The organism is Caulobacter sp. GW821-FHT12A07, from assembly GCF_058807655.1.
The window spans coordinates 447,602-553,750 of record NZ_JBXAQX010000003.1; the positions used below are offsets into that span (position 1 = coordinate 447,602).

Consider the following 106,149-nt stretch of genomic DNA (forward strand, 5'->3'; position numbering starts at 1 on the left):
CGTCCAGGTAGCCGCCCACCGAGGTGAGCACCGGGGCCTGGAAGTCGGCCCTGACCCACAGGTAGCCGCCCACCGAGGTGAGCACCGGGGCCTGGAAGTCGGCCCTGACCCACAGGTAGCCGCCCACCGAGGTGAGCACCGGGGCCTGGAAGTCGGCCCTGACCCACAGGTAGCCGCCCACCGAGGTGAGCACCGGGGCCTGGAAGTCGGCGCTGACCGACAGGTGGCCCGTCACTTCGTGGAGGTTGGCGTAGAGCGCGGCGTTGTCGGCCGTGATCGTCAGATTGCCTTCGTGCTTCTGGATGGTCATCGATCAGTCCTCGATGTTGGTGCGGTTGGCGGAGGAGGCGATATCGCGCTGCATGCCTCGGGCGACCCGTTCGGGGTTCACCTGGGCGGCGCGGAGAAATTGGGCGCGGGTCTGCTTGACGGTGAGGCCGTAGGGCTTGCCCAACTCGGCCATTCGCTCGTCGGAAACGGCGGCGATGGCGGCCTTGGCCAGTTCCAGGGCGTCGCGGTGGCGCTGGCGGGCCCCCTTCAGCCGGGCCTTCGTCGACCGGGCCTGTTCGGCCTTGTAGCGGTCAATCTCCGCGTCGATGTTCCCGCGCTTGGACAGCGGGACGTTCAGGATCCCGTGGTCGAGGGCCATTACGCAGCCCTCCCGAAAGCCTGAACCGAGGCACCGGCCAGGGCGGCGGCGCGCATGGCGACACTGATGCTGTTGGCGGTGGCCTGGGCGCGGTCGGCTTCGGCCTGATCGCAGGCGGCGAAGACCTCCAGACCCTTGGCGGCGTATTCCTCGGCGCTCCGGCGGAGGCGGGTGGCCTTCTGGACGTGGAGTGCGCGGATTTCGATGAGGGAGGGGGTGTAGGCCATGGGTCAGGCCGCCTTTTTCATGGCGGCCGCGGCCTTCTCGGCCGGGGTCATGGTGCGGATCACGCCGCCTTCTTCACGGACGATCACGACGCCCTGAGCTTCAAGACTGGCGGCCAGGGCCTCGGTCCGAGCCAGGGGCGAGTAGATCACGCCCATCATGGCGTTGAAGCCGGGGGCCTTGCTCTGGTCGAGCGTAGCGGCCGGCGGCGCGGCGCGGCGCGGGCGGTTCAGGCCGAACGCGCGGTCGATCTGCGCGAGGGCGTCCTGTTCGGTCCGGGTGTTGGTGGTGCGCACTGGGTGGCTCCATCGGTTTCGATGAAGTCACCATAAGTCGGAGATTTCCGACCGTCAATCGGAAATCGGAAATCTCCGACGCATAAATTCCGACTCGGTCGGGGCCTACTTTTCGTAGACCTCCAATTCCCCCATCAAAGCATCGTGCATAGCGGCGCCTCCAACGCTGTCTGGCGTGTAGCTTACGCGGCTCGTTTCGGTGCCGAATGGCGTAACGGTCTTAACCTTCAAGACCTCGCACGGGTCCGTGCAACTGACATAGACCGCATCATCCGGCGCGCGGACCATCGCTACAGTATGGACGCCGCCAATCTCCCCCAAGTATCGGATCATGTGAACTGGCGGCGCGGCCGTGCCAGAAGCCTGCGCTTCTTCGGATAGGGCACCTTGGTAGCCGTACTCGCGACCCTCCCGATAGCTCCAGAAATGGGCCGGTCCGCGGGCAGGGGGCTTCTCGGGCGCGGTGGCGGAGACAGTTGACGGAGCTGCAGGTGGCGTCTTCTCAGAACACTGTCCGGCTAGAAGTCCGGTAGCAATGAGGCCCACGATGGCCAGGCCGGCCGCAGCGCCCCATGCTCCCGCGTTGCCTACTTTCGCCGTCCTGGCGCCTTCCAAATCGCTGATGCGCCGCTTAAGCGCCTCGACCTCTTCACTATCTGCCATGTGGTGTCCCCCCTGTACTCTCAGGCCTACGGTGTTGCGCGAAAGGGCAACGCGGGGCGCTCGCGGCGCCCGTAGTCGGCGACCACTACGCCGATGATCTGGATGCCCTCTTGCTCGGCGTCATTGGAGGCCTTCAGATAGAAGGGCGACTGGAAGTCTGGATGTGATGACCGCGGCCAAAGGGCGATACGGCCGTCGCTCTCTTGGATGAATTCCTTGAGCGTGATCTCGCTCAGGCCGTTTCGGATCCGCTCCACGATGACGTGGTCTCCATGGCGGAGGCCAGCTTGAGACGGATGGGCGACGACCACATAGCGGCCAGGCGGGTAGACCTCATTCATCGAGGGGCCTCCGACCTTGTAGGCCTTCAGGTCAGCCTGTTCATACCCCTGGACGTCGATCGCAAGGTAGTCGTCAACTTCAAACGCTTCTCTAGCCACAGTTTCCAGCCACACGCCCGCAGCCACCTCTCCGGCGACCGGGATGCGGCGTCGAAGATCTCGCAGGATTGGTTCGACAGTTACGGTCGCACGTTTCGGCGGCGGCCCGCCAAGGTGTACAAGGTTGGCGTCGTGTAGGGCCTTGAGGTTGCTGGCCGCTTTAGCCTGCCCGGATTCCGCAGTTTTCTCGCCGCGCTTCAGGTGAGCTGCGCTCTGATATCCCAGGCGCTCGGCGAGCAAGCCAAGGAAATCGGCGTCCAGCTTCTTTTTTCGGCCAGTCAGAAAGTCGGTGAGGAAGTCACGACCCTTGCCTAATTCCACGGCAGTGGGGACAGCTTCCAGGCCTGCCTGATCAAGCGCTTCACGCACGCGCGCGCGAAGTTCTTCGTGAGGATCGAGAGTCTTCATGTCGGAATTATCCGACCATGAGAGCGGTCGAGCGAGACGGAAATTTCCGATTGACGGGGTCGGAGATTTCCGACTAACCTCCGATCCATGGAAGCTGATCTCAGGCAACACCTGACCGCATGCGCTGCGGCATATGCCGCCGCCAAGGGCGTCGAACTTGTGACGGTGGCCCGCATCGCCGCGGGCGATTGGCGGTTTTTCGAGCGCATCGAAAGCGGCGCGTCCTTCACCGCTCGCAAGTACGACGCGATCATGGCTTGGTTTGATGCGAACTGGCTTGAAAGCATCGACTGGCCGTCGAATGTGCCGCGGCCGAGCGCGACAGCAGCATGACCTACGCCGCGCACAGCCCACAAACGCGGCACTCGTGCAGCAGCGTCGCCGCTGCCTCCTGCGCGCAGATGTCGTTGAGGTCCAGAATTTCCAGCTCTCGGGCACGTCTGCGCGCGCAGCGTCGGACGGCCTTGCGGGAGGATTTCCGAGAGGAGACGCGGGCGGCTGCCCACATGCCGGCCGCCTGCAGCGTCACTGTCGGAGGTGTTTCGGGCAGCTTGAATGATCGCGCCGCCGTGGCGGCGGGCGGTCGCGCGAACAACGCGTTGATGCTGATGAGCCCGGTCGCCATGCACTACCCCCAAGGTGGAAAGTGGTGCACGGGCTACCGTCAAGGTCAAGCTGCGGCGGGCGTTTTCCGGATCTCTCGGACGAGCGCCTTCACCCAGGCGCGCGCCTGCGCGCCGTCCGCCTCGCCAAGAGGCTCGGCCTCTGCATGGTCCAGGACCCGCAGCAGCGCCATGCCGAAGGCGTCGCGCGCCTGCGGCGTCTGCATTGAAAGCCACGCCGCCAAGACCATTGAGAGGGCTTGGAATTCCGGCGTCGGCTCGGGGGAAACCGGGCTGTCTGTCATGCCCGTTTCTTATCGCAACGGCGAAGCTTTTCCCCGCGCAAAGCATGGTTACCGGCTGCGACACGGTGTCATCGAACGCTGGTTGTTTTCGAAGCCGATGCGACGTTTCGTCGCTCACGTGGCGCGCGAGGCGTAGCCATGACCTGCGCGCTTCAACCCATTCAGACGCTGAAGGCTGTGCGGTGCCGCCCCGCGCATCCCTTCGCGACGCTGGCGGTAGCTGGCGACCCTGGCGCGCGGGCTCCTGGCCCCCACCGGCCCGCGCGCCGACCCCTTTCGCGCACGACGAGAAACGCCCCGGGTTGCCGCCCGGAGCGTTCTCAAGATCTCGTTGTTCGTTCATTGGCCGGATGCGAAGTCCAGCCCCTTCATCATCTGCGCCATTGCCGTGGCGCGATGATGATCCGCCCAGGCCGTCAGGCCGCGGGCGCAGTCGGGTCGCTCGAGCGCGACCAAACGGTATTCCACCGTAGTCAGAAGAAGTTCCAGCGCTTTGCAGAAGGCCGGTTCGGCCGCCGTTTGCGCTCCCGTCACCATTCGTCGGCCCTCCAAGGCACGTCCGCCCCTGTCGTGGAGCACGTCTCCTAATGGCATTGGCGGACCTGACTTTCATGGGGCCAGAACCCTACGAACCTCGCGAGCGGCTCGCGCACTTCCTGCGCGGCGCCCTCAACGGCGAGCATCAGGCCAAGCGCCTGGCTCGCCAAATCGACTGCACGCCGAAGACGGCGGAGAACATTCTGAACGGCCACTGGCCGAACTCCCGGCACTGGGCCGCCATCGCTCGCAGCTTCGGCCGCGAAGTGATCGACGCGGTCTTTGCACCTGAGATCGACGAGACGGTCGCTCGCCTTGAAGAAGAGGTCAGAGCGCTTGAAAACCAGCTCCAAGAAGCGAGGGAGCGTCGTCGCAAGGTTGAGGGCGCTCGTCCTCATCTTCCGGCGGGCCTACCTGCAACTGAAGACCGGTCCGCCGCCCGACTGAGCGGCCGCTGGCCCACCGAAACGCGCGCCTTCCGCGGCGCCGACTGAAGCCCACCGCGCCGGGGGCTTTGGCCGGCGCATCACGAGGGGGCAGAAATGTCCGACATCAAAGACCGGCTCCAGAAGATCGTCGCCGATCAGCTGAGCATCACCCACGACAAGATCGTCGAAGGGGCCAGCTTCTCCAGCGACCTCGGCGCCGACAGCCTCGACAGCGTCGAGATCGTCCTCGCCGCCGAAGATGAGTTCGACATCGAAATCAGCGACGAGGCCTGGGACGGGGTGAACACGTTCGGCCAGGCCGTCACGCTCGTCTCGCAACTGGTGGAGGCGTGACCATGGCTGACGACGCCATCCCCCACGCCGACGTCCTCAATCAGCAGGCCCAGGGCCAGCTGAAGTCGATCATCGAGCGCGTCGAGCGCCTTGAGGTCGAAAAGGCCGAGATCAACCAGCAAATCGCGGAGGTCTATCTGGAGGGGAAGGGTAACGGGTTCGACCCGGCCGTCCTGAAGAAGGTGATCAGGCTCCGCAAGAAGGACCGCGCCAAGCGCCAGGAAGAGGATGCCATCCTCGACCTCTACCTGTCGGCCATCGGCGAGATCTAGGTCATGGACCGCGCCGTTCTCCCCATCCTCATCGGCGATGGCGCCACGACCGGCGCGGTTCGCTACCTTTTTTCATCCCAGGCGCAGCGCTGGGGCAAGACACCTGCCATCCGCAAACGCGCTCGGCTGAGGTCCGTTCACAGCGACGCCGTGACGAGAGTGGAGCGTCTGCGGCTGCGTTGGGCGGTGGCGATCTACTGCGCCGTCATGTGGGCTCTGCTGGCCTGGGTCTGGTCCGCCTTCTGGAGGGCTGGCCAATGATCTACGGCAAGCTCCCCGATGACCTCGGCCTGATCGACATCTCGCCAGTCGAGATGATGTTCTGGATGTACTGCCCGATCTCCACGCCAGCGGAGATCGAAGTCCTTCCGGCAAACCTCGGCCAGTTCGGCTCTATCCTCGACGCAGTCTACCGTGACGATCCGGCGCGCTACGAGGCCGGCTATGTCTACCTGACGGCCAAGACCCTGTGGGTGTCGGGCGACTACATCGGCAACAGGCCCGGCTGGCACTCGGACGGGTTCGGCACCGATGACGTCAACTATGTCTGGTGCGATCGAGCTCCTACCGAGTTCATCAAGGACAGTTTTTCGCTGCCGGACGACTGCGCCGACGCGATGGCCGTGATGGCCCAGCGCGCGGCTTCGCGACCGATCGTCACCTATCCTGACAAGCACCTCCTCAAGCTGACGCCCGAGGTCATCCACCGTTCGCCGGTGAACTTCGCGCCCGGCATGCGGACCTTCGTCAAGGTGTCGATCTCGTCGGAGCGCTACAACCTCGTCGGCAACTCGGTGAACCACGGCCTTCGTGAGCGCTGGGACCTGCTGGAGCGGAACGTCGAGCGCAACCATCCTGCCAAGCAGGTGGCTGCATGATCCTCGAAGCCGCCGCCTTCCTGGCCGCCATGATCGCCCTCTGGTTTCTGCTGGACCGGTTTGGCGACGCCATCGCCGGGCTGGTGATCCGCTGGCTGGAGCGCGCCCCGTGACCCGGCCGCGCCCGTCCCTCACCCGCGAGCAACTGATCGCCAGAGCGGTCGGTCGCAACGCCCCTCAATTCGGCCCGAAGCTGGCCCGGGCACGCGGAGAAATCCATGCGCGCCTCGCCGCCGAGGTCGCCGCCTCCAAACCTCAATCCAGCGAGGCCAAATGACCCGCGTCATCCAACCCTTCGCGGTCCGCCGCGACGCCGCCCACAACCAAGTCTCCTTCCGCCGCAATGACCGGGACCGCCGGCCGGCCCGCGTAGTGCGCCTGCCTAATGACGGTCCCGATCCGGACCGCCTGATACGCGCCGAGGCCATCCGTCGGTCCATGGTCAAGCCCCATGAACTCGCCAGCGCTTCGCGCTTTGGCGAGCGCCGGATGAAGCTGCTCCAGGCCCTGAGCCGCGGCGCCTGTTCGATGGACCGGCTCGTCGAGCGGACCGGGATCGGCCGGGACAGCCTCAACGACCTGATCTCCAAGGCCAGCATCGCCGGACTTCTGGAGAAGGACCGGGCCACCGGCATCGTCACCCTGACCGATGAAGGCCGCGCCGCCCTGCCGGAAGCGGTTCAATGAGCGGGCCCTACGTCTATCCGACTAGAGAGCCGGCGATCGGCAGGCAGTATGAGCGTGGCGCCGAGCCTGTCCACCAACTGCGCGCCGAGGCAGCCCATCGCCGCTATCTCCAAGCGTATGGCGAGGAGAGGGCGTCCGCGATCTTCCTGGGCCAGGACGCCGCGACCAGGGCCGATCTCGCCCGGTGGCGCGCTCTTGGGCGCGGTTGGGGCCTGGCAGCATGACCGCCTCCCACGAAGCCCGGGTGATCCGGAAGGTCGACAGCGAGCGTCAGCGCGCGGAGAAGCGGGCCGAGGACGGCCTGCTCGGCGCCATGGTCGCCACCTGCCTGACGGGCCTGCTGGGCGCCCTGACACCTGCGCGCCAGCAGCGCGCCCTGGAGCTGCTGCTTGGCCGCGCCGCCGACCGCTATGTCGAGCTTCGTGGCGACGTGGAGGCTACAGGGTTCCTGGCCGGCCTGTCTGCCCAGCGAGGCCCCGACCTACCCGCGTTCAGCCTCAAGGCCGCCAAGCGCGCCCAGGCTGAACGGCTCTTCGACAACGACAACGGAGGGGAGGGGGCGTGAAGTCCGTCACCATCCACCACGGCGACAGCCGCGAGGTGCTGAAGTCGATCGCTGACGCCAGCATCGACGCCGCCGTCATGGACCCCCCTTATGCCTTCGTGTCGATCCAGAAGCGGTTCGGCAAGGAAGGCTCTGCCGAGGCTAAGAGCGACGGCGCCACCGGCGTCTATCGCCGCGCCTCGGCCGGGTTCATGGGCGAGGCTTGGGACACCGGCGAAACGGCGTTCGACCCAGAGTTCTGGCGGGAGGTGCTGCGGGTCCTGAAGCCTGGCGCCCATCTGCTGGCGTTCGGCGCCGGCCGCGCCGTGCATCACCTCGCCATGGCGATCGAGACTGCGGGCTTCGAGGTGCGCGACCGCATCGTCGAACTGATCGCGGCGGACACGCACGTCGTCAACTTCGTCGCCTCGCTCGACGATGAGCAGCGGACGCAGTTCCTGCGCTGCGTCGAGGACTCGCAGTTCGGGGGCGAACTGGCGTGGATCTTCGGGTCCGGCTTCCCGAAGTCGCACAACGTGCCGCCGCTGTCGGCCCTGGCTTCGGGCCAAACCTTCGAAGGCTGGGGAACGGCCCTCAAGCCCGCGATCGAGCCCATCATCATGGCGCGCAAGCCGCTGTCCGGGTCGGTGCTCGACGGCGTGCTCTCGCACGGCTGCGGAGCGCTCAATATCGACGCCTGCCGGATCGGTCTCGGTAGTGGCGGGCAGCGCGAAGGTGAGGCATCGGCCGATCGCCGCTATAGCGAGAGGGGCTCGACCAACTTCGCCCCAACGCCTGGCCCGCGAGGCGGTGACGCGCGCGGCCGCTGGCCGGCCAACGTCGTCCATGACGGTAGCGATCTTGTCGTGACGGCCTTCCCGGAGGCGCTTGGCCAGCAGGGCGATCTCAATCCAACCGGCCGAGGACGCCCGACCAAAACCTGCCTCGGTGATATGGGGCCGCCAGTCGCTCACGCAGCGCGCGGCGACACCGGTTCGGCCGCCCGCTTCTTCTACAGCGCCAAGGCTGACGCTGACGACCGCATGGGCTCCAAACACCCGACGGTGAAGCCCATCGCCTTGATGCGCTGGCTGGTCCGAATGGTGACGCCGCCCGGCGGCGTGGTGCTGGACGCCTTCGCCGGCAGCGGCTCGACGGGTGTGGCCGCCATGGTCGAGGGCTTCGACTCCATCCTGATCGAACGCGAGGCCAAGTACGTCGCTGAGATCGAACGCAAGGTCGCTTACTTTCGTGGAGAGGGGCGGCTGCGTGACCAGGAGGTCCATCGCGCCACGTCGCAGGCGGCCAACTCCGACGACCTCCCCCTGTTCGGAGGGGACGCCGCATGATCCGCGCGGAAAAAGCCTTCCTAGACCGCCTGGCCAATCTCGGCATTCGGCGGCCGGACCTCGCCGACCTCATAGGGGCGTCGCCGGGCGTCTTCTCGACGAGGCTCACCCATGAAATGCCGGCCCGTGACCGTGTGATGGCCGAAGCGGTTAGAGAGGCCGAGTCCTACTTTGCGATGTTGGAGGAGGAAAGCCACGCCGACGAGGGGCTCTTGGCGCACCTCATCGTTGCCGTCCGACGGCTGGCCGCCCGGCGCCCGATCGAGCCTTTGTCCGGCCTCCAGCCGCTCTTAGCCGAAGCCGCACTTGAGCGTGCCCCGCTGGAACTGATTCCTCCGGAGGAGCCGGCCCCGCTACCGGAGCCGCCACGGCCTCGATCTGTTCCCGACGGCATGTTCGACATCATGAAGCGTGTCGGCCGAGCCTATGGCGTGTCGGTCCAACTTCTGTCTGGCCCAGAGCGCAGCCGCGATGTCTCGATCCCTCGCCAGCACGCCATGTGGCTGATGGTCCAGGCCGGATACAGCCTTCCGCGCATCGGAAAGGTCTTCTGCCGGGATCACACCACCGTTCTGCACGGGGCGAGAGCACACGAAATTCGAACGGCGAAAGCCCTGAAGGAGGCGGCGTGAGTAGGCCCCTGACCCCTGCGGATTGTGACCTGCAGGACTTCCCTTTCATGCCCTTGCACGTGGCCCGGCTGCGCGACAGCGACCTAGTCGGCGAGTCCGATCCCGAGGCCTGCTGGTACGCCGTCATGCTGTGGAGCGCGGCCTGGCATCAGGTGCCGGCCGGGTCGCTGCCGGATAGCGACGGCGCTCTGGCGCGGCTAGCTGGTCTGGGCCGGGACGTGAAGACGTTCCGCAAGCATAAGCCCGCCGCCATGCGCGGCTTCGTGCTCTGCGACGACGGCCGGCTCTACCACCCTATGGTCGCCGAGCAGGCGCTGGTGGCGTGGCTGGAGAAGATCTCGCAGCGCATTTCGAGCGGTGCTGGCAACGCCAAGCGATACAAACACGCGTTTGATGCTTCGCCGCTGTACGCGGAGATGGAAGTGGCCGTGGTCCTGCTTGAGGTGTTGAACCCCAAGTCCAAGACCATCGCCAAGGTGCGGCGCGCCTTTACGGCAAAAGCGGTTGCAGCGAATGACGACGCTCCCACCAGCACTCCCGAAGATCTCCCGCCGGGAGCCAATCGGGACCCCGGCGGGACCCTGGCAGGATCCCAAGAGACAGGGACAGAGACAGGGAATCTAACTGAAGAGGGTAAACCCTCTTCAGCGTTGGACGACCCGAACAAGACCGCCTGGGATCTAGCGACGACGCTCCTGGTGGAGCGCGGCCGCCTGACCAACGCCAAGGCTCGCGCCTTCTTCGGCGGTCTTCTGGCCCGCAACAAGCTCAATGCCTCGGAGATGCTGACCGCCGTCGTCGGCTGCCAGGTCAAGGGCACCCACGACCCTCAAGCCTACCTCACCCGCGCCGCACAGCTGGTCGTCCAGCGCCGCGCCGAAATCGCCCGTCATGCGGAGGAGCCCGCCTATGTCCAGCCTTCCAGCAACGCAAAACTCGACCAGCACCAAGCAAATCTTGAGCGGGCTGTCCGCGGATCTGAAATCGCTGCTCGGCTCCGAGCAGGTGGGGACGAAAGCGACTTCTGAAATCGTGGAGAAGATCGCCACTTCGCCCGCCCTGTTGGCCGAATGCAAGGCGGCGCTGCCCGCGATCCGCGCCCGCGCCGTCGAGCCGCCGACGGACAAGCAGCGCGAGGTCATCATCGCGTCGAAGTTCTCGACCTTCCGCCAGCCCCAGCGCTCGGAGACAGAATGGGCGTCGTTCTGGCTCGACTACCATCAGGTGCTTGCCGACGTCTCTGCCTCCGCACTGGAAGCGGCGATGGACGCGATCCTCCACGACCCGGATATCGAGTTTCTGCCGAAGCCCGCGAAGCTGCGGAAGATCGCGATCTCCACCGAAAACAAGGCCGTCAGGGCCTATGACCGCGCCCGCCAAGCCGTGGAGTTCGAGCGGCCGAAGCTGGCCCTGGAGACGCCGTTCAACTTCGGCGCCGTCATCCACCGTCCGCCGCCGCAGCCGAGCGCCGCTGAGCGCGAGCGGATCCGCCGTCAGGCCCGTGATTTCATGGCCAAGGACGAGGCTCGTCGGAAGCGCGAAGCCGCCCGTCGACCATCCATGCCCAGCACCGCCGGCGCCGCCGACGAGGCCGGCCTGACGCCCGCCATGCGCGCTCATCTGGCCGCCAAGGCCGCGCCCACCAATCCCTAGCCCACCCTTTCAGTCGGGGAAAATCATGATCCAGCTCAACACTCAGGAGGCCAAGACCCTCCTCAAGCTCTTCGACGGCGAACGCCTCGACCCAGACGATATGGAGCGCATGTCGGCCATCGGCCGAAAGCTCCAGAACCATCGCCACCTCATCAACTACTGCGAGGCTGTCGCCCATCCGGAACAGCCGAAGGAGCCTGCATGACCGCGACCAATCGCGAAATCCTGGCCATGAAGCTGGGGCGAACGAACCTCCATGGCTGTAGCGACCTAACCGACGCCGCGTGCTGGGATATCCTTACCCCGATGGGCCGACAACGGGCACTGGAACTGGCGGATGTGGCCCTGCGGGCGTTCACACCGGCGCAGCCGCAGGTCTTCCTAGACTGCGACGGCGTCCTGGCTGATTTCGACGCGTACGCCCTGGATTACTTCGGGATGCCGCCGAGGGCATATGAGGCAAGGATGGGCTCGGACGTGTTCTGGCGCATGCTGGAGGCCAAGGGCGACTTCTACCGCAACCTGCCCGTCATGGCTGACGCACGGGCGCTGTACGAGGGCGTCCGCCACCTCAACCCGACGATCCTGACCGGCTGTCCGCGCGGCAACTGGGCCGAAGCGCAGAAGGTCGCCTGGGCGGCCGAGCACTTCCCAGGCGTGCCGATCATTACCTGTCGTTCGGCCGACAAGCGCGACCACGCCCGCCCCGGAGACGTCCTGATCGACGACTGGGCTCAGCACCGCCACCGGTGGATCGAGATGGGCGGCGTCTTCATCACCCACCACTGCGCAGAGACGTCCCTGGCGGCGCTCTGGGCGCACTATCCGCAACTGCAGACTTCGAGGGCCGCATGACCCAGGACTATACCCTCAATGATCGCGACCTTGAGATGATCAAGGCGCACGTCCAGTGGCCAGTCGCCTTCAGTTCCGACCTGGCCGCCCTCATCAACGCCGTGCGGGAAGCCGAGCGCCGCGCCCCTGCAGCGCCGGCCTCCGACCGCGAGGCGCTGCTTTCCGACGCCCTGGCGCTGTTCCGGCGCTATCAGTCTGAGCACGAGGCGAAGGCGGAAAAGTTCTACCTCGCCTTCAACGACGAGGCTGGCGATCTGTCGCACGGTAAGGCCGAGACTAACCGCACCATCGCCGATCGGATCGAGGCGTTCTTCGTGGCTCGGGCTGTAGCGCTGGCCGAGCCGGTGGCGGTCGGAGATCTGCCTGAGACGATCGACGCGATCCTTCAACAGGCCGTTCAGGAGGACGATTACCCGAAGGGGGCGCATCGGTTCTTCCAGCAACGCGACCCCTACGGCGATCGAGCCGACGCCGTCGCCAAGATCATGTCCGCCGTCCTGGCCGAAGCGGCCCTCGCCCAGCCCTCTACGGTCACGGCCGAGGCGCTGGCGCGGATCAAGGCCCTGGCTGACGAGCGTTATGCGGGGTGCGAGAAGGCCGCAAAGCGCCTCGGGTGGTCGGCGCAGGAACGTGCCGACGAGATGGTCAGCCAGCTTGAGACAGCGACCCTCAACGTCCCACTGTCTGACCTGCAGGACGTTCTGTCGCTGACCGCCACGGCCACCCCTCCCGCCCCCTCTCCGGTTACGGGGGCTCTGGTGGAGGCGGCCAAGAAGGCCCTTCGCACGCTCCGCAATGGAGACCTTCACGAGATCACCCGCGTCGTCGATGCGCAGGACATTCTTGCCGCCGCTCTCGCCGCACAGAAAGCGGAGGGCTAGCCGAGAGTAAGAGGCCTCTCTGTGAAACTAGGCCGACGGGAAGCGAGTGGCCTCCTTCATCTTTTCCTCAAGGAAATTAAGTCCCAGAATGGCGGCTTCGATAGGGGTTTCTACATTAATAGCGGCGCCGTTATGTGTTTGCGGAACGTTATACGTGACGCCACAATTGATAACCGATTTGAGCACTATGCGTCGTGGCTTGCGATGAACTGTGACATTGTCGGGTTCGTTTACATCTGCAATAACGAGATTTCCCGATATAAACATATTCTTTATGTGAAGGGCGCCCGTCTTTTGGCGCATGGAAATGCTGCTCGTCGCTTCTTCAGTGATGATGTTGCATCCGTGCTCGTCGGCGTCGCGGGCATTTTTCAAGTAAGCTAGTAGAGGATCGGTGCGAAGGGCGTTGCGTATTAGCCCGCACCAATACTTTTCTGCCGGTGACCGCGAGCCGGCATTGAATCGGTTCAGCGTCCTCGTGAATGCCGTGAGGAATTCTGACCAATATGTCTCGATTACGTGGCAGCGCGTTTCCGCCGCCATCAACCTGCATCGGCTCTGCGCTGTAGCAAAATCGCTTTGCGCTCTTATCAATGCCGATTTGTCCATAAGGCGTCTTCAGGATCAGCTGTGCATTAGGCAACTTGCGACGGATTCGGTAGAATCGGAAGCCTGACGGGGTGCGACGGGCACCCCGGCCTTTGCCGAGGCCATCCATGACCACCCGCTGTCCCTCGCTTCCCGAAGAGCACCTTCGCGCCCGCCGCCAAGCCAAGCGCGCTGAGCTGGATCGCGCCAGCGCCCTGACGCCGAAGACTGGCTCGCCGCCTCAGGCTGTCTTCGACATGCACCGCAAGGTCCGCGCCGCCCGCCTGAAGGCCGACAGCCTGCGGATCGCCAACCCCAACCCCTCCCGCAAGATCCAGAAGGCGATCAAGGAACACGAGGACGAGGCCCGCCGCTGCGAGTTGCGAGCCAAGGAACTGATGGACGAGTCCGCGGCCTCGACCTGGGTCCAGGCCGCAAACGACGAGACGGTCGCCCTGGCCGAAGCGCGGGGCGAGGTGGTCGAGCGCGGCAAACGCGGAATTCGGATCCTCACCCGTGGCGGCCTGGAGCAAGCCTATGACGCGGGCTACCTCACGCCGGCGGACGGGGTGAAGCTGACGGCCGCCGATCTTCACGGCACGGCGCAGGTCTACCGGTCCTGCTACGTCAAGGTCTCGGGCCTGACGACGCCCGATCGAGAGCATGCCGGCAAGGGCGACGGCGACGGCTGGCAAACCGCCCTGGTTGATGCCGGAAAGGCTCTGGCCACGATGCGGCGCGGCCTGTCCAAGCTGGAGGTAGAGGTTCTCGACCGGGTCTGCGGCCAGGACATGCGCGCCCGCGAGGCCGCGACGGTTCTGCGCCGGGGATTCCCGAAGGTTCGCGACGCTCTGCGCGACGGCCTTCAGGCGGCGACGATCAGTGTGCGCGCCGCTCGCGGGGCTCGGCGCGCGGCATAAAACGGCTTGTTGACCCTGGCCGTTTTCATGATACGTTCTCGTTAACACGGCGCTCTGCGCCAAGGACGCTCCAGCCGCGAGGCTGGGGCGTTTTTCGTTTGGGGTTACTCCCCCGACTGCGCCGCTGGTCACGATCACTGAGCATCGCGACCCACATCCCCAGCGGACTCCAAGCCTCGTCGGCCTAGCGGTCGGCGGGGCGGCCCATTCGCCGCCGTAGCTCAGATGGTAGAGCGCCTGTCTCGTAAGCAGGGGGCCAGAGGTTCGAGTCCTCTCGACGGCACCACCCATTCGCCCGCCCGACGGTCCGTCCGCACCACGAACCTGCATAGCCAGGGACGCGTAACCGGTCGTGAGCGGGCGAACCCCTTCGAGGATATCCCGATGGCCGAGGCCGCCCCGATCTGCCCGCAGCAGCGCCACGCCGTCTTCCCGGTCCAGCGCGAGCACGTCGCGACTTGGGACGTTCACACCCGTGACGGCCACGGCAAGGAGACCTGCTCCTACTGCGGCAGCCTGCATCCCGACGCCTTCATGGCAGCCGCTGAGTCTGGCGCGCGGCTTGTCCCGACCGACAAGAGTTACAAGGTCTACATCGACCTGCCGCGCGCCGACGAGGGTGAGCCGGTCGTGGTAGGCATGGGCAACACCGAGCCGGGCGGGGCTTGGATCCGGGCGGCCGAGGAGCATCGCGACCTGATCGCCAAGACGTGGAGCGCCGGCGGCGCCGAGCGCGCCATCCAGCGTGGCGAGTGCATCATGATCGGCCAGCAGTCCGCGACCAATCAGCAGAAGTTCTACTTTGAGCACCTCAGCGAGGAGCAGAAGCGCCGCTTCGTCGACCTAATCAACGCGCGCGCTCTGACCTTCGCCGAGCCGGGCGGCTTCTACGTCGCCCCGTTCTTCGTCAGCTTCAGCAAGGCGGCCTGACGCCATGAGCGAAGACGTCCGTCAGGCCGAAGCTGACTTCGCCCAGATGATGGGCAACTTCACCAAGGCCCGCCCGCTGCGCCTGCCGCGCGACCAGTACGACGCCGTCCGCCGCGAGCCGCGCCTCGCCCAGTACCACGACCGCATCAAGCCCGAGCGCCACCTGTCGCGCGGCCGGGCCAGGATCTGACGATGAGCACCGGCGCCGCGCTCTGTATGGCGCTGCTGGCCGCCTATGCCGTCGTCATTCCGCTGATCGGGCTTCTGACCCACCACCCGCGCCGCCCGATCGGCGAGCGCCAACCCGTTTCCACCCCGACCCTGTGTGCGGCGCTGAGGCAATGGCCAGCGGAAGGGGAGAAAGCCTGAGGAGGCCCAGGTTATGCTGGCTTCCCTACGTCCCATGCCGTCGGCTGAAATGCTCGACGGCTTCCGAACGCGCTTCATGCCCAGCCCTGAGCTTGGCCTGTGGGCGCGAGAGACTTTCATCGACCCCGACGCCACGCTGGCGAACGAGGAGCACGCGCACCTGGTGCACGCCTCGATCGGGTTCCTGTGGACCTCCGTCGGCAACTCCCGCGCCGGCCAGCGCATCGTTGGTCAGTGCGAGATCATGCCGCCGATGGCTATGGGCAAATGGGCTAAGGCCCGTGCCGAGCAGCAGGTCGAGGAGTGGTTCGGCCACGTTCCCGACTTCCTGATCACGCTCGACGCGTCCTATGCCGCGCAGTGCGGCGATGCCGAATTCTGCAGCCTCGTCGAGCACGAGTTACTCCACGCGGGCCAGGAACGCGACGTGTATGGCGCCCCGAAGTTCCGCAAGAGCGGAAAGCCGGCGCTCGCCATCCGCGGCCACGACGTCGAGGAGTTCGTCAGCATCGCTCGACGCTATGGCGTTGGAGCCGCTGCCGGGGCTGCCAGAGCATTCGTCGAGGCGGCCAATCAGGCTCCTGAAATCGCTACCGCCAGGGTCGCTCAGGCCTGTGGAACCTGCCGCGCCTTGAGGGCCGGCTAATCATGAGGTTGTCCTGATGCCCCGGGGTCGCGATCCGAAGCTGAACGACGGAGCGCGGGCTTTTGCCGTCCAAGCTCTGGCGTGCTTCGACCCGCCGACCGTCGTGGCTGAGGCGATCAAGAAGGAATTCGGCTTCACGATCTCGATCCAAGCGGTTGAGGCTTACAACCCCACGCGGCGCGCCGGAGCCCGGCTGGCGCCGAAGTGGAAGGCGCTGTTCGAGGAAACCCGGAAGACCTTCCTGGAGAGCCAGGCGGAGATCGGTATCAGCCATCGTGTGGTCCGCCTCCGCTCGCTGGAGCGAATGGCGCAGAAGGCCGAGAACATGGGCAACCTCGCCCTGGCCAAGGATCTGCTGGAGCAGGCCGCCAAAGAGGTGGGCGACGCCTACACCAACCGGCGTGAGTTGACCGGCCGCAACGGAGAGGCGCTCCAGGGCGCCGGGATCAGCATCACCTACGTCACTCGCGGCAGCGCTTCGGCTGAGGCCGGCAACGACGAGGACTACGAGACCGGCGCATGATCTACGAGCCGATCGAGGCCTTTCGGTTTCTGACCGATAAGCCTCTAGGCTCCTATCGCTACCGAGCGGCCCACGGTGGGCGCGGCTCGGCCAAGTCGTGGGAGTTCGCCAACGCGGCGATCCTCCACGCAGTGATGAACCCCGGGCTTCGGGTGGTCTTCCTCCGGGAGATCATGGCGAACCTGAAGGAGTCGTCGCTGGAGCTGGTGCGGACCAGGCTCAAGCACTACGGGCTGCTCGGGACCTACTTCCGAGAAGTGGACGGGACCTTCGTTGGCCTTGGCGGCCAGAAGATCATGTTCATCGGCCTGTGGAAGGGCGGCAAGCCAGAAGGCATCAAGTCGCTCGAAGGCGCCGGCCTCACCATCTTGGAGGAGGCCCAGGAAGTCCGGCAGGCCTCGCTCGACGTGCTGCTGCCGACCGTCCTGCGGACGCCCATCTCCGAGTTGTGGGCCATCTGGAACCCGCGTCTGGCCACCGACCCGGTGGACGTCTTCTTCCGCGGCCCGGTGAAGCCCAAGCGGGCCATCTGCCGCAAGATCAACTGGAACCAGAACCCGCACTTCCCCGAGGCCCTGCGCGAGCAGATGGACCTCGACCGGCAGAAGGATCCGCTTCGCGCGGCGTGGATCTGGGACGGCAAATACATGCCGTCGGTCCAGGGGGCGATCTGGACCAGGGACATGCTCGACCGGGCCTGGCAGGCGGGGCGTTTCGTACTCGGCGGCTGGGGTCGTGTTGTGGTCGGTGTCGACCCGTCCGGCGGCGGCGACGATGTCGGCATCGTGGTCGTGGCCGAATATGGCGACGGCTGCATCGTGCTTGAGGACGCCACCGTTCCAGCGACCAGTCCCGCTGGCTGGGCCACTGCCGTGGCCAAGGCTGTGGACCGCTGGATGGCGGATCTCGTGGTGGCCGAGAAGAATTTCGGCGGCGACATGGTCGAGAGCACGCTCATCGCGGCCAATGTCGTGGCCCGGGTCAAGCTGGTCTCGGCTAGCCGCGGCAAGCACGTACGCGCCGAGCCCGTCGCCGCCTTCTACGACCAGAACCGGGTCCGTCACCGGGACCAATTCCCGAAAATGGAGGCCGAAATGGTCATGACGACGCCCGCCGGCTACCAGGGAGAGGAATCGCCCAACCGGATGGACGCCCTCGTTTGGGCCGTGACCGAGTTGAAGCTGCCCGACGGCTCGCACCAGTTCGCGTTCGGCTGACCGCATGGCCTTCAAGGACCTCCTGACCAAGACGCTGCGCCTGGGCCGCCGGCCGAAAGCGCCGCGCCGCGACACCCTGCCGTTCCCGCTCTGGCTCTGGCCCAACAGCCGCGGATCGAAGCGGCCGGTCTACAAGCCGACGCCGCGCAACCTGCGGGCCTTCTCCGAGACGCCGTACGCCCGCCGGGCCATCAACGCGATCAAGAACCCGATCGCGCGCCTGGAATGGGAAGTGGTGCCGATCCCGGGCGTGGAACTCAACAGCGAGCTTGAGCGCCAGATAGCCGTCGTGAAGGCCTCGCTGGCCAACCCGAACAATGACGACAGCTTCCGGTCCATGACCGAGCAGGTCGTCGAGGACATGCTCTGCGGCGCCGGCGCGATCGAGATGCAGCCGGGCGCGGACCGCATCTGGCTCTTTCCGACCGACGGCCTGGCCATCCAGGTTCACGTCGGCTGGACTGGCGAGCCGAACGAGGCCCGGTACTGCCAGACCTCGGGCTATGGCGCCTACAACGGCGTCGGCGTGAACGGGATCGACCTGCGCAACGACGAGTTGGTCTACATCCGCCCCAACCCGCGGACCTCGACGCCATTCGGCCTCGGCCCCCTGGAGGTGGCGTTCACCACCATCGCCCGCCAGCTGGGCCTGGACGAGTTTGCCGCCAACGTCGCGACCAACGCCAAGCCCTCGTCGATCCTGGACATGGGGGAGGGCGCGACACCGGAGCAGATCGCGGCGTTCCGATCCTACTGGATCAACGAAATTGAAGGGCAGGGCACCCAGCCGATCATCTCGGGCAAGGGCGCCAAGGTTCACCGGCTCTTCCCCGAGGGCGACGACGCCCTCCACCCGCTGTTCCAAGAGTACCTGATCCGCACTATCGCGGCCTCGTTCGACCTCTCGCCTCAGAACCTGAACATCGAACGCGACGTGAAGGTGGGCAACGGCGAGACGGCCGAGTCCCGCGACTGGGATCAGGCGATCGTCCCGTGGGCGACCCTCTACGCCTCGTCCATCAGCCGCGAGATCATCCAGGGGCGGCTGGGCTTCAGCCAGCTGTGCTTCCGCTTCCCGGCCATTGACGCCGAGGAGGAGGGCCCGCTCAGCGAGAACTACGCCCGCGACTACGAGAACAACGCCGTCACCCCGAACGAGTACCGCAAGCGCAAGGGCATGGCCCCGCTGCCCGGCCAGTTCGGCGACCTGACCAAGATCGAGGCCGACGCGCTCATCGCCCAGACAAGGGCAGAGCAGGCGGCCAAGGACCAACCCCAGAAAGGCGCGCCGGCCAAGCCCGTCGCCAAGACGAAGGACTGACCCGATGTCCCGCACCCTCCACACCGTCTCCATCCTGACCGGCACGGCGCTGGCCCAAGAGGACCGGCTGTTCACCGGCCACTTCACCGTGAGCCACGCCGCTGGCGGCAGCGCTGGCGCGGCGGTCACGGCCGCCTTCGTCGGCGCGCTCCCCGCCGCCTACAACGTCCAGGGCACCCCGAGCCAGGACGCGACGGTCTGGATCAGCGCCAGGACCCAGGCCGGCTTCACCGTGAACATCGCCCCGCGCCTGGCCGCCAGCACCCTGGCCGCCGGCACGGTCGATATCCGCATCACCGCCTAAGAGCCGCGCCCATGCGCTCCACCGAAACCTTCTGAGGCCCCGCCAATGGCCCGTCGAAAAGCCCAGGAAAAGCCCGTGACCGACACCACCGAGACGGTCGAGACCGTCGAAACCATCGTGGATCCCAACGTCGCCGCCCTGGTCGCCGCCGGCCTGTCCGCCGAAGAGGTCGAAAGCATGACCGCCGAGGAGCGAGCCGAACTGCTGGCCGCCTCCGAGGAGGGCGCGACCATCATCGGTCTGGACCCGGGCGCGCCCGGCGGAGACCAGACCGCCGTGGCCGAAGTCACGGTGGCGGGCGGTCAGGTCGTCGAGGCTCGCCCGCTGGAAGGCGAAGAGGCCGCCGCTGTCCTGGAGCAACTGGCCGAAGCGGAGGGTGTCGATGGACCGGTGTCGCACGCCTGTTTCGTCGACAGCCTGCGCGGCCTGGACGCGCTGGATGGCCACGTGATCTCCGCCCCCGGCCACCTCGAGCAACTGGACGTCCATACCGAGGAATACGTCGGCCAGATCCGGCGCCTGACCGGTGGCGACCAGGGGCTGATCCGCTACGTCCTGACGATGCTCGCCGAGCGCCTGGGCGTCTGATGGCTGGCCGCTACGTCGCCCGCTACCTCACCCCGGAGTGCGCGGCGGCAGTTGTCGAATGGGCGCGTGGCCAAGGCTTCGTGAACATCACGCCGGCCGACAAGCTGCACACCACCATCGCGCACAGCAAAGCCGACTTCGACCTGACGCCAGACGGCGGCGAGGTCCTCGTCTCCGGCGACGACCGCGACATCGTCCCCCTGGGCGACAAGGGCGCGATCGTCCTGCGCTTCCAGTCTGCGGCTTTCACCGCCCGCTGGAGCGAGGCCATCGCCGCCGGTGCCGTATGGGACTTCGAAAGCTACATGCCGCACCTGACCATCGCCTACTGCGGCGAGCCGTCCGGCGGCCTCGACAGCGTCTCGCCCTTCACCGGCGACCTCGTCTTCGGGCCTGAGGTGCACGAACCCCTGAACGACAACTGGGTCGAGGAGAACGCCATGCTCGCTTCGGCCATGCACCTGGACGGCATCAGCGCCATGGCGCTCAACATGCCGGCCGTGGCCAACCACCCTAACCGCATGCCCTTCTCGGGCGTGCTGACGCAACTCGATGTGCCCTCGGACCGCGCCCCGCACGGCTCCAAGGGCAAGAAGGTGATCCTCAAGACCGCCGCCGCCAAGGCCGCGCTGCCCTCCCTGCTGGGGATGGGGGTCAACTTCACCGAAGACTTCGACGGCCACGACGTCACCGCGAAAATCGGGGTGATCACGGCCGCGACCGTCGAGGACGGGGCCATCCATGTCGATGGCTTCATCTACGCACGCGACTATCCAGTCGCCGCCGCCAGCATCAAGGCCAAGAAGGACGTCCTCGGGTTCTCCTACGAACTCGCGGACATCTACGCCAACGACGAGGGCGGCTGCTGGGGGATCACCCAGTGCGTGTTCACCGGCGCCGCCATCCTCCGCAAGGACAAGGCCGCCTACGAAAGCACCTCGATCGCCGCGTCAGCGGATGGAGAATTCAACATGACCCCCGAACAACTGGCCGCGCTCGGCCAGACCATCGCCGCCGCCATGACGCCGGCGCTGCAACCCCTGACCGACGGCATCGCCCAGGTGCAGGCCTCGCTCCAAGCCGCCGCCGAAGCCGAGACCAAGCGCCTGGCTGACATCGCGGCCGCCGCCGATGCTGAAAGCAAGACCAAGGCCGACCAGGAGCAGGCCGACAAGATCAAGGCCCTGGAAACCCAGATCGCCGACCTGAAGGCCGCCGCCGACAAGGAAAAGCAGCCCGAGCGCAAGACGCTCTCGCCGCAGATCGCTGCCTTGATGGCCAAGGCCGACCTGACCATCCCCGAGGGCGGCAAGCTGACCGTCGGTGCGGTCGACACGGCCCTGGCCAAGACCAACCTGAACCCCGTCCAGCGCATGCAGCTCAAGAACGAGCTGGAGCGCAACGGCGCCCTGGCCGCCGCCTAACCGGCCGCCGCTCGCAACCCTGACCCAGAGAGGACATCCCCGATGACGGCCACGGCCCAATTCGACACGATGAAAGCTGCGGCCGACTATCTCGGCAACGGCGCCATCCACGTGAACCTGTACGAGTCGGAGATCGCCGACATCGTTCGCCGCAAGAGCGTGTTCATCGACCGCGCTGACCACGTGCCGGCCACCGGCTCGCCCCACCGCTACTTCGAGCAGACCGCCATCGTCACCGGCGGCTTCACCGATCCGCGCAACATCACTCCGTCGGCCGGCGGCCCGACCCGCGTCGAGCGCTCGGCCGCCTTGAAGGCGATCACCGCGCAGTCGAACTTCGGACTGTTCGACGTCCAGGTGACCCAGCAGCAGGGCCGCTTCGCCTACGTCGAGGCCAAGGACGTGGCGGACATCATCGACGCCTGCGTCGTCACCGCCGCCTCCGCCGTATGGTCGGGCACGGACACCTCGCTGACCACCCCGACCACGAACCAGTACGTGGGCCTGCTGCGGCAGATCACCAACCAAGCCCAGATCGCTCTGGGTGCCTCGATCATCGATGGCTTGAAGACGAAGGTGGCCGCCATGATGGCGAACACCACGTTCGCCCCCGCGCCGACGGCGTTCTACATCAACCCGCTGCTGGGCGACATGATCGACCGTGAAGCCAAGGCGATGAGCATCGACCTGGGCAAGGTGGTCGTCGCCGGCGTGACGGTCCGCGCCCTGGAAACCCAGGCCGGAACGCTGCCGCTGATCTCCGATCCCTTCCTGCCGGCCACGACCGACAACAGCTTCGGCTTCACCGCGCCGGGCTCGGGCAACTCGAACTACTTCGCGGTGATCGTCTCCGAGCCCTGGATCGAGATGAGCTACATCAACCCGAACGGCGACAAGAACCCGCAGCTCTTCCAACTGGGCCTGCTGGCCGGCCTGCAGAAGCAGTTCGTCGCCGTCTGGTTCAACAACGTGATCGCCAAGGGCGCCAGCTACGCGCACGCCGTGGTGGCCATCACGCGTCCGACGGTCGCCGCCGGCTAACCCAGCGCCGCTTCTCCCCAGCGCCGAACCCTCAGAAGGGCGGTCTTCGGGCCGCCCTTCTGCTTTTCCGGAAGGCCCCGATGAAGATCTACCAGCAAGGCCCGCGCCAGGGCGTCTTCGACATGATGGTCTGCCCCGGCGGCCACGAGCCGGCCGAGTGCCCGCGCGACTGGTTCCGTGAGGACGGTTCACCCATCATGTTCAATGTCCGTTTCGAGAACGGCAAGGCCGAGGTCCCTGGCAACTTGGGGCGCTACATGATCAAGCACGAGATGGCCTTCCGCTCGCCGCTGATCCTGCCGGCCAAGCCGCAGTTGATCGCCGCCTGATGAGCTACATCGCGCTCGCCAACGCGGCGGAGTGGGGCCTCGCGGGGGCCACCCAGCCGATGCTCGATGCGGCCACGGCGCTGGTGAACGCCTATCTTCGCCGATCCGAGGGGGTGGTGTGGGCGCCCGACGCGGCTGGCGCGCCCTGCTACATGGCAGGCCTGACGCCGACCCGCGCCCTGGCGTTGAGCCACGCGATCGTGGCCGGCCAGGCCGCCACCGTCACCGCTCCTCGCTGGGTGGCGAGCCAGGATCTGCTCGGCGAGGTCTTCGTGGTCGATCGCGAGAACACCGACAAGGTGGAGGCGATCGTCGTTTCGGGCGTCACCGAAACATCCATCACCTTCGAGCCGTCGGCCTTCGATCACGACGCCGGCGCGTCGTTGGAGGCTGGGCTTGTTTTGCTGGAGGAGCGTCATCTTCCGTCGAAGCGCCCGATCATGCGCATCACGCGCGGCCCGGCCGTTCGGTTGCTCTCTGGAAGAGGGCGCTATGGGTTCGGACGCCGCACGGACCAAGCGCTCGGCATCCCGGCGGACTACGGCCTGATTACCAGCCTGCAGTTCATGGGCGGCCCGCCGTCGTGGATCGGTTTCGACGTCCACCAGGCCAGCGTCAGTGACGCGACCGGTGAGGTGTGGATCCCGGCCGGCGTCTACGGCGCGTCCTTCACCGAGGTCCGGCTGCGCTACGTCGCCGGATGGTCCCAGGCGAACCTGCCGCCCGCCATCCTCAGCGCCACCGCTGCCGCCGCCGGTGCGATCCTTGATGCGCCTGAGATGACCGGCAACATCAAGATCTATCAGGCCGGCGGGACGAAGGTGGAGCGGTTCGCCGACGACCTCCTCGACGCCGCCAGCCGCGCCGCCCTTGAGCCCTATCGAGCCCACGCGTTCGGCTGATGTCGTTCCTCTATCCCCGAACCATCACCATCACGCGCCCCGCGCCCCAGGAGGGGGAGGGGGCGATCGGATACGGCGGCCAGACGCCGGCTATGGCGGCGCCCGTCTCCGGAGGCAACGAGTTGCCGGCGAGCATCCAACTTCGCCGTGAGGGCCAGAAGAGCCCGGTCGGACTGCCCGGCGATGGGACCGCGCCTTACTGGGACATCTTCATCCCGCGCCGCGCCACCGCGCGCGGCCTCGTCAAGGCCCGGGACATCGTCACCGACGACCTCGGCGAGGTCTATCAAGTCAGCGCCCCCTACTGGGACAGCATGGGTCACCGGCTGCGCTGCATGAAGCTGGAGGCCTGACGCATGGCCGACCTGTCCGACGTTGAGAACGCCCTGCGCGACCTCATCGCGAGCACCCTCTACCCGACAGGCGCGCCGCCATCGGTCGTCGGCTCCGCGGTCGTGGTCTATGCCGGCTGGCCCGACCCGCAGACACTCGACCGGGACAAACTGGCCGGGAAGAGCCACGTCTCGATCTATCCCCGCAAGGGCGACCGGAACACGACGCGCCAGGACACTGGGTGGCGCGAGGTTGGGCGCAACGCCGCGACCTACACCCTGACCGCCTCGGGCCAGACCGTCACGGTCGGCGGCGCCGCTCCCAATCCCTACGCGCCGCAGAACCTCGTCCTGATCATCAACGGCCAGGCCGTGGCGTACCAAGCCACCGCCGGTCGGACAGCCGCCCAGGTGGCCGCCAGCCTCGCCGCCCTCGTCACGGGCGCGACCGTCGCCGGCGCGGTGATCACCCTGCCGGCGACCGCCCGGCTGACGGCCGCCCGTGTTGGCGTTCAGGGCCAGGCCATGAAGGTGGTACGCAATCAGGAGAAGTCGTTCCAGCTCACGATCTGGGCGCCGACCAACGATCTGCGGATAGCCATCGCCAAGGCCATCGACCCGGTGCTGTCCGATACGCCGCGCCTCGCCCTCGCGGACGGCTCGATCGGCCGCCTGACCTACCAGTCCTCGGAAGACAACGACTTCGACCAGCGCCAGGGCCTGTTCCGGCGCGACCTGAACTACACCGTCGAGTTCGCCACCACGCGCGTCCAGACCTTCGAGGAGGTCGTGGTCGCACAGCTTGAGTTGTCGCGCTCGATCGACCTCGTGACGCCGGGCGAGACCCTGCACCTCACCGCCTGAAACCCCCGCCAAAAGCACCGCCTGCGAGCGGTTGCGCCTGCCTGGAGGCCTGAATGACCATCTCCACCCAGGGCACTGTGAACCTGTCGGCGCTCACGGTCCCCGATCTTTACATCAATGTGCAGCCGCCGCCGTCGGTGGCGCTGAACGGCGTGCCGGCCGACATCATCGGGATCGTCGGCACGGCCAACTGGGGTCCGAAGAACAGCCCGACCATCATCGGCAACTTGTCGGACGCCACCGTGGCCTTCGGCCCGGTCCAGAACCGGAAGTACGACCTCAACACCGCCGTCGCGATCGCCCAGCTGCAGGGCGCCAACAACTTCCGCCTGGTCCGCGTGACCGACGGGACGGACGTGGCCGCCACCGTCGCGGTGCAGTCCACCTGCCTGACGCTGAACGCCAAGTACACCGGCTCGCGGGGTAACAGCCTCCAGGCCTCGATCGGCCCTGGCACGGCGGCCGGCACCTACAAGGTATCGCTGGCCCTTCCGGGTGTCCTGCCTGAGACCTTCGATAACCTCGCGCTGGGCGCGACGGGCAACGCCATCTGGGTCGCCATCGCCAACGCCATCAACAACGGCGTCTCGGCCACCCGGCCGGCCTCCAATCTCGTCACCGCGACGGCAGGCGCCGGCACCGCGACTCCGGTGAGCGCCACCCTGACCCTGGCCGGCGGAACCGACGGCGCCACCACGATCACCTCGTCAGTGCTTCTGGGTGTCGACACCGCGCCGCGCACCGGCATGTACGCCCTGCGCGGCACTGGCTGCGCCCTGTTCATGCTCGCCGACTGCGACACGGCTGCCAGCTGGTCCACTCAACTGGCCTTCGGCCTGTCCGAGCAGATGCAGGCCGTCGGCGTCAGCCCGGCGAGCGACACCCTGGCCAACATCGCCACGACCCAGACCTCGGACAGTCCGTGGTTGAAGGTGATCTTCGGCGACTGGGTCTACTGGCTCGACACCGTCAACAACGTGGTGCGCCTTGTCTCGCCGCAGGCCTTCTACTGCGGGCTGAAAGCCTCGATCGGTCCGCACCAGTCGGCCCTCAACAAGCAACTGCTCGGCGTGGTGGGGACGCAGCGCTCTTACGCCAATCAGCTGTATTCCACGGCCGACCTGACCGCGCTGGCCGCGGCCCGCGTGGACGTCATCACCAACCCGTGCCCGGGTGGTTCGTTCTTCGGTTTCCGCTTCGGTCGCAACACCTGCTCGGACGCGCCGCGCCGCCAGGACAGCTACACGACCCTGACCGACTACATCGCCGTCACGCTCAACGCCGGCGCCGGCAAGTTCGTCGGCCAACTGCTGACGCCCGACGAAATGCGCGAGGCCCAGAACACGATCGGCGGCTTCCTCCAGACGATGTGGGAAGCGGGCCAGATCGGCAGCGCCGACGGCTCGGTCCCCTACAGCGTGACCATTTCGTCGGGCGCGCCCGGCACGGGCACGCAGAAGGCCGTGGTGATGGTCCGCTACTACGACGTCATCGAGTTCTTCGTCGTCGATCTCACCGGCGGCGCCTCGGTCGTCATCCAATCGGCCGTCGCGGCCTAACCCGGACATCAGGAGAACCCAATGCCCGTCAACGGCTACAGCGTCGGCAAGGACGTTTCACTCGACATCACCAGCCCGGCCGGCCCGGTTCGCTGGAAGGTCCGCACCGGCTGGTCGGCCAAGCCCAAGCACGGCGACATCGAGGTCAAGCGCCTGGATGGCGTGGTCGATCACCTCTATCTGCCGCAGGGCTGGCTGCTCAACTTCGACCTGGAGCGCCAGGGCCCTGAGTTGGACGCCTACTTCGCCACCGCCGAGGCGAACTACTACGCCGGCCTCAACAATGGGACCATCTCGGTCACCGAGACGATCACCGAGCCGAACGGCGCGGTCTCGCAGTTCCGCTACACCAACGTCGTCCTCAAGCCCGATGACCTCGGCGACTGGAAGGGCGACGGCACCGTCAAACAGAAGGTGTCTGGCATGGCCTCGCGCCGCATCAAGGTCGCCTGATCATGACCCCCAAGCTCACCGTGAACGAAACCCCGACCGAAGAGATCATCGCCCAGGCGGTGCAGCCGGTGCAGTTCAAGGACGGCCGCGGCCGCTGCATCACCCTGAAGAAGCCGGGCGTGCTGGCGCAGTTCCGGCTGGTCAAGTTGCTGGGCGACGCCGCCCAGAACCAGACCTACATGGCGATGCTGTTTCCGCTGCTCTATGTGGCGGAGATCGACGGAGACGCGCAGTTCTTCCCGCAGTCGGAAGCGGAAATCGAGGCGCTGATCCAGCGCCTGGACGAGGACGGCGTCGGCGCCGTCATGGTGAAGGTGCAGGAAGTGTTCGGCGCCCAGGATCCGGAGGCCGCCAAGAGCGAGGTCCGAAAATAGCAACCAGTCCAGCGCTGCAGGAGGCGCTGTGGCTGGTGCACAATGGGGTCGATGTCGACCTCGCGTTTCGCCTCGATGACGTCCAGCGCGCCGCCTGGGCCATCGTCTTCTCAGGCTTCGCCGGGCGGCGCTTCAACTGGTCGCGGTTCGAGTTCGAGGAGGATTGATGAAGTCGTTCTCCTCCCTCGGCGATTTCGCCGTGCACCTGGCCGGCCAGGAAGTGACGTTCGTGGCGGCCTTGCACGCCGGCTTGCTGCGTGCCGCCACGAAGGTTGAACAGACCGCGAAGGGCGAGTTCGGGAAGTACCAGCCGGCGGTCGGACCTCATCCTGGCTGGCCGGAACTAGCGGACGCCACCAAGGACGATCGGGTTCGCCAGGGCTTTACCGATAATGACCCGCTGCTGCGAAGCGGCGAGGCGCGCGACAGCATCGAAAAGCAGGTCGGGCTGCTCGAGGCGGTCATCGGGTCGAAGGATAAGCGGCTGCTCTACTTCGAGATGGGAACCGCGAAGATGCCGGCCAGGCCGGTGCTTGGGCCGGCAGGCTGGCGGAACAAGGACACCATCATGAAGTTGGTCGGGGGCGCCGCACTGGCGGGCCTCGTCGGACCGGACATGATCCATTCGGCTCTTGGCTACGACATTGACCTTGGGCGCGGCGACTGATCCGCCTCGCTCACGGGTTGAAGAGCATCTGGCCGATCAGGAAAACCAGTAGCCCGCCGCAGGCGAAGATGATCGCGGCCAGAACCGCCAGGGCGACCACAAACACGCCCATGCCGAGCAGGGCCATGAGAGCCTGCTCGATCGACAGCTTGGCCGGCGCACTGTGCGTTTGAGGCGGCCGCGCCTCTTCAGTGAAATTCGGCCGCCGAACGTGGTGGTAGCGCTTGGGGCGATAGGCCGATGGGCCAAGGTCGATGATCTCGACCTCGGCTCCATGCAGCTCATGGATCATGCGCTCAAAGCGCGATCGGCGTTTTCGCATCCCGACAGTCTACCGAATACGTCGCGAAATCAGGAGTTGAAATGTTCGAAGCCTATAGCGTCGGCATCCGAATCTCGCTGATCAACGGCGTGGCCGGCGGCCTTCTGGCGCTGAGCCGCCAGTTCGGCAAGGTCGACGGACAGGTCAAAGACCTTCAGGTCCGGCTTGACCGGCTGGGCCGCACCCTCGCGGCCGGCGGCGCTTTCGCCGCGGCAGGTGGCGGCATTCTAGCGATGGTGGGGAAGACCCTGCCAGCCGCGAAGGCCTACACCCATGAGCTGGCGCAGATGAATATCGCCGGCATGAAGCAGGTCGAGATCACGCGATCCATCAAGGCGGCCTGGGATGCCACCGCGAGCGTGCCAACCTCGAAGGTCGCCGAAAATCTGTCGGCCATCCGCGAGCTTCGCAGCGTGGTCGGCTCGACTGGAGAGGCGGTCAGCATCTTGCCGACCGTGCTTAAACTTCAGGCCGTCTTGTCGAACGTGAAGGGCGTGAAGGACGCGAAAGGCACCGCCTACGACGTTGCCAAGCTGCTCGATATCCGTGGCGCCAGCATGGATCCGGCGCGGTTCCGCAACGAGTCGGACATGATGTTGAAGGCCATCGTGATGTCGGGCGGCACGCTCGATGCGAAGGACTTCTTCTCGACCGGCAAGTATGGCCGCTTGGCCACCCAAGGCTGGTCGCCGGAGTTCCTCTACCAAATCCTGCCGACCCTCATGCAGGAAATGAAGAGCGGCGGCGGATCGGGCGGCGGCGGCGGCCCTGGCAACGCGCTGATGAGCGCGTACTCTGCCGTCGTTGGCGGAACGATCACCCAGAAGTCCCTGGCTATGTGGGATCGCCTTGGTCTGCTCGACCCGACTAAGGTGGTGTGGACCAAAAGCGGAGCTGCGAAGGGGGTTCTTCCCGGCGGCATCAAGGGGACGGCTCTATTCCAAGAGAACCCCTATGCCTGGTCGCAGCAAATCCTGATGCCCGCCCTACGGGCCGCGGGGGTCACCGCGCCGAAGGAGCAGCAGCAGTACCTGCAAATGCTCTTTGCCAACCGAACCGCCGGCTTCGCCATGTCGCAGCTTGCGCTACAGCCGGTGAAGTTTCAGCGCGATCAGCAGATGATCCGCGGCGCCCAGGGGATGGAGGCCTATCAGACGCTTCTAAAAACTGACCCCATCATGGCCGAGGCGGCGCTGGCGGCCCAGTGGAACAACATCAAAACCCGCCTGGGAATCCAAATACTCCCCGATTTGCTCGACGTGCTTCAAAAGCTGATCCCCTATCTGGTCAACTTCACGAAATGGCTGGGTGAGAACGAAAAGAGCGTTCGGTTCTTCATGCGGGGCGCATCGGCTCTGGGCTTGGTGCTCACTGCGATCGGCGCGCTGTTGACCGCTAAGGCCTTCGTTGGAGGATTCGGGCTGCTTCTGCAGGTGCTTGGCGGCGGAGTGGGCATCCTTCGCTCGGCGGCCGGTCTTTTCACCGGCCTGTTGACGCCGATAGCGCAGATGGCCGGGCTGTCCACGACTGGATTGCTGGCGACGCTCGGCGCCCTGACCTCGTTCCTGGGCTTGGCAGCCGGCCTGGCCAATCGAATGAAGGGTGACGCTGATCGAGTGAAGGCCCACGATCCGGGCTACAACTTCTGGACAGCGCCTTTCACCAATACGGGCCAGCCTGGCCGGGGGTCGCCGTTCGTGCCAGCTGGCGGCGGCAACGGCGCGCGCATGTCCGGCGATGTGAACCTTGATGGCCGGAAGGTGGGCGATGTTCTCTGGCGGCAGGGCGCGCGTCTGGACGGGCTGCCGGACGCCAATCGGTCGGACTACGATCCGGGCATGAGCGCGGGCTATGGTCGCGTGACGGGGTGGAACTAATATGAGCGACACCACCGTCACCCTCGGGGACTTCGAGTTCAAGCGCTTCGAAATCCCTGAGGTCATTCCGTTCGGCGGAGAGCAGGCTCTCGTCGTCCACCAGTTGGTGGGCGGCAAGCGCGTAGTCGACGCCATGGGCGAGGCGCCCGAGCCGCTGTCGTGGTCCGGCCGGTTCCAGGGCGAGGGGGCGCTTGAGCGCGCCCGATACCTCGACGGCCTGCGTAAGGCTGGAAAGCCCCTGCTGCTGACGTGGTCGGAGCTTTCCTTCCTCGTCGTCATCCGGCGGTTCGTCGCCAACTTCGAGCGGGCCTACCAGCTTCCCTACCAGATCACCTGCGAGGTGGTGGAGGACCGGGCCGCGCCCGTCACTGAGCTTGCGGCGACGTCCCTCGACGACCAGATGCTTGAGGACCAGGACACGGCCAATGGCCTGGGCGACGAGATCGGCGATAGCCAGCTGAGCAAGCTGCTCACGTCCCTCGATGCCGCGGTCAGGAAGGTGTCCGATTTCGCCACCGCGACCCAGGCGACAATCAACTCGGTGCTGGAGCCGATCGCCGCCGTGCAGGCGCGGGTCAACGTTCTGGTGTCGTCAGTCGGCAATACCCTGTCGTCGGTGACGACGCTGGGCGGCGTGCTGCCCAACAATCCGATCGCAGAGACGGTCAGCGGCTTCACCAGCCAACTGGTGGCCGCCCAGCAGGCGCCGCTGCTCTACAACCTGGGTTCTGTCCTTGACCGGATGAGCACGAACCTGGCCGCCGACGGCGTGGCGGGGTCGCTGGTCACACAGGCCGGTGGCTCGCTCTACCGGATCGCCAGCGAGACCTATGGCGACCCGTCGGGCTGGACCACGATCGCCAAGGCGAACGGCCTGCTGGATCCGGTGCTCGATGGACTGAACACGGTCCGCGTCCCGCCGACGATGAACGACACAGGAGGCGTGCTGACCGCTTGATGCGGCGGCCGTTTTCGGAGTAGGTTTCAGCTAACACGGCGCCGTGCGCCACGGACAAATGGGTCGCCTCAGGGCGGCCCTTTTGCGTTTCGGGGGCAACCTAATGCGGAACCAGCTGCCGGCGTTGTCGGCCGCGCGGCGGCCGCGCGGCTTGGTCAAGGTCAATGGGGCCGCCCTGGAAGGTTGGCTCGACTGGGACGTCGACACAAACACCTTCTACTCGGCGGACACTTTCTCGATCCGCTTCGCGCTCTCCCTGCTACCGCTAGAGCGCAATGCGGACTGGTGGTCCCGCCAGTCGCAGGTGGAGATCGAGATACTGGCGGGTTTCCCGGCTGATCCGGCCGCGCCCCAGTCCAGTGAGTTCGTCTCCTGGATCCTGGGGCGAGTAGACGACCTGTCGATCGATTGGGCCGGCGGCCTGCTTTCGGTCTCCGGACGAGATCTGACGTCGGAATTCATCGACGCCAAGACGTCCGAGAAGTTCGTCAACCTCACCAGTTCCGAAATCGCGACGAAGCTGGCGGTCAGGCGCGGTCTGACGCCGGTCGTCACGGCAACAAAGACCAAGGTCGGGCGGTTCTATGAGATCGACAAGGTCCGGCTGCAGAACGAGTCGACCGAGTGGGACCTCCTGACCTGGCTCGCCCAGGAAGAGCAGTACGTCGTGTGCGTGCGCGGGCGGGAGCTCCACTTCGTTCCCAAGCCGACCGAAAGTCAGGCCCCCTATGTGTTCCGCTGGACACCAGGCGAGGACGGCGGACCGCCGAGCTTCAACGGCGCGCGTCTGACCACTTCGCGCAACCTCACGCTGGCGCGTGACATCAAGGTCACCGTCCGTAGCTGGAACGCCAAGAACAAGAAGGCCTTCACCAAGACCGCCACGGCGACTAAGACTAAGAACGCCGTGACCAAGAGCGCGGGGCGGCCGGTCACGCCGGTACAGGAATTTTCCTACACCATCCCCGGATTGACGCCTGAACAGGCCACCCAGCGCGCCCAGCAGCTTCTGGCTGACCTGTCGCGCCAGGAGATGAAGCTCTCGGTGGACGGGCCAGCCGACAATCTCCTGACGGGCCGCGACGTGATCTCGGTCGAGGGCACCGGGACTGCGGTCGATCAGGTCTACTACCCCGATAGCATCGTCCGCTCCATGTCGCGCCAAGGCGGCTATTCATGGCGGATCGAGGCCAAGAACCACAGCCCCGAGAGCGAGGTCAGCCTATGAGCTTCGTCCGGGTTCAGAACGTAATGAAGCGCCAGGCGCTTCTCGCCGTTGCCTCGATGGCCAAGCCGCGCATGGGCATCGTCTCCAGCTACGATCCGGCGACCTACGCCGCAAAGGTCCGGCTGATGCCGGAGGACGTGGAGACGGGCTGGTGTCCGATCGCCACGATCCGGGCCGGCAACGGCTTCGGAATCTACGCGCCACCGAACATCGACGATCAGGTGCTGGTGCTCTTCCAGGAGAGCGCCACAGAAGCGGGCATCATCGTTGGCGCGCTCTACAGCGACGAGGACCGCCCCCAGGCTGTGCCGGCCGGCCAAGTGCTCATCGCACATGAAGAGGGCGCTTCCCTGCACTTCAAGGCCGGCGGTGTGGTCGAGTTGGTTGCGCCGGGCGGGCTTAACGCCATCGCCGACACCACGATCACAGGGGCCCTGACGGTTTCCGGCGATATCACCGACCAGACCGGCTCTGGCAACGCCGTCACGGTCAAGGCGCACCGCGACGCCTACAACCAGCACAAGCATCAGGTGCTCGCTGTCGGCGCGCCAACCGCGCTCTCGGATCACCTCGTCACCTAGGGGGCGTAATGCCGAACCTTACGGACCTGACCGAGCCGGCGCACAGCTGGGGCGGCGACATCGCTGCATCAGGAACCGGTGACGTCGCTGTCGCTTCCCTGGTCGAGCGTTCCAAGCAGCGCGTGCTGCGCCGGCTGCTCACTGCGCCGGGAGAGTATCTGGCGCGCCCCGACTATGGGGCGGGTCTGCCGGCTTATGTGGGGCAGCTGGCCGAGCCGGCGAAGATCAAGGCCCTGGTGCGCGGCCAGATGCGGCTGGAGGCCACGGTTGCGGCGTCTCCGGAGCCGCAGGTCGCGGTGATCGCGATCACCAACGGGATCTCCCTCCAGATCTCCTACACCGTCGCGCCCGAGCGCATCCCGGCCGTCCTGTCGTTCAATCTGGAGGCCTAAGATGGCGGTGACCACCAAGACCTTCACCGATCTGGTCCGCGGGCAAGTGGCGGCGATCCAGGGCGCTGCGGCTGGTCTCGTCGATTTCACCATCGGATCGCTGACCAGGGCGTTCGTCGAGGCCTTCGCTCAGGTCGTGCTCTGGCTCCAGGGCAATATCCTGGCGCTGCTGGCGGCGACCCGCGCGGCAACGTCGTCCGGCGCGGATCTGGACAGCTGGATGGCCGACTACGGTCTGACCAGGCTGCCAGCGACCTATGCCGAGGGTGTCGTCACATTCAACCGCTTCACGGCCACGGCGACGGGGTTCATTCCCGTGGGCGCCCAGGTGGAGACCGCCGACGGTTCGGTGCGCTTCGTTGTCGTCGCGGATGAAAGCGACCCGGCCTACAACGCCACCCAGGGCGGCTACATCGTGCCGGTGGGGCAGGCCACCTTTGACGCGCCAGTCGAGGCGACCACGGCGGGGGCGGGGGCCAATGCCGCAGCCGGCGCGGTCTCGGTCATCGTGGATGCGATCCCGGGGATCGACACGGTCACCAACGCGCTGGCCATGGGCGGTGGCGCGGCGGCTGAAACCGATGCGGCGCTGCGCGCCCGGTTCGTCGACTACATCGCCAGCCTGGCCAAGGCGACCGCTTCCGCGGTGGAGTATGCCGTCAGTTCCATCCAGACCGGCGTCTCCTATGCGCTGAGGGAGAACGAGACCTACGGCGGCGTCGAGCAGATGGGCTATTTCTACGTCGTGGTGGACGACGGCTCGGGCGCGCCGTCGTCCACCTTCCTCGATGCGGTGCGCGATGCGATCGACGTGGTCCGGCCGCTGACTTCGACCTTCGGCGTCTTCGCGCCAGTGCTAGTCTCCGCCGACGTGTCGATGACGATCACGGTGGCCGCCGGCTACACGCCCGCTACGGTTCAAGCCCAGGTCGAGGACGCGCTCGTCACCTATATCGCTGGCCTTGGCCTGGGCGAAGCGCTCGCTTACACCCGGCTTGCGCAGGTGGCCTATGCCGCCAGCGGCGGGGTGTCGAACGTCACCGGCGTACTGCTGAACGGCGGTGTGGCTGACATGGTCGCCACCGCCAAACAGGCGATCCGGGCCGACACGGTGACGGTGGATTTGGCGTGATTGGCGATCTGGCCAACATGAAGGCCCGTCTCAAGGGCCTGCTGCCGCGATCCTGGTTCGGCTTAGGTGAGACGCCCGTCCTTGACGGCCTGTTCGAGGGCGCGGCCTGGGCGCTTGCCTTCGTCTACGAGCTCTACGCCTACGCCAAGCTCCAGACCCGAATTCTTACCGCCTCGGACGGGTGGCTCGACCTGATCGCCGCCGACTTCTTCGGCGTCAGGCTGCTGAGGGGGCAGGGGCAGAGCGACACCAGCTTCCGCGCTCGGATCATCGCCAACCTGTTCCGCGAGCGGGCGACGCGGGCGGGACTTTCCAAGGTGATCGAGGATTTGACCGGCAACGTGCCGCTGATCATCGAGCCGGGACGCATGGCCGACACCGGCGCCTGGGACGTCGCCATCTGGGGTTTCGACACTGCGGGCTCCTGGGCCGAGCCGTCGCTCACATATCAGGCCTTCGTGCAGGTGGAACTGCCAGCGGTTGCCGGCATCCCCTATGTCGCCGGCTGGGATATCGCCGTCGGAGCCTACGACACCGCCTCGGAAATCGAATGGACCGACGCCTCCATGGTCCAGCCGACCGTGAGCGCCGAAGATGTGGCCGAGGCGATCACCAGCGTCCGCCCGGTCGCGACCCGCGTGTGGGTTCGCTTTGCCTACCCCAGAAACTTCGTCGTCCTCGTGACCGAGGGCGCTGTTCCGATCGTCACCGAGGCCGGCCGGCCGCTCGCGATCTGACGACCCTTCTTCCAGGAGCACGTGAATGGACCGCAGCATTGTCTGGCCGGGCGCGATCCCGCGCTCGAACGACATCAACCTGCAGAACCGCAACAGCATGATCGCCGTGGCCAAGCTGGCCGGCGCCGTGTTGGGAACCGGAACCCTGCTCAACGGGCTGGACTGCACCCCGACCAGCCCGGCCTCCATGCAGGTCAAGGTCGGCGCGGGCGAGATCTACGCCCTGGCCAATGTCGATGCGACCTCGTTCGGCTCGCTAGCGGCCGACACCACCCACCAGGTGCTCAAGCAGGGCATCACGCTCGATGGCTACACGCTGTCCTGCCCGGCGCCGGCGACCACGGGCTTCTCGGTCAACTATCTGGTCCAGGTCGCGTTCAGCGAAACCGACGCCGGTGACGAGCTGCTGGCCTACTATAACGCCGACAATCCGTCACAGGCTTGGTCGGGTCCGAACAACAGCGGCGACACCACCAAGACGCTTCGCCGTGACCTCTGCCTGGTGGCGGTTAAGGCGGGCGTGGCGGCCGCGACCGGGACCCAGGTCACGCCGGCGCCCGACGCGGGCTATGTGGCCGCCTACGTCGTGACGGTGGCCTACGGCCAGACCTCCATCGTCTCGGGCAATATCGCCGTCTACAGCGGCGCGCCCTTCATCGGCGAGCGGCTTGGCGCGAAGATCAGCCAAGCGAGCGCCGATCTGCGGTACGCCACCATCGCGGCGGTTCAGAGCGGCTCGCTGGTTTACGCTGCCGGCGCCGGGACCGCGAACGCTATCACCGCCTCGGTGACGCCTGCCGTAACCGGGCTCACGGCGGGCATGGCCGTGCGGATCAAGGTCACCACGACCAACACGGGCGCGGCGACCCTCAATCTCAACGGCCTGGGCGCAGTCGCCATCCAGGACCGCGGCGCAGCGCTCAAGGGCGGCGAGATCGTCTCCGGGCAGACCTACACCTTCGCCTATGACGGCGCGGCTTGGCAGTTCCAGTCGCCCGCCGCCAACAGCACCGGAATGCTCATCGGCGAGATCCGAACGCGGGCCTCGAGCAACGTCCCGGCCGGTTGGCTGGAATGCAACGGCGTGGCGGTGTCGCGCACCACTTATGCCGATCTGTTTGCCGAGATCGGAACGATCTATGGCGCGGGCAACGGCACCACCACCTTCAACCTGCCGGACATGCGAGGCCAGTTCGCCCGCGGCTGGGACAACGGTCGCGGCGTCGACGCCGGCCGGACGCTCGGCACGACCCAGGCCGACGCTTTCCAGGGCCACCATCATTCGATCGACAACGCCCGCCAACAGGGCACCGGAAGCGGCTTCTCCGGCACGGCGGGCGTCAGCCCGACTATCATCACCGACACCGGCAACCCGACCACCGACGGCACGAACGGGACCCCTCGCACGGCCGCTGAAACCCGCCCGACCAACGTGGCGGTGATGTTCATCATCAAGTTCTGACGCCGGCCCGCCGCCCCCAAAATCCGCGGCTAACGCCGCCCAAGCTTCTCATGGAGAATGCCGATGAGCATCCCCAACACGGTCGTGCGCGCTGATGGCACCGCTGTGAACGTCGGCGCCGTGGTCATCGCCGATCAAGCGTTCACTCTGGCCAGCGCTCTGGCCTCGATCTCCAGCGGCGGCTCTTCCGACTGGGTGACCGGCATCTCGGCCGGCTCGTACATCTGGGCGCTGACCGCCGGGGCTTGGAACGGCGCGACGATCAAGCTGCAGGTTCTGGGGCCGGACGGCGTGACGCCGCTGGACGTCACCGGCGCGAGCCTGACCGCCAACGGCACGCTTGGCGTCGTCGCTGGCGCGAACGCGTCGATCCGCCTGGCCGCGACCGGCGGCGCGCCCACCGTCATCAACTCCAGCCTGAGCTGAGCCTATGCCGCTTCCCAAGTCCTACGGGCTGGCTAAGGGCTGGCCTATGGCTTGCGGCCAGGCGCCGCAGCCGCCGCGAAACCTCGTGCTGCCCGTCGTCTCCGGACTCGCCAGGGCCGGCTCGGTCGTCACCGCCGGCCAAGGCACGTGGAACGGCGAGGTCACGGGCTTCGCCTATCAGTGGGAGAAGTTCTCGAATGGCGCCTGGGTGGCGATCTCAGGCGCCACGGGCGCGTCCCGTACCGTCCAGGCCGGCGATGGCCCTGTCCTGCGCTGCAAGGTCACGGCCACCAGCGCCAAGGGCTCGGCCACGGTCACGAGTGGCCGCGCACCCTATCTGGGCGTGGTCGCCACGCGCCACTTCTTCCCGGACGTGCTCGACACCGCGCGCTTCGAGACCATGAGCATGTCGTTCCAGAAGGTGCAGGTCGCGGTGGACAGCGTGGCCTTCGTCGAGGTCGGCTCCTACATCGGCGCCAGCAACGGCGAGACGCCGATCGGCGCCGACATGACCGTGCACGCCTCGATGGCCAAGGCCAGCACCGGCCCGTGGTCGGAGATCAAGTGGGGCGGCGCCGCGAACGGAACCGTGCCGAGCGGCCAGCGTATCGAGAGCGACTTGCTGGCCTATCCGCTGGCCAAAGGCGACAGCATCTATCCGCGACGGTGGCGTCACTGTGGGGTCGGCGTTCCCTACCAAGCCGACACCATCAAGGGCGGCAGCGACGTGCTGTTCCGAGGCACCACGACCACCGACCTGACGCTGGGCGGCACGATGACCGGGGGTATCGCTAGCGTCATGTCCACGCCGGCGGCGATCGTCGGACCGCATAGCGAACCTACCGCCTGGCTCCTTATCGACAGCACCCACTATGGCCGGGGCGACCAGATCGATGCCGCCTATGAGCTGGGAACGCTGTGTCGCTCGATCGGCGACGCGATGCCGTACATCAACGTCGCGCGGCGCACCATGTCGATCGGCCAGTTGAACGCCTCGCATCCGCTGCGCTTCGGCCTGGCAGACTACGCGACCGAGGCTGTCGTGCCGTTGTCGGTCAACGACTTTCTCAACGACACCCAGACCCTGGCCCAGGCCCAGGCGCGCTATCTCGCCCTCCTGGACAGCCTGCCGGCGCACCTGCGGATCTGGGGCGTCACCATGCCGCCGTGGACGTCGGGCGACTGGACGACCACAGCCCAGACCGACCTCAGCGGAGGGAAGGTCGCGGCCTATAACGCGTGGCTCCGCACCCTTCCGCACCCGCGCCTGGCCGGTGTGCACGACATCGCGCCGGTGCTGGGCGACGGAACCATCTGGCTACCGAACTACACGATCGACGGCGTCCACCCCAACCAAGCTGCGAACTTGGCCGTCAAGGCTAGCGGCGCGGTGAACGTCGCCCTGATGATGGCGGCATAGCCGTGTTATGTGGGGCGCATGGAACACCTATGCGCCTGCCTTCAGCACCCATTCGAATTCTGGCTGAACCGCTACCAGACCCTGATCGTGGGCCTGATCGCGGTGGGGGTCGCAATCCAGCAGCTTCGCATCGCTGCTAGACAGGTGAAAATCATGGAAGCACAGCAAGAGCAGATTGAGGCCATCAGGTCCCTGTCACTCACGCGCATGCTCGGCGCGCTTCGCCCTCTGATGGGCAACTTCATCGGCGGAGCGGCCCAAGACACCCTCGGCCGCGACGCCGACGGCTGGCCGATCCGGACCTGGAATCCGGCTTATCTTGAGAACGCAGCCAATGTGCTCGTGGATTGGGACGAGGACGCCGCCCTCTTGGCCGTAGCCGCGAAGCATCCCGACCTGCTGCCGGAATGCAACAGGTTGCTGACGGCGTTCAAGGCCCTGCGCGAGGCGTATCCGCTTTGGAAGGCCAAGCCTTGGGATAACGACGAGGGTCGTGACCCGACCGTCTACGCCCAGTTCGACGCTTACACCAAGGCGTGGGCCAGGATCGCCGAGCAACTGGGCGTTTACGCCTAGCCGCTCCAGCGCTCGCGAAAAGCCCCGGCGACTGGGGGACGTCGCCGGGGCTCCGGTAGTGCGGTCAAAGGGGATTTGACCCCAGCTGAATGCTGAGCGGCGCAGCTTGTTCCTGCCGTGCTTCCGAAATCTCGACCTTAGGAGCCGGCATGAACCCGGAAGCCTGGATCGCGCTCGCCGCGGTCGTGATGTCTATTGCTGGCCCGCTGATCGCCTACGGCGCCCTCCGGCAAAAGGTTGCCGACCTGGAGCGGCGCGTGGGCGCGGTGGAGGGGCACGACCGGGCGGTGATCCGTTTGGAGGTTCAGGTCGAGCACCTGATCTCCCTGGTGACCAAGCTAGACGAGAAGCTGGAGGAGCGACCGCAACGCGCTGCGGTCCGCCCGCGGGTGTCGAAGTGATCGGTCGCACTTGGCGGGCCATGCTCGCCGCCGCTCCAGCGCGCTTCTGGGCGCAGGTGGGAGCGGCGATGGCCCTGACCCTGTTCGCCGCCGCAATCGTCCTCGTCCTCTGGATGGGGCCATGGTCGCTCGGCGTCGAGCGGGAGCGAGTGAAGGCTCTCTCCACGATCTGTCTGGCCGTCCTGTTCCTGGTGATGGTGGCCCTGGTGGCGATCACCGAGCTGCGTGTCGGCTTTTCCGCAGGCAAGGGCGGCTTCAAGGCGGACGTCGAGCGCGACGATGAGCCCCACACTCTAGCCGTTGAGGGCCAAGTAACTGTTACGGAGGCTGCCCGTGATTGACGAGACGCTCCTCGGCTTCGCCACCGAGACGCAGGCAAAGTATCTGCGCGCTGTCGATGAACACGGCTCCGCTAAGGCGGCCGAGCGCGCTCTCGGCTTAGGTGGTGACACCGTCAGCAAGTCATTGCGGGCGCTCAGGCGCGCCGCGGCGCGTAAGGGCTATGCGCCCGGACATTGGGAGCAGGGCGTTCCCGACGGCTATACTCTGGGCAAGGTCACCCGCGAGCGCAGGCACGAGGATGGGACGCGAAGCTGGCAGCGTCTGCACCCCGAGGCAGCGTCGATAGAGTCCATCATGGCCCGCTGCGAGGAGCGACTGAAAAGCCTCACGCGCTTCGCGCCGGTCGACCTGCCACCGCCGGCGAACGACACGCTGACGAACTTCCTGGGCCTTTTCGACCTGCACATCGGCGAGAAGATAAGTTCGGACGACCCGGCCGGCTGCTGGGATGTCGCGATCGCCAAGCGGACCATCATCGCCAGCGCCGCTAATGCCCTTCGGATCGCGCCCAAGGCCGAGCGTCTGGTGATCTGCTTCGGCGGTGACGCCATGCACTACGACGGCCTCTCGCCGGTCACGCCGACGAGCCGCCACGTCCTGCATTCGGACGGGGACTTCGACGACATGGTCGAGGCCACCCTCGATGTGGCCTTCGCAGTCATCGACGAAGGGCTGCGGACCCATGCCCAGGTCTATCTGATCTGGGCGACCGGCAATCATGACCTGGCCTCCTCGAAGATGGTTCGACGCATGCTCGCGCACATCTACGCCGACGAGCCGCGGCTGACGGTCGTCAAGTCCAAGCTCGACTATTACGCGCTCCGGTTTGGGAAGGTGATGATCGGGGTCCACCACGGCCACGGCGCCAAGCTGATGGACTTCGCCGGCATCTTCGCCTCGATGTTCCGAGAGATGTGGGGCCAGAGCGTCTACGCCTACGGCCACCGCGGCCACGAGCACCACATCCACGAGAAGGAGAGGGGAGGCATGGTCGCCACCCAACATCCGTCTCTGGCCCCCTCGGACGACTACGCCCTCGGCAAAGGCCTGATCAGCCGCCGAGGCTGCATGCTGATCACCTACCACGATGAATTCGGCGAGGTCGCGCGCAACACCACGCGCCCGGAAATGCTCGCCGCCGCCTGAAGGACGCCTTCATGACCGAGATCATCACCCAGGACCGGTTCCGGGCCTTCGCGCCCGGCTGCCCGCTCCCCAACGCCCTGGCCATCGTGTCGGCGCTCGAAGCCGGCCGCGCCGCCGTCGGCCTGACGACTCCGCAGCGGGTCTGCCACTTCCTGGCCCAGGTCGCGCATGAGTCGGGCGGGTTCACGCGGCTGGAGGAGAACCTGTCCTATTCGGCCGAACGATTGACGGTGGTCTGGCCGAGCCGCTTCCCCACGCTCGCCAGCGCGGAGCCCTACGCCCGGGCGCCGTCCAAGCTGGCCGAGCGCGTCTACGGTGGCCGCAAGGATCTGGGCAACACCCAACCTGGCGACGGTTGGCGCTATCGAGGCCGCGGCCTGATCGGCACGACAGGGCGTGACAACTATCGGACGTACGGGGTTGAGGACGATCCCGACAGCGCTTCTCAGCCGAAGGTCGCCGCGCGCCTGGCGCTGGCCTACTGGGCCAAGAAGGGCCTCAATGACGAAGCCGACCGCGACGATATCGAAGCGATCACGCGCGCCGTCAATGGCGGCCTGATCGGCTTGAAGGACCGCGCGGCCTGGCTGGCCAAGGCCAAGAGGATCTTCCGATGAAGATTCAGCTTCCCGCCTGGACCGCCCTTCAATGGGGGTTCGGCGCCGTGGCCATCGTGGTCGTGATCGGGGCCGTCGTCGCTCTGGCCTGGAACTTCGACCCCTTCGGACGGCGCAAGGCCGCGGAGGGCCGGGCCGCCACCGCCGCGGTTCAGGCCGATGTCAGCGCCGGCGCGGCCGAAGTGGCCGGCCAGGTCGCCACCAAGACCACCACCATCCAGCGCAAAGCCCAGGAGGCCCACCATGCGCTCGACGCTTCGACAGATCCTGACGGTGACCTGGCTGCTTGGAGCGCTGGCATTGACCGCGTGCGCGACGCCGGCGCGGGGACCGACGATCCCGGTTCCTGAGAACCTGCGCGCCCAAATCCCCGACACGGCCAAGCCCTCCCTGCCGGCTCCCAGCGGGATCCCGCTGGCATCCAGCCCGGAGGCCGAACGGGCCATGATCTGGAACACCTATGTCAAGCCGCTGATGGCCTTCTCGATCGACCAAGAGGCGGTCAAGGAAGCCGAGCGGGCCCGCGCCGACGGCGCCGTGTCGCTGATCGACAAAGCTAATCAGGCCGTCAAGCCGCGCAACTGGATCGACCGCCTGCGCAGCCGTTAGCCGGCCGCCCCACCACGCCACCACCCCCTGAACATCTAGCCCGCCGGGTCACCCGACGGGCCGCAAACCTGTGAGCAAATCATGGTCGACGCGCCCATCCGCACCAGCCAACTACAGGCGATGCAGGCCCTTACCGGCCTCGAAAAGTTGGTGGGGGTGCAGGTCGCTGCGGGCGTGCCGGCGACCGGCGTGGCCCAGGCGCAGGACATCGCGGCGCTGGCTACCCAGTTTGGCGCCGCCAACGACCAGTTCTCGAACGTCAACCCTGAGACAGGGCGGAGCGCGATCGGCGCCGACAAGGCGGAGAACGTGTTCCACATCCTCGACGCTACCGGCGCTGTGGCGCGCACCGTCGAGATGTCGCTGAGCGACGTCGAGGATATCTGCCTGGAGCAGTTTGTGCCGATCGAGTTGCGCTCGCTCGTCTTCAGTGGCGCGTTGGTGGCCGATACCTACGTTCAGCGGATGGTCGCGGCCGCGACCTTCAAGCGCGTCAACAACCTGGCCAACAGAGTTCGAATGAACCTGCCGGCGGCATCGCTGACCCTCTCCCAAATCATCGACATCTCTGTAGGCAAGGTCTCGATCGAGGGCGCGCGGGGGGGGGCGCTGGGTACGATTCTCCAGCGCTCGACCAACTACGGCCCGACGATCCGTGTCGCCGCCTCGTCTGGAGGTAATCTCCTGCCGACGCAGGACGTGGAAATTAAGGGCCTGTACCTGTTTCACGGCTGGGGAACGCCCGAGGCGCCCGGCACGCCCATGACGCACCCCCACATCGTGCTTGCTGGCGTCAACAGCGGGCGTCTTGAGAGCCTCTTCATCGCCGGCGGTATGATCGGCTTGGCATGCTATGGCTGCTCCTTCGTCCATGGCGACAAAATCGCGCTTTCGGGTCAGTACGATCCGACGAACAACGCCGGCGCCAACAACGTCACCGGCCTCCTGCTGGCCTCTGCGGCGCAGTACGGCCTGGGCGTCGCGCCCGGCGTTACCAACCTCTGCACCGAGGTGAACCACACCAACCTGAGCGTTCTGGGGCCGCGGCTGAAGGGCTATCAGAACGGGGTCCTCGTGACGGGGTGCGAGGATTGCGCCATCGACCGGAGTTACCTGGGCAACGCCGCCAGGAACAACCTCCGGATCCAGCAGATGCCGGAGAACGGCATCCTCGAATTCCGGGTGCAGAACAGTTACATTGACGCTTCGGGCGAGCACCCCGTCTGGCTGGGCGGCCCCACCGGCTCGAACAACGCCTACATCGGCGGCTTCAAATTGATGGGCTGTGACGTCAAGGGCCAACTGGGCGACAGCGACACCGGCATCTATGTCGACGGCACCAACCGTGGCGGCGTCTATCCGCAGGCCGTGATCAACATGATGGTCGCCGACTGTGAAATCAGCGGCCACGGCCGGCACGGGATCAACATCCGCGGCGGCCGGGAGATCACGCTGTCGAATCTGAAGGTGCACGGCAACAACTTCGACGACGCCAACGCAGGATCGGCCGGCCTGATCATCGGGCCGAACGTCCGCGGCATCGAGGTTCATGGCGGCCGCTACGGAGGCGGCGCGACCTCCGAGCTGACCGGCTACCAGGACTATGGGATCATCGCCGAAAATGGCGCGACCTACGTCGACATCAAGGGGGCGAACGTCCGCGGCAATCGCATCGCGGGGCTCGTCGATCAGATGGCCGACGCCGGCACGAGCTTCAAGCGGATCACGGGAAACACCGGCTACAACGAGAACCGCTCCGCCGTGGCTCTGAGCGTGCCGGCCTCCGGCGTCGACCTCTACAATCCGTTCGGTTCGCCCGCCACGCTGCTGCTGATCGGCGGCACGGTGTCGAGCATCAAGCTGAACGGGTCGCAGATCGCTTCGGCGACGCCGACCTGGCCCATTCCGGTCGGCCCTGGAGACCGGATCAACCTGACGTACTCGGTGGCGCCGACCGGGATCTGGTGGCCGCAGTAGACCACGCCCGGAGGTTGCGGTAGATTTCCCGCATGGGCTCCAGGATCTTGTTCTACGGCAACTGCCAGATGGGGCGGCTCGCCGAGTGCTTCGGGAAGATCTCCGACTACTTTCCGGACTTTCCCGACAGCGTCAGCTACATCGATGGCGAGCAGCCAGGCGCGCGCGAGGCGCTGGCCGCGGCCGGTACGGATCGCGTCATCTACCAAGTGACGCGCAAGCAGCCTGCGCCGCCGCAAGGCTGCGAAGCTCTGCGGCTGCCAGCTCTCTACTTTCGGCCGCTGTGGCCGTTCGACTCCCATGACGATCGGATCATCCCGGGGGTGCCTGGCCCAATCGCAACGGGCGACCTTCTGGTCAACGAACTGCGACGCTCTGGCCTCCACCCGCTAGAGGCGCGCCGCCGCTACCTTGCCTTCGACTTCAGCGGCAAGTTCGACCTTGATCGCATGATGGACACCCACCGTGCCCGCTACCGCTTCCTCGACGGACTGAGCGACGTCGCCATGGGGGAATGGATCGAAAGCTGGTTCCGTGACGAGCAGATCTTCAACATGTTCTGGCATCCGGCGCCTGTCACCTACAGCCGCCTTGCGGACCCCATATGCGACTTCCTGGGCCTTGCGCCGGAGCACGCTGACATCGCGCGAAAGATCGTTGCGGCGACCGACACCCAGCTGCCGGAGGTGCCGCTTCATCCGAAGGTCATCGACCACTTCGGCGTGAAGTGGGCTCCGCCGGCGCGGACCTATCAGGACTACGTGGCGTCCCTGACCTTCGACCAATGGCTCTGGCGTCACCTGACCTATGAGCCAGGCGCTGCGGCGGCCTGATGTCGGAGAATTTCCACAGTCGCGCTTATGGCGCAGCGGTCAATTCCACGTTCCTCATGAACGGCGGCGCGGCGGTCGCCACGCTCAGCCTGATCGGAGCGCTGGCCGGCAAAGTGGCTTTTGCCGCATGCGCCAAGGTGGCCATCGCCCTGGCTCTATTCAGCTTCGCCTTTGGCATTGCCGTGACTGGGTGGGTGAACATCCAGATCTGGGCGCTTCAGCACCAATACGAAAACGAATGGTACGCCGCCAGGCAGCGACTGAGCGCGGCGAGGAAAATGCATTTCAACCGCTGGCACAGTCGAAATCGAGGGTGGCTGATCGTTGCGACAGGCGCCTTTCTGGTGGGCGTTTTGCTGGCCGGCTTAAGCCTTTTCGCCAGCAGCTGGGGGGCGGGCGCTTAGCGCGCGCACCACGCCGCCACGAGGTCAGCCAGCGCGGCCTCCGCAACTGCAGACGGCGACCGACGGCCAGCTGGGCGGCGTGCCGATCCGAAGGCGCTGGTGATGCAGACGTCCTTTCCGTCGACCTCCCATATGCCGGACCACTTCTGGCCGCGCGCGGTGATGCTGAAGGTGTGGCCGTAGGGGGTGAGCATGGTGAAAGAACGCCCACCGTGCCGCCTCGATCCTGCCCTGAGGCTACTCCTCGTGCGGGTAGGCGAGGCTCTCCAAGCGTCGAGGCGGATCGTCCGCCACTTCCGCCCATAGACGGGCCGTAAGCAGCTCCTGATAGGCCGCTAGCTCTCGGGCGGCCGGGCTGACCGCTAGGGCGGCTGCCAGCCGCCGACGGGCTGCGTGGACCAGCGTGCCGCTCTCGACGCCCGCCAGCTTGTGCATCTCGATCGCGGCGTAGGCGGCGCGAAGCATCAAGCCTTCCTGGGGCTGAACAAGCTCGGCCGAAAGGATCGGCTCTCCAACCGTCCGTTGCAGCGAATAGCCGACGGCCAGTACGCCGCGGCGCACGACCTCGCGCCAGTAGTCGATGGGCTCGCTCATGCGGTGAAAAGGTCAACGGCTGGTGGTGGAAAATCCCTCTCGACGGCGAGGGCGCCGGCGGGCAAGGCCTGAAGGATTTCGGCGGGCGGCCCGGTAAGGTCGAGCCATTCCCGGCCACGCTCACCGGGAAGCACCACGACCTGGCGGTCGTGGTAGGGCGCGATGTCTGGCCCCGGCTCAGTCGTCAGCATGGCCCATGCGCCGTGTTTGACGATGCCGGCGATCCAGAAGAGCGGGCTGGCCGGCATGGTGAAGCGCCAGCGCGTCTTTCGCTTCTGGCCTGGCTGCGGCGCCGTAAACTCATAGAAGGCGTCCGCAGGGATCAGTACGCGGTCGCTTGAGGAGAAGTCGCGCCCCTCGCTGACGAAGTTGAAGACAGGGCCGCGCGGCCCTGGCCAGCCCCAGGGCGTCATCGACACGACCGCCCGGCCCTCGACAAGCCGAACGATCGGAGCCGCCTCGGTCATGCGGATTTCAGGTCGCGGCTCGAAGTTGCTGGCTTGGCCCTCCCACACGACCGGCAGGCGCAGGACCTTCGCCCACGTCTCGAACAGGTCGGCCGTCTTGAGGCTGTAGAGGTTACACATCGTCGGCCCGCCGGTCCCAGCGGCGCAGCACCCACCACCCACGAGGGGCATGTTCCGGGTCGCCCATGTCGACGAAGAGTTCGAAGTGATGGCGCGCATCACTCTCGATCTGCTTGATGTCGTCGGGTGGCGCGCCCTCCTCGAACTGCTCGTGGTCAGGCGCGCGATCGGGCTTCTTCCATTCGGTCATGCTTGAAACGCTACATCTGTGCATCGACATCGACTAGGTCTTTGCGGCCCTGAGCGCCGCACCGGCTGCATCTCAACTTGCGACGGATCTCGTGCGGCATGGTGTGGCCGCCAAGGTTGACGATCGCTTTCTCGCGACTCCAAACGGCGACGTTGCCGCAACGGATGCATCGGATCGTCAACGACGACTTGATGCGCCGCAGGGTTGGCCAGATCTGCGCCACGGGTCATCGACCATTGTGGCCGTAGCCGTAGTGAGCGGGGATCAGCCCCGCCTCCAGCAGGGTGTTGATGACCTCCCAGCGCGCGCGCTCCGGATTGGCCGGCTGGAGCACGCCGCTGAACGTCATGATCGGCATGCGTCCCTGGCACCGAGGGCAGACCGCCTTGGCCTGGATCTGGTCCATGGTGCAGTTCAACAGGGGGCGCGCCCGGCCGAGCATGACGTCGCGCCGCCAGGTCTTGCTTGCGCCGCAGAACTGGCAGCGGAAGCCGATCTCCCAGCCGCGCTCCAGGGCTTCGACCAGACGCACGCCAGCGAAGGTGTCGCTCAGCTGGGCCGCCTTCCGGCGATCGCTGGGGGATGGCTCAGGCACCTGCCGGCGGCTCCACCTGACGCACGGCGCGCCACCAGGGCCAGCGCCGGCCGGCGCCGCGCTGGACCTTCTCCATTTCGAACCAGGCGCTCTCTCCGACGAAATCGGGCACGTCTCCGACCTCGACAAAAGCCGCCGCCGATCGGCTCGAGCCGCCGGTGTTCTGGGGGAAGGTGAAATGCAGCGTCCGGGAATCCGGGTCGGCGGATGACGCTCGAACTCGGGTCAGCTTGGCGATGGTGGTCAGGTAGACGCGTGGGCGTACGCCGTCACGCGCTCTTGAGCGCGGAGGAGAGGGCATTTGTCGGCTCCAGAATGTTCCGCAAATGTTCTCTTCTCGTCGGCCGGAAGAGTCAATCGACCTAGCGTAGGTGCTGGCTTGTTAGGCGGCTAATCTGGCGCCCAGCAAGGTTTGACACTCGCCTGTTAAGTCTTTGAATCGCTTATATGGCCTCAGTAGCGGTTTGACAGCGCATGTGACTGATGGACCTCGCTTTTCGCACGCCCTCCAGGCCTACCACTCTTCTTCCAGCATGGCGGCCCTGCGGCGATCGGCCGGAGACCGTGGCGGCGGCCCGGCGGTCGATAGGGGCATCATGGATTTCACGTGCTCGGCGACCAGCCGTCGGTGCGCGCGAAGGAAGCGACGACCGCGGCCGGTCAGCGCCGCCTGGGTGCTCCAGCCGCCGCCCGCGCTTGCCAAGCCCAGTTCCAGAGCCTGTTCCCAGCACGGATCGTCCAGGAGCCGGTCGTCTTCGGCCACCACGCCGCCGCGGTTCGCCAGCAGGGTCAGAAAGGTCGCGAGATCGGGCTCATAGGCGGGCGGCGTTTTTCGGCGGCCCGCCCAAAGCCCAAGACAGAGCAGGATGATGAAGAGCAGGCCAAAGCCCGTCGCTGACAGTGTCGACACCTTCGCCCCCCGGCAGGTTCACACGCAGTTCAACGCGTCGCACATCCTAGAGTCAAGCGATCGAATTAACTAAACCCTCGCGGTTGTGATGCGCCTGTCGAGTGTCGTTCACGTAGCAATCCGGGGCGGGGCGAGCGCTTTCAGCTGTGGCTGCCCAGGTACTTGCGCACCTCCTCGGCCGACACCCCGGCGTGCTCGACGGCCGTGTGCAGCTGTTCCTCGCTGACGCCCAGGGTTTCGGTCCAGTAGCGGACGGTGCGGGGCTCTTCGAGATCGATGGCGTCGCGCTCAGAAGCCGCCGAGCGTTCCTCGGTCTGGTCGGAAAGATCGGGCTTGCGGGCGGGGGGAATGATCTTGGTCGGATCGGCGTCGGGCATGGCGGGCCTCCTGTGACTAGGAAGCCGTAGCGCGGCCGTACGTTCCCTCTCCGGGGACCGCCGCCTCGCCCGCGGGGGGGCGGGGAGGGCGAAGCGGCGGTCGGGCGGCCGTCTTTGGGGGAGAGGCGAGGCCGCGAGGAGCGGTCGGCGCCGCGGTGAAGCGCCCGACCAACGCCGTCATGCTGCCGGTCTGGCGGCGTCCCGGCTTGGAGGTCGTCTCCGGCTTTTGTCGAAAGCCGGCGCATCCGTTGCGGGGAAAGGCCGAGACCTCCATTTTTCCCTCGTCGGCCAAGTGCGACATGTTGCCTCTGCAACGGGTCCGGACTTTACGGAAAAGGGCGAAATTCCGTTGTTGCGGCCAAGCTTGCGTAACAGTGGTCGAAAACCGACGTTTTCCTTACTGACTCAATCTTTCCGCGTCCCAAAAGTGGACTTGCCGCCACTTTCGATAGAGACGTGTATCGAAATTCCCCGCTCGGGCGAGTGAACCTGTGCGGCGGGCCGTCGCACCCGACCCCTAATACACGTTAATCACTCGGCAATGGCGAGAGCAGCAAGTCTTACGCGAGTGAAAACCTGTTCGAATTTCCAGAAGGGGCGGCCGGACATGAAAAAAATAGCGACTTCAGTTTTCGTCATTGGAACCTTTGCGGTTATGGCGATGTCTGGTTCGGCGACCGCTGCGACGGCGTCGAGTTCCTTTCAGGTCAACTTGACCATCCAGGGCGAATGCAAGGTGCAGTCGGCCTCTAATGTGAGTTTCGGGTCGCGCGGTGTCATCGACGCCAATATCGATACTACCAGCACCATCGGCGTGCAGTGCACGAACTCCACGCCTTACACCGTCGCTCTGAGCGCCGGGGCGGGCACGGGGGCCACGGTGGCCGCGCGCAAGATGACCAGCGCCGCCAACGACACGGTCAGCTACGCCCTCTACCGCGACGCGAGCCGCACCCAGGTCTGGGGCGTCACCCAGAACGTCGACACCCAGGCCGGCACCGGCAACGGCGCCGTGCAGTCCTACACCGCCTATGGCCGCGTCGCGGCCCAGTCCACCCCGGCCGAGGGCGCCTACAGCGACCTCGTCGCGGTGACGATCACCTACTGACATGCGCGCGGTCGCTCTCCTGGCCGGTCTGGCCCTGGCCGCGCTCGGCGGCGCGCAGGCGACCGCCGCGTCGCTGCGCGTCAGCCCGGTGAGCCTGGACCTGCCCGCCGGCCAGAACGCGACCACCCTGACGCTGCAGAACGACGACGCCGCGGCGCTGAACGTCCAGATCCGGGTCTTCCGCTGGACCCAGGCCAACGGCCGCGACGTGCTGGTGCCCGCCACCGGCGTCGTCGTCAGCCCGCCGATCGCCAAGGTCGATCCGGGCGCCAGCCGCACGGTGCGGGTGGTGCGGCTCGACGGCCGCCCGCCGGAGGCCGAGGAATCCTACCGCCTCATCGTCGACGAACTGCCGCCGCCGCTCAGCGAGACCGGCCGGCAGGTCACGCTGCTGATGCGCCATTCCATCCCTCTCTTCTTCGGTTCCGGTCGCGAGCGGCCCAAGATCGAGTGGCGCCTGCGGCCGTCCGAGGACGGCGGCGCGGCCCTCGTCGGGCGCAACACCGGAACCCGTCGCCTGCGCCTGGCCAATCTGCGCATCGGCGACGCCAGCGGCGCGGTCCTTGCCGAACGCAAGGGCCTTGTGGGTTATGTCCTGCCCGGAGCGGAAGTCTCCTGGCCCGCGGGGGCGTTCCAGCCCGCCGCCGGCGTGCGGCTGATCGCCGACACCGACACCGGGCCAATCGATGCGCCGCTCAAGAGCGACTGAAGCGGTCGCCCTCAGTCTCGCCTTCGCCGCCTTGGGAACCTCGGCTTCCGCTCAGGACCTGCCGCTGCCGGATCTGAAGGCTATCGAGACGATGCGTGAAGACCTTCAGCTGGAAGTCTGGATCAACGGACGCAACACCGGCCTGGTGGCCGCCGTCGCGCGCGAGGCCGACGGCCGCCTGGAGATGCGCGCCGACGAGATGCGGGCCGTGGGCTTGACCGCCAGCGGCGTGGGGCTGGTGGATCTGTCGGCGCTTCGCGGGCTGTCGGCGGCCTATGACGACGTCGGCCAGCGGCTGATGGTCAATGCCGACATCGACCTGCTCGCCGTTCAGCGTTTCAACCTGGCCGCCAACCGCGATGCGGCCGGAGCGCCGCGCCAGGACCTGGGCGCGGTGCTCAACTACGTGTTCTCCGCCGACGGCGGCCAGGTCGACGATAGCGATGGCCTGGGGGTGGATTCGCTGGGCCTGGCGCTCGACGGCCGCGTCTTCGGCCGGTTCGGAACCCTCTCCAGCAGCGTGGCGGCCAGCCGCGTCGGCGACACCGGACGGATCGTGCGGCTCGACACGACGTGGTCCTGGTTCGAGCCCCGACGGATGATGGGGCTGAAGGCCGGCGACTACATCAATGGCGGCTTCGCCTGGACGCGTCCGATCCGGATGGCCGGCTTCCAGCTGCGGCGCGACTTCGCCACCCGCCCCGACATCGTCACCATGCCGTCGCCGCGCCTGGCGACCACGGCCGCCGCGCCTTCGACGCTGGAGCTCTACGTCAACGACACCCGGATCCTCAGCCGGCCGGTGGGCGCTGGCCCGATCGAGATCGACGGCCTGCCGCCGGGCCAGGGCTACAGCGACGTGCGGCTTATCCTGAACGACGCGGCCGGCCGGCAGGTGGCCGTCAGCGCGCCGTTCTTCGCCACGCCCCTGCTGCTGCGCAAGGGCCTGGCCGACTTCTCGGCCGAGGCCGGCTTCGCCCGCCGCGGCTTCGGCGTCGAGTCCGCCGACTACGCCGGCTCGCCCATCGCCTCGGCCAGCCTGCGCTACGGCGTGCTCGACGCCCTGACGGTGGAGGGTCATGTCGAGGCGGGCGCGGGCCTGATCCAGGGCGGCGGCGGCCTGACGGCCCAGGTCGGCGGCCTGGGCGTGGTGTCGGGCTCGTTCGCGGCCAGCCGGACCGACGACGAGAGCGGCGCGCTGGCGGCCGTGGTCTTCGACAGCCGCTTCGCCGGCTTTTACCTGTCGGGCATGAGTATGCGCGCCACGGCGGGCTATCGCGATCTGGCCGCCGTCACCTCACGCCCCTCGTTCTACCGCAACTGGAAGATGGGCGGCGACGAGCCGCCGCGCGCCATCGACCAGTTCACCGTCTCGACGCCCCTGCGGCTGGCCCTGTTGATGCGCAAGGGCGAAGCGCCGGTGGCCAGCGCCTCCTACAGCGCCCAGACCGCCGCGGCTGGTCCGCGCCGCCAGGTGTGGAGCGGGTCTCTGCGCCATACCTTCGGCGAGCGCCTGACGGCCTATCTCACCGGCTATGTCAGCCGGGGAGAACAGCGCGACACCGGCGCTTTCCTGGGCCTGTCGGTGCCGCTGGGCGCGCGCAGTTCCTCGTCGGCCGGCGTGCAGGTCCAGGGCGACGACACCACCGCCTTCGTCGAGGCCAGCCGGGCCGAGACCCAGGCCGACGGAACCTATGGCTGGCGGGCCCGCATCGAGCAGGGCGCTCACCAGGGTTTCGAGGGGCAGGCGGCCTATCGCGGTCGCAACGCCCGCGTTTCGGCCGCCGCCCAGTACGCCGACGGCGCGGTGCGCGGTCAGCTGCAGGTCGACGGCGCGGTGGCCTGGCTCGGCGGCGTCGCGGCGACCACCAACCGTCTCGAGGGCTCGTTCGCCCTGGTCGAGGTCGGCGCTCCCGACGTGCCGGTGCTCTACCAGAACCAGAAGGTCGGCCGCAGCGACCGCAACGGCCGCCTGCTGGTGCGCAATCTCGAGGCCTTCGACGTCAACCGCCTGTCGATCGACAGCCAGGACCTGCCGCTGGAACTGGAAGCCGCCCAGACCGAGCGCAGCGTGGTCCCGATGGCCAACGGCGGCGCGATCGTCCGCTTCGGTGTCGGCAAGACCCCGCCGGCCGTGCTGTTGACCCTGCGCCGCCCGGACGGAAGCTTCGTGCCGCCCGGCGCCGAGGTGATCCGCGCCGGCGTCGCCGAGCGGGTCATCGTCGGCTACGATGGCCAGGCGTTCCTGACCGGGGTGAGCGAAGACGCCGACCTGCGCGTTGTCGTCGAGGATGGAAACGAATGCTTCGCGCGCCTGGTGATCGGCGCCGCCAGCGAGGGAGGCCGGCATGTGGTCGACGCCGTCTGTCGTTAGCCTCTGGCGGGCGCGTCTCGTCGCGCTGACCGGCCTGCTGGTCGCCGCCTTCGTCTGGTTCGGCGCGCCGTCCTCGGCCCAGGCCGCGGCCAGCTGCACGGCCTCGGTCACCAGCGTCAATCTCGGCTCGACCCTCAGCCCGCTGACGGCGGGGACGGTGGACGCCACGGCCAACCTGAACTTCAGCTGCACGGGCCTGACGTCGCTGCTCTCCTACACCCTGTGCCCCAATCTCGACGCTGGCTCGGGCGGCTCGAACGGCTCGGGCGGGCGCTATCTGGTCGGTCCGGGCGGGGCGACCGTGGCGTTCCAGGTCTATCAGGACGCCGGCCGCACCCAGCCCTGGGGATCCTCGTCCCTGCTGGTGTTTGGCACGGTGCCGACCATCACCGCCAGTCCCGGCACGGGAACCTCGATCAACGTCAACCAGACCGTCTATCTGCGGCTGACGACCACGACGACGACCGTTCCCGGCGCCTATTCGACCAGCTTTTCCGGTCAGAACTTCTTCTGGGGCCTGAACCTGCTGAGCTGCGCGGGGGTGACGATCGGCTATGCGGTCGTGCCGGCGACCTTCACCTACAGCGCCACCCTGATCCCCGACTGCACGATCTCGACCGGCAATCTCGGCTTCGGAAACGCCGGCGTGCTCAGCGCCGTCAAGGACGCCCAGAGCGCCATGTCGGTGACCTGCACCAAGGACACCCCGTACGCCATCGGGCTGGACAACGGCCAGCAGGGAACCTCGGCCACGGCGCGGCGGATGAAGGCGGGAAGCGAGTACGTCACCTACGGCATCTACCATGACGCGGCGCGCGCCTCGCCCTGGGGATCGACGGCTGGCCAGACAGCGGGCGGAACCGGCACGGGCGGCGCCCAGCCGCTGACGCTCTACGGCCGCGTGCCGGCCCAGACCACGCCCGCGCCTGCGACCTATGGCGACCAGGTGGTGGCGACGGTCACCTACTGACGAGATCCCTGCCCAGCTTCCACTCGAAGGCCTCGCCCTCGAAGCAGTCCGCGCCCCGTCCGATGGCCTCGATCGCCGCCGACATCCGCCCGTCACGACCCAGCGCCGCATCGGCCAGGGCGACCATCAGCCGGTTGGGCGTGGCCGAAGGCGACAGGCGCCGCAGGACCTGACCCAGTTCCGCCTCGTCGCGGTTCGGGCGTCGGGCGCAGGCCAGGATGAAGGCCGCCGCCGTCGAGCGGCTGACCCCCGCATAGCAATGCAGCAGCAGCGGTCGTTCGCCGGTCCAGCCCTCGGCGAAGGCCAGCAGGGCGGCGATGGTGTCCGGGTTGGGCGCGATCAGGTCGGCACGCGGCTCGGCGACGTCGTGGAAAGCCAGATGCAGCCGTTCCACGCCCTCGACCGGCGATAGCTCTGCGGCGGGCGACAGCAGGCTGACGAGGTGCGAAGGCCGATGCGCCGCCAGATGCTCGTCTAGCCGGCTCAGCGGACAGACGGCCAGGATCACGCCAGCACCGCCGCCAGGCCCAGTAGCGCGCCCAACTCGGCGACCTGCTCGATCCCGCCGAGCACGTCGCCGACATAGCCGCCGATCAGCCGGCGGGAAAGGAAGGCCAGGGCGATGGCCAGCAGGGCGGCGAGGGCCAGGCCCGCCAGGGCTGCGGTCGGCGGAACCAGCAACAACGGCCACAGGCCCAGCAGGGCGGCGACCAGCACCTCGGCGGGCTTCACCCCGTCGGGGGCGGGCTTGTACTTGGCGTCGGCGCGGTCGCTGACGTGGGGCAGGGCGGCCATGGCGGCGACGGCGGCGACGCGTCCGACGCCATGGGCGGCCAACAGGGCCAGGGCGGCGTTCAGGGGCGTCAGCGTCGCCAGGGTCGCGGCCTTCGCCCCCAGCACCACGACCAGGGCCAGGACGCCGTAGGTCCCGACCCGGCTGTCCTTCATGATCTCCAGCCGCCGCTCGCGGGTCTGGCCGCCGCCCAGGCCGTCGGCGGTGTCGGCCAGGCCGTCCTCGTGGAAGCCGCCAGTCAGCAGGAAGCCCGCGCCCAGGGCCAGGATCGCCGGAACCCAGCCGCTCCACACCTGGCTCGCGCCCAGCAGCACGAGGGCGCAGATCCCGCCGACCAGCAGGCCGACCAGCGGGAAGTAGCGGGCCGAGCGGGTGATCCAGTCGGGCTCGAACCCGCGCATGGCAGGGATGGGCAGGCGGGTCAGGAACTGCACCGCGCAGAGCAGCAGCTGGACCTGCCGGCCGATCATCCCAGCACGTCGGCGAGGTCGGCGACCTCGTTCAGCAGGTTGGCGGCCGCCGCCAGCAGGGGGGCAGCCAGCGCCGCGCCGGTGCCTTCGCCCAGCCGCAGGCCAAGATCCAGCAGGGGCCTGGCGTCCAGGGCCGCCAGCATCGCGGCGTGACCCTTCTCGGCCGAACCGTGGGCGAAGACGCAGTAGTCGAGGGCTTCGGGCGCCAGGCGCACGGCCGCCAAAGCCGCGGCGGTGGCGATGAAGCCGTCCACCAGCACCGGCCGCCGGCGCGCAGCCGCGCCCAGCACCGCGCCGGCCATCATGGCGATCTCGCAGCCGCCGAACTGCGACAGCACGGCGAAGGGCCCGGTCGCGTCGCTGCGGGCGGCGGCGCGGGCGATCGCGGCGGCCTTGCGGGCCAGACCGGCCTCGTCGTGGCCCGTGCCCTGGCCGACGCAGGCCTCCAGCGGGGCGGGCGCCAGGCGGTGCATGACCAGGGCCGCGGCCGAGCTGTTGCCGATGCCCATCTCGCCGATGGCCAGCACGTCCGCCTCCTGAAGGGCGCGGCCGGCGATCTCGATCCCGCGCGTCAGGGCCAGAGCCGTCTCCTCCGGCGTCAGCGCCGCCTCGCGGGCGGCGTTGCGGGCGCCCAGGCGCACCTTGGCGGCGATCAGGTCGGGATGGGAGGGCAGCTCGGCGGCGACGCCGGCGTCCACCACCTTCACCGTCACGCCCGTCGCCTTGGCGAAGGCGTTGACGCTGGAGCGGCCGCTCAGGAACAGGCCGACCATCGCCACGGTGACGCTGGACGGATAGCTGGAGACGCCTTCCTCGGTCAGGCCATGGTCGCCGGCGAACACCAGCAGCGCGGTGCGGGCGGCGCGGGGCGAGAGGCTCCCCTCGATCAGGCCCAGCTGGACGGCCAGGTCCTCGATCCGGCCCAGCGACCCCGGCGGCTTGGCCTTGCCGTCGAGCTTGGCGCGCAAGCTGGCTTCCAGGGCGCGGTCGACGGCGGGGATGACGGGGGGCGTGAAGGTCATTGCACAAGTCTCCAGCCGGCGGCGCAGGCCAGGGCGACCAGCAGCCACAGCAGGGCGCAGGACCGGCGGTAGATCCGCAGGCCCCGGCGCAGGTCGGTCAGGTCCGGCGCGCGGCCGTCGCCGAAGCTCGGGCGCTCCGTCGTCTCGCCGTCATAGCGGGCCGCGCCGCCCAGCTTGACGCCCAGGGCCCCGGCCATGGCGGCTTCCGGCCAGCCAGCGTTGGGCGAGGCGTGCTTACGGGCGTCGCGCCGCATGACGTCCCAGCCCTTCCAGCCCGCGCCCAGGCAGATCAGCAGGCCGGCGAGGCGCGCCGGGACGAAGTTCATCACGTCGTCGGTTCTGGCCGCCGCCCAGCCGAACGACCGCCAGCGCGGCTCCATGTGGCCGATCTGGCTGTCGGCGGTGTTCACCGCCTTGTAGGCGAAGAGGCCCGGCAGGCCGAACAGGGTCAGCCAAGAGGCCGGGGCCACGACTCCGTCGTTGAAGCTCTCGGCCAGGCTCTCCAGCGCCGCCGCCGTGATCCCATGCAGGTCCAGCTCCTCGACGTCGCGCCCGACGATCCGGCCGACCGCGATGCGGGCGGCGGGCAGGTCGCCGGCCTCCAGCGGGTCGAGCACGGCCATCACGTGCTGGTGCAGGCTGCGTTGCGCGAGACCCAGGGTGGCGATCAGCGCGATCGCCAGGGTCGCCAGCAGGCCGCTGTCGAACATCGACTCCAGCGCGCCGCCGATCAGCACCGCGCCGAGGATCAGCAGCGCCACGGTGACGACGCCCAGTTCCCGGCGGCGTAGTTCCGAGGTCTCCGGCCGGTTCCAGCGCCGCTCCAGGGCGTCGATGGCCTTGCCGACCCAGGTGACCGGATGGGGGATGGCCGCGTGCAGGCTCGCCGGATAGCCGACCAGGGCCTCGATCACGAGGGCCAGCGGAGGGGCGAGCAGCAGCGGTTCAGCCATGGCGTCCGACCAGTTCGATCAGCGGGCCGGTCTGGCCCTCCACCACCCTTGCCGTGACTCCGTAGGCCCTGGCCAGGACATCCGGGGTCAGGGCCTCGCGCGGCGGGCCATCGGCGATCAGCTTGCCGTCCACCAGCACCAGCACCCGGTCGGCCAGGCGCGCGGCCACGGCCAGGTCGTGCAGCGTCATGACCACCCCCTGGCCGTCCCTGGCGGCGAAGTCGCGCATCAGGTCCACGGCGTCGAGCTGATGGCCGGGATCCAGCCCCGCCAGCGGCTCGTCGGCCAGCAGCCACGACGGCTCGCCGGCCAGCACCCGGGCGAACAGCGCCCGGCCGCGCTCGCCGCCCGACAGGCTCTTGACCTCGCGCAACGCCAGATCTTCGAGGTGGGTCTGCTTCAGGGCCTTGGCCACGGCCAGGTGGTCGGCTTCGGAGAGACCGCGCGCGCCGCTGTGCGGGGTGCGGCCAAGGCCCACCAGGGTCTCGACATCGACGGCCCAGGCCACCTCCGGCGTCTGCGGCAGGAAGCCGATGCGGCGGGCCCGCTCGCGATGCGCCAGCGAAGCCAGGGGCGCGCCGCCCAGGATCACGCTACCGGCGTCCGGCTTGCGCAGGCCCGCCAGGCAGGCCAGCAGAGTGGACTTGCCCGCGCCGTTGGGGCCGACGACGGCGGTCACCTCGCCGGGGCGGAAGTGCGCGCTGACGCCTTGCAGCACCGGGCGGCCGCCCAGGGCGACGGCCAGGTTCTCGGCCGAAAGGATGTCGCCAAGGAGCGGGCGGGTCATGCAAGCCTCCGGCGCATGGTGATCAGGAGAGCCAGGAAGAACGGGCCGCCGACGGCGGCGGTGGCCACGCCCAGCCGCATCTCGGCCGCCGACGGGGTCAGGCGCACCATGATGTCGGCCGCCAGCACCAGGGCCGAACCGGCCAGGGCCGACGGCACGAGCAGCGCCCCCGGCCGGTGTCCAACCAGCGGCCGCACCAGGTGGGGGGCGATCAGGCCGACGAAGCCGATCAGGCCGGTCACAGCCACGCTCGCGCCGGAAGCCACGCCGACGCCGACGGCCAGCAGCACCCGCACGGCCGACAGGTTGACGCCCAGGGCCGCGGCCCCGGTCTCGCCCAGGGTCAGGGCGTCCAGCGAGCGGGGCAGGGTCAGCAGCACGGCCAGGCCCGCCACGATCAGCGGCACGGCCAGCCGCACCTCGTCGACGCTGCGGTCGGCCAGCGAACCCAAGAGCCAGCTGATGATCTCCTGCGCCGCCCAGGGATTGGGAGCCAGGCTGAGGGCCAACGCCACGCCGGCGCTGGCCACGGTGTTGAGGATCACCCCGGCCAGCAGGAAGGTGACCGTGCCGCCGGTCGTGCCGGCCAGGGCCAGCATCAGGCCGACGCCGATCGCCGCGCCCAGCACCGCGCAGGCCGGCAGCAGCCAGGTCGCGGTGAAGGCCAGGCCCAGATAGAGGCTCATCACCGCCCCCAGCGCCGCCATCGACGACACGCCCAGCACGCCCGGATCGGCCAGGGGATTGCGGGTGTAGCCCTGCATGGCCGCGCCCGACATCCCCAGGGCCGCGCCGATGGCCACGGCCAGCACGGTGCGCGGTAGGCGCAGTTCGAAGATGATCGCCCAGCGCGGGTCGGAGCGGTCGACCCAGGCGCTCCACGGCGCCCAGACGCGGCCGCTCATCAGCGACAGCCCGAAGAGGACCGCCACGGCCAGCAGCAGGCCGGCGATCAGCAGCCAGGTTCGGCGGTTATGGCTCATGCTCGGGCCTTCAGGGCGTTGCGGCGGGCGGTCGCCAGGGTCGCGGCGGTGTGGATCAGGGTCGGGCCGCCGCAATAGAGCAGCCGCTCGGGGAAGGTCTCGCGGGTCATGCGGTGGCTCACCTTGGCGAGGGCGGGGTGGTTGAGCATCCGCTCGGCCCAGGTCGGGGCGTCGGGACGGGCCTGTCCGGCCAGCAGCACCTGCGGCGGGTCGGCCAGCAGCCGCTCCAGCGGGACGTTGCCCCACTTCTTCAGGCCGTAGCGGCTGGCGACGTTCTTGAAGCCGGTGCGGGTCAGCATCTCGTCGACCAGCGTGCCTTCGCCGGCCGCGAAGCCGTTGGGCTGGAAGACCAACGCCTCCAGCGGCTTCGACCCCGAGGGCGGCGCGGCGGCGGCCAAGGCCTGGTCGATGCGGGCGATCAGAGCTTCACCGCGCTCGGGATGACCGGCGGCGGCGGCGATGCGGCGGATGTCTTCCTGGTTCTCGGCCCAGCTGTTGGGCACCTTGAAGAGTTCGGCCCGCACGCCCAGCCGCTTCAGCGCCGCGCGGGTGGCCGGTGAGGAATGGGCCGCGCTCAGCACCACGTCGGGGCGCAGGGCGATCACCTCCTCGGCGCTCTCGTAGGTCATCGGATAGGACTTGGCCCGCTCGGCGATGCTCGATTGCTGCGGATCGCGGGCGTAGTGGCTCAGCGCCGCGATCTGGTCGCGGTCGGCCACCTCGACCAGCACGCCGTCCAGGCAGGGATTGAGGGAGACCAGGCGCGGCTTCTTCGGCGCGGCGGCGCCGAGGCCGACGACAAGGCTAGCCCCCAGAGCGACCCGCCTGCTGAAACCAGTCAAAACTCCACCCCGCGCTGGGCCTTGAAACCCTGCTCGAACGGATGCTTGACCAGGGTCATCTCGGTGACCAGGTCGGCGATCTCCAGGAGCTGCGGCTTGGCGTTGCGGCCGGTCAGGCAGACATGCTTGTCATTGGGGCGGGCCTTCAGCGTCTCCACCACCTCGTCGATGTCGAGATAGTCGTAGCGCAGGGCGATGTTGATCTCGTCCAGCAGCACGAAGTCGAGCGTCGGATCGGCGATCATCGCCTTGCTCTCCTCCCACGCCGCCTTGGCCGCGGCCACGTCGCGCTCGCGGTCCTGGGTGTCCCAGGTGAAGCCTTCGCCCATGACGCGGTAGCGCACCTGGTCGGGAAAGCGGCTGAAGAACAGGCGTTCGCCGGTCTTCCACTTGCCCTTGATGAACTGCACCACGCCCACCTGCATGCCCCAGCCCAGCGAGCGGGCGACCATGCCGAAGCCGGCCGAGGACTTGCCCTTGCCGTCGCCTGTGTGGACCAGCAGCAGACCCTTCTCCAGGGTCTTCGATTTCATCAGCTCTTCGCGCTCGGCCTTGAGGGCGCGCATCGCCTCGGCGTGCTGCTCGTTGGCGTCGCCAATATCGGAGGGGCTCATCGCGGGGTCTCCAGGGCGGCGGCCAGGCGCGCCCAGTCGGCGTCGAATCCGGGCAGGCCGAAGCGTAACAGGCTCGGGTCGTGATCGAAGGGCCGCGTGAGGATCCCGGCGCGCGCCAGGGTCTCGAAGCGCACGGTTGCGTCGGTCGCACGGGCTAGGCGGAACAGACTGGTCCCGCCGACCACCTCGAAACCGGCGCGGGCCAAGAGAGCGTCCAGCCGCGCGGCGTCGTCGTCCAGGCTGGCGCGCGTGGCGTTCGCCCAGGCGGTGTCGGGATAGGCCGCCAGGCCCGCGGCCAGGGCGGGAGCGGAGAGGGGCCATTCGCCCAGCGTCTCGCGCAGGCGGCGGGCGAGCGCCGGCCGGGCGATCACGAAGCCCAGCCGAAGTCCGGCCAGACCGTAAAACTTGCCGAACGAGCGCAGCACGATCAGCCGCTCATGATCCGGCGCGCCGGCGAACGGGGCGACCGACAGCGACGGCTCGCACTCGACGAAGGCCTCGTCGACCACCGCGCCGCGCTGGCCCAGCGCCAGCACCGCCTCGGGCGCCAGGCTGCGGCCGTCGGGATTGTTGGGGTTCACCACCACGCACAGGTCGGCCTCGTCCGGATCGGCCACGACCTCGGAACCGACGCGCCGCCAGGCGAGCGGATGGCTGGAATAGGTAGGAATCGGCAGGCTGACCCTGCCGCGAGGCAGGATCTTGGGCAGCAGGCGGATCGCCGTCTCGCTGCCGGGCACGGCGACCACCCGGACGGGGTCCTCGACACCGAAGGCCTGGGCGGCCACGGCCTCCAGCCGCGCCAGGTCGGCCGGATCGGGCAGGCGGCCCCAGTCCTCGAAGGCCTGGGGCGGAACCGGATAGGGGCGAGGATTGATCCCCGTCGACAGGTCCAGCCACGGCGCGGGCGCATCCGGAAAACGCGCCCGCGCCGCCGCTAGGCGGCCGCCGTGTCCGGAAAGGGACGACGGCGAACCGCTCATCAGAACTTCGCCCGGACGCCGGCGAAGGCGCCGCGGCCCACCGAGCCGTAGCGGTAGATGGTCTGGTATTCCTTGTCGAAGAGGTTCTCGACGCGGCCGAACACCTCGAAGGTGTCGTTCAGGGGATAGGCGGCCCGCAGGTCGAAGAGGGCGTAGCTCTTCAGGCGGCGGGTGTTGGTGGCGTTGTCGTAGCTCTCGCCCACGTACTGCACCGAGACGCCCGTGGTCAGGCCGCTCTTCCAGTCGTAGTCGGCGTTCAGGTTGGCCGTCTCGCCGGCGCGGCGCGGAAGGCGCTTGCCGTTGTTGGTGGCCGAACGGTTGATCGGGTCCATGTTGGTGTAGTTCGCCGTAACCTTCAGCGACGAGGTCACCTCGATGGTGGTCTCCAGCTCCACGCCGCTGGTCTCCGTCTTGGCGAAGTTGGCGTAGCCGCCGTAGTTGGGCGGGGTGTTGTTGGAGACGTAGTCGATCTGGTTGGTGATGTCGCGGTGGAACCAGGTCAGGCCCGCGCGCACGCGGCCGTTCAGCACGCTGTGCTCGACGCCCAGGTCGACGCTTTCCGACTCCTCGGGCTTCAGGTTCGCATCGCCGTAGATGCTGTAGAGCTGGTACAGCGACGGGGCCTTGAAGCCCTCGCCGTAGTTGGCGCGGAACACCGTCACGCCGCCGTTGGGGCTGTAGGACGCGCCGGCCTGGTAGACCGTGGCGTCGCCGAAGGCCGAGTGGTCCTCCCGGCGCACGCCGCCCGTCAGGGTCAGGCCCTCGACCGGCTGGGCGCGCAGGTGCAGGTACAGGCTGTCGGTGCGCGCGGCGTGGCTGTCGGGCGTCGGGTTGGGCTCCCATTCCGACGGCGAGGCGGTGCGGAACCACGAGCGCTCGGTCTCGGCCCCGAAGGTCGCGCGGAGGATCTCGCTGACCTGCCAGGTGCCCTGGTATTCGAAGCGCTTGTTGGTGCCGCGGGCGTCGAAGGTCTTGGGGACCGACGAGCTGGGATCGAAGTTGTCCCGGTCGGTCTGGGTGTAGCCGAAGCCGAGGCGGTTTTTCAGCGCGCCGTCGAAGGCGCTCAGGCGCACGCCGGCGTAGCTGACCAGTTCCTTGGTCTTGCCGTATTCGGGGCTGTCGGCGAAGGCGTAGAGCGGGGCGGGGAAGCCGTCGAATTCGTTCTTCGAGGCGGCGTAAGACGTGCGCAGGTCGATGGTGGCCCAGTCGGTGACGTTCAGGTCCAGGCGGCCGCTGACGCCCGCGTTGCGGTAGCCGTCCTTCTCCTTGCCGCCGTACGACTTGCCGAAGGCCGAGACGCCGTCGGTGGTGTAGTAGGCGCCGGCGATGCGCCAGCCGCCCCAGTCGCCGCCGGCGCTGAGCGCGGCGTTGCCGTAGGCGGTGTCGCGCGAGCCGAGCTCGGTCGCCAGCTGGGTGGTGAGCGGGCCGCTGGGCGTGGCGGTCAGCAGGTTGACGACGCCGCCGATGGCCTGGCTGCCCCACAGGGTCGATTGCGAGCCGCGCAGCACTTCGATGCGGTTGACGTTGCCGGCCAGCAGGGTGGCGAAGTTGTAGCCGCCGCCGGTCGAGGACGGATCGTTCAGCTTGACGCCGTCGATCAGCACCACGGTCTGGTCGGTCTCGGCGCCGCGGATGCGCAGCTGGGTCGTGCCGCCGACGCCGCCGTTGCGGGTGACGGTGACGCCCGGCGTGCGCGACAGCAGGTCGGAGATCACGACGGCCTGGGCCTTCTTCAGGGCCTCGGCGTCGATCACCGTCATGCTGGTCGAGACTTCCGACAGCTTTTCGGGCTCGCGACCGGCGGTGACCACCACCTGATCGACTTCGGCCACGGCCGTATCGGCGAAAGCCAGGCCAGGCAGGGCCAGGGCGGGAACTGCGGCCGCCAGGGCCAGCAGGGAAACAGGGCGCATGTCATTCCTCCGTGCGCGACAAGAAGGAGCGTGTTCTCGTGAACACGCCCGGACCGAAGCGTCGCCATGCGGGAAGACCCGATCGTACGGCGCACCCCGGCCGGACGAAGGACGACCGCGACAGGCAGGTCTCCTGGCTCGCGGGTCATCGTTGCTGCGCGTCGCCTTCCCAGCTCTCTTCCGAAGAACAGACCCAGTGGCATGTGACGCGCGAACTCGCCGCTTACAGTTGCGGGGGCAGCCCGGGTTTCACACCCGAGTTCCCTTTTCATCCTCTTTGGGAGGAACCTGTCGCGTCGGCTGGACTATAGGGTGCGCCGCACACCGTCAATCTGGAGTTCCCCGTTGTCACTGACCCTGGTTCTAGGCGGCGCCCGCTCGGGTAAGAGCGCTTTCGCGCAAGGGGCGGCCGAGGCGAGGGCCGCCGCGGTCGGCGTCCGACCGGTCATGATCGTCACCGCCCAGGCCTTCGACGCCGAGATGGAGGAACGCATCGCCCGCCACCAGGCCGATCGCGGCCAGGCCTGGACCACCCTGGAGGCGCCCTTCGATCTCGTTTCGGCCTTGCGCGGCCTGCCGCCGGGCGGCGTGGCGGTGATCGACTGCCTGACCCTTTGGTTGACCAACCTCATGCTGGCGGAAAAAGATCTCTCGACCGAAGCGGCAGCGCTGGTCGCGGCGGCCTCGGCCTTCGACGGCGAGCTCTGGCTGGTGTCCAACGAGGTCGGCTGGGGCGTCGTGCCCGACAACGCCTTGGCCCGCAGGTTCCGCGACGAGGCGGGACGGCTGCATCAGGCCCTGGCGGCCGCCGCCGACGCCGTCGAACTGGTCGTCGCCGGACTAAGCCTGCGGATGAAGTGATTCCCGACGCTCTCGCCCCGATTGCTCAACTTTCGGCGATGCGACGATTGCGCACGCAGACACCGGGGGCGCAGGCATGGTTAAGACCTATTTACACATTCGAATTCACTTAATTCGACGGGCGGGCTGCCATGCGACGGATCCTCATCGCCGAAGACGACATGCTGCTTGGCGGCGTCTACGAGGTCCTGCTGGAAGAGGCGGGGTTCGAGGTGCTGTGGAGCCGTGACGGCCAGGAAGCGCTGGAAGCCTTCGACGCCTTCGCGCCCGACCTGCTGATCACCGACAACGCCATGCCGCGCATGACGGGCGCCGAACTGATCCGTTCGCTCGAAGGGCGGGGGACGCCGGTGCTGATGGTCTCGGCCAGCGATCCGAGCGTGCTGCAGGTCGAGCCCGACCAGTGGCTCGAAAAGCCGGTGACGCCGGCTCGGCTGCTGTCGGCCGTGCGCGCCATGCAGCGCGCGGGCGTTCAGGCCGCGGCCTGAAGTCCCACCGCCACGGCTGTCGCGAACAGTCCAAGTCCCAGACCCCAGGCGGCGCAGAAGGCCAGGGTGGGGTGGCGCTGCCACCAGCGCGGCTGGGGAACCCCCGTGATGGTCTTGTCGGTCATGCGGTCGCCTCGCGTGGTCGTCGAAGAACCAACGCGAGACGCCCCGCCTTCAGTTCCCTCTAGCCGCCGAAGCCGCGCGAGCCGCCGCCGAAGCCGCCGCGCGAGATGACGCTGCTGCGGCTCTGCACGCGGGTCGGGGCCTCGTAACGCGACGGGGCGTCGAAGCTGTCGGTGCGCACCCGGCTGCGGCCGGTCAGGTAGTCGCGCGACACCGGATAGCCCGAGCCGCTGTAATAGGTGCCGTCGCGGTCGCGATACATCGGCGCGCCGCGATAGCCGCGGTTGCTCATGCCTTCCAGCGCCTGGCCGATGATGAAGCCGGTCAGCAGCGGGGTGAAGAAGCTGCCGCCGCCGTTGGCCTGGCTGCGCGGCACGCACTGGTCGACGCCGTAGCGCTCCTCGCAGCTCTGCTGGTCGGAGAACTTGGGCGCGTTCTCGGCGCTGGCCTTCTGGGCCTCGTCATAGGCCGTCTGGCACTGGTCGGCCGTGAAGTCGCCCGAGGCCTTGCACTCGTCGAGATTGGCGAAGCTGGAGGCGTCGACCTTCTTGCCCGAGACGGCCGCGGGGGGATCGCCCCACTGGGTGGCCGAGCCGGGATCGTCGCACGCGACCAGGGTGAAGGCCGAGCCGGCCATCAGGCCCGTCAGGGCCACGGCGCTCGAGCGCTTGCGGCGGCGGGACGGGGCGGGGGAGTGGGCGTTCATGTCCGGCCTCACGAGGTCATGCAGGCGGCGTTCAGCAGGCCGACGGCCAGCGAGATCGAAGCCAGATAGACGCCGGCGGCGACCTCGGCCTTCTCGATCCGGTCGATCAGGTCCTTCAGCACCGTGAACCGCACCAGGGTGAAGGCGGCGATCTGGATGACGGCGGCCAGCAGGGCCCAGGCGGCGAACTCCAGCAGGCTGACGGTGTGGCTGAGCGCGGAAGCCAGCGGCAGCACGTAGCCGACCACGGCGCCGCCCAGGGCGATGGCGGCGGCGACGTTGCCCTCGCGGATCAGCTTGGCCTCGTTGTAGGGCGTCACCGCCTGGTAGACGATCTTGAAGATCACCGTGAACACGCCGGCGGCGACGAAGGCCACCAGGAAGGCCAGGGCGCTTTCGCCGAAGGCTTGGACGTCGAACATCTCTAGTTTCCCCTATGGACCGTGGTTCAGGCGCGGAATTCGCCGACTTCGAGCGGCACGCCGATCATGGTTTCGAACGAGACCTCGCGGTCCTCGGTCTCCATCTCGATGGCCAGCAGCAGTTCGCGCCCCTCGCCCGGAAGATCGCGGGCGAACAGCATGCAGGTCTGGAAGATCCGCCGGTCGGGAATCCCGTCCCGGTCGTCGTGCAGGTCTTCCCAGAAGGTCACGGGCTCCTGGCTCTCGGCCTCCTCGCCGAACCAGAAGCGGTGGTATTCGGGCAGGCCGGCGGGCGTGAAGGTCCGGGCGCGCAGGCGCTTGCCCCAGGCGTCGCGATCGGCGCGGCTGCCCGGATAGGCGCTGTCCCAGGGGACGAACAGGGTGACGTCGGTCAGGCGCTGACCCTCGCGGTCGTCGGAGACCGCCTGAAACATCACGTGGTCGTCGGTGTAGAACCGGTGCACGAAGCCGCCGTCCTTCAGGTCCACCAGGCCCTGGGCGGTGATTTCCAGCGTGTCGTGGTCGAGCGGGAACTTGCTGTCGGCGCCGAAGCGCTTCCAGGCCAGAGGGTCCAGCCAGACGGTCCGCCCCAGCGTCACGTTGCGGATGGCGGGCAGGGCCGACTCGGGAGCGGGCTCCTTGCGGCCGAATAAGCGACTGAACATGGCTGGTCCCTGAAAGAACGCTCCCTCATGTACGGCGCCAGCCTGCGCTGTAAAAGGGGCCATGCTCGCTCTCGACGACTGGCCTTCGGTCTCCCATCTTGTATGAAACGGCCAAGATGGCCCGTGAAGAGGATGACGACCCGATGAGTCAGACGCCCTGGACTGTCCGCTCCCTGAAGGCGGCCCTGGACGAAGCGCCCGGCGTGGGCGCCGACGAGCTGAGCGTGCGGGTGCTGGAAGGCTCCGATCCGATCCTGCTGGTCACCATGCACTGGCAGGGCGACCTCGAGATCTATGTCAGCGTCAGCGACCAGCAGATCGCCGCCTCGGCCCTGCTGTGGCCCGTCGACGAACAGGAAGACCGCCACGCCTTCAACGAATTCCTGCTGAAGGCCCAGAAGCTGGTGCCGCTGTCGAACTTCGGCATCAGCGCCGTCGGCGGCCGCGACTACTACGAGCTGTTCGGCGAGCTTTCGACCACGACCTCGATCGAGGATATCGTCATCGAGCTGCGCACCCTCGCCGAAAACGCCATCGAGGCCGCCTCGGACCTGCGTACTTCGTTCTCCACCGCCGCCTGACCCTAACCGAAATTTCCCGGAGCCCTCCGATGTCCATCTGGCGCAAGCTGTTCACCCTGGGTCGCGCCGGCGCCCACGAAGCCACGTCCGCCGTCGTCGACGCCAACGCCATCCGCATTCTCGACCAGGAGATTCGTGACGCCGACACGGCCCAGGCCAAGGCGCGCGACAACCTGGCCACCCTGGTCGCCCGCCGGCGCATCCAGGAGAACGACGTCAAGAGCCTGCGCGAGCAGGTCGCCAAGTACGAGAACTCGGCCCGCGCCGCCGTCACCAAGGGCGACATGGACCTGGCCCGCCAGGTGGCCCAGCGCATCGCCGACCTCGAAAGCGACATCGCGCTGAAGGAGCCGCAGATCGGCGGCATGCGCGAGGCCGAGGACCAGCTCCACACCGCCATCGCCGCCACCGACCGCCGCATCGACACGCTCAAGCGCGAAGTCGAGGTCGTGAAGGTCAATGAGTCGGTGCAGCGCGCCCAGGCCGCCGTCACCGCCCGCGGCGCGGGCGCCGGCGCGTCCCTCGGCTCGGCCGCCGACAGCCTGGCGCGCATCAAGGAGCGCCAGATGGTCCGCGGCGAGAAGATCAAGGCCGCCGGCGAACTGGAAGACCGCCGCACCGGCGCGGATCTCGACGAGAAGCTGCGCGTGGCCGGCATTCTGCCCGGCCAGTCGTCGGCCGACGACATCCTGGCCCGCCTCGCGCCGCAGCGGGCTCCGCTGCAGATCGAGGACAAGGCCGCCGACGGTTCGAAGACCGAATAGGACGCAAGCGTGCGCCGTCTTTCCCTGACCCCGCGCCCAGACTGGCGCGAGAAGGCCGAAGCCGTCGGCTTCGTCTACCACCACACCGGCGGACAGGCCTATTGGGACGAGGGGACGGCGTACGCCTTCACCCTGCGCGAGATCGAGGAAGACCTGGAGCCGGCCGCGGCCCAGCTTCACGACCTGTGCCTGGATCTCGTCGACGAGGCCGTCGCCAGCGAAGAGCTTCTCGAGAAGCTGGCGATCCCGCCCGAGCACTGGGACTTCGTCGCCGCCTCCTGGCGCGCCAAGGAGCCGTCCCTCTACGGACGGTTCGATTTCGGCTATGACGGCTCCGCGCCGCCCAAGCTCTACGAGTACAACGCCGACACCCCCACCAGTCTGTTCGAGGCCGCCACCTTCCAGTGGCTGTGGCTCGAGGATCTGCTGGCGCAAGGAACGCTGCCGGCCGGGACCGACCAGTTCAACAGCCTGTTCGAGGCCATGCGCGAGCGCTTCGGCGTGCTGTTCCCCAAGGGCGGCTTCGTGCATTTCGCCAGCGACGCCGACGCCGTCGAGGACCGCCAGACGGTGCGCTTCCTCGAAGACCTGGCGTCCCAGGCCGGCCTGGATCCCAAGTTCGTGGCCATGGACGCCATCGGCCTGAACGAGGAGGGCCAGTTCGTCGACACCGACGGCTACCTGCTGCAGGCGGCGTTCAAGCTCTATCCCTGGGAAGACATGCTGCGCGAGCCCTACGCGGCCAACCTCGCGACAGCGAAGGTCCGCTGGCTGGAGCCGCCGTGGAAGGCGATCCTGTCCAACAAGGCGATCCTCCCGCTGCTGTGGGAGCGCCACAAGGGCCATCCCAACCTGCTGGAAGCCTATTTCGAGGGCGACCCGGCCGCCGCCAATCTCGGCGCCAACTATGTGCGCAAGCCGCTGTTCTCGCGCGAGGGCGCCAATGTCGAGATCGTCGGGGCGGGCGCCGAGCCGGTGCTCGACCAGGGCTACGGAGCCGAGGGCGCGATCGTCCAGGCCTTCCACCCGCCGCCCAGCTTCGACGGCAGGCATCCGGTGGTCGGCGCCTGGATCGTCGGGGCCGAGCCCGTCGGCATGGGCATCCGCGAGGACGACAGCCAGGTCACCAAGAACCTCGCGCGCTTCGTGCCGCACATCATCGAGGGCTGAGGTCTGGCCCGAACCGGGCTGGCTTCTCTCCCCGTAAAATCCCCGCGAAAGCGGGGACCCAGGCTTTTTCTGAAACGCGGGGCGCTAAACGATAAAACACCTGGGCCCCCGCTTTCACGGGGGATTTACGGATGTGGGGGAGGGCGAGGCTCGTGCTAGGCTCCCCCAAATGAGCGACTCCAACGACGACGGCCCGCCGGGCGAGACCCCGATCCAGCGCGCCCTGCGACTCAAGCAGGCGGCGCTGGCCGCCCGTCCCAAGCCGCCGCGCGGCGGTCGCTTCCAACGTGAGCAGGCCAACCGTATCGCGGCCGGCTCCTCCAAGCCGTGGAACAGCTGATGGCCGGTCTCAAGGACAAGCGTGGCTTCATCGACAAGGAGCGCCTCGATCTCTCCGAGCGCCAGGCCGTCGAATATTGGATGAAGCGCTGGGGCGTCACCCGCGACCAGCTGACCGCCGCCCACCGCAAGGTCGGCAAGATGACCAAGGACATCGCCGCCGAGCTCGGCAAGAAGCGCTGAGCGGCGAGGGGCGCTCGCCCCCTCGCTGGCCCCATGAGTCCGTCCCGCGACTCCCGCTGTGCGATCACAATCCAAATCGGCGACGCGCGGTGGTCGTCCGCCAGTCCCGAAAAGGCGGCGTGATTGTCCGTGTGGCGACGTTTCGTGCCTTTGAAATGGCGAGCGCCGTCAAACTGTGATCAAGACAACGTTGTCATAGCAATGATTTGCTGAATTCTTGGCAAAACTGCGGGAACGCAAAGCGCAGGTGGACGCGTTCTTGGCCAAAATGCTAGGGAGGCCACGGATATTGCACTGCGGGATTCAAGAACGCGGTCATGTTCCAGGGCGAGACGACCCCGATAGAGGGCGCGGCCTTTTTTCACTTTATCGCAGGGTGAATTCAAAATGCCGGTTGAGACGCTGACGAAGTCCCTTTGGGTCTATTCGTTCGGGGGAGGCGGCGCCGATGGCGACGCTTCGATGAAGAACCTCCTTGGAGGGAAGGGCGCGAATCTCGCTGAGATGTCGTCGCTGGGCCTGCCCGTTCCGCCTGGCTTTACGGTCACCACCGAGGCCTGCGTCCACTATTACAGCAACGGCAAGCAGTACCCGGCCGAGCTGGCCGGGCAGGTCGCCGCGGGCCTGGCCAAGGTGGAAGCCATCACCGGCAAGCGCTTCGGCGACGTGACCAACCCGCTCCTGGTGTCGGTGCGCTCGGGCGCTCGCGCCTCGATGCCGGGCATGATGGACACCGTGCTGAACCTGGGCCTCAACGACGAGACCGTCGAGGGCCTGGCCAAGCTGTCGGGCGACCGCCGCTTCGCCTACGACAGCTACCGCCGCTTCATCCAGATGTACTCGAACGTCGTGCTCGACCTGGAGCACCACATGTTCGAGGAGATCCTCGACGACCATAAGGACCGCCTCGACGTTCATGTCGACACCGGCCTCACCGCCGACGACTGGGCCGCGGTCATCAAGGACTACAAGGCCGCCGTCCAGAACGAGCTGGGCAAGCCGTTCCCGCAGGACGCCCAGGAGCAGCTGTGGGGCGCCGTCGGCGCCGTGTTCGCCAGCTGGATGAACGACCGCGCCAAGTTCTATCGCCGCATGCACGACATCCCCGAAAGCTGGGGCACGGCCGTCAACATCCAGTCGATGGTGTTCGGCAACATGGGCGACACCTCGGCCACGGGCGTGGCCTTCACCCGCAACCCGTCGAACGGCGACAACCGCCTCTACGGCGAGTTCCTGATCAACGCCCAGGGCGAGGACGTCGTCGCCGGCATCCGCACCCCGCAGTCGCTGACCAAGGCCGCCCGCGAAGAGATGGGCGACACCTCGCCGTCGATGGAAGAGGCGATGCCGACCGTCTTCCAGCAGTTCAAGACCGTGGTCGAGACGCTGGAACGCCACTACCGCGACATGCAGGACATCGAGTTCACGGTGGAGCAGGGCGTGCTCTACATGCTGCAGACTCGCAACGGCAAGCGCACCGCCAAGGCCGCGCTGAAGATCGCCGTCGACATGGCCGCCGAAGGCGTGATCAGCAAGGAAGAGGGCGTTTCGCGCGTCGAGCCGGCCTCGCTGGACCAGCTGCTGCACCCGACCATCGACCCGGCCGCCCATCGTGACGTCGTCACCGTCGGCCTGCCGGCCTCGCCCGGCGCGGCCACCGGCAAGATCGTCTTCGACAGCGACGAGGCCGAAAAGGCCGCGGCCAATGGCGAAGCCGTCATCCTCGTTCGCGAAGAGACCTCGCCGGAAGACATCCACGGCATGCATGCCGCCCGCGGCATCATCACCGCCCGCGGCGGCATGACCAGCCACGCCGCCGTCGTGGCGCGCGGCATGGGCCGTCCCTGCGTCTCCGGCGCCGGCGACGTGTCGATCTTCGCCAAGGAAGGCCTGTTCCGGGCCAAGGGCCGCGAGTTCAAGGCCGGCGAGATCATCACCATCGACGGCTCCACCGGCGAGATCCTGGCCGGCGCGCCGAAGATGATCGAGCCCGAGCTGACCGGCGACTTCGCCACCCTGATGGGCTGGGCCGACCAGGTCCGCCGCCTGAAGGTGCGCGCCAACGCCGAGACGCCGCTCGACGCCAAGACCGCCCGCCAGTTCGGCGCCGAAGGCATCGGCCTGTGCCGCACCGAGCACATGTTCTTCGACGACACCCGCATCGCCGCGGTGCGCGAGATGATCCTGGCCGACGACGAGGCCGGTCGCCGCACGGCCCTGGCCAAGATCGCGCCCTTCCAGAAGGCCGATTTCGTCGAGCTCTTCACGATCATGGAAGGCCTGCCGGTCACCATCCGCCTCCTCGACCCGCCGCTGCACGAGTTCCTGCCGCACACCGAGGAAGACGTGCAGGCCGTGGCCCAGGCCACGGGTCTCGACGCCGCCAAGCTGCTGCGCCGCGCCAAGGAGCTGCACGAGACCAACCCCATGCTCGGCCACCGCGGCTGCCGCCTGGGCGTCTCCTATCCCGAGATCTACGAGATGCAGGTCCGGGCCATCGTCGAGGCCGCCTGCGAGATCGCCAAGTCGGGCAAGGCCGCGCCGGTGCCGGAAATCATGCACCCGCTCGTCGCCAAGGGCGAGGAGATGAAGTACCTGCGCGAACTGACCGACCGTGTCGCCAAGGCGGTGCTGGCCGAGCAGGGCGTCGATCTGAAGTACACCGTCGGCACCATGATCGAACTGCCGCGCGCCGCCCTGCGGGCCGGCGACCTGGCCGCCAACGCCGAGTTCTTCAGCTTCGGCACCAACGACCTGACCCAGACGACGTTCGGCATCAGCCGCGACGACGCCGGCAAGTTCCTGGGCGCCTATATCGACAAGGGCATCTTCGAAAAGGACCCCTTCGTCAGCCTCGACCAGGAAGGCGTCGGCGACCTGATCCGCATCGCCGCCGAGCGCAGCCGGGCCGTGCGTCCGGACGCCAAGCTCGGCATCTGCGGCGAGCATGGCGGCGATCCGGCCTCGATCGCGTTCTGCGAAAAGGTTGGCCTCGACTACGTCTCCTGCTCGCCCTACCGCGTGCCGATCGCCCGCCTGGCGGCGGCGCAAGCGGCCCTGGCCGGGAAGTAGGGGAGGGGGTCTCCCCCTCACACTGCGACAACTTGAAACGGCCCCGCTCCACGAGCGGGGCCGTTTTTCGTCATTCGCCCGCTTGCACGAATATCGATAGGAAGCTATCTAAATAGATAGCAAGCTACCTATCGTTCTTCGAGCATCGTTCCATGACCGACGTCCGCATCCTCAGCGAGCGCACCTTCACCGGCGCCATCCTGCGCCTGGCGCGCATCTACCGCCGCGAGGTCAACCGCGCCCTGGCCGAGCACGGCCTGTCCGACGCCCGCGCCCTGCCGGTGCTGCACATCGCCCGCGCCGGCGGCGGCATGCGCCAGGGGGTTCTGGCCGAGGAACTGGGCGTGGAAGGGCCGTCCCTGGTCCGCGTGCTCGACCAGCTGTGCGCCGCCGGCCTCGTCGAGCGCCGCGACGACCCGGCCGACGGCCGCGCCAAGACCCTGCATCTCACCCCGGACGGCCAGGCCCTGGCCGTGATCGCCGAAGACACCGTCCAGGCCGTCCGCTCGCGCCTGCTGGTCGGGGTCAACGACGAGGACCTCGCCGCCACCCTGCGCACCTTCGCCGCCTTCGAGGCGGCGCTGGAAGCCGCCAACGGGCAGGGGGCTTAAGTCCCCGCCATGCCCAAGTTCGATCGGTGGACGCTGCTGTTCTCGCTGAACAGCTTCGTGGCCGCCATGCTCGCCCTCTGGATCGGTTTCGCCGTCGGCCTGCCGCGTCCGTACTGGGCCATGACCACGGCCTATATCGTCAGCCAGCCCCTGGCCGGCGCGGTGCGCTCCAAGGCGCTCTACCGCGTGCTCGGCACCATGCTGGGCGGCGCGGCCGCCGTCGCCCTGGTGCCGGCCCTGGTCAATGCGCCCGTCCTGCTGTGCCTGGCCCTGGCCCTGTGGGTCGGCGGCTGTCTGGCCGTCTCGCTGCTGGACCGCACGCCGCGCAGCTACGTTCTCATGCTGGCCGGCTACACCGCCGCCATCATCGGCTTTCCGGCCGTCAGCCAGCCGTCCGCCATCTTCGACCTGGCCGTCTGGCGCGTGGTCGAGATCGGCCTGGGCATCGTCTGCGCCACCCTGGTTCACAGCCTCGTTTTCCCCCGCCCGGTCGGCACGGTGCTGCGCGCCCGCCTGACCACCTGGCTGGGCGAGGCCGACCGCTGGGCGCTCGACGTCCTGAAGGGCGTCGACGCCCAGGCCTTCGCCCGCGACCGCCGCCATCTCGCCGCCGCCGCCAGCGAGATCCAGATGCTGGCCGTCCACCTGCCGTTCGACACCTCTCGCCTGCGCGAGACCACCGGCGTCGTGCGGGCTTTGCACGAGCGCCTGCTGATCCTCATCCCGCTGCTGTCGGGCCTGTCCGACCGCATGCTGGCCCTGAAAGACGTCCGCGACCCGGCCGCCCGCCAGGCCCTCGACGCCGTCGTCGCCTGGATCGAGGCCGGCGCCACGCGCGGCCCCGGGCTGGAGCTGATAGACCACCTGCGCGCCGAGGCCGCCACCCGCCGCGGCGGCGACTGGAACGCCCTGCTGGTCGAGAGCCTGCTGGTGCGCCTGGCCGAAACGGTCCAGGCCCTGGCCGAGGGCCACGCCCTTATGGTTCGCTTCGAGAACCCCGGCGCGCCGCTGTCGCCGGCTCTGGCCGCCGCCACGCTCACGGCCGCCCGCCGCCGCATGCACAGCGACTTCCCGCTGGCGCTCCTGTCAGGAGCAGCCGCCGCCATCGCCGTCCTGCTGTCCTGCGCCCTCTGGATCGTCTCCGGCTGGGGCGACGGCGCCTCGGCCCCGGTCATGGCGGCGGTGTTCTGCTGCTTCTTCGCGGCCATGGACGACCCCGTGCCGGCCATCCGCAGCTTCGGGATCTTCACCCTGGTCTCGCTGCCGCTGTCGGCGCTCTACATGTTCGCCGTGCTGCCGGCCATCGACGGCTTTCCGCTGCTGGTCCTGACCCTGGCCCCGCCGCTGCTGTTCATCGGCCTGTTCATTCCCAACCCCAAGACCATGGGGGCGGCGCTCGCCGTGCTGATGGGCTTCTGCAACGCCATGGCCCTGCAGGAGACCTTCAGCGCCGACTTCGCCAGCTTCCTGAACGTCAATCTGGGCCAGTTCGTCGGCCTGGGCGCGGCGATCTTCGTCACCGCCGCCATGCGCTCGATGAGCATCGACGCCGGCGCCCGCCGCCTGCTGTCGCGCACCTGGAAGGGTCTCGCCCGCCTGGCCCGCGCCCGCAACGCCCCCGAGCCCGCCGCCTTCGCCGCCACCCTGGTCGACCGCCTGGGTCTGCTGACTCCCAAGCTCGCCGCTGTCGGTGAACGCCATGACCTGGTCGGCGTCGACGTCCTGCGCGACCTGCGTGTCGGCATGAACCTCGTCGCCGTCCAGGGCGCGCGGGGCGAGGTCTCGGGTCCGGCCCGCGCCAGCCTCGACGCCGTGCTCGACGGGATCGGCGACCACTACGCCGCCCTGTCGGCCGGCCGCCGCCAGCCGCCGCACGCCGACCTGCTGGCCTGTCTCGACCAGGCCCTGACCCGCATGGGCCAGACCGTTTTCGTACCGGGCGGCGTCACCGGCCTCGTCGGCCTGCGCCGCAACCTCTTCCCCGACGCCCCCGCCTTCAATCCGGAGCCCGCCGCATGATCGGCGAATACAACATCGACGGCGTCTTCCTGTCGTCCGTCCTCGTCTCGGCCGTGGCCGCCCTGGCCGCCACCTTCGTGCTGCGCCGCGTGCTGTCCTGGACCGGCGCCTACCGCCTCGTCTGGCACCCGGCGCTCTTCGACACCGCGCTTTTCGTCATCCTCTGGGCCGCCGCCGTGGCCCTCGTCCGTCCGTAAGAAACCATGCCCCAGCTCAAGACCATCCTCCCCCAAGCCGGCCGCGTCGCGGTCACCCTGGCCGTCGTCGCCGTCGCCGGTATCGGCGGCAAGCGCCTCTGGGACCACTACCAGGTCGATCCCTGGACCCGTGACGGCCGCGTCCGCGCCGACATCGTCCAGGTCGCCCCCGACGTCTCGGGCCTGGTGACCGACGTCCAGGTGGTCAACGACCAGACCGTCAAGGCCGGCCAGCCGCTGTTCTATGTCGACCGCGACCGCTACGCCCTGGCCGTCCGCCAGGCCGACGCCGCCGTCGCCGCCCAGAGGGCGCAACTGGCCCAGGCCCGCCGCGAACTGGCCCGCAACCGCCTGCTGGGCGACCTCGTCGCCGGCGAGGTCACCGAGCAGAGCCTGGCCAAGGTCGAGCAGGGCCAGGCCGCCCTGGCCCAGGCGCAGGCCGCCCGCGATCTGGCGGCCCTGAACCTCAAGCGCACCCTGGTCACTGCGCCGACCGACGGCTTCCTGTCGGACCTCACCCTGCGCACCGGCGACTACGTCACCGCCGGCAAGCCGGTGCTGGCCCTGATCGACAGCCGCTCGTTCCGGGTCGAGGGATACTTCGAGGAGACCAAGCTCAAGGGCCTGCGCGTCGGCCAGAAGGTCGATGTCCGCGTCATGGGCGAGGACCGTCCGCTGCACGGCCACATCCAGTCGATCGCCGCCGGCATCGAGGACCGCGACCGCGTTTCGGGCGCCAGCCTGCTGCCCAACGTCAACCCGACCTTCAGCTGGGTGCGCCTGGCCCAGCGCGTGCCCGTCCGCGTCGCGCTGGACGAGACCCCGAAGGACCTGCGCCTGATCGCCGGCCGCACCGCCACCGTCGCGGTGCTGGGCCAAGGCGTGCGGGCTACGGGGGCGAAGCAATGAGCACGCTCCGCACCCTCGGCGCGGCCGCCTCGCTGCTGGCCCTGGCAGCCTGTACGACCGTCGGCCCCGACTACAAGCGCCCCGACGTCGCCAAGATCAACGAACCGGCCGCGCAAGGCGCGTTCATGGGCGCGACCAGCGCCGCCGTCAGCCAGGACCCGGTCCCCGACGGCTGGTGGAAGCTCTATGACGACGAGACGCTGAACGGCCTCGTGCAGGAGGCGCTGAGCGCCAACACCGACCTGCGCGTGGCCGCCGCCAACCTGGCCCGGGCCCGCGCCGTGGCCGGCGAGGCCGACGACGCCGGCGGCTTCTCGGCCGGCGCCTCCGCGGCGGCGATGCACGCCCGCGAGTCCGGCGAGCAGTACCTGCTGACCGAGCCCCTGCCGGTCGAGAACCTGGCCGACGCCGGGGTCAAGGTCTCCTACCAGGTCGATCTGGTCGGCCGGCTCAAGCGCGCCGCCGAGGCCGCCCACGCCGACGAAGACGCCAGCCAGGCGGCCCTGGATCTGGCCCGCGTCAGCGTCGCCGCCGACGTCGCCCGCGCCTATGTCGAGGCCTGCTCGTCCGGCCACGAGATCCACGTCGCCGAACAGACGCTGGACCTTCAGCGCAAGAGCCTGGACGTCACCAACCGCCTGATCGCCGCCGGTCGCGGCACGGCGCTGGACGCCACCCGGGCCCGCGCCCAGGTCGAGCTGCAGCGCGCCGCAATCCCGACCTTCGAGGCCCATCGCAAGGCCGCGCTCTACAAGCTGGCCGTCCTGACCGGCAAGCCGCCCGCCGAGTTTCCGAAAGCTGTCGAAGCCTGCGCCTCGCCACCGAAACTGTCCCAGCCCCTGCCGGTCGGCGACGGCGCGGCGCTGCTCAAGCGTCGTCCGGACGTCCGTCAGGCCGAACGCACCCTGGCCGGCGCGACGGCCCGCATCGGCGTCGCCCGTGGCGCGCTCTATCCGAACATCAGCTTTGGCCTGGGCGCGGGCACGACGGGCCTGCTCGCCGATCTCGGTCAGCCCGCCGCCAACCGCTGGAGCCTGTCGGGCCTGGTCTCCTGGACCCTGCCGGGCGAGGGCGAGCGCGCCCGCATCCGGGGCGCCGAGGCCGGCGCCGATGGGGCCCTGGCGAAGTTCGACGGCGTGGTGCTGAACGCCCTGCGCGAGACCGAGACCAGCCTCACCGCCTACGCCCACGAACTCGACCGCAACGCCGCCCTGCGCGCCGCCCGCGACGAGGCCGACAAGGCCGAACGCCAGGCCGCCACCCTCTACAAGGCCGGCCGCACGCCCTACCTGCAGGGCCTCGACGCCCAACGCACCCTGGCCGGCGCGGAGGCGGCGCTCGCAGCTTCGGACGCCGCCGTGGCCGCCGACCAGGTCAACCTCTTCCTGGCGCTCGGCGGCGGCTGGGAGAACGCGCCAGCAGTGAAGGTGGTGCAGGCCCAACGCTAGCCAAGATCCTCCCCCTTTGGGGGAGGTGGCCCGAAGGGCCGGAGGGGGGACGGTTTCAGCTTCCGCAGGGCTGGCCGGCCTTTCCTCTCCAACCCGCCACCGTAACAAACAAAACTCGCCTCCCTCGCCCTCGTGGCGAGGGTCCATGCCAGCGACCGCTCAGACCTCTACCGTCCTGCAAAGGCCTGAGCGGCTGAACGATGGATCCTGGGCACAAGGCCCAGGAAGGCGGAGTTGGGGTGGCCTTACGCACACCATTCACCCGACGTAATCGGAAAAGAGTCCAGCGAACTCAAAGCCCTACAACTTTATAACCCCAAGTTATCCTCCCCCACTCAAGTCACCCCATAATCAAAGCCATCCCAGCCATGGGGAGGGCTCTTGGTACCGGCCCGAGTTAGCGGCTGTGGATCGCATCGAGCGGGGCCGCTTGGGGCGTCATGGGAAGGGCGGGTTTGCAGGATCGCTCAGAAGGCGTGATTGGGCCGCCAGCCGTTCCGTGACGAGACTTGCGGGTCGACAGGGTCGGGATCGTTTCAAACCGGCCTAACAGGATCAGCCGAGGCGCCGCCGGATCACCGCGGGGCTATTGGTCCTGCCCGTCCGAGGGACAACCGGGTCCAGGGTTGAAAAAGCACCCGCGCCCCCGGTCCTTCGAGCCTACGATGCGGCGGAGCGGTCAGACGAAGCCGAAACGCTAAACCACATCACGGTCTCCGGGCTCCGCCCGGCCGCTCCGCGCCTCCCCATCAACTTTCGTGAGTTTTCACGGGAGGCCGTACCGCCGTGCCCTCTCCCCTTGCGGGAGAGGGTGGCCTCCGAAGGAGGTCGGGTGAGGGGTCTCTCAGATCTCAACACCGCGTGCGGCGGTCAGATCGGGCGGGGCGTCTCCCATCTGAGAGACCCCTCATCCGTCGGCCTTCGGCCGCCACCTTCTCCCGCAAGGGGAGAAGGATCAGCCGACGCGTTCGCTCCAGAGATCCAGATCCGCCTCATGCCCGATCAGCGCCAGGCCCGAGGCGATCGACTCGAACTCGCCGCCGCTCTCGATGCGTTCGGCCCCGAACCGCCGCAGGAAGATCTCGCGCACCGCCGGCACGAACGACGAGCCGCCGGTCAGGAACACCCGGTCCACCCCGTCGGCCGAGAGCCCCGAACGCTCCAGCGCCTGGTCTACGGCCGTCTCGATCGCCTTCAGCTCCGGGGCGATCCAGGCCTCGAACTCGGTCCGCGCCACCTCGCGCTCGATCTCCACCGAGCCGGCCTTGAACGAGAACAGCGCGCTGTCCTGGCTCGACAGCGCCTCCTTCAGGCCCGAGACCGAGCGGTAGAGGGCGTAGCCGTGGTTATCGTCCAGCACCTCGATCAGCCGGCTGATCTTCTCCGGCTCGACCGCCGTGCGCTCCAGGGCGCGGATGTCGCGCATGTCCTTGGAGGCCCGCAGCATGGCCAGCTGGTCCCAGCGGGCGAAGGCGGTGTAGTAGCGCTGCGGGATCGGCAGGCGGCTGGACATGGCCTTGTAGAGGCTGCCCTTGCCGAGCTCCGGCGAGACGACGTTGTCGATGATCCGGTAGTCGAAGGCGTCGCCGGCCACGCCGACGCCCGAACGGGCCAACGGAACCGAGCGCAGCTGGCCCTCATGGCGCTCGAACCGCACGATCGAGAAGTCGCTGGTGCCGCCGCCGAAGTCGGCCACCAGCACGGTGGCGTCTTCCTTCAGCTGGCGGGCGAAGAAGAAGGCCGCCCCGACCGGCTCGTGGGCGTAGCGAATGTCGGAGAAGCCCAGGCGCTCGAACGCCGCCTCGTAGCGGCGCAGGGCCAGGGCCTCGTCGGGATTGCCGCCGGCGAAGGTCACCGGTCGGCCGACGATCACCCGCGGCGGCAGGTCGCTCATCTGGCCGCCGGCATGATCGCGCAGCTTGAACAGGAACGCGGCCAGCAGGTCCTCGAACAGGTAGCGGCGGTCGAGAATCTTGGTCTCGGTGAAGGCCGCGCTCGCCGCGAAGGTCTTGAACGACTGGACGAAGCGCGTCTCCAGCGGGTCTTCGACATAGGCCTCGATGGCCCAGGGGCCGGCCTCGATGACGCGCTCGGTCGGGCGGCCGTCGGGACCGGCGACCGAATGGAAGCTCAGCGCCGAGCGGAAGGCGAAGATGTCCTTCTCGCCGACGGGGAAGCGCACCAGGCGCGCGGGACCGCCGCCGTCGGCGATGGCGACGACGGTGTTGGTGGTGCCGAAATCGATGCCGATCGTCGGCTGGACGGCGGACGTCATGGGAAAGCTCGGGCCGGGGAGGGGCCGTGCGTCCTACAGCCATCAGCGCGGGGGTCAAGCGACTTAACGGGGTTTTTACGCCGCAGTCGAAAAACTGGGTTCGGCAACCGTGAATCCGGCGCGGACTTAGACAACATCCGGGGGGAAACAGACATGAAGCTCGACGATCTCAAGATCGCCTCGAAGGTCGCCCTGCCGGCCGTCGTGCTGGGCGCGGCTGTGCTGGCCTGCACGGGCCTGGGCGTCTGGCAGCAGAAGAGCCTGGACGCGGCCACCAGCCGCCTCGTCGAGCACCGCGCCCCCGCCGAGGTGCAGTCGGCGCGCTTCAGCCGCCGCCTCGCCATGATGGGCCACGCCGCCCATCGCACCGTCACCTATGACGGCGGCTCCCAGCAGGCCCAGGCCGCCTCCAAGGAACTCGACAAGGTCTATGGCGAAGGCAAGGACAGCCTGGCCAAGATGACCGGCTTCGACCCCGCCGTCGCCGAGAAGACCGAAGGCTTCGCCGCCCGCATCGACGCCCTGTACGGAGATGCGCGGGCCGCGGCCGACAAAGGTTTGTCCAATGATGACACCGGTGCCATGTCGCATCTGGCGGCCATGGATCCTGCCATCGATGGCTTGGCCAAGGACGTGAAGGCCTGGGGCGACGGCTATCACGAGCAGACCGACGCCATGGTCGCCGCCGCCCGCTCCAAGGCCGAGCGCGGCGTGCTGCTGACCCTGCTGTTCGGCGTCGCCGCGGCGCTGGGCGGGGTCGCCTTCGCCTTGTGGATCGGGGCGGTGAAGATCTCGCGTCCGGTGGCGGGCCTGTCGCGGGCGATGAGCGATCTTGCCGAAGGCCGGCTGGAGGTCGCCGTGGCCGGCGACGCCCGTCGCGACGAGGTCGGGCAGATGGCCCGCACCGTCCAGGTGTTCAAGGACAACGCCTTGGCCCTGAAGTCCGCCCAGGCCGAGCAGGCCCGCACCCGCGCCGCCGGCGACGAGGAGCGCGGCCGCAACGAACAGGCGCGCGAGGCCGCCGCCAGCGAGCAGGCCTTCGTCATGGAGCGGATCGCGCAGGGCCTGTCGCGCCTGTCGCGTGGCGACCTGACCGTGCGCGTCGCCGAGGCCTTCCCCGACGGCTATCGCCAGCTGCGCGACGACTTCAACGCCGCCATGGGCCACCTCGACGAGGCCATGGGCCAGATCCTGTCGGCCGTCGACGGCATTGGCCGAGGCTCCGACGAGATCGCCGCCGCGGCCGACCACACAGCCCGCCGCAGCGAGCAGCAGGCCGCCAGCCTGGAAGAGACCGCCGCCGCCCTCGACGAGATCACCGCAACCGTCCGCCGCGCCTCGCAGGGCGCCGGTGAGGCCGCTCGGGTGGTCGGCTCGGCCCGGGGCGAGGCCGAGCGCTCGGGGCAGGTGGTGCGCGGCGCGGTCGAGGCCATGACCGGCATCGAGACCTCCTCGCGCCAGATCGGCCAGATCATCGGCGTCATCGACGAGATCGCCTTCCAGACCAATCTCCTGGCCCTCAACGCCGGCGTGGAGGCCGCCCGGGCGGGCGAGGCGGGGCGCGGCTTCGCGGTCGTCGCCCAGGAGGTCCGGGCGCTCGCCCAGCGCTCGGCGGACGCCGCCAAGGAGATCAAGACCCTGATCTCGACCTCGGCCCGCCAGGTCGACGAGGGCGTCAAGCTGGTCGGCCAGACCGGCGAGGCGCTGGAAGGCATCGTCTGCAAGGTCGGCGAGATCGACGCCCTGGTCCGTGAACTGGCGGCCTCCGCCGGCGAACAGGCCACCGGCCTCAACGAGGTCAATGCGACCGTGAACCAGATGGACCAGGGCGTGCAGCAGAACGCCGCCATGGTCGAAGAAGCCAACGCCGTCGCCCACGCCCTGAAGAGCGAGATCGCCGGGCTGGTCGAGATGACGGAACGCTTCCGGGTGTCCGGTGCGGGGCAGGCGCGCGGCTACCGCATGGCGGGGTAAGGGTCAGCGTTCGCGGGCGGCTAAACGAGCTTCAACGTTTGCACGGAGCTCTGCCATGACTTCCTCGACGGAGTAGGAAACGCCGGTACGCTCATATTCTTCGAGGGACTCAATGGCTTCGACCCAGTCATCACCGATAGCGTTGAGGGCGAAGGCTTCGGGCGTCACGCCGGCCGCTTCAGCGGCGAGGCGAAGGCGCTCGGCGCGTTCGGGATCGAGATGGATGTCAGCGCCGTCGGCCATGAATGAAGGATCGCTCCGGCGAAGCGGGGCGTCAACGTTCGGTTCGCATTGACTTTTCCTCCGCGCGCCCGTCCTTGGCGCGCTCACTTGGAAGGGCCGGATCTTGGAACAGTTCGACGTCGTGGTGCTGGGGGCCGGCGCGGCCGGCATGATGTGCGCCATCGAGGCCGGCAAGCGCGGGCGCTCGGTGCTGATCGTCGACCACGCCAAGGCGCCGGGCGAGAAGATCCGCATCAGCGGCGGCGGTCGCTGCAACTTCACCAACATGGGCGCGACGCCGGCCAACTTCCTGTCGGCCAATCCGAAGTTCTGCGTCTCGGCCCTGCGTCGTTATCGGCCTACCGACTTCATCGCGCTGGTCCGCAAGCACGGCATCGATTTCCACGAAAAGACCCTGGGCCAGCTGTTCTGCGACGACTCCGCCAAGGACATCATCGCCATGCTGCTCGACGAGATGGAGCAGGCCGGCGTCGTGCTGCGGCTGGAGACAAGCGTCGAGGGCGTGGCCAAGAACGGCGAGGGCTTTGTCGTCACCCTGTCGAGCGGACCCGTCGCCTGCGCCTCGGTGGTGGTCGCCACCGGCGGCAAGTCGATCCCGAAGATGGGCGCGACGGGTCTGGGCTACGAGATCGCCCGTCAGTTCGGCCTGGCCATCGTCGAGACCCGGCCGGCGCTGGTGCCGCTGACCTTCGAGGCCCGCACGCTGGAGCGTCTTTCGCCGCTGTCAGGCGTCTCGGTCGACGCCGTGGTCAAGAGCGGCAAGACCAAGTTCCGCGAGGGGATGCTTTTCACGCACCGGGGCCTGTCGGGGCCGTCGATCCTGCAGATCTCGTCCTACTGGCGCGAAGGCGGCGAGATCGTCGTCGACATGGCGCCAGGGACCGACGTCTTTTCGACCTTGAAAGCCGAACGCTCGATCAACGGCCGGCGTGCGCTGCATACGGTGCTGGGCGAGATCGTGCCCAAGCGCCTGGCCCAGAAGATCGTCGAGGACGAGGGCGTGACCGGCAACATCGCCGACTGTTCGGACAAGGTGCTGGCCCGCGTCGCCGGGGTCGTGAGCGCCTGGACCTTCAAGCCGGTGGGCTCGGAAGGCTATCGCACGGCTGAAGTGACGCTGGGCGGTGTCGACACCGACGGTCTGGATTCGCGCAGCATGGCGGCCAAGACCGTGCCTGGGCTCTACTTCATCGGCGAGGTCGTCGACGTCACCGGTTGGCTGGGCGGGTATAACTTCCAGTGGGCCTGGGCGTCGGGTTGGTGCGCGGGGCAGGCGGCCTAAGAAAAGCCCCTCAGTCGCTGGGCGACTGAGGGGCTTTTCTTAGGCGGACTATTTCTTCTTGAACGGCTTGGGCTTGCCGGCGAAGTCGCTCTTGCCCTTGAAGGGCTTGGGACCCTTGAACGCCGGCTTGTCGCCGAAGGCCGGCTTGGCCTTGTAGGGCTTGGCCGGGGCGTCGCCGAACGCCTTGGGCGCGCGAGGCTTGTATTCGCGCGGGCCGTCGGCGTTGTCACGGCCCTCGGCGCGCGGCTTGTAGGCCCGCTTCGGCGCGCCGTCGCTTTCGGTCGGCGAATAGGGACGCGGAGCGGCGTCGCGATCGCGCGGCTTGAAGTCGCGGGGCTTGTCGTCCCGCGGCGGACGCGGCTTGTATTCGTCCTTGGGCTCTTCGCCACGGCCATACGGCTTGGCGCCGCTTACGCCGTCGCGGTCGTAGCCGCCCGGACGCGGGGTGTGGTCGCGCGAACCCGGGGCGTTGGCGCGGGGGCCGCGCGGCGCGTCATCGTAGTTGCGCGGCGGACGCGGGGCGCGCGGAGCGTCGCCGTCGAACTCGCGACGCGGGCCGCGCGGAGCAGGCGCGGCGGTCGGGGTGATCGAGACGTCTTCGCGAACGGTCGACTGGACCGCCGCGCCGAACTTCACCGCCGCCTCGGCCGAGATCTCGAACTTGGTGTCGTAGTCGAAGATCCGGATCGAGCCGATGTCCTTCTTGGTGATGTGGCCCTGGCGGCAGATCAGCGGGATCAGCCACTTGGGATCGGCGTTGCCGCGACGGCCGACGCTGATGCGGAACCACTCCGAGCCGTCCATGCTGGTGCGCGGTTCGCGCTCGGGACGGTCGCCGAAATCGCGCGGGGCGAAGTCGCGGTCGCCGCGGGGTTCGCGCGAACGCGGACCCGGATCGGCGCCGTGGCGCGGGTCGTCGTAGATTTCTTCCGGCGCCGGCAGCTTGGCGCGACGGGTGCGGATCAGGGCGGCGGCGATCTCGGTCGGGGTGCGCTTGGCCAGCATGGCTTCGGCCAGGGCCAGGTCTTCCTCGTTCGAGGCCTCGGCGAAGATCGGGTCGTCGAGCAGGCGCTCGGTGTCCTTGGCGCGGATCTCGTCGGCGCTCGGGGCGCCGCCCCAGACGCCTTCGACGCCGGCCGCGAACAGCAGCTGTTCGGCCTTGCGACGGCGGGTGTAGGGCACGACGAGCGCCGAGACGCCCTTCTTGCCGGCCCGGCCGGTGCGGCCCGAACGGTGCAGCAGGGTCGCCTTGTTGACCGGCAGTTCGGCGTGGATGACGAGGCCGAGGTCCGGCAGGTCGAGGCCGCGGGCGGCGACGTCGGTGGCGACGCAGACGCGGGCGTGGCCGTCGCGCAGGGCCTGCAGGGCGTCGGCGCGTTCGCGCTGGCTCAGTTCGCCCGACAGGCCGACGACGTCGAAGCCGCGCTCACGCAGCTTGCTGTGCAGCGAGCGGACGCTTTCGCGGGTGTTGGCGAACACCAGGGCGCCGGGGCTTTCGAAATAGCGCAGCAGGTTGACGACGGCGTGCTCGGTCTCGTTCGGCGCCACGCGCACGGCGCGGTACTCGATGTCGCGGTGCGGCTCGTTGCGGTCGATGGTGTCGATGCGCAGGGCGTCGGTCTGGTAGTTCTTGGCCAGGGCGATGATGTCGCGCGCCAGGGTGGCCGAGAACAGAAGGGTGCGGCGATCGGCCGGGGCGGCGTCGAGGATGAACTCGAGGTCTTCGCGGAAGCCCATGTCGAGCATCTCGTCGGCCTCGTCGAGGACGGCGACCTTCAGCTCGGACAGATCCAGGTGGCCGCGTTCGATGTGGTCGCGCAGGCGGCCCGGGGTGCCGACGACGATGTGGGCGCCGAAGTTCAGGGCGCGCTGCTCGCGACGGGCGTCCATGCCGCCGACGCAGTTGACGACGGTGGCGCCGGCCTGGGCGTAGAGCCACTCCAGTTCGCGATTGACCTGCATGGCCAATTCGCGGGTCGGGGCGATGACCAGGGCCATCGGCAGGCCGGCCTTGGGCAGGCGCTCGGCGTCGCCCAGCAGGGTCGGGGCGGCGGCCAGGCCGAAGGCCACGGTCTTGCCCGAGCCGGTCTGGGCGCTGACCAGCAGGTCGCGGCCTTCGGCGTCGGCTTCCAGCACGGCGGCCTGGACGGGGGTGGGCTCAGCGTAACCTTGAGCGGCGAGAGCCCGCTCAAGAGCGGGGTGAGAGGCGGGGAAGGGCATGTCGGTCCAGTTCGATTCTGCAGGCGGCGGCACACAAAAACGCCCGCGGCCTGCGCCACGACCAAATTACGACCCCGATGTCCCGGACCCGTCTGATTGGTCACTTGTCATGAAAATAAACTCCTCCGGTCGTCAAAACGAGGCGCTCGGGCGACCGAGGAAGTTTGGAAAGGCGCGTTAAGACGCCAATCTGCCTCGAAAGGCAAGAGCCGGCGGATAATTAGCCCCCACTGCGGCGCTTTGGCCGCAGCGTTTGGTTAAACGAAAACGCCCCGCCCGGATGGTCCGGACGGGGCGCCGTTCAGGTGATGCGCGGCGCGATCAGCTCTTGGGCGGAGCCATGTTCGGCAGCTTGCTGGCCGTGGCCTTGTTGGCTTCGTGCTGGGCGGGCGGCAGCGGGATCAGGCCGCGGCCTTGCAGGTAGCCGCCACGGCCGGTGGCGGCGTCGGAGACGAACTCGGCCAGGTATTCCTTCAGGCCCGGGGTCACGCCGACCTGGCCCTTCTTGACGTAGATGTAGAGCGAGCGCGACAGCGGGTAGCTGCCGTTGGCGATCGCCTGCGGGGTCGGCTTCACGCCGTTGACCGCCGCGCCCTTGATGACGTTGGCGTTCTCTTCGAGGAACGAGAAGCCGAACACGCCCAGGGCGCCCGGGGTCTTGGTCAGGGTGCCGACGATGGCGTTGTCGTTTTCGCCGGCGTCGATCCAGCCGCCGTCCTTGCGCAGCGGGTCGATCTTGGCCTTGAAGGCCTTCTCGTCGCTGTCGTGCAGCGACTTGGCGGTCGGGAACTTCTTGGCGCCGTTCTCGATGGCCAGCTCGACCCAGGCGTCGCGGGTGCCCGAGGTGGGCGGCGGGCCGTAGACCAGGATGCGGTTGGCCGGCAGGCCGGCGCCCACGTCCTTCCAGGTCTTGTACGGGTTGGCCACGAACTGGCCGCCGCGCAGGGCGTTCTGGGCCAGGCCCAGATACAGGTGCTCGAGCTTGAAATTGTAGTCGGGCGACTTCTTGTCCATCGCGATGACGATGCCGTCGAAGCCGATCTTGATCTCGACGATGTCCTTGACGCCCTTGGCCTTGCAGGCCTCGAACTCGGACTTCTTCATCGGACGCGAGGCGTTGGCGATGTCGGGGAAGCCCTCGCCCATGCCGCCGCAGAACATCTTGATGCCGCCGCCGGTGCCCAGGCTCTCGACCTTGGGCGACTTCTTGCCGGTCTTCTTGGCGAAGTTCTCGGCGACGCGGGTGCTGAACGGGAAGACGGTCGAAGAGCCGGCGGCCCAGACGTAGTCACGGGCGGCGTGGGCGCTGGGCGCCAGGGCCAGCAGGCCGAGCGCGGCGGCGGCTCCGAGGAAGGCTTTCATGGACGACATCCTGATGGTCGGCTTGGGGCCACGGGAATCATTGGACGCGTTGAAGGATCTGGGGGAGCGATCCTTCAACCTCGCCGCGCGCAGACTAGCGGCGGCGAGGTCGGCTATTTGTCACAGTTCGACGACAGATTTGCGACACCGTCCATGAAAACGTCCGACCACGGATCAGGATGCGTCGGCCGGCGGGTGGCGATCGAGGATGTCGAGCACCTTCTCCTTGGGACGGGCCAGCACCGCGCCCTTGGGCGTGACGACGATCGGACGCTCGACCAGGATGGGGTGCTCGACCATGGCCGCCAGGATCGTGTCGTCGGACGTCGCCGGATCGGTCAGGCCCAGTTCCTCGGCAGGCGTGCCCTTGACGCGCAGCAGGCCGCGGACGCCGAGGCCGGTGCGGACGGCGAGGTCCTTCAGCTGTTCGAGCGTCCAGCCGGCCTTCAGATATTCGACCACCGTCGGCGCGTAGCCGGCGGCCTCGATGATCGCCAGGGTGTTGCGCGAGGTTCCGCACTTGGGATTGTGGAAGATGGTGACGGGGAAGTCGGTCATGCGGGCCTCTCGCTGCTTTGACGAGGCTGATAGCAAGTCGGTCGGCCGGTCGCCACGACATGCGTGACGCTTCAGGATAGTAGTTGCGATTCACTCGCAATAGTGCGAGGAGGGCGCCCCCGACCGGAGAGGAGCGCCCGATGCGCGACGACCGGGGTCTGGACGACCCGCCGCCTTCACTCGATGAGCTCCTTTCGGAGCCGATCGTCCGTCTGCTGATGCGTCGGGACGGGGTGGAGGAGGGCGAGGTCCGCAAGCTCATCGCCCGCGTCGCCCTCCGCCGCAAAGTCTAGAGCCCGCGTAGGATCAGGTTCGGCAGCACGCTGTTGTCCCACTCGGGCGTCTTGGGCGGGCTATCGCCGACCCGTAGCACGATCAGCCGCTTGGACGGCACGATGTAGACCACCTGGTTCGAGTTGCCGCAGAAGAGATAGAGATCGTCGGCGAGATAGGGCTCGCTGTGCAGGATCTTGGGCCAGGGCAGGTCCGGCGCGGCCCAGCCGCGGCGCTCCAGATAGGGCGCGCCGATATAGACGCCCAGGCCGTAGTGCGGGTTCTGCTCGGTCGGGGTGCGCATCTCGCCCACATAGCCCTCGGGCAGCAGGCGGGTTCCGGCGTGGACCCCGTCGTCGAGCAGCAGGATCGCCAGGCGCAGCCAGCTTTCGGCCGGCAACAGGATGCAGCAGCCCGAGTGGGCCAGGCCGCCCGGACGGTCGACCCAGATCTGGCCTCCCGGCGCGTCGATGGGCTTGAGCACCTCTTCGGAGATGAACTCGGCGTAGCGGCGGCCGGTGGCGCGCTCGATGACCAGGGCCACCAGCTCCGAAGTGGCGTTGGCGTAGTCGTAGCGGCTGCCCGGTGTATGGACGAGCGGGTAGTCGTTGATCAGCACGTCGTCGTGGCGCGGGTGCAGATAGGCGCGGTTCAGCACGTCGGCCGGATCGGTGCTGAAGCCCTGGGGCAGCAGGCCGGTGCGCATGTCGAGCGTGTGGCGCACCAGGATGTCGGCCTTGGGTGTGCCCTTCCACTCGGTGATGAAGTCGGCGACCGACTGGTCCAGCGACTCGATGACGCCCAGCGCCAGGGCGCGGCCGATGGCGGCGGCGGTCAGGGGCTTGGCCAGCGACTTGGACGCCAGCAGCGACGGGCGGGCCGCGCCGGCGAAATAGGTCTCGCGTTCCAGCACGCCGTCGCGCCAGACCATGAAGGCCTTGGCGTTGCTGCCCTTGGCGTAGGCCTCGGCCGCATCGAGCGCCGCGGCGTCGATCGTGGCCGTCGCGGCGGCCGGAATCAGCGTGCGCCCAGCAGCGCCGGGCACGGGCTCCAGCGTGTCGTAGGTCTCCTGCGGAGCGTTGGCGGCGGCCTGAAAGCGCTGAAGATACAAAGCCTCGTCGGCTGACGTTACGGAAGTTTCAGCGGTCATCTCGGGCTCCGACGTTATGTGAGCCTGACCGTAATTCCACGAATTGCCACTTCGTTGACCGCGTGGTCAAATATCCGCCCTGCGAAAGAGCAGGCGACGCACAAAAGACGACTCCGACCGTGGCGGGGCTTCGTTGCGCTATCCGGCGAACGGATAGTCGGGACGTGGTTTCCGCCAGACCCTCGCCGCCACGGTCTGGAGTTCGCGTGAATCTGGAGGAGGCGTTTCTATGGAAAAAGGTGTGCCGATCAGGGCCATCAGCCGCTGCATCTCGGTGCTGCAGGCGATCAACCGCCGTGGTTCGCTGTCGATGATGGAGATCGCCCAGACCTCGGGCGTGCCCTATCCGACGGCCTGCCGCATCGTGCAGACCCTGCTGCACGAGAAGCTGATCGAGCGGGAGCCGGCCCGGAAGCGCTATCGACCGACCATGCTGGTGCAGTCGCTGTCGCACGGGTTCCAGGAGAGCGATCGCCTGGTCGCCTGCGCCCGCCCGCACATCGTCGACCTGACGGCCAAGGTGACCTGGCCGGTGTCGATCGCGACCCGGGTCGGCCAGCAGATGATGATCCGCGACTCGACCCACACGATGACGTCGCTGACGCTGAACAACTATTATCCCGGCTACACCCTGCCGATCCTGGAGAGCGCGGCGGGCAAGGCGTATCTCGCCTTCGCCAGCCCCGACGAACAGGCGGCGGTGCTGGAGGCCTATCGGCGCGGCGAAGGCCAGGTCGATCCGCTGACGCTGCAGTACGCGGAGTCCGGCGGCATGTTCTCCGACATCATCGAGGCGGGCTGGGCGACCAAGGGGCGCAATCCCTATACCGCCACTCCGGGCAAGACCTCGTCGATCGGCGCGCCGATCTTCAACAGCGAGGGCGTCTGCGGGGCGCTGGTGCTGGTGTTCTTCAGCTCGTCGATGAAGATGCCGGACGCCGTCAAGCAGTACGGCGACAAGCTGAAGTCGGCCGCGGCCGCCATCAGCCGCGACCTGTCGGAGCCGCTGTCCCGCGCCGCCTGATGGCGCGGGCGAGCGCCTCAGGCGGTCTTCTCGGGCGTGGTCCATTGCGGATAGCGTCCCATCAGGAGGATCAGCGCGCCGCTGGCGACAAAGCCGGCGGCCGCGATCGCCAGGGCGCGGCCGTAGCCGCCGTCGTGGTCGTAGAGGGCGCCGATCCCGATCGCGCCGATCGGCACGCCCAGCGAGATGGCGATGCCGATCAGGGCGTAGACCGCGCCGTACGAGCGCATGCCGAAATAGCGGGCGACGAAGAAGGCGGCGACGTCGACTTCGCCGCCCTGCGCCGCGCCGATCAGCAGCACCGCCAGCACGGCCAGCGGCCATTGGCCGTGGCCGATGGCCAGCAGGCCCACGCCCAGGGCCGGCAGGACGAGGGCGATGGCGGCGGGGATCGGGGCCCAGAAGCGGTCCACCGCCCAGCCGACGACGATGCGCCCCAGCGCCACCGAGACGGCCAGCAGGGCCACCAGCCAGCCGGCGACGCGGGCGTCGAGGCCCTGGTCGGTGAGGATGGGCTGAAGTTGGCTGATCACGCCGGTCAGGCCGGCCGTGGCCAGCAGGATGGCCAGCGACAGGATCCAGAAGCGGCCGGTCTTCAGGGCCTGGCCGGCGGTCAGGCCGACCTGGGAGACGCGCTTGGCTGCATCGATCTCGGTCGCGGCGGCGCCGTGCTTGGCCAGCCAACGCGGACGCTCCCAGAGCGCGAAGAAGACGGTGGGCAGGGCGACGAACAGCGACAGTCCCGCGAGCGTCGCATAGCCGCCGCGCCAGCCGTGATGGGCGATGACGAAGCTGAGCAGCGGCGCGCTCAGCGCCGCGACCAGCGAGACGCCGGTCAGGGTCAGGCCCAGCGACAGGCCGCGGCCCTTTTCGAACCAGGTGTTGACCGCGCGGGTGTAGCCGATCGGGCCGGTGCCGCAGCCCAGGATCACCAGAAGGGCGAAGAGGCCGTAGAAGGCGCCCAGCGACGGCGGCATGGCGGCCAGGCCCAGATAGACGGCTGCCAGCAGGACGATGGAGACCATCGCCACCGGCCGCACCCCGACCTTGTCGATCAGCCAGCCGAGCACGGGGGCGACGAACAGGGCGGCGAGCGCCGCGCCCTGGGCCTGGGCGATCTTGCCCCGGCTCCAGCCCAGATCGGTCTGAAGCGCCTTCACGAAGAGGGAGCCGACATATTGCTGCAGGCTGATGCCGCAGCCGACCCCGATCCCGGCGGCCAGCACCACGCGCCAGCCCTTGCGGAATTCGTCCCGAACCTCGCTCACGCTTCAAATCCCCCAATAGCCCCATTGGAGCATCCGACGGCTCGCGCGCGGCGCGCCATCGCTTCGCGCGGCTTGATCGACAGGCGGGGAGGGCGCGCGGGAAAGCGGCGGCCAGGCCGCCCGCGCTTCAAAACAGATCCCAGTTCATATCGACGGAGTTTCCCATGGCGGACGCCAGCGACGCAGCGATCTTCGGCCCTTCGCAGGAGGCTCTCGCCTTCCTCGCGCAGACCCATGGCCAGCTGATTGGCGAGGCCTTCGTCGAAGGGCGCGGCGAGACCCTGATCGAGGTCGAGAACCCGGCGACGGAGCAGACGATCGCCAAGGTGCGCGCGACCTCGGCCGAGGATCTCGACCTTGCCGTCGCCGCCGCCCGCAAGGCCTTCAAGGGCTGGAGCCGCACGTCCGGCGCCGACCGCGCCCGGATCATGCTGCGCTTCGCCGACCTGCTGGAGCGCGACGCCGACAAGCTGGCCGAGATCGAGGTGCTCGAGAACGGCATGCCGATCGCCCTGTCGGGCGCGACCATCAAGGGCTTCTGCGCCGACTATGTGCGCTATTACGCGGGCCTGGCCACCAAGCTTGAGGGCTCGACCATTCCGGCCCGGGCCAACGGCCGCGAGGCGCTCGATCTCCTCGTCTATACGGTGCGCGAGCCGGTGGGCGTGGTCGGGGCGATCGTGCCCTGGAACGTGCCGGTGTCGATGATCATCCTGAAGCTGGCGCCGGCCCTGGCCTCGGGCTGCACGCTCGTCTTGAAGAGCGCCGAGCTGACGCCGCTGACCTCGATCCTGGTGGCCCGGCTGTGGCTGGAGGCCGGCGGCCCGCCCGGCGTGTTCAACCTGATTCACGGCCTGGGCCACGAGATCGGCGCGGCCCTGGTTTCGCACCCCGGCGTCGACAAGATCACCTTCACCGGCTCGACCGCCGTGGGCAAGGAGATCGTCCGCGCCGTCAGCCACGATCTCAAGCGCGTGTCGCTGGAACTGGGCGGCAAGTCGCCGTTCGTGATCTTCCCCGACGCGGATCTCGCCGACGCCATCCCGTCGGCGGCCCTGGCCTGCTTCTTCCTGTCGGGCCAGAACTGCATGGCCGGCACGCGCCTGTTCGTGCACGAGAAGGTGCTGGAGCCGGTGCTGGAGGGCCTGGCCCAGACGGCGGCCTATCTGAAGGTGGGGCCTGGCCTCGACCCGACCACGATGATCGGCCCGTTGGTTTCGGCCCGCCAGAAGGGCCGGGTGCTGGAGCATGTCGAGGCCGCCGCCGCGCAGGGCGCGCGCCTGACCTATGCCGGCGGCGTGCCGGACGGCCCCGGCCACTACGTCGCCCCGACCATCTATGCCGACGTCAGCCCCGACATGCGCCTGGCGCGCGAGGAGGTGTTCGGTCCGGTGCTGGGCGTGCAGGCGTTCGGCGACGATGACGAGGCGCTCCTCTCGGCGATCAACGCCACGACCTACGGCCTGTCGGGCTCGGTGTGGACCAAGGACCTGTCGCGCGCCCACCGCATGGCCCGCGCCATCGACAGCGGCCAGGTGGGGGTCAACATCCACGCGGCCCTGAGCCCCGAGACCCCGTTCGGCGGCAACCGCCAGTCCGGCTGGGGCCGCGAGTTCGGGCGCGAGGGCATCGACTCGTACCTGAAGACCAAGGCCGTGAGCGTGAACCTGGGTCCGATTTGATCCTTCTCCCCTTGCGGGAGAAGGTGGCGGCGGCCCGCGAGGAACCTCCCCCTGTGGGGGAGGCGATCGCGCAGCGATCGGAGGGGGGTGTTGGTGCGGGAATGGCCGACGCCTCGAAAGCTGAAAACGGCCCCCCACCGGCCTTCGGCCGCCTCCCCCACAGGGGGAGGTTCCTTGGGCGCATGGCTTCTCGATCTCACGCGCCAAGACGCTGAGTTGTCGAAGGAGAGCGGAGCGCCCGGGCGACGCCCGGAGGTGTTGTTCTGTGTACCGTTTCGACGAAGCCGTGCGCTCCGCGCGGTCGTTTGGCTGCCGGCTTCCCGGGCGGCGGCGCTCTTAACGCCTTACCAGGACCGCCTTCGAGGTTTCCCTTTCAAGCGGCGACGAGGAGAGGGGTGCTCTGTAATCCTCGCCCAAGCCGACGGCGGGCGGGCCTGGCCAGCGCCAGGTCCCCGGACGCGACGGATCTTCCCAATCCGCCCCAGTCCCGCTCGATCGCATCCCGCCGCCGCATGGTCACTGGCCTTGCGCCCCTTCGGTGCGGCGAGACCCAGTGATTATGCGGGTGGTTTGAGCGCGTCTGATCCAGGGCGGTGAGAAAGTTGTAAGGGGTTGGATTGGTTGGGGTTTGGTCCGAGATCTACGGGGATGGAGGGCGCTCTATCCCCGTCCGCAGACCCCCTCCCGTAAAATCCCCGCGAAAGCGGGGACCCAGGCTTTTTCTGAAACGCGTGGCGCTCGACGATAAAACACCTGGGTCCCCGCTTTCGCGGGGATTTTACGGGGAGGGCGTTCGGCTGGTTGGAAGCTGAAAACGCCCCCTCCGGCCCTTCGGGCCACCTCCCCCAGAGGGGGAGGATCTCTAAGCCAGACCCTCGACGATCAGGTTCGGCAGCGCCGCGTCGTCGAAGTCCAGCCTCGGCCGGCCGATTCGCACGATCACCAGGTCGCGCGACGGCGAGACGTAGACGCGCTGGCCGCCGAAGCCGTCGAAATAGACGAGGTCGTCGGCGATGAACGGCGCGGAGTGTGGGGCGGCGTAGGCGGTGGAGGGGCCATAGAGGCGCTTGCCGTTCTCGATGGGGGCCGCGCGCCAGACCAGCAGGCCGTAGGCGGGGTTGAGCGGGTTCTCGGCGGTGACCTGCGCGATCCAGTCGGCCGGCAGCACCTGGCGGCCGTCGATCACGCCGCCGCCGGCAACCAGGCGGCCCAATTGCAGCCAGTCGCGGGCCCGGGCCTGCAGGCCGGCGAAGAAGCGGGGCTCGCCGTCCTCGCGCTCGACCCACAGCCGCGCGTCGGCGCCGCCCATCGGCGCCCAAAGCGCTTTCGACAGATAGGTCGCCGCGTCGCCCAGGCCCTTGGCCGCGACGGCGCGCGACAGGGCCAGGCCCGCCACCTGGGCGGCGACGTTGTAGTAGTCGAAGACCTCGCCGGACGGCCGCTGCGCCTGGACGGAGAGGGCGGTCTCGCTGATGCGGTCGCCGAGCATCAGGGCCAGGGCCACCGGATCGCCCTTGTCGAGGCTGTGCACCGTCAGGCCCGAGCTCATGCCCAGCAGGTGGCGCAGCGGGATCTGGCCGCGCGGATCGTCGCGCCATTCGGCGATGTAGAGGCCGACCGGATCGTCGATCGAGCTGATCGCTCCGTCGCGGATGGCCGCGCCGTAGAGCAGGCCCAGCGCCGACTTGTGCATCGAGAAGGTCTCGAACAGGCTGTCCTTGGTGACGTGCGGCGCATAGGCCTCGTGGCGCAGCGCGCCGCCGGACCAGACCAGCAGGGCCAGGCCGTCATAGCTGTCGGAGAAGGCCTGGGCCGCGTCGAGGGCGGCCTGCGAGACGCCGCCGGCGATGACCGGCGTCGCGTCGGGCGCGTCCGCGCCGGCGACGGGTCGCAAGGGGGCGTAGCCGTGGATCTCGTCCACGCCGCGTCCGTTCATCGTCGTCATCCCAAGCCCCCGGAACCGTCACTGAAAACCCCGTGACCCTAGGCTCTAGCGCGGTTCGCAAACGGTTGCGCGCAAAGGCGCCCGCACAGCGGATAGGCGTTCTGTGACCCCTGTGAATCGAGGTCGCGAGGACTAGCGTCGAGCCTGGAATTTCAGCGTCCCGGGGAATGCGCCATGACCTTCGTCGTCCGTTCGGTCGAACCTCAGACGGAGGGGGCGAAGGCCTTCCTCGCCAAGCGTCGCAAGCAGCTCTTCATCGGCGGCGCCTGGGTCGACGCCCATGGCGGCGACACCTTCCCGACCAAGGATCCGGCCACCGGTGTCATCCTGGCCGAGATCGCCAAGGGCGGGGCGGCCGATGTCGACGCCGCCGTGGCCGCCGCGCGCAAGGCCTTCGACGGCGGCGAGTGGCCGTCGCTCACCCCCATGCAGCGCTCGCGCCTGCTGTGGACCCTGGCCGACCTGATCGAGGCCAATATCGACGAACTGGCCGAGCTGGAGACGCTTGACCAGGGCAAGCCGCTGTATGTCGGCCGCTGGGCCGAGATCCCCGGGGCGGTGAACCAGTTTCGCTACTATGCGGGCCTGGCGACGGCCATCGAGGGCCGCACGATCTACAGCTCGATCAACTATCAGCCGGCCGGCAAGCAGATGGCCAGCTGGACCCTGCGCGAGCCGGTGGGCGTGGTCGCCGCCATCGTGCCGTGGAACTCGCCGCTCGTCTTGACCGCCATGAAGCTCGCGCCGGCCCTGGCCGCGGGCTGCACCGTGGTGCTCAAGCCCGCCGAAGACACCTCGCTGACCGCCGTGCGTCTGGCCGAACTGGTGCAGCAGGCCGGCTTCCCGGCGGGCGTGCTGAACCTGGTGACGGGCCTGGGCGGCGAGGCGGGGGCGGCCCTGGCCGCGCACCATGACGTCGACAAGGTGGCCTTCACCGGCTCGACCCCGACCGGGCGGGCGATCCTCGACGCGGCCAAGGGCAACCTCAAGAAGGTCAGCCTGGAGCTGGGCGGCAAGTCGCCGGTGGTGATCCTGCCCGACGCCGATCTGGATCTGGCCATCCCCGGCGCGGCCAACGCCATCTTCTTCAACGCCGGCCAGGTCTGCGTGGCCGGCTCGCGGCTCTACGCCCACCGCTCGATCTACGACCGGGTGGTCGAGGGCGTCGCGGCCCAGGCCAAGGCCTTGCAACTGGGCCATGGCCTTGATCCGGCCACCCACATGGGGCCGCTGGTGTCGCGCAAGCAGGCCGACCGCGTGGCCGGCTTCGTGGCCGGCGCGGCGGCGGCCGGCGCCGAGGTGCTGACCGGCGGCGTGCAGGGCGGCGACGAGGGGACTTTCGTCACCCCGGCCGTGGTGGCGCGGGTCACCCCCGACATGGCGATCGTCCGCGAGGAGGTGTTCGGCCCGGTGGTGGTCGTCCAGGCCTATGACGAGATCGACGAGGTGGTGGCCGCCGCCAACGACAGCGAGTTTGGCCTCGCGGCCAGCATCTGGACCGAGAGCCTGTCGCACGCCCATCGCCTGTCGCGCCGCATCAAGGCCGGCACGGTGTGGATCAACTGCCACTCGATGTACGACAACGCCCTGCCGATCGGCGGGGTCAAGGCCTCGGGCTGGGGGCGCGACAGCGGCCAGGTCGCCCTCGACGGCTACCTGGAATGGAAGACGGTCTGCGCGGTCGTCTGATGAGCCTGGACATCGTCGAGATCGCCGTTGGCGATCGCACCGTGGGCCTCGCCGTGGCGCGGCCCGCCGGGCCGGCCAAGGCGGCCGTTTCCTTCTCGCACGGGGCCTTCTCGGCGCCGGGCAAGTATGCGGCCCTGCTGGAAGGCTGGGCGGCGGCGGGCCTGCTGGTCGCCGCGCCCCTGCATGTCGACAGCACCGATCACCCGCAGCGCGAGGCCTACGACCAGGGCGCCGTCTGGCGCACGCGGCTGGAAGACCAGGCCGCGACCCTGGACTGGCTGGCCGGGCAGGGGCGTTTCGGCCTCGCCGCCGCCGGGCACTCGTTCGGGGCCTTGCTGGCCCTGGCGGCCGGCGGGGCCAGCGTGCTGGCGCCGCCCGGCGCGCCGACGCTCGACAGCCGCGTGAAGGCCGTGGTCGCCCTGTCGCCGCCGCCGGCCACGCCGCCGCTGATCTCCGTCGAGGGTTTCGCGAGCACGACCGCGCCGCTGCTGGTTCAGACCGGCGACGCCGACGTGCTGCCCGGCTTCGTCGACGACTGGCGCCTGCGCCTGATCGCCTATGAGGCTCCGTCGCCGGGGGATCGCCACGCGCTCGTGCTGCCTGGTGTCGATCACTATTTCGGCGGGCTGATCTGCCGGCCGGAGCTGCTGGGACCCGCGCAGGCCGAGGGGCTGGCCGAGGCGATCGCGGCTTCGGCCGACCTGGTGCTCGCCCACGCCGCCGGCGACGCCGAAGCCGCCGCGCGCCTGGCCGCGCGGACCGCCGATCCGAGCTTCACCACCCGCTGACCGTTCTGCGGATAGCGGGTCCGCCGGACCTTTCAGGACGTTTCGGCGGGGGTAAAGTCCTTCATCGAAACAAGGTTTTAGAGGTGCGTCATGGAAGCTCCGGCACTGGCCCAGCGCGGTCGCGCGTCGCTCGATTTCCAGGCGGGCGTATCGAAGGCGACCTTCGGCCTGCACTTCGCCTCCGAGGCGGAACTGGCCATGAAGGGCGTCAACGCCCAGACCCTGCCCGACGACATGGATGAGCGCCACGCGCTGGTCGTCGAGACCCTGGCCGACTCCAAGATCTTCAAGATCCGCGAGCTGTTCGGCGAATGGGCCTCGCGCACCCATGGCGCGCACTGCGACGAAGCCTTCGAGGAGCGCCGCGCGGTTCTCGAGCCGTACCTCAAGACCCTCGACGAAGGCCCGGCCACGCTGGACTACGGCGATGGCGAGACCCCGCCCAGCTACTGGAGCAAGGTCTGGTTCCACCGCACCACCGGCGGCTGGGACCACATCGACCACACCGGCTACGTCCACGGCGAGCTGGTGCACAAGCAGCTGGTGGCGCGCGGCTACGGCGGCGACATCTTCGGCCAGCGCCGGGCGGCCGCCCAGCAGGCCCCGCGCCGCGACTACAAGGAAATCCTCGATATCGGCTGCGGCTCGGGCCACTTCACCCAGGCCCTGCAGGAGACCTTTCCGGAAGCCCAGATCACCGGCATCGACTGGTCGGCCCGCATGCTCGAACAGGCCCGCCGCGTGGCCAACGAGAAGGGCTGGAACTGGAAGCTGATGGTCAAGGGCGGCGAGAACTCCGGTTTCGCCGACGAGAGCTTCGATCTCGTGACCACCTTCATCCTGTTCCACGAGGCCCCGCCGCGGATCATCAAGTCGATCCTGGAAGAGGCCTTCCGGATGCTGAAGCCGGGCGGCGATATCATCATGGCCGACGTGCCGCGCTACGCCGAGATCGATAAGATGGCGTCCTGGCGCTACGACTACCTGGCCAAGTGGGGCGGCGAGCCCTACTGGCGCGCCTCGGCGAGCATGGACCTGGTGCAGATCTGCAAGGACATCGGCTTCGTCGACGTCGAGGGCGCCACCCAGGCCCCGACCCACGCCTACTACGTGCTGCGCGCCCACAAGCCCGCCTGATCCTTCCGACCACGAGCGAGCGACATGAACGCGATGACTCCGAAGACCTTCGAGCGCCCGATCTCCGAGCCGGTGAACCGCCGGATGCTGACCGCCGACCAGATCGACGACCTGGGCGAGGCGATCCTGTCCCTGACCCGCGAGGTCTGGGTGCTGACCGACCGCGTGCACGTGCTGGAAGCCGTGCTCGAAAGCCACGGCGTGCTGGCCAATGCCGAAGTCGACAACTTCCAGCCGGGCCCTGAGCTGCAGGCCCAGCTGAACGCCAAGCGCGACGCCATCGTCCAGAACCTGCTGCGTTCCCTGCGGGCGGCGCCCGAGGCGCGCAGCTAAAGAGTCCCCGCTGCATCTGCGCAGTGAGAGCCTGGCGCGGTCGGAAACGACCGCGCCTTTTTTTGTGCGTGGGGATGGCGTGAACAAGAACCTCCCCCTCTGGGGGAGGCGATCGCGAAGCGATCGGTGGGGGGAGTGTTGTGGAATGGGCCGGCGCTTGGGAAGCTGAAAACTTCCCCCCACCGGCCTTCGGCCGCCTCCCCCAGAGGGGGAGGTTCCTTGCGGATCGGCCTCGTCAGTCTTGATTAAAGGCCCAGCGCCCCGGGGTTCATCACCCCCTTCGGATCCACCGCCGCCTTGACCGCGCGCACCAGATCCAGCGCCGGGCGCTCCAGCACATCGGCGTACGGGTAGAGCTTGCCGAGCTGGAAGTGCACGGCGTCGTGCTGGCCGTAGAGCGCGATGATCTGGGCCTTGAGCCTGTGCACGAAGGCCGTGGTCTCGGGGTCTTCGGCGTACTGGGGCAGGCTGGCCAGGTGCTCGGCCGGCAGGACGCCGGCGTGGTAGGCGGTCTGCTCGCCGGGCCAGTAGAGGGCGACCTCGTAGAGGAAGCCCGACGGGCGCAGCACCTCGAACATGCCGCCGCGCCAGACGCCGCGGGCGGTCATCTCTTCGGCGTGGCTGGCGTAGAGGGCCTCGAGCGCCGCGTGGAAGGCGGCGACCTGGCTGTGGGGCAGGACGCCGTTCATCGGGGCCCAGCGCTCGCCCTTGGGGCCGAGCACGTTGTAGAGCGGCGCGAACGGCATGCCGCGCACGATGGTCGGCATGGTGTTGGGGATCTCGACCCCCTCGGCCGTCATCAGGGTGCGCAGGCGATCCAGCCGCGCCTTGGCCTCGCGGTCGTCCACCCCTTCGAGGATGTAGTGGACCATGTACTCGGCCTTGCGCAGGGCGCGGTCGCCGGCCAGGGCCATCTTGCTCAGCTGCTTGAGGCCGGCGACCAGCGACGGCGAGCTCTTCAGCACGGTCAGGGCCATCTGCACGACGGCGGCGTTGTCCTGGCGGGCGATCTGGCCCTGGGCCAGCGGCGCGTCGATGGCGAAGTGCTCGTCGTCGAGGTTCTCCAGCGCCGCCGCCCGCATGGCGCGGGCCAGGCTGGGCAGGTCGGCGAAGGCGAAGGAGGCGCACTGGAAGGCGGGCTTGCGGGCGATCAGCGGCAGGGTGATGCGCGCCTTGATCCCCAGCGCGCCGCAGTCGCCCAGGAACAGGCCGCACAGGTCGGGGCCGTACCAGCGGGCGAAGGGCGAGCCGCCGCGGGCGGCCGAACCGGTGCGCAGCAGGGAGCCGTCGGCGATCACCACGTCGAGCGACACGGCCGATTCCGCCGAGCTGCCGAACTGGCCCGACCCATGGCTGATGGCGTGCTGCGACATCGACCCGCCGATCGTGGCGGCCAGGCCCGAGAACGGGCCGAAGAACGGCGTGCGCAGACCCAGCGGGTCCAGAGCGTCCTTCAGCTGAGCCCAGGTCACCCCGGTCTCGACCGTGACATAGGCGTCGGTCTGGTTGATCTCGACGATGCGGGAAAGGGCGCCGGTGTCGATCAACACCGTGTCGGCGCGGGTCGCAAGATAGCCGTCGGTGTAGGAGGCGCCGCCGCCGCGCGGGACGATGGCGACCCCGGCCGCCGCGGCTTCGCGCACGACCGCCTGTAGTTGCTCGACGTCGGCCGGACGGACCACGGCCAGCGGCGTCTCCAGCGTGCGATAGACGTCGGTGGCGAAGGGCAGGGCGGCCTCGCCCGTCAGGACGCCGTCCTTGCCGACGATCGCCTCCAGGCGGGCGAGGAGGCCAGCGGCGGCTGGGGCGGTACGCGTCTTGACGGGCATCAGCTTACTCGGATCAGGTCTCAGGGTCAGGTTTGGGCGATGTCTTCGATGGTGGCGCGGAAGCGCTCGGCCGTGTCGGCCGCGGCGGCTTCCGAGGCGTCCTTGCGGGCCAGGTAGAACAGGCGGCCCAGGAAGTCCTGGCGCCAGGCCTCGCGGGCCTCCAGGGCGGCCTGGTCGAGCTGCAGGGCCTCGATCTCGGCGGCCAGGTCCAGGCCCTTGGCGGCGTGGACGCGTTCGGCGGAATCGAGGCGGTCGTGCAGCACGGCCAGTTCGTTGGCCAGGACCATGATCATCGACATGGCCTGGTCGAGGCCCGGGGCCTCGTAGAACTGAGGGCGCTTGCCCTTGGCGTCGCGGATGACGTGCGGGCGCTCGGCCTGCGGAGCGTGGGCGTTCATCGTGTTGTTTCCTTGAACTGTGCTCAGGCCTTGCGGGCGATCAGGACTTCCCAGCCGCCGCCGGGGGCGTATTCGCCGGCGGCGAACTCACGGTCGGAGACCGCCGCGCTGGCGTCCTCGCTGTAGCCGGCGGCCTGCTGGGCCACGAACTCCATGATCGCCATCGGGGCGGTGTCGAACTTGACGCTTTCGGGCGGGAAGCCGGCGGCCTTGGCCAGGGCGACCTGGTCGGTCTCGCGCATGGCGCCCCAGAAGGGCTCGTTATTGTACCAGGTCTCGTTGTCGAGGATGAACTGGGTGAACGGGTCCATGTTGTCGAACGGCGGAAGGTCCGCGTGGATCATGTAGCCGCCGGGCGCCAGCAGGCGGTGGCACTCGTTGAAGATGCGCGGCATGGCCTTGCCGGACGTCTCGTGCAGCAGGATGTGGCTGACGATGAGGTCGAAGGAGCCGTCCTCGAAGCGGGTCTCCTCGGCGTTCATCTGGGCGAAGTTGACTTCCAGGCCCAGGCCCGCGGCGCGGGCGTGGGCGTAGCGCACCTGCGGGGCGGCGACGTCGACGCCCCAGACTTCGGCGTCAGGGAACAATTCCTTGTAGGGCAGGGTCGAGTGGCCGACCGTGCAGCCCAGATCCAGGATCCGCTTGGGCTTGAAGCCGTCCAGGCGACGGTTGACGTAGTTACAGACCGAGCGGCCCATGTCGTCGTTGAACGGGCCCATATAGCCCATGGCGTAGAGATAGACGCCGCGGTCGTAGAGGGCGCCGGTCGAGATGTCGTCCGGGGTCACCGCGCCGGCATAGCCGCCGGGCATGCAGTGGATGTCGATCGAGGTGACGTAGCGCGGGGTCTCGAACGCCTCGGGCAGGTCGAGCTTGCCCTTGGCCGACGCCGACAGGCCGCGGGCCTTCTCGATCAGGTCGGGCAGTTCGCGGTCGATCGTGACGTTGGTCGATTCCCAGAGCAGTTCCTGGGCGATGCGGTTGGCCGCCGCGTAATGCTGGAAGTAGAGGTCCTTGACCATGGCCGAGCGGATGTCGCGGCGGTCGGCGGGGGCGCGGCCATGCTCGCGCTCGAAGGCCTTGGCGGCGCGGACGCCGAACACGGGACCCAGGCCCGGCAGCAGACCCTGCTGGATGAACTGCTTGAAGCTCTTGGTGAATTCCTGGCGCGACGCTTCGTCGTGGGTCGGCTTGGGCAGGATCGGGTGGTCGATCTGCTGGAAGGTGTTGAGCATCTCGGCGGACATGGCGGCCTCCAAACAGCCGGCCCGGAAGGGCGGCGCGAACTGACGCTAATCTGAAGGGGACCGATCAGTCAAAATATTGCGTTCAACGGATGCTCCGCTAGGCGGTCAGCACGCGGGGGAGGCAGGCGGGGAGCGTTCGGAGGCGCCCGGAAAATCCCTCTCTCTGAGAGAGAGGGAGGGGCCCGCCGCCGGAGGCGGGGGGAGGGTGAGAGGTTTCACCTTTGGCAGGAAAGGCCTGATCCCCTCGTCGGGGGCCGCGACGCAAAAGTCTTCGTCAGCCGGTGGAGCCAGACGGCGCTTAGTTCGGAGAGTTTGTTACCTCTCACCCTCCCACCGCTGCGCGGCGGGCCCCTCCCTCTCTCAAAGAGAGAGGGATCATTCTCAGACCTCCACCGCCCCCGCATCATAGGCGAAGAGCCCCAGGGTCTCTTCGTTCTTGATCTCGGTCATGCCGTAGAGGTGGGCTTCGTCGCCTTCCAGGCGGTCGGCGTTGAGGTTCGACTCGACCTGGATGAAGCCGCAGCGCTCCTTGCGGGCGGCCTCGTAGCGAGCCAGGGCCTCGGGGACGTCGGACGCGGCCTCGAAGGCGCGGGCCAGGACGAGGGCGTCCTCGATGGCGGCGGCGGCGCCTTGGCCCAGGAACGGGGTCATGGCGTGGGCGGCGTCGCCCAGCAGGGCCACGCGGCCGCCGCGCACCCAGGTCTTGAGCGGTTGGCGGGCGAAGACGGCCCACTTGTAGAGGGCGGCCGGATCGATGGTGTCGAGCAGGGCCTGGACGTCGCCGCTCCAGCCCTCGAAGGTCTTGCGCAGGTCGGCCAGGTCGGCGCGGATCGTCCAGCCTTCCTCGGCCCAGCCTTCCTGGCGGGCGAAGAACACCAGATTCAGCAGGGTCGAGTTGCGCAGCGGATAGCGCACGGCCATGCGGCCCGGGCCGATGTGGATGCCGGGGAAGTGCGCCAGGTCCTCCAGCAGCGGACCCTCGACCGGCACGATGGCGCGCCAGACGACGTGGCCGGTGAAGTGCGGCTCGCCGGGATCGAAGCCCTTGCGGACGCCCGACTTCACGCCGTCGGCGCCGATGACGGCGTCGCCCTTGATTTCAGTCCCGTCGGCCAGGACGGCGATCGCACCGTCGGCGGTCGGCTCGGCCGAGACGCAAGGGCTGGACAGGCGCACCGTGGCGCGGCCGGTGGCCTCCAGGGCCTCGACCAGGATGGCGTGCAGGTCGGCGCGGTGGATGTAGACGTAGGGCGCGCCGTAGAGGTCGCGCACCTTCTGGCCGCGCTCGAAGGCGACCAGGTCGCGGCCGTCGGCCCAGTGCTGCACCCGCTGGCGCTGGGGCTCGACCCCGGCGACGGTAATCGCTTCGGCCAGGCCCAGGTGGTGGTAGACCCGCATGGCGTTGGGCGCGAGCGTGACGCCGGCGCCGATCTCGCCCAGGGCCGGGGCCTGTTCCAGCACCTCGACGGTGTGGCCGGCGCGGGCCAGGGCGATGGCCGCGGTCAGGCCGCCGATGCCGGCGCCGGCGACGATCAGGTGCTGGGGACGCATGGGTAGTCTCCGAACTTAAGCGTAGGTCGCCGCGTCGGCCAGCAGGGCGTCCAGCCCGGCGACCGCGTTGAGGCGAGGAAGGTCGAGAATGTCGAGGCCGTCGGTCGTGCCTTCGGACCGCAGCTTGGCGAGCCATTCGGGCGCGTAACGGGCCAGGCCGTGCAGCAGCAGCATCGGGTGCAGGGCGATGGCGAAGCCAAGCTCCTGAAGCTCCGCGCCCGTGCGCACGGCGGTGATCCCGCCCTCGACGAGGTTGTGGACCAGGGGCGCGCGAGCGGCGAAGCGCTCGGCCACGGCCTTGGTCTCTTCAAGGGTGCGGGGCCCCTCGACGAAGACGATGTCGGCGCCGGCCTCCAGATAGGCCTCGGCGCGATCCATGGCGGCTTGCGGGCCTTCGACGCCCAGGGCGTCGGTGCGGGCCACCACCAGGGTTTCCGAACGGGCGTCGAGCGCGGCGCGGACCTTGCCGACCATCTCGGGCAGCGGGATCACGCCCTTGCCGCGCATATGGCCGCAGCGCTTGGGGAAGGTCTGGTCTTCGAGCTGCACGGCGGCGGCGCCGGCGCGTTCGAGCACCTTGACCGTCCGCTGGGTGTTCAAGGCGTTGCCGAAGCCCGTGTCGATGTCGACGATCAGCGGGATCTCGACGCGGTCGGCGATGGCCCGCACCGCGTCGGCCAGCTCGCCGACGCCGACCAGGCCGACGTCGGGACGGCCCAGCCGGGCCAGCGACAGCGCCGCCCCCGACAGGAAGGCCGCCTCGAAGCCGGCCTGCTCGACCAGCAGGGCCGAGAAGCCGTCATAGCAGCCCGGCGCGGCCAGCAGCCGGCGGCGGCCGTCGGGGCCGGCCGCCAGCCGCTCGCGCAGGCGCTGGGCCGAGCTGGTCACTGGCCAGCCTTGTTGGGGGAAGCGCCCGTCGGGATGTGGCTCTCGTGGTTGGCCAGATACCAGTCGGCGATCTCCTCGCGGGTGGCGAACCACACGCCCGGCAGGCTCTTGGCGTGCTGGATGAACTCGCGCAGGGCGCGGATCCGATAGGCCCGGCCCGAGACGTGCGGGTGCAGACCAACGTTCATCAGCCGGCCCGAGGTGGCGCCTTCCTTGTAGAGGACGTTCAGTTCCTCGATCAGCACGTCGCGGTATTCGTCGGTGGTGTGGCCGCGGCGGGTGAGCAGGGTGAAGTCGTTGATCTCGTTGGAATAGGGCGTCGAGACGATCGGGCCGTTGGGCGTGCGCAGGAGGTAGGGCTGATCGTCGTTGAGCAGGTCGCAATAGAAGGTGCAGCCGTGCTCGGCCAGGATGTCGGCGGTCTGCAGCGTGCCGCGCAGGGACGAGGACAGCCAGCCCTTGGCCCGCTTGCCGACGAAGCGCTCGTACTGCTCCAGCGAACGCAGGACGATGTCGCGCTCCTTGGCCGGGTCATGGGCGAAGTCGGTCAGCAGTTCGCCCTGTTCCCAGTTGTGGGCCAGAAGCTCCCAGCCGCGCTCCAGGCAGGCGTCGGTCATGGCCTTGCGGCGCTCGAAGGTCACCGCGTTGGTGGTGCAGCTGGCCTTGATGCCCATCTCGTCGAAGAGGTCGAACAGTCGCCAGATGCCCACCCGCTGGCCGTATTCGCGCCAGGTGTAGTTGGGGAAGTCGGGCGTATCGCCGGCCAGCACGTCGGGCAGGATCGGCGGCCCGCCGGCGTAGTACTTCTCCTTGGTCGGCTTGGTGAGGTCCCAGGTCTCCAGGTTGAAGGTCAGGACCAGGGCCACGCGCGCGCCGTTCGGCCAGGTCAGCGGCTTGCGGTGCGGAAGCGGAACGTAATCGTATTCCATACTGATGCCCTTTGATCCTTAGTGCTCGAGCAGGAGCGAGCCGAAGCCGTCGATCTTGTCGGTAATTCCCATGCTCCGAAGAGCATGCCAGTAAGTGGCGGTGTTGATGGCCACGACCGGCTTTTCCAGCCAGAACTCGGCGATGCCGGCGACCTTGGCGAAGGCCAGGTTGGTGCCGCACTGGACGACGGCGTCTGCGCCTTCGGAGACCTCGATGGCCGCGCGCTTCAGCGTCTGCGGGCTCTCGTGGGCGATCAGCATCGGGGAGGGCGATTTCAGGCCCTTCACCTGGGTGACTTCGTAGCCCAGGTCCTCGAAGAACT

The 106,149-nt window shown here is 68.3% G+C and carries 130 protein-coding genes, 1 tRNA gene and 1 riboswitch (1 of these 132 running past the window's edge); of the genes, 84 read left to right on the forward strand and 47 right to left on the reverse strand.

The features are described from left to right. From AC1RRS_RS08630 to AC1RRS_RS08655, 6 genes are all read right to left on the reverse strand, one after another. Positions 1-310 (reverse strand): hypothetical protein (locus tag AC1RRS_RS08630; RefSeq protein WP_492854778.1); only part of this gene is annotated, 310 nt, incomplete at its 3' end. 3 nt (positions 311-313) lie between these two features. After that, the gene (locus AC1RRS_RS08635; protein ID WP_492854779.1) at positions 314-649 is read right to left on the reverse strand and encodes a hypothetical protein; all 336 of its coding nucleotides are present in this window, start codon (positions 647-649) and stop codon (positions 314-316) included. Continuing rightward, entirely contained in the window at positions 649-876 is a 228-nt protein-coding gene (locus AC1RRS_RS08640) for a hypothetical protein (RefSeq protein WP_492854780.1), read from the reverse strand. Before AC1RRS_RS08640 ends, AC1RRS_RS08635 begins: the two co-directional genes overlap by 1 nt. A gap of 3 nt (positions 877-879) precedes the next feature. Next, positions 880-1,170 carry a hypothetical protein gene (locus AC1RRS_RS08645; RefSeq protein ID WP_492854781.1) on the reverse strand — a complete coding sequence of 97 codons (291 nt, stop codon included), beginning with the start codon at positions 1,168-1,170 and terminating at the stop codon, positions 880-882. Between the two features lie 105 nt (positions 1,171-1,275). Continuing rightward, positions 1,276-1,833, reverse strand: a complete 558-nt coding sequence (locus AC1RRS_RS08650) for a hypothetical protein (protein WP_492854782.1) — start codon at positions 1,831-1,833, stop codon at positions 1,276-1,278. A gap of 26 nt (positions 1,834-1,859) precedes the next feature. Then, positions 1,860-2,681 (reverse strand): LexA family protein, encoded by an 822-nt coding sequence (locus AC1RRS_RS08655; RefSeq protein WP_492854783.1) that lies wholly within the window; start codon positions 2,679-2,681, stop codon positions 1,860-1,862. An 87-nt stretch (positions 2,682-2,768) separates the two neighbouring features. Here AC1RRS_RS08655 and AC1RRS_RS08660 point away from each other — a divergent pair, with 87 nt between their 5' ends. Beyond that, the gene (locus AC1RRS_RS08660; RefSeq protein ID WP_492854784.1) at positions 2,769-3,014 is read left to right on the forward strand and encodes a hypothetical protein; all 246 of its coding nucleotides are present in this window, start codon (positions 2,769-2,771) and stop codon (positions 3,012-3,014) included. Position 3,015: 1 nt separating this feature from the next. Here the strand turns inward: AC1RRS_RS08660 and AC1RRS_RS08665 are convergent, their stop codons facing one another. From AC1RRS_RS08665 to AC1RRS_RS08675, 3 genes are all read right to left on the reverse strand, one after another. Further along, a complete protein-coding gene (locus AC1RRS_RS08665) occupies positions 3,016-3,306 on the reverse strand; it encodes a hypothetical protein (protein ID WP_492854785.1) in 291 nt (96 codons plus the stop codon). Between the two features lie 45 nt (positions 3,307-3,351). Then, positions 3,352-3,588 carry a hypothetical protein gene (locus AC1RRS_RS08670; RefSeq protein WP_492854786.1) on the reverse strand — a complete coding sequence of 79 codons (237 nt, stop codon included), beginning with the start codon at positions 3,586-3,588 and terminating at the stop codon, positions 3,352-3,354. Between the two features lie 339 nt (positions 3,589-3,927). Then, positions 3,928-4,125 (reverse strand): hypothetical protein, encoded by a 198-nt coding sequence (locus AC1RRS_RS08675; protein WP_492854787.1) that lies wholly within the window; start codon positions 4,123-4,125, stop codon positions 3,928-3,930. A gap of 50 nt (positions 4,126-4,175) precedes the next feature. Here AC1RRS_RS08675 and AC1RRS_RS08680 point away from each other — a divergent pair, with 50 nt between their 5' ends. The 15 genes from AC1RRS_RS08680 to AC1RRS_RS08750 all read left to right on the forward strand — a co-directional run bounded on the left by AC1RRS_RS08680 (position 4,176) and on the right by AC1RRS_RS08750 (position 12,658). Beyond that, positions 4,176-4,619 (forward strand): hypothetical protein, encoded by a 444-nt coding sequence (locus tag AC1RRS_RS08680; RefSeq protein WP_492854788.1) that lies wholly within the window; start codon positions 4,176-4,178, stop codon positions 4,617-4,619. Positions 4,620-4,667: 48 nt separating this feature from the next. Further along, positions 4,668-4,907, forward strand: a complete 240-nt coding sequence (gene acpP / locus AC1RRS_RS08685) for an acyl carrier protein (RefSeq protein WP_492854789.1) — start codon at positions 4,668-4,670, stop codon at positions 4,905-4,907. Positions 4,908-4,909: 2 nt separating this feature from the next. Continuing rightward, on the forward strand, positions 4,910-5,179 hold the full coding sequence (gene gapR, locus AC1RRS_RS08690) for a nucleoid-associated protein GapR (protein ID WP_492854790.1): 270 nt from the start codon (positions 4,910-4,912) through the stop codon (positions 5,177-5,179). Between the two features lie 3 nt (positions 5,180-5,182). After that, a complete protein-coding gene (locus AC1RRS_RS08695) occupies positions 5,183-5,440 on the forward strand; it encodes a hypothetical protein (protein WP_492854791.1) in 258 nt (85 codons plus the stop codon). After that, positions 5,437-6,057 (forward strand): hypothetical protein, encoded by a 621-nt coding sequence (locus AC1RRS_RS08700; RefSeq protein ID WP_492854792.1) that lies wholly within the window; start codon positions 5,437-5,439, stop codon positions 6,055-6,057. Before AC1RRS_RS08695 ends, AC1RRS_RS08700 begins: the two co-directional genes overlap by 4 nt. Positions 6,058-6,166: 109 nt before the next feature. Continuing rightward, complete coding sequence (locus AC1RRS_RS08705; RefSeq protein WP_492854794.1) at positions 6,167-6,334, forward strand: hypothetical protein; 168 nt, start codon at positions 6,167-6,169, stop codon at positions 6,332-6,334. Then, positions 6,331-6,744, forward strand: coding sequence for a hypothetical protein (locus AC1RRS_RS08710; RefSeq protein WP_492854795.1), 414 nt, complete (start codon positions 6,331-6,333; stop codon positions 6,742-6,744). The genes AC1RRS_RS08705 and AC1RRS_RS08710 overlap by 4 nt, the downstream gene beginning before the upstream one ends. A gap of 220 nt (positions 6,745-6,964) precedes the next feature. After that, the gene (locus AC1RRS_RS08715; RefSeq protein WP_492854796.1) at positions 6,965-7,309 is read left to right on the forward strand and encodes a hypothetical protein; all 345 of its coding nucleotides are present in this window, start codon (positions 6,965-6,967) and stop codon (positions 7,307-7,309) included. Beyond that, entirely contained in the window at positions 7,306-8,637 is a 1,332-nt protein-coding gene (locus AC1RRS_RS08720; RefSeq protein WP_492854798.1) for a DNA-methyltransferase, read from the forward strand. The genes AC1RRS_RS08715 and AC1RRS_RS08720 overlap by 4 nt, the downstream gene beginning before the upstream one ends. Beyond that, the gene (locus AC1RRS_RS08725; RefSeq protein ID WP_492854799.1) at positions 8,634-9,269 is read left to right on the forward strand and encodes a helix-turn-helix domain-containing protein; all 636 of its coding nucleotides are present in this window, start codon (positions 8,634-8,636) and stop codon (positions 9,267-9,269) included. The genes AC1RRS_RS08720 and AC1RRS_RS08725 overlap by 4 nt, the downstream gene beginning before the upstream one ends. Before the next feature lie 47 nt (positions 9,270-9,316). Continuing rightward, the gene (locus AC1RRS_RS08730) at positions 9,317-10,297 is read left to right on the forward strand and encodes a hypothetical protein (RefSeq protein ID WP_492854800.1); all 981 of its coding nucleotides are present in this window, start codon (positions 9,317-9,319) and stop codon (positions 10,295-10,297) included. Then, positions 10,227-10,922 carry a hypothetical protein gene (locus AC1RRS_RS08735; RefSeq protein WP_492854801.1) on the forward strand — a complete coding sequence of 232 codons (696 nt, stop codon included), beginning with the start codon at positions 10,227-10,229 and terminating at the stop codon, positions 10,920-10,922. Before AC1RRS_RS08730 ends, AC1RRS_RS08735 begins: the two co-directional genes overlap by 71 nt. A 25-nt stretch (positions 10,923-10,947) precedes the next feature. Next, a complete protein-coding gene (locus tag AC1RRS_RS08740) occupies positions 10,948-11,127 on the forward strand; it encodes a hypothetical protein (protein WP_492854802.1) in 180 nt (59 codons plus the stop codon). Continuing rightward, positions 11,124-11,777, forward strand: a complete 654-nt coding sequence (locus AC1RRS_RS08745) for a 5' nucleotidase, NT5C type (RefSeq protein WP_492854803.1) — start codon at positions 11,124-11,126, stop codon at positions 11,775-11,777. Before AC1RRS_RS08740 ends, AC1RRS_RS08745 begins: the two co-directional genes overlap by 4 nt. Next, positions 11,774-12,658 carry a hypothetical protein gene (locus AC1RRS_RS08750; protein WP_492854804.1) on the forward strand — a complete coding sequence of 295 codons (885 nt, stop codon included), beginning with the start codon at positions 11,774-11,776 and terminating at the stop codon, positions 12,656-12,658. Before AC1RRS_RS08745 ends, AC1RRS_RS08750 begins: the two co-directional genes overlap by 4 nt. A gap of 27 nt (positions 12,659-12,685) precedes the next feature. Here AC1RRS_RS08750 and AC1RRS_RS08755 read toward each other — a convergent pair whose 3' ends face one another. Continuing rightward, positions 12,686-13,267 carry a hypothetical protein gene (locus tag AC1RRS_RS08755; RefSeq protein ID WP_492854805.1) on the reverse strand — a complete coding sequence of 194 codons (582 nt, stop codon included), beginning with the start codon at positions 13,265-13,267 and terminating at the stop codon, positions 12,686-12,688. Positions 13,268-13,374: 107 nt separating this feature from the next. Here AC1RRS_RS08755 and AC1RRS_RS08760 point away from each other — a divergent pair, with 107 nt between their 5' ends. From AC1RRS_RS08760 to AC1RRS_RS08865, 22 genes are all read left to right on the forward strand, one after another. Then, positions 13,375-14,166 (forward strand): hypothetical protein, encoded by a 792-nt coding sequence (locus AC1RRS_RS08760; RefSeq protein WP_492854806.1) that lies wholly within the window; start codon positions 13,375-13,377, stop codon positions 14,164-14,166. A gap of 210 nt (positions 14,167-14,376) precedes the next feature. Further along, a tRNA-Thr gene (locus AC1RRS_RS08765) sits at positions 14,377-14,452 on the forward strand. A gap of 98 nt (positions 14,453-14,550) precedes the next feature. After that, positions 14,551-15,096, forward strand: coding sequence for a hypothetical protein (locus AC1RRS_RS08770; RefSeq protein WP_492854807.1), 546 nt, complete (start codon positions 14,551-14,553; stop codon positions 15,094-15,096). A 4-nt stretch (positions 15,097-15,100) separates the two neighbouring features. Further along, entirely contained in the window at positions 15,101-15,286 is a 186-nt protein-coding gene (locus AC1RRS_RS08775) for a hypothetical protein (RefSeq protein ID WP_492854808.1), read from the forward strand. A 2-nt stretch (positions 15,287-15,288) separates the two neighbouring features. Next, positions 15,289-15,465, forward strand: a complete 177-nt coding sequence (locus AC1RRS_RS08780) for a hypothetical protein (RefSeq protein ID WP_492854809.1) — start codon at positions 15,289-15,291, stop codon at positions 15,463-15,465. 13 nt (positions 15,466-15,478) lie between these two features. Beyond that, the gene (locus AC1RRS_RS08785; RefSeq protein ID WP_492854810.1) at positions 15,479-16,111 is read left to right on the forward strand and encodes a putative metallopeptidase; all 633 of its coding nucleotides are present in this window, start codon (positions 15,479-15,481) and stop codon (positions 16,109-16,111) included. Between the two features lie 16 nt (positions 16,112-16,127). After that, complete coding sequence (locus AC1RRS_RS08790) at positions 16,128-16,634, forward strand: DUF2280 domain-containing protein (protein WP_492854811.1); 507 nt, start codon at positions 16,128-16,130, stop codon at positions 16,632-16,634. Then, a complete protein-coding gene (locus AC1RRS_RS08795) occupies positions 16,631-17,851 on the forward strand; it encodes a phage terminase large subunit (protein WP_492854812.1) in 1,221 nt (406 codons plus the stop codon). The genes AC1RRS_RS08790 and AC1RRS_RS08795 overlap by 4 nt, the downstream gene beginning before the upstream one ends. A gap of 4 nt (positions 17,852-17,855) precedes the next feature. Beyond that, complete coding sequence (locus tag AC1RRS_RS08800) at positions 17,856-19,172, forward strand: phage portal protein (protein WP_492854813.1); 1,317 nt, start codon at positions 17,856-17,858, stop codon at positions 19,170-19,172. A gap of 4 nt (positions 19,173-19,176) precedes the next feature. Next, on the forward strand, positions 19,177-19,476 hold the full coding sequence (locus AC1RRS_RS08805; protein ID WP_492854814.1) for a hypothetical protein: 300 nt from the start codon (positions 19,177-19,179) through the stop codon (positions 19,474-19,476). A gap of 75 nt (positions 19,477-19,551) precedes the next feature. Further along, on the forward strand, positions 19,552-20,064 hold the full coding sequence (locus AC1RRS_RS08810) for a hypothetical protein (RefSeq protein WP_492854815.1): 513 nt from the start codon (positions 19,552-19,554) through the stop codon (positions 20,062-20,064). Next, positions 20,064-21,488, forward strand: a complete 1,425-nt coding sequence (locus AC1RRS_RS08815) for a hypothetical protein (protein ID WP_492854817.1) — start codon at positions 20,064-20,066, stop codon at positions 21,486-21,488. The genes AC1RRS_RS08810 and AC1RRS_RS08815 overlap by 1 nt, the downstream gene beginning before the upstream one ends. A gap of 42 nt (positions 21,489-21,530) precedes the next feature. Continuing rightward, the gene (locus AC1RRS_RS08820) at positions 21,531-22,529 is read left to right on the forward strand and encodes a hypothetical protein (RefSeq protein WP_492854818.1); all 999 of its coding nucleotides are present in this window, start codon (positions 21,531-21,533) and stop codon (positions 22,527-22,529) included. An 80-nt stretch (positions 22,530-22,609) separates the two neighbouring features. Further along, positions 22,610-22,858: a hypothetical protein gene (locus AC1RRS_RS08825; RefSeq protein ID WP_492854819.1), complete on the forward strand. Its 249-nt coding sequence runs from the start codon at positions 22,610-22,612 to the stop codon at positions 22,856-22,858. Next, on the forward strand, positions 22,858-23,760 hold the full coding sequence (locus AC1RRS_RS08830) for a hypothetical protein (RefSeq protein ID WP_492854820.1): 903 nt from the start codon (positions 22,858-22,860) through the stop codon (positions 23,758-23,760). The genes AC1RRS_RS08825 and AC1RRS_RS08830 overlap by 1 nt, the downstream gene beginning before the upstream one ends. After that, complete coding sequence (locus tag AC1RRS_RS08835) at positions 23,760-24,113, forward strand: hypothetical protein (protein WP_492854822.1); 354 nt, start codon at positions 23,760-23,762, stop codon at positions 24,111-24,113. The genes AC1RRS_RS08830 and AC1RRS_RS08835 overlap by 1 nt, the downstream gene beginning before the upstream one ends. A 3-nt stretch (positions 24,114-24,116) precedes the next feature. After that, the gene (gp17, locus tag AC1RRS_RS08840) at positions 24,117-24,956 is read left to right on the forward strand and encodes a tail completion protein gp17 (protein WP_492854823.1); all 840 of its coding nucleotides are present in this window, start codon (positions 24,117-24,119) and stop codon (positions 24,954-24,956) included. Positions 24,957-25,009: 53 nt separating this feature from the next. Next, positions 25,010-26,515 (forward strand): phage tail sheath protein, encoded by a 1,506-nt coding sequence (locus AC1RRS_RS08845; RefSeq protein ID WP_492854824.1) that lies wholly within the window; start codon positions 25,010-25,012, stop codon positions 26,513-26,515. Positions 26,516-26,536: 21 nt separating this feature from the next. Then, entirely contained in the window at positions 26,537-26,968 is a 432-nt protein-coding gene (locus AC1RRS_RS08850; RefSeq protein ID WP_492854825.1) for a hypothetical protein, read from the forward strand. A 2-nt stretch (positions 26,969-26,970) separates the two neighbouring features. Further along, the gene (locus AC1RRS_RS08855) at positions 26,971-27,342 is read left to right on the forward strand and encodes a hypothetical protein (protein ID WP_492854826.1); all 372 of its coding nucleotides are present in this window, start codon (positions 26,971-26,973) and stop codon (positions 27,340-27,342) included. Positions 27,343-27,377: 35 nt separating this feature from the next. Next, the gene (locus tag AC1RRS_RS08860) at positions 27,378-27,509 is read left to right on the forward strand and encodes a hypothetical protein (protein WP_492854827.1); all 132 of its coding nucleotides are present in this window, start codon (positions 27,378-27,380) and stop codon (positions 27,507-27,509) included. Next, entirely contained in the window at positions 27,509-28,009 is a 501-nt protein-coding gene (locus tag AC1RRS_RS08865) for a phage virion morphogenesis protein (protein WP_492854828.1), read from the forward strand. Before AC1RRS_RS08860 ends, AC1RRS_RS08865 begins: the two co-directional genes overlap by 1 nt. Positions 28,010-28,019: 10 nt before the next feature. Here the strand turns inward: AC1RRS_RS08865 and AC1RRS_RS08870 are convergent, their stop codons facing one another. Further along, positions 28,020-28,301: a hypothetical protein gene (locus AC1RRS_RS08870; RefSeq protein WP_492854829.1), complete on the reverse strand. Its 282-nt coding sequence runs from the start codon at positions 28,299-28,301 to the stop codon at positions 28,020-28,022. A gap of 71 nt (positions 28,302-28,372) precedes the next feature. On the opposite strand from AC1RRS_RS08870, the gene AC1RRS_RS08875 reads away from it, so the two are divergent. The 20 genes from AC1RRS_RS08875 to AC1RRS_RS08970 all read left to right on the forward strand — a co-directional run bounded on the left by AC1RRS_RS08875 (position 28,373) and on the right by AC1RRS_RS08970 (position 45,449). Then, positions 28,373-30,208 carry a hypothetical protein gene (locus AC1RRS_RS08875; RefSeq protein WP_492854830.1) on the forward strand — a complete coding sequence of 612 codons (1,836 nt, stop codon included), beginning with the start codon at positions 28,373-28,375 and terminating at the stop codon, positions 30,206-30,208. A gap of 1 nt (position 30,209) precedes the next feature. After that, positions 30,210-31,166: a LysM peptidoglycan-binding domain-containing protein gene (locus AC1RRS_RS08880; RefSeq protein WP_492854831.1), complete on the forward strand. Its 957-nt coding sequence runs from the start codon at positions 30,210-30,212 to the stop codon at positions 31,164-31,166. Positions 31,167-31,269: 103 nt separating this feature from the next. Further along, the gene (locus AC1RRS_RS08885) at positions 31,270-32,394 is read left to right on the forward strand and encodes a hypothetical protein (protein ID WP_492854832.1); all 1,125 of its coding nucleotides are present in this window, start codon (positions 31,270-31,272) and stop codon (positions 32,392-32,394) included. Continuing rightward, a complete protein-coding gene (locus AC1RRS_RS08890) occupies positions 32,391-32,975 on the forward strand; it encodes a phage baseplate assembly protein V (protein WP_492854833.1) in 585 nt (194 codons plus the stop codon). The genes AC1RRS_RS08885 and AC1RRS_RS08890 overlap by 4 nt, the downstream gene beginning before the upstream one ends. A gap of 8 nt (positions 32,976-32,983) precedes the next feature. After that, positions 32,984-33,367 carry a hypothetical protein gene (locus tag AC1RRS_RS08895; RefSeq protein ID WP_492854834.1) on the forward strand — a complete coding sequence of 128 codons (384 nt, stop codon included), beginning with the start codon at positions 32,984-32,986 and terminating at the stop codon, positions 33,365-33,367. Position 33,368: 1 nt separating this feature from the next. After that, positions 33,369-34,499, forward strand: a complete 1,131-nt coding sequence (locus AC1RRS_RS08900) for a baseplate J/gp47 family protein (protein WP_492854835.1) — start codon at positions 33,369-33,371, stop codon at positions 34,497-34,499. Continuing rightward, entirely contained in the window at positions 34,496-35,236 is a 741-nt protein-coding gene (locus AC1RRS_RS08905; protein ID WP_492854837.1) for a UCP028438 family phage-derived protein, read from the forward strand. Before AC1RRS_RS08900 ends, AC1RRS_RS08905 begins: the two co-directional genes overlap by 4 nt. 25 nt (positions 35,237-35,261) lie before the next feature. After that, positions 35,262-36,698, forward strand: coding sequence for a tail fiber protein (locus AC1RRS_RS08910; protein ID WP_492854838.1), 1,437 nt, complete (start codon positions 35,262-35,264; stop codon positions 36,696-36,698). 63 nt (positions 36,699-36,761) lie between these two features. Beyond that, positions 36,762-37,124, forward strand: a complete 363-nt coding sequence (locus AC1RRS_RS08915; protein WP_492854840.1) for a hypothetical protein — start codon at positions 36,762-36,764, stop codon at positions 37,122-37,124. A 4-nt stretch (positions 37,125-37,128) separates the two neighbouring features. Continuing rightward, positions 37,129-38,544 (forward strand): SGNH/GDSL hydrolase family protein, encoded by a 1,416-nt coding sequence (locus AC1RRS_RS08920; RefSeq protein ID WP_492854841.1) that lies wholly within the window; start codon positions 37,129-37,131, stop codon positions 38,542-38,544. 18 nt (positions 38,545-38,562) lie between these two features. Next, positions 38,563-39,120, forward strand: a complete 558-nt coding sequence (locus AC1RRS_RS08925; protein ID WP_492854842.1) for a hypothetical protein — start codon at positions 38,563-38,565, stop codon at positions 39,118-39,120. A 149-nt stretch (positions 39,121-39,269) separates the two neighbouring features. Next, the gene (locus tag AC1RRS_RS08930) at positions 39,270-39,521 is read left to right on the forward strand and encodes a hypothetical protein (RefSeq protein ID WP_492854844.1); all 252 of its coding nucleotides are present in this window, start codon (positions 39,270-39,272) and stop codon (positions 39,519-39,521) included. Positions 39,522-39,589: 68 nt separating this feature from the next. Then, positions 39,590-39,862, forward strand: coding sequence for a hypothetical protein (locus tag AC1RRS_RS08935; protein ID WP_492854845.1), 273 nt, complete (start codon positions 39,590-39,592; stop codon positions 39,860-39,862). Next, positions 39,855-41,009, forward strand: a complete 1,155-nt coding sequence (locus tag AC1RRS_RS08940) for a hypothetical protein (RefSeq protein WP_492854846.1) — start codon at positions 39,855-39,857, stop codon at positions 41,007-41,009. The genes AC1RRS_RS08935 and AC1RRS_RS08940 overlap by 8 nt, the downstream gene beginning before the upstream one ends. A gap of 11 nt (positions 41,010-41,020) precedes the next feature. After that, on the forward strand, positions 41,021-41,626 hold the full coding sequence (locus AC1RRS_RS08945; RefSeq protein ID WP_492854847.1) for a glycoside hydrolase family 19 protein: 606 nt from the start codon (positions 41,021-41,023) through the stop codon (positions 41,624-41,626). Beyond that, the gene (locus AC1RRS_RS08950; RefSeq protein ID WP_492854848.1) at positions 41,623-41,976 is read left to right on the forward strand and encodes a hypothetical protein; all 354 of its coding nucleotides are present in this window, start codon (positions 41,623-41,625) and stop codon (positions 41,974-41,976) included. The genes AC1RRS_RS08945 and AC1RRS_RS08950 overlap by 4 nt, the downstream gene beginning before the upstream one ends. Then, the gene (locus AC1RRS_RS08955; protein WP_492854849.1) at positions 41,870-42,235 is read left to right on the forward strand and encodes a hypothetical protein; all 366 of its coding nucleotides are present in this window, start codon (positions 41,870-41,872) and stop codon (positions 42,233-42,235) included. Before AC1RRS_RS08950 ends, AC1RRS_RS08955 begins: the two co-directional genes overlap by 107 nt. Positions 42,236-42,316: 81 nt before the next feature. Then, complete coding sequence (locus AC1RRS_RS08960) at positions 42,317-44,212, forward strand: hypothetical protein (protein ID WP_492854850.1); 1,896 nt, start codon at positions 42,317-42,319, stop codon at positions 44,210-44,212. 32 nt (positions 44,213-44,244) lie between these two features. Next, a complete protein-coding gene (locus AC1RRS_RS08965) occupies positions 44,245-45,045 on the forward strand; it encodes a WcbI family polysaccharide biosynthesis putative acetyltransferase (RefSeq protein WP_492854851.1) in 801 nt (266 codons plus the stop codon). Beyond that, positions 45,045-45,449, forward strand: coding sequence for a hypothetical protein (locus AC1RRS_RS08970; protein WP_492854853.1), 405 nt, complete (start codon positions 45,045-45,047; stop codon positions 45,447-45,449). Before AC1RRS_RS08965 ends, AC1RRS_RS08970 begins: the two co-directional genes overlap by 1 nt. A 237-nt stretch (positions 45,450-45,686) precedes the next feature. On the opposite strand, the gene AC1RRS_RS08975 is transcribed toward AC1RRS_RS08970, so the two are convergent. The 7 genes from AC1RRS_RS08975 to AC1RRS_RS09005 all read right to left on the reverse strand — a co-directional run bounded on the left by AC1RRS_RS08975 (position 45,687) and on the right by AC1RRS_RS09005 (position 48,702). Continuing rightward, a complete protein-coding gene (locus AC1RRS_RS08975; RefSeq protein WP_492854854.1) occupies positions 45,687-46,043 on the reverse strand; it encodes a hypothetical protein in 357 nt (118 codons plus the stop codon). Further along, positions 46,040-46,630 (reverse strand): SOS response-associated peptidase family protein, encoded by a 591-nt coding sequence (locus AC1RRS_RS08980; protein ID WP_492854855.1) that lies wholly within the window; start codon positions 46,628-46,630, stop codon positions 46,040-46,042. The genes AC1RRS_RS08975 and AC1RRS_RS08980 overlap by 4 nt, the downstream gene beginning before the upstream one ends. Continuing rightward, positions 46,623-46,820 (reverse strand): hypothetical protein, encoded by a 198-nt coding sequence (locus tag AC1RRS_RS08985; RefSeq protein WP_492854857.1) that lies wholly within the window; start codon positions 46,818-46,820, stop codon positions 46,623-46,625. Before AC1RRS_RS08985 ends, AC1RRS_RS08980 begins: the two co-directional genes overlap by 8 nt. Before the next feature lie 226 nt (positions 46,821-47,046). Further along, on the reverse strand, positions 47,047-47,415 hold the full coding sequence (locus tag AC1RRS_RS08990; RefSeq protein WP_492854858.1) for a hypothetical protein: 369 nt from the start codon (positions 47,413-47,415) through the stop codon (positions 47,047-47,049). Continuing rightward, the gene (locus AC1RRS_RS08995) at positions 47,408-47,716 is read right to left on the reverse strand and encodes a hypothetical protein (protein WP_492854859.1); all 309 of its coding nucleotides are present in this window, start codon (positions 47,714-47,716) and stop codon (positions 47,408-47,410) included. Before AC1RRS_RS08995 ends, AC1RRS_RS08990 begins: the two co-directional genes overlap by 8 nt. A gap of 213 nt (positions 47,717-47,929) precedes the next feature. After that, positions 47,930-48,325, reverse strand: a complete 396-nt coding sequence (locus AC1RRS_RS09000; protein ID WP_492854860.1) for a hypothetical protein — start codon at positions 48,323-48,325, stop codon at positions 47,930-47,932. A gap of 140 nt (positions 48,326-48,465) precedes the next feature. Continuing rightward, positions 48,466-48,702, reverse strand: a complete 237-nt coding sequence (locus AC1RRS_RS09005) for a DUF3606 domain-containing protein (protein ID WP_492854861.1) — start codon at positions 48,700-48,702, stop codon at positions 48,466-48,468. 661 nt (positions 48,703-49,363) lie between these two features. On the opposite strand from AC1RRS_RS09005, the gene AC1RRS_RS09010 reads away from it, so the two are divergent. The 4 genes from AC1RRS_RS09010 (at position 49,364) to AC1RRS_RS09025 (ending at position 53,863) form a co-directional block, all read left to right on the forward strand. Continuing rightward, the gene (locus AC1RRS_RS09010; protein ID WP_255580321.1) at positions 49,364-49,810 is read left to right on the forward strand and encodes a Csu type fimbrial protein; all 447 of its coding nucleotides are present in this window, start codon (positions 49,364-49,366) and stop codon (positions 49,808-49,810) included. A gap of 1 nt (position 49,811) precedes the next feature. Further along, complete coding sequence (locus AC1RRS_RS09015; RefSeq protein ID WP_487291558.1) at positions 49,812-50,519, forward strand: fimbrial biogenesis chaperone; 708 nt, start codon at positions 49,812-49,814, stop codon at positions 50,517-50,519. A gap of 91 nt (positions 50,520-50,610) precedes the next feature. Further along, positions 50,611-52,893 carry a fimbria/pilus outer membrane usher protein gene (locus AC1RRS_RS09020; protein ID WP_492854862.1) on the forward strand — a complete coding sequence of 761 codons (2,283 nt, stop codon included), beginning with the start codon at positions 50,611-50,613 and terminating at the stop codon, positions 52,891-52,893. Then, the gene (locus tag AC1RRS_RS09025) at positions 52,868-53,863 is read left to right on the forward strand and encodes a Csu type fimbrial protein (protein ID WP_492854863.1); all 996 of its coding nucleotides are present in this window, start codon (positions 52,868-52,870) and stop codon (positions 53,861-53,863) included. Before AC1RRS_RS09020 ends, AC1RRS_RS09025 begins: the two co-directional genes overlap by 26 nt. On the opposite strand, the gene AC1RRS_RS09030 is transcribed toward AC1RRS_RS09025, so the two are convergent. Genes AC1RRS_RS09030 through AC1RRS_RS09075 form a run of 10 tightly spaced genes read right to left on the reverse strand, consistent with a single transcriptional unit; the run spans position 53,853 to position 63,223 of the window. Then, a complete protein-coding gene (locus AC1RRS_RS09030; protein ID WP_492854864.1) occupies positions 53,853-54,371 on the reverse strand; it encodes a tyrosine phosphatase family protein in 519 nt (172 codons plus the stop codon). The genes AC1RRS_RS09025 and AC1RRS_RS09030 overlap by 11 nt on opposite strands. Continuing rightward, the gene (gene cobS, locus AC1RRS_RS09035; RefSeq protein ID WP_492854865.1) at positions 54,368-55,126 is read right to left on the reverse strand and encodes an adenosylcobinamide-GDP ribazoletransferase; all 759 of its coding nucleotides are present in this window, start codon (positions 55,124-55,126) and stop codon (positions 54,368-54,370) included. Before cobS ends, AC1RRS_RS09030 begins: the two co-directional genes overlap by 4 nt. Next, positions 55,123-56,148 (reverse strand): nicotinate-nucleotide--dimethylbenzimidazole phosphoribosyltransferase, encoded by a 1,026-nt coding sequence (gene cobT, locus AC1RRS_RS09040; RefSeq protein ID WP_492854866.1) that lies wholly within the window; start codon positions 56,146-56,148, stop codon positions 55,123-55,125. Before cobT ends, cobS begins: the two co-directional genes overlap by 4 nt. Further along, the gene (gene cbiB, locus AC1RRS_RS09045; protein ID WP_492854867.1) at positions 56,145-57,101 is read right to left on the reverse strand and encodes an adenosylcobinamide-phosphate synthase CbiB; all 957 of its coding nucleotides are present in this window, start codon (positions 57,099-57,101) and stop codon (positions 56,145-56,147) included. The genes cobT and cbiB overlap by 4 nt, the downstream gene beginning before the upstream one ends. Continuing rightward, the gene (locus AC1RRS_RS09050) at positions 57,094-57,888 is read right to left on the reverse strand and encodes an ABC transporter ATP-binding protein (RefSeq protein ID WP_492854868.1); all 795 of its coding nucleotides are present in this window, start codon (positions 57,886-57,888) and stop codon (positions 57,094-57,096) included. Before AC1RRS_RS09050 ends, cbiB begins: the two co-directional genes overlap by 8 nt. After that, positions 57,885-58,871 (reverse strand): FecCD family ABC transporter permease, encoded by a 987-nt coding sequence (locus AC1RRS_RS09055; RefSeq protein WP_487291566.1) that lies wholly within the window; start codon positions 58,869-58,871, stop codon positions 57,885-57,887. Before AC1RRS_RS09055 ends, AC1RRS_RS09050 begins: the two co-directional genes overlap by 4 nt. Further along, a complete protein-coding gene (locus tag AC1RRS_RS09060; RefSeq protein WP_492854869.1) occupies positions 58,868-59,713 on the reverse strand; it encodes an ABC transporter substrate-binding protein in 846 nt (281 codons plus the stop codon). Before AC1RRS_RS09060 ends, AC1RRS_RS09055 begins: the two co-directional genes overlap by 4 nt. After that, a complete protein-coding gene (gene cobO / locus AC1RRS_RS09065) occupies positions 59,710-60,327 on the reverse strand; it encodes a cob(I)yrinic acid a,c-diamide adenosyltransferase (RefSeq protein WP_492854870.1) in 618 nt (205 codons plus the stop codon). Before cobO ends, AC1RRS_RS09060 begins: the two co-directional genes overlap by 4 nt. Further along, a complete protein-coding gene (cobD, locus tag AC1RRS_RS09070) occupies positions 60,324-61,310 on the reverse strand; it encodes a threonine-phosphate decarboxylase CobD (protein ID WP_492854871.1) in 987 nt (328 codons plus the stop codon). The genes cobO and cobD overlap by 4 nt, the downstream gene beginning before the upstream one ends. Further along, the gene (locus AC1RRS_RS09075; RefSeq protein ID WP_492854872.1) at positions 61,310-63,223 is read right to left on the reverse strand and encodes a TonB-dependent receptor plug domain-containing protein; all 1,914 of its coding nucleotides are present in this window, start codon (positions 63,221-63,223) and stop codon (positions 61,310-61,312) included. Before AC1RRS_RS09075 ends, cobD begins: the two co-directional genes overlap by 1 nt. Before the next feature lie 106 nt (positions 63,224-63,329). Next, positions 63,330-63,530: riboswitch (cobalamin riboswitch) on the reverse strand. A gap of 38 nt (positions 63,531-63,568) precedes the next feature. On the opposite strand from AC1RRS_RS09075, the gene cobU reads away from it, so the two are divergent. After that, a complete protein-coding gene (gene cobU / locus AC1RRS_RS09080; protein WP_492854873.1) occupies positions 63,569-64,084 on the forward strand; it encodes a bifunctional adenosylcobinamide kinase/adenosylcobinamide-phosphate guanylyltransferase in 516 nt (171 codons plus the stop codon). Positions 64,085-64,215: 131 nt separating this feature from the next. Next, positions 64,216-64,572: a response regulator transcription factor gene (locus AC1RRS_RS09085; protein WP_487291572.1), complete on the forward strand. Its 357-nt coding sequence runs from the start codon at positions 64,216-64,218 to the stop codon at positions 64,570-64,572. Here AC1RRS_RS09085 and AC1RRS_RS09090 read toward each other — a convergent pair. The 4 genes from AC1RRS_RS09090 to AC1RRS_RS09105 are packed head-to-tail and all read right to left on the reverse strand — an operon-like array spanning position 64,557 to position 66,488. Next, positions 64,557-64,697: a hypothetical protein gene (locus AC1RRS_RS09090; protein WP_487291573.1), complete on the reverse strand. Its 141-nt coding sequence runs from the start codon at positions 64,695-64,697 to the stop codon at positions 64,557-64,559. The two genes, AC1RRS_RS09085 and AC1RRS_RS09090, sit on opposite strands and share 16 nt — an antisense overlap. A 59-nt stretch (positions 64,698-64,756) precedes the next feature. Then, positions 64,757-65,401, reverse strand: coding sequence for a DUF1190 domain-containing protein (locus AC1RRS_RS09095; RefSeq protein ID WP_492854874.1), 645 nt, complete (start codon positions 65,399-65,401; stop codon positions 64,757-64,759). 8 nt (positions 65,402-65,409) lie between these two features. Beyond that, complete coding sequence (locus AC1RRS_RS09100; RefSeq protein ID WP_487291575.1) at positions 65,410-65,823, reverse strand: DUF350 domain-containing protein; 414 nt, start codon at positions 65,821-65,823, stop codon at positions 65,410-65,412. 26 nt (positions 65,824-65,849) lie between these two features. Next, positions 65,850-66,488: a YjfK family protein gene (locus AC1RRS_RS09105; protein ID WP_110118567.1), complete on the reverse strand. Its 639-nt coding sequence runs from the start codon at positions 66,486-66,488 to the stop codon at positions 65,850-65,852. Between the two features lie 143 nt (positions 66,489-66,631). Here AC1RRS_RS09105 and AC1RRS_RS09110 point away from each other — a divergent pair, with 143 nt between their 5' ends. The 11 genes from AC1RRS_RS09110 to AC1RRS_RS09160 all read left to right on the forward strand — a co-directional run bounded on the left by AC1RRS_RS09110 (position 66,632) and on the right by AC1RRS_RS09160 (position 77,781). Then, the gene (locus tag AC1RRS_RS09110) at positions 66,632-67,069 is read left to right on the forward strand and encodes a YjfI family protein (protein ID WP_110118568.1); all 438 of its coding nucleotides are present in this window, start codon (positions 66,632-66,634) and stop codon (positions 67,067-67,069) included. A gap of 29 nt (positions 67,070-67,098) precedes the next feature. After that, positions 67,099-67,833 (forward strand): PspA/IM30 family protein, encoded by a 735-nt coding sequence (locus tag AC1RRS_RS09115; RefSeq protein ID WP_492854875.1) that lies wholly within the window; start codon positions 67,099-67,101, stop codon positions 67,831-67,833. Positions 67,834-67,842: 9 nt separating this feature from the next. Then, positions 67,843-69,003 carry a glutathionylspermidine synthase family protein gene (locus AC1RRS_RS09120; protein ID WP_492854876.1) on the forward strand — a complete coding sequence of 387 codons (1,161 nt, stop codon included), beginning with the start codon at positions 67,843-67,845 and terminating at the stop codon, positions 69,001-69,003. A gap of 169 nt (positions 69,004-69,172) precedes the next feature. Further along, positions 69,173-69,343 (forward strand): hypothetical protein, encoded by a 171-nt coding sequence (locus AC1RRS_RS09125; protein ID WP_198574898.1) that lies wholly within the window; start codon positions 69,173-69,175, stop codon positions 69,341-69,343. Beyond that, positions 69,343-69,525 carry a DUF3606 domain-containing protein gene (locus AC1RRS_RS09130; RefSeq protein WP_110118570.1) on the forward strand — a complete coding sequence of 61 codons (183 nt, stop codon included), beginning with the start codon at positions 69,343-69,345 and terminating at the stop codon, positions 69,523-69,525. Before AC1RRS_RS09125 ends, AC1RRS_RS09130 begins: the two co-directional genes overlap by 1 nt. A 387-nt stretch (positions 69,526-69,912) precedes the next feature. Continuing rightward, the gene (gene ppdK, locus AC1RRS_RS09135) at positions 69,913-72,597 is read left to right on the forward strand and encodes a pyruvate, phosphate dikinase (RefSeq protein WP_492854877.1); all 2,685 of its coding nucleotides are present in this window, start codon (positions 69,913-69,915) and stop codon (positions 72,595-72,597) included. Positions 72,598-72,854: 257 nt separating this feature from the next. Further along, positions 72,855-73,208: a MarR family winged helix-turn-helix transcriptional regulator gene (locus tag AC1RRS_RS09140; RefSeq protein WP_492854939.1), complete on the forward strand. Its 354-nt coding sequence runs from the start codon at positions 72,855-72,857 to the stop codon at positions 73,206-73,208. A gap of 9 nt (positions 73,209-73,217) precedes the next feature. Beyond that, complete coding sequence (locus AC1RRS_RS09145) at positions 73,218-75,227, forward strand: FUSC family protein (protein WP_492854878.1); 2,010 nt, start codon at positions 73,218-73,220, stop codon at positions 75,225-75,227. Beyond that, on the forward strand, positions 75,224-75,424 hold the full coding sequence (locus AC1RRS_RS09150) for a DUF1656 domain-containing protein (protein WP_110118573.1): 201 nt from the start codon (positions 75,224-75,226) through the stop codon (positions 75,422-75,424). Before AC1RRS_RS09145 ends, AC1RRS_RS09150 begins: the two co-directional genes overlap by 4 nt. Before the next feature lie 6 nt (positions 75,425-75,430). Beyond that, positions 75,431-76,333, forward strand: a complete 903-nt coding sequence (locus AC1RRS_RS09155; protein ID WP_492854879.1) for an efflux RND transporter periplasmic adaptor subunit — start codon at positions 75,431-75,433, stop codon at positions 76,331-76,333. After that, positions 76,330-77,781, forward strand: coding sequence for an efflux transporter outer membrane subunit (locus AC1RRS_RS09160; protein WP_492854880.1), 1,452 nt, complete (start codon positions 76,330-76,332; stop codon positions 77,779-77,781). Before AC1RRS_RS09155 ends, AC1RRS_RS09160 begins: the two co-directional genes overlap by 4 nt. 955 nt (positions 77,782-78,736) lie before the next feature. Here AC1RRS_RS09160 and AC1RRS_RS09165 read toward each other — a convergent pair. Further along, a complete protein-coding gene (locus AC1RRS_RS09165) occupies positions 78,737-80,056 on the reverse strand; it encodes an Hsp70 family protein (protein ID WP_492854881.1) in 1,320 nt (439 codons plus the stop codon). Positions 80,057-80,209: 153 nt separating this feature from the next. Between AC1RRS_RS09165 and AC1RRS_RS09170 the strand changes: the two genes are divergently transcribed. Then, positions 80,210-82,030: a methyl-accepting chemotaxis protein gene (locus AC1RRS_RS09170; protein ID WP_492854882.1), complete on the forward strand. Its 1,821-nt coding sequence runs from the start codon at positions 80,210-80,212 to the stop codon at positions 82,028-82,030. Between the two features lie 3 nt (positions 82,031-82,033). Here AC1RRS_RS09170 and AC1RRS_RS09175 read toward each other — a convergent pair whose 3' ends face one another. Then, positions 82,034-82,273, reverse strand: a complete 240-nt coding sequence (locus AC1RRS_RS09175; RefSeq protein WP_492854883.1) for a hypothetical protein — start codon at positions 82,271-82,273, stop codon at positions 82,034-82,036. Positions 82,274-82,376: 103 nt separating this feature from the next. Between AC1RRS_RS09175 and AC1RRS_RS09180 the strand changes: the two genes are divergently transcribed. Then, a complete protein-coding gene (locus AC1RRS_RS09180) occupies positions 82,377-83,555 on the forward strand; it encodes a BaiN/RdsA family NAD(P)/FAD-dependent oxidoreductase (RefSeq protein WP_492854884.1) in 1,179 nt (392 codons plus the stop codon). 48 nt (positions 83,556-83,603) lie between these two features. Here the strand turns inward: AC1RRS_RS09180 and AC1RRS_RS09185 are convergent, their stop codons facing one another. The 3 genes from AC1RRS_RS09185 to arsC form a co-directional block, all read right to left on the reverse strand. Further along, positions 83,604-85,775, reverse strand: a complete 2,172-nt coding sequence (locus tag AC1RRS_RS09185) for a DEAD/DEAH box helicase (protein WP_492854885.1) — start codon at positions 85,773-85,775, stop codon at positions 83,604-83,606. A gap of 321 nt (positions 85,776-86,096) precedes the next feature. Continuing rightward, positions 86,097-87,137 carry a substrate-binding domain-containing protein gene (locus tag AC1RRS_RS09190; RefSeq protein ID WP_110121881.1) on the reverse strand — a complete coding sequence of 347 codons (1,041 nt, stop codon included), beginning with the start codon at positions 87,135-87,137 and terminating at the stop codon, positions 86,097-86,099. Positions 87,138-87,311: 174 nt separating this feature from the next. Further along, positions 87,312-87,695 (reverse strand): arsenate reductase (glutaredoxin), encoded by a 384-nt coding sequence (arsC, locus tag AC1RRS_RS09195; protein WP_492854886.1) that lies wholly within the window; start codon positions 87,693-87,695, stop codon positions 87,312-87,314. Positions 87,696-87,835: 140 nt separating this feature from the next. Between arsC and AC1RRS_RS09200 the strand changes: the two genes are divergently transcribed. After that, positions 87,836-87,988, forward strand: coding sequence for a hypothetical protein (locus AC1RRS_RS09200; protein WP_492854887.1), 153 nt, complete (start codon positions 87,836-87,838; stop codon positions 87,986-87,988). Here the strand turns inward: AC1RRS_RS09200 and AC1RRS_RS09205 are convergent. Beyond that, positions 87,985-89,118 carry a serine hydrolase domain-containing protein gene (locus AC1RRS_RS09205; RefSeq protein ID WP_492854888.1) on the reverse strand — a complete coding sequence of 378 codons (1,134 nt, stop codon included), beginning with the start codon at positions 89,116-89,118 and terminating at the stop codon, positions 87,985-87,987. The two genes, AC1RRS_RS09200 and AC1RRS_RS09205, sit on opposite strands and share 4 nt — an antisense overlap. A gap of 241 nt (positions 89,119-89,359) precedes the next feature. Between AC1RRS_RS09205 and AC1RRS_RS09210 the strand changes: the two genes are divergently transcribed. Then, positions 89,360-90,142, forward strand: coding sequence for an IclR family transcriptional regulator domain-containing protein (locus AC1RRS_RS09210; protein ID WP_492854889.1), 783 nt, complete (start codon positions 89,360-89,362; stop codon positions 90,140-90,142). Positions 90,143-90,159: 17 nt separating this feature from the next. Here the strand turns inward: AC1RRS_RS09210 and AC1RRS_RS09215 are convergent, their stop codons facing one another. Further along, entirely contained in the window at positions 90,160-91,410 is a 1,251-nt protein-coding gene (locus tag AC1RRS_RS09215) for an MFS transporter (RefSeq protein ID WP_487292568.1), read from the reverse strand. 164 nt (positions 91,411-91,574) lie between these two features. Here AC1RRS_RS09215 and AC1RRS_RS09220 point away from each other — a divergent pair, with 164 nt between their 5' ends. Then, on the forward strand, positions 91,575-93,092 hold the full coding sequence (locus tag AC1RRS_RS09220) for an aldehyde dehydrogenase family protein (protein ID WP_492854890.1): 1,518 nt from the start codon (positions 91,575-91,577) through the stop codon (positions 93,090-93,092). Positions 93,093-93,954: 862 nt separating this feature from the next. On the opposite strand, the gene AC1RRS_RS09225 is transcribed toward AC1RRS_RS09220, so the two are convergent. Continuing rightward, complete coding sequence (locus tag AC1RRS_RS09225) at positions 93,955-95,037, reverse strand: serine hydrolase domain-containing protein (RefSeq protein WP_492854892.1); 1,083 nt, start codon at positions 95,035-95,037, stop codon at positions 93,955-93,957. 174 nt (positions 95,038-95,211) lie between these two features. Between AC1RRS_RS09225 and AC1RRS_RS09230 the strand changes: the two genes are divergently transcribed. The 4 genes from AC1RRS_RS09230 (at position 95,212) to AC1RRS_RS09245 (ending at position 98,984) form a co-directional block, all read left to right on the forward strand. Beyond that, entirely contained in the window at positions 95,212-96,726 is a 1,515-nt protein-coding gene (locus AC1RRS_RS09230; protein ID WP_492854893.1) for an aldehyde dehydrogenase family protein, read from the forward strand. Beyond that, positions 96,726-97,514 carry an alpha/beta hydrolase gene (locus AC1RRS_RS09235; protein ID WP_492854894.1) on the forward strand — a complete coding sequence of 263 codons (789 nt, stop codon included), beginning with the start codon at positions 96,726-96,728 and terminating at the stop codon, positions 97,512-97,514. The genes AC1RRS_RS09230 and AC1RRS_RS09235 overlap by 1 nt, the downstream gene beginning before the upstream one ends. A gap of 90 nt (positions 97,515-97,604) precedes the next feature. Then, positions 97,605-98,651, forward strand: coding sequence for a class I SAM-dependent methyltransferase (locus AC1RRS_RS09240; RefSeq protein WP_492854895.1), 1,047 nt, complete (start codon positions 97,605-97,607; stop codon positions 98,649-98,651). 24 nt (positions 98,652-98,675) lie between these two features. Further along, complete coding sequence (locus AC1RRS_RS09245) at positions 98,676-98,984, forward strand: hypothetical protein (RefSeq protein ID WP_110121739.1); 309 nt, start codon at positions 98,676-98,678, stop codon at positions 98,982-98,984. Positions 98,985-99,229: 245 nt separating this feature from the next. Here AC1RRS_RS09245 and AC1RRS_RS09250 read toward each other — a convergent pair whose 3' ends face one another. The 7 genes from AC1RRS_RS09250 to AC1RRS_RS09280 all read right to left on the reverse strand — a co-directional run. Beyond that, a complete protein-coding gene (locus tag AC1RRS_RS09250; protein WP_492854896.1) occupies positions 99,230-100,813 on the reverse strand; it encodes an FAD-binding oxidoreductase in 1,584 nt (527 codons plus the stop codon). 26 nt (positions 100,814-100,839) lie between these two features. After that, complete coding sequence (locus AC1RRS_RS09255; RefSeq protein ID WP_165256106.1) at positions 100,840-101,211, reverse strand: hypothetical protein; 372 nt, start codon at positions 101,209-101,211, stop codon at positions 100,840-100,842. A 23-nt stretch (positions 101,212-101,234) separates the two neighbouring features. Continuing rightward, complete coding sequence (locus tag AC1RRS_RS09260; RefSeq protein WP_492854897.1) at positions 101,235-102,458, reverse strand: class I SAM-dependent methyltransferase; 1,224 nt, start codon at positions 102,456-102,458, stop codon at positions 101,235-101,237. 381 nt (positions 102,459-102,839) lie between these two features. Continuing rightward, on the reverse strand, positions 102,840-104,009 hold the full coding sequence (locus AC1RRS_RS09265) for an FAD-dependent monooxygenase (RefSeq protein WP_492854898.1): 1,170 nt from the start codon (positions 104,007-104,009) through the stop codon (positions 102,840-102,842). Between the two features lie 15 nt (positions 104,010-104,024). Beyond that, positions 104,025-104,897, reverse strand: a complete 873-nt coding sequence (locus tag AC1RRS_RS09270) for an isocitrate lyase/PEP mutase family protein (protein ID WP_492854899.1) — start codon at positions 104,895-104,897, stop codon at positions 104,025-104,027. Beyond that, complete coding sequence (locus tag AC1RRS_RS09275; RefSeq protein ID WP_110121745.1) at positions 104,894-105,826, reverse strand: polysaccharide deacetylase family protein; 933 nt, start codon at positions 105,824-105,826, stop codon at positions 104,894-104,896. Before AC1RRS_RS09275 ends, AC1RRS_RS09270 begins: the two co-directional genes overlap by 4 nt. An 18-nt stretch (positions 105,827-105,844) precedes the next feature. Next, a protein-coding gene (locus AC1RRS_RS09280) for a maleate cis-trans isomerase family protein (protein ID WP_492854901.1) crosses the window boundary here: on the reverse strand, positions 105,845-106,149 show its end. It continues 442 nt past the right edge of the window; 305 of the gene's 747 nt are visible here — the last part of the coding sequence; its start codon lies beyond the right edge, outside the window — the gene reads right to left on this strand; it ends in the stop codon at positions 105,845-105,847.

Coding starts and splice junctions, on each gene's coding strand:
- AC1RRS_RS08635 (WP_492854779.1), bottom strand. CDS start 649: ATGGCCCTCGACCACGGGATCCTGAACGTCCCGCTGTCCAAGCGCGGG.
- AC1RRS_RS08640 (WP_492854780.1), bottom strand. CDS start 876: ATGGCCTACACCCCCTCCCTCATCGAAATCCGCGCACTCCACGTCCAG.
- AC1RRS_RS08650 (WP_492854782.1), bottom strand. CDS start 1,833: ATGGCAGATAGTGAAGAGGTCGAGGCGCTTAAGCGGCGCATCAGCGAT.
- AC1RRS_RS08655 (WP_492854783.1), bottom strand. CDS start 2,681: ATGAAGACTCTCGATCCTCACGAAGAACTTCGCGCGCGCGTGCGTGAA.
- AC1RRS_RS08660 (WP_492854784.1), top strand. CDS start 2,769: ATGGAAGCTGATCTCAGGCAACACCTGACCGCATGCGCTGCGGCATAT.
- AC1RRS_RS08665 (WP_492854785.1), bottom strand. CDS start 3,306: ATGGCGACCGGGCTCATCAGCATCAACGCGTTGTTCGCGCGACCGCCC.
- AC1RRS_RS08670 (WP_492854786.1), bottom strand. CDS start 3,588: ATGACAGACAGCCCGGTTTCCCCCGAGCCGACGCCGGAATTCCAAGCC.
- AC1RRS_RS08675 (WP_492854787.1), bottom strand. CDS start 4,125: ATGGTGACGGGAGCGCAAACGGCGGCCGAACCGGCCTTCTGCAAAGCG.
- AC1RRS_RS08680 (WP_492854788.1), top strand. CDS start 4,176: ATGGCATTGGCGGACCTGACTTTCATGGGGCCAGAACCCTACGAACCT.
- acpP (WP_492854789.1), top strand. CDS start 4,668: ATGTCCGACATCAAAGACCGGCTCCAGAAGATCGTCGCCGATCAGCTG.
- gapR (WP_492854790.1), top strand. CDS start 4,910: ATGGCTGACGACGCCATCCCCCACGCCGACGTCCTCAATCAGCAGGCC.
- AC1RRS_RS08695 (WP_492854791.1), top strand. CDS start 5,183: ATGGACCGCGCCGTTCTCCCCATCCTCATCGGCGATGGCGCCACGACC.
- AC1RRS_RS08700 (WP_492854792.1), top strand. CDS start 5,437: ATGATCTACGGCAAGCTCCCCGATGACCTCGGCCTGATCGACATCTCG.
- AC1RRS_RS08710 (WP_492854795.1), top strand. CDS start 6,331: ATGACCCGCGTCATCCAACCCTTCGCGGTCCGCCGCGACGCCGCCCAC.
- AC1RRS_RS08715 (WP_492854796.1), top strand. CDS start 6,965: ATGACCGCCTCCCACGAAGCCCGGGTGATCCGGAAGGTCGACAGCGAG.
- AC1RRS_RS08725 (WP_492854799.1), top strand. CDS start 8,634: ATGATCCGCGCGGAAAAAGCCTTCCTAGACCGCCTGGCCAATCTCGGC.
- AC1RRS_RS08730 (WP_492854800.1), top strand. CDS start 9,317: ATGCCCTTGCACGTGGCCCGGCTGCGCGACAGCGACCTAGTCGGCGAG.
- AC1RRS_RS08740 (WP_492854802.1), top strand. CDS start 10,948: ATGATCCAGCTCAACACTCAGGAGGCCAAGACCCTCCTCAAGCTCTTC.
- AC1RRS_RS08745 (WP_492854803.1), top strand. CDS start 11,124: ATGACCGCGACCAATCGCGAAATCCTGGCCATGAAGCTGGGGCGAACG.
- AC1RRS_RS08750 (WP_492854804.1), top strand. CDS start 11,774: ATGACCCAGGACTATACCCTCAATGATCGCGACCTTGAGATGATCAAG.
- AC1RRS_RS08755 (WP_492854805.1), bottom strand. CDS start 13,267: ATGGACAAATCGGCATTGATAAGAGCGCAAAGCGATTTTGCTACAGCG.
- AC1RRS_RS08760 (WP_492854806.1), top strand. CDS start 13,375: ATGACCACCCGCTGTCCCTCGCTTCCCGAAGAGCACCTTCGCGCCCGC.
- AC1RRS_RS08770 (WP_492854807.1), top strand. CDS start 14,551: ATGGCCGAGGCCGCCCCGATCTGCCCGCAGCAGCGCCACGCCGTCTTC.
- AC1RRS_RS08775 (WP_492854808.1), top strand. CDS start 15,101: ATGAGCGAAGACGTCCGTCAGGCCGAAGCTGACTTCGCCCAGATGATG.
- AC1RRS_RS08780 (WP_492854809.1), top strand. CDS start 15,289: ATGAGCACCGGCGCCGCGCTCTGTATGGCGCTGCTGGCCGCCTATGCC.
- AC1RRS_RS08785 (WP_492854810.1), top strand. CDS start 15,479: ATGCTGGCTTCCCTACGTCCCATGCCGTCGGCTGAAATGCTCGACGGC.
- AC1RRS_RS08790 (WP_492854811.1), top strand. CDS start 16,128: ATGCCCCGGGGTCGCGATCCGAAGCTGAACGACGGAGCGCGGGCTTTT.
- AC1RRS_RS08795 (WP_492854812.1), top strand. CDS start 16,631: ATGATCTACGAGCCGATCGAGGCCTTTCGGTTTCTGACCGATAAGCCT.
- AC1RRS_RS08800 (WP_492854813.1), top strand. CDS start 17,856: ATGGCCTTCAAGGACCTCCTGACCAAGACGCTGCGCCTGGGCCGCCGG.
- AC1RRS_RS08805 (WP_492854814.1), top strand. CDS start 19,177: ATGTCCCGCACCCTCCACACCGTCTCCATCCTGACCGGCACGGCGCTG.
- AC1RRS_RS08815 (WP_492854817.1), top strand. CDS start 20,064: ATGGCTGGCCGCTACGTCGCCCGCTACCTCACCCCGGAGTGCGCGGCG.
- AC1RRS_RS08820 (WP_492854818.1), top strand. CDS start 21,531: ATGACGGCCACGGCCCAATTCGACACGATGAAAGCTGCGGCCGACTAT.
- AC1RRS_RS08825 (WP_492854819.1), top strand. CDS start 22,610: ATGAAGATCTACCAGCAAGGCCCGCGCCAGGGCGTCTTCGACATGATG.
- AC1RRS_RS08830 (WP_492854820.1), top strand. CDS start 22,858: ATGAGCTACATCGCGCTCGCCAACGCGGCGGAGTGGGGCCTCGCGGGG.
- AC1RRS_RS08835 (WP_492854822.1), top strand. CDS start 23,760: ATGTCGTTCCTCTATCCCCGAACCATCACCATCACGCGCCCCGCGCCC.
- gp17 (WP_492854823.1), top strand. CDS start 24,117: ATGGCCGACCTGTCCGACGTTGAGAACGCCCTGCGCGACCTCATCGCG.
- AC1RRS_RS08845 (WP_492854824.1), top strand. CDS start 25,010: ATGACCATCTCCACCCAGGGCACTGTGAACCTGTCGGCGCTCACGGTC.
- AC1RRS_RS08850 (WP_492854825.1), top strand. CDS start 26,537: ATGCCCGTCAACGGCTACAGCGTCGGCAAGGACGTTTCACTCGACATC.
- AC1RRS_RS08855 (WP_492854826.1), top strand. CDS start 26,971: ATGACCCCCAAGCTCACCGTGAACGAAACCCCGACCGAAGAGATCATC.
- AC1RRS_RS08865 (WP_492854828.1), top strand. CDS start 27,509: ATGAAGTCGTTCTCCTCCCTCGGCGATTTCGCCGTGCACCTGGCCGGC.
- AC1RRS_RS08870 (WP_492854829.1), bottom strand. CDS start 28,301: ATGATCCATGAGCTGCATGGAGCCGAGGTCGAGATCATCGACCTTGGC.
- AC1RRS_RS08875 (WP_492854830.1), top strand. CDS start 28,373: ATGTTCGAAGCCTATAGCGTCGGCATCCGAATCTCGCTGATCAACGGC.
- AC1RRS_RS08880 (WP_492854831.1), top strand. CDS start 30,210: ATGAGCGACACCACCGTCACCCTCGGGGACTTCGAGTTCAAGCGCTTC.
- AC1RRS_RS08885 (WP_492854832.1), top strand. CDS start 31,270: ATGCGGAACCAGCTGCCGGCGTTGTCGGCCGCGCGGCGGCCGCGCGGC.
- AC1RRS_RS08890 (WP_492854833.1), top strand. CDS start 32,391: ATGAGCTTCGTCCGGGTTCAGAACGTAATGAAGCGCCAGGCGCTTCTC.
- AC1RRS_RS08895 (WP_492854834.1), top strand. CDS start 32,984: ATGCCGAACCTTACGGACCTGACCGAGCCGGCGCACAGCTGGGGCGGC.
- AC1RRS_RS08900 (WP_492854835.1), top strand. CDS start 33,369: ATGGCGGTGACCACCAAGACCTTCACCGATCTGGTCCGCGGGCAAGTG.
- AC1RRS_RS08910 (WP_492854838.1), top strand. CDS start 35,262: ATGGACCGCAGCATTGTCTGGCCGGGCGCGATCCCGCGCTCGAACGAC.
- AC1RRS_RS08915 (WP_492854840.1), top strand. CDS start 36,762: ATGAGCATCCCCAACACGGTCGTGCGCGCTGATGGCACCGCTGTGAAC.
- AC1RRS_RS08920 (WP_492854841.1), top strand. CDS start 37,129: ATGCCGCTTCCCAAGTCCTACGGGCTGGCTAAGGGCTGGCCTATGGCT.
- AC1RRS_RS08925 (WP_492854842.1), top strand. CDS start 38,563: ATGGAACACCTATGCGCCTGCCTTCAGCACCCATTCGAATTCTGGCTG.
- AC1RRS_RS08930 (WP_492854844.1), top strand. CDS start 39,270: ATGAACCCGGAAGCCTGGATCGCGCTCGCCGCGGTCGTGATGTCTATT.
- AC1RRS_RS08935 (WP_492854845.1), top strand. CDS start 39,590: ATGGCCCTGACCCTGTTCGCCGCCGCAATCGTCCTCGTCCTCTGGATG.
- AC1RRS_RS08945 (WP_492854847.1), top strand. CDS start 41,021: ATGACCGAGATCATCACCCAGGACCGGTTCCGGGCCTTCGCGCCCGGC.
- AC1RRS_RS08950 (WP_492854848.1), top strand. CDS start 41,623: ATGAAGATTCAGCTTCCCGCCTGGACCGCCCTTCAATGGGGGTTCGGC.
- AC1RRS_RS08955 (WP_492854849.1), top strand. CDS start 41,870: ATGCGCTCGACGCTTCGACAGATCCTGACGGTGACCTGGCTGCTTGGA.
- AC1RRS_RS08960 (WP_492854850.1), top strand. CDS start 42,317: ATGGTCGACGCGCCCATCCGCACCAGCCAACTACAGGCGATGCAGGCC.
- AC1RRS_RS08965 (WP_492854851.1), top strand. CDS start 44,245: ATGGGCTCCAGGATCTTGTTCTACGGCAACTGCCAGATGGGGCGGCTC.
- AC1RRS_RS08970 (WP_492854853.1), top strand. CDS start 45,045: ATGTCGGAGAATTTCCACAGTCGCGCTTATGGCGCAGCGGTCAATTCC.
- AC1RRS_RS08975 (WP_492854854.1), bottom strand. CDS start 46,043: ATGAGCGAGCCCATCGACTACTGGCGCGAGGTCGTGCGCCGCGGCGTA.
- AC1RRS_RS08980 (WP_492854855.1), bottom strand. CDS start 46,630: ATGTGTAACCTCTACAGCCTCAAGACGGCCGACCTGTTCGAGACGTGG.
- AC1RRS_RS08985 (WP_492854857.1), bottom strand. CDS start 46,820: ATGACCGAATGGAAGAAGCCCGATCGCGCGCCTGACCACGAGCAGTTC.
- AC1RRS_RS08995 (WP_492854859.1), bottom strand. CDS start 47,716: ATGCCCTCTCCTCCGCGCTCAAGAGCGCGTGACGGCGTACGCCCACGC.
- AC1RRS_RS09005 (WP_492854861.1), bottom strand. CDS start 48,702: ATGCCCGACGCCGATCCGACCAAGATCATTCCCCCCGCCCGCAAGCCC.
- AC1RRS_RS09010 (WP_255580321.1), top strand. CDS start 49,364: ATGTCTGGTTCGGCGACCGCTGCGACGGCGTCGAGTTCCTTTCAGGTC.
- AC1RRS_RS09015 (WP_487291558.1), top strand. CDS start 49,812: ATGCGCGCGGTCGCTCTCCTGGCCGGTCTGGCCCTGGCCGCGCTCGGC.
- AC1RRS_RS09020 (WP_492854862.1), top strand. CDS start 50,611: ATGCGTGAAGACCTTCAGCTGGAAGTCTGGATCAACGGACGCAACACC.
- AC1RRS_RS09025 (WP_492854863.1), top strand. CDS start 52,868: ATGTGGTCGACGCCGTCTGTCGTTAGCCTCTGGCGGGCGCGTCTCGTC.
- cobS (WP_492854865.1), bottom strand. CDS start 55,126: ATGATCGGCCGGCAGGTCCAGCTGCTGCTCTGCGCGGTGCAGTTCCTG.
- cobT (WP_492854866.1), bottom strand. CDS start 56,148: ATGACCTTCACGCCCCCCGTCATCCCCGCCGTCGACCGCGCCCTGGAA.
- cbiB (WP_492854867.1), bottom strand. CDS start 57,101: ATGGCTGAACCGCTGCTGCTCGCCCCTCCGCTGGCCCTCGTGATCGAG.
- AC1RRS_RS09050 (WP_492854868.1), bottom strand. CDS start 57,888: ATGACCCGCCCGCTCCTTGGCGACATCCTTTCGGCCGAGAACCTGGCC.
- AC1RRS_RS09055 (WP_487291566.1), bottom strand. CDS start 58,871: ATGAGCCATAACCGCCGAACCTGGCTGCTGATCGCCGGCCTGCTGCTG.
- cobO (WP_492854870.1), bottom strand. CDS start 60,327: ATGAGCCCCTCCGATATTGGCGACGCCAACGAGCAGCACGCCGAGGCG.
- cobD (WP_492854871.1), bottom strand. CDS start 61,310: ATGAGCGGTTCGCCGTCGTCCCTTTCCGGACACGGCGGCCGCCTAGCG.
- AC1RRS_RS09075 (WP_492854872.1), bottom strand. CDS start 63,223: ATGCGCCCTGTTTCCCTGCTGGCCCTGGCGGCCGCAGTTCCCGCCCTG.
- AC1RRS_RS09085 (WP_487291572.1), top strand. CDS start 64,216: ATGCGACGGATCCTCATCGCCGAAGACGACATGCTGCTTGGCGGCGTC.
- AC1RRS_RS09090 (WP_487291573.1), bottom strand. CDS start 64,697: ATGACCGACAAGACCATCACGGGGGTTCCCCAGCCGCGCTGGTGGCAG.
- AC1RRS_RS09095 (WP_492854874.1), bottom strand. CDS start 65,401: ATGAACGCCCACTCCCCCGCCCCGTCCCGCCGCCGCAAGCGCTCGAGC.
- AC1RRS_RS09100 (WP_487291575.1), bottom strand. CDS start 65,823: ATGTTCGACGTCCAAGCCTTCGGCGAAAGCGCCCTGGCCTTCCTGGTG.
- AC1RRS_RS09105 (WP_110118567.1), bottom strand. CDS start 66,488: ATGTTCAGTCGCTTATTCGGCCGCAAGGAGCCCGCTCCCGAGTCGGCC.
- AC1RRS_RS09110 (WP_110118568.1), top strand. CDS start 66,632: ATGAGTCAGACGCCCTGGACTGTCCGCTCCCTGAAGGCGGCCCTGGAC.
- AC1RRS_RS09115 (WP_492854875.1), top strand. CDS start 67,099: ATGTCCATCTGGCGCAAGCTGTTCACCCTGGGTCGCGCCGGCGCCCAC.
- AC1RRS_RS09125 (WP_198574898.1), top strand. CDS start 69,173: ATGAGCGACTCCAACGACGACGGCCCGCCGGGCGAGACCCCGATCCAG.
- AC1RRS_RS09130 (WP_110118570.1), top strand. CDS start 69,343: ATGGCCGGTCTCAAGGACAAGCGTGGCTTCATCGACAAGGAGCGCCTC.
- ppdK (WP_492854877.1), top strand. CDS start 69,913: ATGCCGGTTGAGACGCTGACGAAGTCCCTTTGGGTCTATTCGTTCGGG.
- AC1RRS_RS09145 (WP_492854878.1), top strand. CDS start 73,218: ATGCCCAAGTTCGATCGGTGGACGCTGCTGTTCTCGCTGAACAGCTTC.
- AC1RRS_RS09150 (WP_110118573.1), top strand. CDS start 75,224: ATGATCGGCGAATACAACATCGACGGCGTCTTCCTGTCGTCCGTCCTC.
- AC1RRS_RS09155 (WP_492854879.1), top strand. CDS start 75,431: ATGCCCCAGCTCAAGACCATCCTCCCCCAAGCCGGCCGCGTCGCGGTC.
- AC1RRS_RS09160 (WP_492854880.1), top strand. CDS start 76,330: ATGAGCACGCTCCGCACCCTCGGCGCGGCCGCCTCGCTGCTGGCCCTG.
- AC1RRS_RS09165 (WP_492854881.1), bottom strand. CDS start 80,056: ATGACGTCCGCCGTCCAGCCGACGATCGGCATCGATTTCGGCACCACC.
- AC1RRS_RS09170 (WP_492854882.1), top strand. CDS start 80,210: ATGAAGCTCGACGATCTCAAGATCGCCTCGAAGGTCGCCCTGCCGGCC.
- AC1RRS_RS09175 (WP_492854883.1), bottom strand. CDS start 82,273: ATGGCCGACGGCGCTGACATCCATCTCGATCCCGAACGCGCCGAGCGC.
- AC1RRS_RS09185 (WP_492854885.1), bottom strand. CDS start 85,775: ATGCCCTTCCCCGCCTCTCACCCCGCTCTTGAGCGGGCTCTCGCCGCT.
- AC1RRS_RS09190 (WP_110121881.1), bottom strand. CDS start 87,137: ATGAAAGCCTTCCTCGGAGCCGCCGCCGCGCTCGGCCTGCTGGCCCTG.
- arsC (WP_492854886.1), bottom strand. CDS start 87,695: ATGACCGACTTCCCCGTCACCATCTTCCACAATCCCAAGTGCGGAACC.
- AC1RRS_RS09200 (WP_492854887.1), top strand. CDS start 87,836: ATGCGCGACGACCGGGGTCTGGACGACCCGCCGCCTTCACTCGATGAG.
- AC1RRS_RS09205 (WP_492854888.1), bottom strand. CDS start 89,118: ATGACCGCTGAAACTTCCGTAACGTCAGCCGACGAGGCTTTGTATCTT.
- AC1RRS_RS09220 (WP_492854890.1), top strand. CDS start 91,575: ATGGCGGACGCCAGCGACGCAGCGATCTTCGGCCCTTCGCAGGAGGCT.
- AC1RRS_RS09225 (WP_492854892.1), bottom strand. CDS start 95,037: ATGACGACGATGAACGGACGCGGCGTGGACGAGATCCACGGCTACGCC.
- AC1RRS_RS09230 (WP_492854893.1), top strand. CDS start 95,212: ATGACCTTCGTCGTCCGTTCGGTCGAACCTCAGACGGAGGGGGCGAAG.
- AC1RRS_RS09235 (WP_492854894.1), top strand. CDS start 96,726: ATGAGCCTGGACATCGTCGAGATCGCCGTTGGCGATCGCACCGTGGGC.
- AC1RRS_RS09240 (WP_492854895.1), top strand. CDS start 97,605: ATGGAAGCTCCGGCACTGGCCCAGCGCGGTCGCGCGTCGCTCGATTTC.
- AC1RRS_RS09245 (WP_110121739.1), top strand. CDS start 98,676: ATGAACGCGATGACTCCGAAGACCTTCGAGCGCCCGATCTCCGAGCCG.
- AC1RRS_RS09250 (WP_492854896.1), bottom strand. CDS start 100,813: ATGCCCGTCAAGACGCGTACCGCCCCAGCCGCCGCTGGCCTCCTCGCC.
- AC1RRS_RS09255 (WP_165256106.1), bottom strand. CDS start 101,211: ATGAACGCCCACGCTCCGCAGGCCGAGCGCCCGCACGTCATCCGCGAC.
- AC1RRS_RS09260 (WP_492854897.1), bottom strand. CDS start 102,458: ATGTCCGCCGAGATGCTCAACACCTTCCAGCAGATCGACCACCCGATC.
- AC1RRS_RS09265 (WP_492854898.1), bottom strand. CDS start 104,009: ATGCGTCCCCAGCACCTGATCGTCGCCGGCGCCGGCATCGGCGGCCTG.
- AC1RRS_RS09275 (WP_110121745.1), bottom strand. CDS start 105,826: ATGGAATACGATTACGTTCCGCTTCCGCACCGCAAGCCGCTGACCTGG.